This window comes from Sphingomonas sp. PvP018, from assembly GCF_017876865.1.
GTDB classification, from domain to species: domain Bacteria; phylum Pseudomonadota; class Alphaproteobacteria; order Sphingomonadales; family Sphingomonadaceae; genus Sphingomonas; species Sphingomonas aerolata.
On sequence record NZ_JAGIOU010000001.1, the window covers coordinates 2013844 to 2125586 of the forward strand.

General features: G+C 67.7%; 108 protein-coding genes (2 of these 108 only partly in view). 46 read left to right on the forward strand and 62 right to left on the reverse strand.

Translation table 11 applies throughout. The features are described from left to right. On the forward strand, positions 1-288 hold the 3' portion of the coding sequence (locus J3A66_RS08770) for a murein L,D-transpeptidase catalytic domain family protein (protein WP_031439528.1). It extends 408 nt beyond the left edge of the window; the window shows 288 of its 696 coding nt (coding positions 409-696); its start codon lies beyond the left edge, outside the window; its stop codon occupies positions 286-288. On the opposite strand, the gene J3A66_RS08775 is transcribed toward J3A66_RS08770, so the two are convergent. From J3A66_RS08775 to J3A66_RS08800, 6 genes are all read right to left on the reverse strand, one after another. Next, entirely contained in the window at positions 285-1367 is a 1083-nt protein-coding gene (locus J3A66_RS08775; protein ID WP_209568316.1) for a glycosyltransferase family A protein, read from the reverse strand. The genes J3A66_RS08770 and J3A66_RS08775 overlap by 4 nt on opposite strands. A 98-nt stretch (positions 1368-1465) precedes the next feature. Next, entirely contained in the window at positions 1466-3286 is a 1821-nt protein-coding gene (locus J3A66_RS08780; RefSeq protein WP_209568318.1) for a DUF885 family protein, read from the reverse strand. Between the two features lie 80 nt (positions 3287-3366). Next, complete coding sequence (locus J3A66_RS08785) at positions 3367-3666, reverse strand: hypothetical protein (RefSeq protein ID WP_031439525.1); 300 nt, start codon at positions 3664-3666, stop codon at positions 3367-3369. A 17-nt stretch (positions 3667-3683) separates the two neighbouring features. Next, positions 3684-6533 (reverse strand): pitrilysin family protein, encoded by a 2850-nt coding sequence (locus J3A66_RS08790; RefSeq protein ID WP_209568320.1) that lies wholly within the window; start codon positions 6531-6533, stop codon positions 3684-3686. A 158-nt stretch (positions 6534-6691) separates the two neighbouring features. After that, positions 6692-7807, reverse strand: a complete 1116-nt coding sequence (locus J3A66_RS08795; RefSeq protein WP_209568322.1) for a PHB depolymerase family esterase — start codon at positions 7805-7807, stop codon at positions 6692-6694. 113 nt (positions 7808-7920) lie between these two features. Further along, on the reverse strand, positions 7921-8769 hold the full coding sequence (locus J3A66_RS08800) for a shikimate 5-dehydrogenase (protein WP_209568324.1): 849 nt from the start codon (positions 8767-8769) through the stop codon (positions 7921-7923). 83 nt (positions 8770-8852) lie between these two features. Here J3A66_RS08800 and J3A66_RS08805 point away from each other — a divergent pair, with 83 nt between their 5' ends. Together J3A66_RS08805 and J3A66_RS08810 are read left to right on the forward strand one after the other, a co-directional pair. After that, positions 8853-10253 (forward strand): UdgX family uracil-DNA binding protein, encoded by a 1401-nt coding sequence (locus J3A66_RS08805; protein WP_209568326.1) that lies wholly within the window; start codon positions 8853-8855, stop codon positions 10251-10253. A 53-nt stretch (positions 10254-10306) separates the two neighbouring features. Next, on the forward strand, positions 10307-10939 hold the full coding sequence (locus tag J3A66_RS08810; protein WP_183936787.1) for a DedA family protein: 633 nt from the start codon (positions 10307-10309) through the stop codon (positions 10937-10939). Positions 10940-11003: 64 nt separating this feature from the next. Here the strand turns inward: J3A66_RS08810 and J3A66_RS08815 are convergent, their stop codons facing one another. The 9 genes from J3A66_RS08815 to J3A66_RS08855 form a co-directional block, all read right to left on the reverse strand. Further along, a complete protein-coding gene (locus J3A66_RS08815; protein WP_209568328.1) occupies positions 11004-11471 on the reverse strand; it encodes a hypothetical protein in 468 nt (155 codons plus the stop codon). A 113-nt stretch (positions 11472-11584) separates the two neighbouring features. Then, positions 11585-12076, reverse strand: coding sequence for a demethoxyubiquinone hydroxylase family protein (locus J3A66_RS08820; protein ID WP_209570455.1), 492 nt, complete (start codon positions 12074-12076; stop codon positions 11585-11587). 77 nt (positions 12077-12153) lie between these two features. Further along, complete coding sequence (locus J3A66_RS08825; protein WP_031395676.1) at positions 12154-12636, reverse strand: disulfide bond formation protein B; 483 nt, start codon at positions 12634-12636, stop codon at positions 12154-12156. A 20-nt stretch (positions 12637-12656) separates the two neighbouring features. Beyond that, entirely contained in the window at positions 12657-13991 is a 1335-nt protein-coding gene (locus J3A66_RS08830; RefSeq protein WP_192071506.1) for a S41 family peptidase, read from the reverse strand. A gap of 112 nt (positions 13992-14103) precedes the next feature. Beyond that, positions 14104-15291, reverse strand: a complete 1188-nt coding sequence (locus J3A66_RS08835; RefSeq protein WP_209568330.1) for a peptidoglycan DD-metalloendopeptidase family protein — start codon at positions 15289-15291, stop codon at positions 14104-14106. Between the two features lie 2 nt (positions 15292-15293). Next, positions 15294-15716, reverse strand: a complete 423-nt coding sequence (locus J3A66_RS08840; RefSeq protein ID WP_031395979.1) for a 23S rRNA (pseudouridine(1915)-N(3))-methyltransferase RlmH — start codon at positions 15714-15716, stop codon at positions 15294-15296. Between the two features lie 16 nt (positions 15717-15732). Beyond that, positions 15733-16146 carry a ribosome silencing factor gene (rsfS, locus tag J3A66_RS08845; protein ID WP_031395980.1) on the reverse strand — a complete coding sequence of 138 codons (414 nt, stop codon included), beginning with the start codon at positions 16144-16146 and terminating at the stop codon, positions 15733-15735. A gap of 13 nt (positions 16147-16159) precedes the next feature. Beyond that, positions 16160-16762, reverse strand: coding sequence for a nicotinate-nucleotide adenylyltransferase (locus tag J3A66_RS08850; RefSeq protein ID WP_209568333.1), 603 nt, complete (start codon positions 16760-16762; stop codon positions 16160-16162). Between the two features lie 33 nt (positions 16763-16795). Continuing rightward, a complete protein-coding gene (locus J3A66_RS08855; RefSeq protein WP_209568335.1) occupies positions 16796-18070 on the reverse strand; it encodes a glutamate-5-semialdehyde dehydrogenase in 1275 nt (424 codons plus the stop codon). A 62-nt stretch (positions 18071-18132) separates the two neighbouring features. On the opposite strand from J3A66_RS08855, the gene J3A66_RS08860 reads away from it, so the two are divergent. Continuing rightward, positions 18133-19218, forward strand: coding sequence for a DUF3667 domain-containing protein (locus tag J3A66_RS08860; RefSeq protein ID WP_209568337.1), 1086 nt, complete (start codon positions 18133-18135; stop codon positions 19216-19218). Between the two features lie 65 nt (positions 19219-19283). Here the strand turns inward: J3A66_RS08860 and J3A66_RS08865 are convergent, their stop codons facing one another. The 8 genes from J3A66_RS08865 to J3A66_RS08900 all read right to left on the reverse strand — a co-directional run bounded on the left by J3A66_RS08865 (position 19284) and on the right by J3A66_RS08900 (position 29350). Then, a complete protein-coding gene (locus J3A66_RS08865; RefSeq protein ID WP_236559115.1) occupies positions 19284-19661 on the reverse strand; it encodes a hypothetical protein in 378 nt (125 codons plus the stop codon). 64 nt (positions 19662-19725) lie between these two features. Next, the gene (ftsH, locus tag J3A66_RS08870; protein ID WP_031396187.1) at positions 19726-21705 is read right to left on the reverse strand and encodes an ATP-dependent zinc metalloprotease FtsH; all 1980 of its coding nucleotides are present in this window, start codon (positions 21703-21705) and stop codon (positions 19726-19728) included. A 104-nt stretch (positions 21706-21809) separates the two neighbouring features. Continuing rightward, positions 21810-22829: a tRNA lysidine(34) synthetase TilS gene (gene tilS / locus J3A66_RS08875; RefSeq protein WP_209568339.1), complete on the reverse strand. Its 1020-nt coding sequence runs from the start codon at positions 22827-22829 to the stop codon at positions 21810-21812. 31 nt (positions 22830-22860) lie between these two features. Next, positions 22861-23778: a YbgF trimerization domain-containing protein gene (locus J3A66_RS08880; protein WP_209568341.1), complete on the reverse strand. Its 918-nt coding sequence runs from the start codon at positions 23776-23778 to the stop codon at positions 22861-22863. A gap of 68 nt (positions 23779-23846) precedes the next feature. Next, on the reverse strand, positions 23847-24716 hold the full coding sequence (locus tag J3A66_RS08885) for a helix-turn-helix domain-containing protein (protein WP_209568343.1): 870 nt from the start codon (positions 24714-24716) through the stop codon (positions 23847-23849). A 102-nt stretch (positions 24717-24818) separates the two neighbouring features. Continuing rightward, complete coding sequence (gene ptsP, locus J3A66_RS08890; protein ID WP_209568345.1) at positions 24819-27092, reverse strand: phosphoenolpyruvate--protein phosphotransferase; 2274 nt, start codon at positions 27090-27092, stop codon at positions 24819-24821. Positions 27093-27186: 94 nt separating this feature from the next. Beyond that, entirely contained in the window at positions 27187-28212 is a 1026-nt protein-coding gene (ruvB, locus tag J3A66_RS08895; RefSeq protein ID WP_031440317.1) for a Holliday junction branch migration DNA helicase RuvB, read from the reverse strand. Positions 28213-28288: 76 nt separating this feature from the next. Then, positions 28289-29350, reverse strand: a complete 1062-nt coding sequence (locus tag J3A66_RS08900; RefSeq protein ID WP_209568346.1) for an SDR family oxidoreductase — start codon at positions 29348-29350, stop codon at positions 28289-28291. A gap of 117 nt (positions 29351-29467) precedes the next feature. On the opposite strand from J3A66_RS08900, the gene J3A66_RS08905 reads away from it, so the two are divergent. Further along, complete coding sequence (locus tag J3A66_RS08905) at positions 29468-29890, forward strand: helix-turn-helix domain-containing protein (protein ID WP_192071496.1); 423 nt, start codon at positions 29468-29470, stop codon at positions 29888-29890. A gap of 2 nt (positions 29891-29892) precedes the next feature. Here J3A66_RS08905 and ruvA read toward each other — a convergent pair whose 3' ends face one another. The 4 genes from ruvA to J3A66_RS08925 all read right to left on the reverse strand — a co-directional run bounded on the left by ruvA (position 29893) and on the right by J3A66_RS08925 (position 32516). Beyond that, the gene (gene ruvA / locus J3A66_RS08910; RefSeq protein ID WP_031440320.1) at positions 29893-30492 is read right to left on the reverse strand and encodes a Holliday junction branch migration protein RuvA; all 600 of its coding nucleotides are present in this window, start codon (positions 30490-30492) and stop codon (positions 29893-29895) included. Next, positions 30489-30995: a crossover junction endodeoxyribonuclease RuvC gene (gene ruvC, locus J3A66_RS08915; RefSeq protein ID WP_031395213.1), complete on the reverse strand. Its 507-nt coding sequence runs from the start codon at positions 30993-30995 to the stop codon at positions 30489-30491. Before ruvC ends, ruvA begins: the two co-directional genes overlap by 4 nt. A gap of 206 nt (positions 30996-31201) precedes the next feature. Beyond that, entirely contained in the window at positions 31202-31945 is a 744-nt protein-coding gene (locus J3A66_RS08920) for a YebC/PmpR family DNA-binding transcriptional regulator (protein WP_031395214.1), read from the reverse strand. Positions 31946-31973: 28 nt separating this feature from the next. Then, positions 31974-32516, reverse strand: a complete 543-nt coding sequence (locus J3A66_RS08925; RefSeq protein WP_209568348.1) for a DUF1003 domain-containing protein — start codon at positions 32514-32516, stop codon at positions 31974-31976. Between the two features lie 113 nt (positions 32517-32629). On the opposite strand from J3A66_RS08925, the gene J3A66_RS08930 reads away from it, so the two are divergent. Beyond that, the gene (locus tag J3A66_RS08930; RefSeq protein ID WP_209568350.1) at positions 32630-34093 is read left to right on the forward strand and encodes an ATP-binding protein; all 1464 of its coding nucleotides are present in this window, start codon (positions 32630-32632) and stop codon (positions 34091-34093) included. Here J3A66_RS08930 and J3A66_RS08935 read toward each other — a convergent pair whose 3' ends face one another. The 3 genes from J3A66_RS08935 to J3A66_RS08945 all read right to left on the reverse strand — a co-directional run bounded on the left by J3A66_RS08935 (position 34094) and on the right by J3A66_RS08945 (position 35179). After that, a complete protein-coding gene (locus J3A66_RS08935) occupies positions 34094-34378 on the reverse strand; it encodes a DUF1294 domain-containing protein (RefSeq protein WP_209568352.1) in 285 nt (94 codons plus the stop codon). It lies immediately after the preceding gene. 89 nt (positions 34379-34467) lie between these two features. Then, complete coding sequence (locus J3A66_RS08940) at positions 34468-34710, reverse strand: DUF2312 domain-containing protein (RefSeq protein ID WP_197975315.1); 243 nt, start codon at positions 34708-34710, stop codon at positions 34468-34470. A gap of 160 nt (positions 34711-34870) precedes the next feature. Further along, the gene (locus J3A66_RS08945; RefSeq protein ID WP_209568354.1) at positions 34871-35179 is read right to left on the reverse strand and encodes a DUF1244 domain-containing protein; all 309 of its coding nucleotides are present in this window, start codon (positions 35177-35179) and stop codon (positions 34871-34873) included. A gap of 80 nt (positions 35180-35259) precedes the next feature. On the opposite strand from J3A66_RS08945, the gene pyk reads away from it, so the two are divergent. The 4 genes from pyk to J3A66_RS08965 all read left to right on the forward strand — a co-directional run bounded on the left by pyk (position 35260) and on the right by J3A66_RS08965 (position 39591). Next, positions 35260-36723: a pyruvate kinase gene (gene pyk / locus J3A66_RS08950; protein WP_056408891.1), complete on the forward strand. Its 1464-nt coding sequence runs from the start codon at positions 35260-35262 to the stop codon at positions 36721-36723. Positions 36724-36809: 86 nt separating this feature from the next. After that, positions 36810-38864 carry a carbon starvation CstA family protein gene (locus J3A66_RS08955; protein ID WP_209568356.1) on the forward strand — a complete coding sequence of 685 codons (2055 nt, stop codon included), beginning with the start codon at positions 36810-36812 and terminating at the stop codon, positions 38862-38864. Next, complete coding sequence (locus J3A66_RS08960; RefSeq protein WP_209568357.1) at positions 38861-39058, forward strand: YbdD/YjiX family protein; 198 nt, start codon at positions 38861-38863, stop codon at positions 39056-39058. Before J3A66_RS08955 ends, J3A66_RS08960 begins: the two co-directional genes overlap by 4 nt. Continuing rightward, on the forward strand, positions 39049-39591 hold the full coding sequence (locus J3A66_RS08965) for a biliverdin-producing heme oxygenase (protein ID WP_209568359.1): 543 nt from the start codon (positions 39049-39051) through the stop codon (positions 39589-39591). Before J3A66_RS08960 ends, J3A66_RS08965 begins: the two co-directional genes overlap by 10 nt. A 3-nt stretch (positions 39592-39594) precedes the next feature. Here the strand turns inward: J3A66_RS08965 and J3A66_RS08970 are convergent, their stop codons facing one another. The 3 genes from J3A66_RS08970 to J3A66_RS08980 all read right to left on the reverse strand — a co-directional run bounded on the left by J3A66_RS08970 (position 39595) and on the right by J3A66_RS08980 (position 43795). Then, positions 39595-41706, reverse strand: coding sequence for a histidine kinase dimerization/phosphoacceptor domain -containing protein (locus J3A66_RS08970; RefSeq protein ID WP_245336743.1), 2112 nt, complete (start codon positions 41704-41706; stop codon positions 39595-39597). An 86-nt stretch (positions 41707-41792) separates the two neighbouring features. Continuing rightward, positions 41793-42788 carry a bile acid:sodium symporter family protein gene (locus J3A66_RS08975; RefSeq protein WP_348634021.1) on the reverse strand — a complete coding sequence of 332 codons (996 nt, stop codon included), beginning with the start codon at positions 42786-42788 and terminating at the stop codon, positions 41793-41795. Continuing rightward, positions 42785-43795: an adenosine deaminase gene (locus J3A66_RS08980; protein ID WP_209568363.1), complete on the reverse strand. Its 1011-nt coding sequence runs from the start codon at positions 43793-43795 to the stop codon at positions 42785-42787. The genes J3A66_RS08975 and J3A66_RS08980 overlap by 4 nt, the downstream gene beginning before the upstream one ends. A gap of 149 nt (positions 43796-43944) precedes the next feature. Here J3A66_RS08980 and J3A66_RS08985 point away from each other — a divergent pair, with 149 nt between their 5' ends. Beyond that, on the forward strand, positions 43945-44880 hold the full coding sequence (locus J3A66_RS08985) for a DUF808 domain-containing protein (RefSeq protein ID WP_209568364.1): 936 nt from the start codon (positions 43945-43947) through the stop codon (positions 44878-44880). 112 nt (positions 44881-44992) lie between these two features. Here J3A66_RS08985 and J3A66_RS08990 read toward each other — a convergent pair whose 3' ends face one another. Then, entirely contained in the window at positions 44993-47044 is a 2052-nt protein-coding gene (locus J3A66_RS08990) for a S9 family peptidase (protein WP_209568366.1), read from the reverse strand. A gap of 15 nt (positions 47045-47059) precedes the next feature. Between J3A66_RS08990 and J3A66_RS08995 the strand changes: the two genes are divergently transcribed. Beyond that, a complete protein-coding gene (locus J3A66_RS08995) occupies positions 47060-47602 on the forward strand; it encodes a DNA-deoxyinosine glycosylase (protein ID WP_236559114.1) in 543 nt (180 codons plus the stop codon). On the opposite strand, the gene J3A66_RS09000 is transcribed toward J3A66_RS08995, so the two are convergent. Further along, positions 47599-48759, reverse strand: coding sequence for an alpha-hydroxy-acid oxidizing protein (locus J3A66_RS09000; RefSeq protein WP_209568368.1), 1161 nt, complete (start codon positions 48757-48759; stop codon positions 47599-47601). The two genes, J3A66_RS08995 and J3A66_RS09000, sit on opposite strands and share 4 nt — an antisense overlap. A 52-nt stretch (positions 48760-48811) precedes the next feature. Beyond that, positions 48812-50350, reverse strand: a complete 1539-nt coding sequence (locus tag J3A66_RS09005; protein WP_209568370.1) for a cryptochrome/photolyase family protein — start codon at positions 50348-50350, stop codon at positions 48812-48814. Positions 50351-50370: 20 nt separating this feature from the next. Between J3A66_RS09005 and queF the strand changes: the two genes are divergently transcribed. From queF to J3A66_RS09020, 3 genes are all read left to right on the forward strand, one after another. Beyond that, on the forward strand, positions 50371-50829 hold the full coding sequence (queF, locus tag J3A66_RS09010) for a preQ(1) synthase (protein ID WP_037527914.1): 459 nt from the start codon (positions 50371-50373) through the stop codon (positions 50827-50829). Between the two features lie 152 nt (positions 50830-50981). Beyond that, complete coding sequence (locus tag J3A66_RS09015; protein ID WP_209568372.1) at positions 50982-53252, forward strand: glycosyltransferase family 4 protein; 2271 nt, start codon at positions 50982-50984, stop codon at positions 53250-53252. 52 nt (positions 53253-53304) lie between these two features. Beyond that, on the forward strand, positions 53305-54588 hold the full coding sequence (locus tag J3A66_RS09020) for a glycoside hydrolase family 130 protein (protein ID WP_031440075.1): 1284 nt from the start codon (positions 53305-53307) through the stop codon (positions 54586-54588). A 134-nt stretch (positions 54589-54722) separates the two neighbouring features. On the opposite strand, the gene J3A66_RS09025 is transcribed toward J3A66_RS09020, so the two are convergent. Together J3A66_RS09025 and J3A66_RS09030 are read right to left on the reverse strand one after the other, a co-directional pair. Continuing rightward, positions 54723-56696: an oligopeptide transporter, OPT family gene (locus J3A66_RS09025; protein ID WP_245336747.1), complete on the reverse strand. Its 1974-nt coding sequence runs from the start codon at positions 56694-56696 to the stop codon at positions 54723-54725. 137 nt (positions 56697-56833) lie between these two features. After that, a complete protein-coding gene (locus tag J3A66_RS09030; RefSeq protein WP_234387312.1) occupies positions 56834-58075 on the reverse strand; it encodes an N-acetylmuramoyl-L-alanine amidase in 1242 nt (413 codons plus the stop codon). Positions 58076-58630: 555 nt separating this feature from the next. Here J3A66_RS09030 and J3A66_RS09035 point away from each other — a divergent pair. The 5 genes from J3A66_RS09035 to J3A66_RS09055 all read left to right on the forward strand — a co-directional run bounded on the left by J3A66_RS09035 (position 58631) and on the right by J3A66_RS09055 (position 65706). Continuing rightward, positions 58631-61591 (forward strand): ribonuclease E/G, encoded by a 2961-nt coding sequence (locus tag J3A66_RS09035; protein WP_245336748.1) that lies wholly within the window; start codon positions 58631-58633, stop codon positions 61589-61591. A 190-nt stretch (positions 61592-61781) separates the two neighbouring features. Further along, positions 61782-63137: a M48 family metalloprotease gene (locus J3A66_RS09040; protein ID WP_056678993.1), complete on the forward strand. Its 1356-nt coding sequence runs from the start codon at positions 61782-61784 to the stop codon at positions 63135-63137. Further along, entirely contained in the window at positions 63134-63844 is a 711-nt protein-coding gene (locus tag J3A66_RS09045) for a DsbA family protein (RefSeq protein WP_209568374.1), read from the forward strand. The genes J3A66_RS09040 and J3A66_RS09045 overlap by 4 nt, the downstream gene beginning before the upstream one ends. 159 nt (positions 63845-64003) lie before the next feature. Beyond that, positions 64004-64933: an ABC transporter ATP-binding protein gene (locus tag J3A66_RS09050; RefSeq protein WP_031440081.1), complete on the forward strand. Its 930-nt coding sequence runs from the start codon at positions 64004-64006 to the stop codon at positions 64931-64933. Beyond that, complete coding sequence (locus J3A66_RS09055; RefSeq protein ID WP_031440082.1) at positions 64930-65706, forward strand: ABC transporter permease; 777 nt, start codon at positions 64930-64932, stop codon at positions 65704-65706. The genes J3A66_RS09050 and J3A66_RS09055 overlap by 4 nt, the downstream gene beginning before the upstream one ends. On the opposite strand, the gene J3A66_RS09060 is transcribed toward J3A66_RS09055, so the two are convergent. The 3 genes from J3A66_RS09060 to J3A66_RS09070 are packed head-to-tail and all read right to left on the reverse strand — an operon-like array spanning position 65703 to position 67907. Next, positions 65703-66410: a CPBP family intramembrane glutamic endopeptidase gene (locus tag J3A66_RS09060; protein WP_209568376.1), complete on the reverse strand. Its 708-nt coding sequence runs from the start codon at positions 66408-66410 to the stop codon at positions 65703-65705. The two genes, J3A66_RS09055 and J3A66_RS09060, sit on opposite strands and share 4 nt — an antisense overlap. A gap of 13 nt (positions 66411-66423) precedes the next feature. Further along, positions 66424-67245: a 2,3,4,5-tetrahydropyridine-2,6-dicarboxylate N-succinyltransferase gene (dapD, locus tag J3A66_RS09065; RefSeq protein WP_037529708.1), complete on the reverse strand. Its 822-nt coding sequence runs from the start codon at positions 67243-67245 to the stop codon at positions 66424-66426. Next, positions 67242-67907, reverse strand: a complete 666-nt coding sequence (locus J3A66_RS09070; RefSeq protein WP_209568378.1) for a pyrimidine 5'-nucleotidase — start codon at positions 67905-67907, stop codon at positions 67242-67244. The genes dapD and J3A66_RS09070 overlap by 4 nt, the downstream gene beginning before the upstream one ends. 124 nt (positions 67908-68031) lie before the next feature. On the opposite strand from J3A66_RS09070, the gene J3A66_RS09075 reads away from it, so the two are divergent. Further along, a complete protein-coding gene (locus J3A66_RS09075) occupies positions 68032-69030 on the forward strand; it encodes an LLM class flavin-dependent oxidoreductase (protein ID WP_209568379.1) in 999 nt (332 codons plus the stop codon). Here the strand turns inward: J3A66_RS09075 and J3A66_RS09080 are convergent, their stop codons facing one another. Genes J3A66_RS09080 through J3A66_RS09090 form a run of 3 tightly spaced genes read right to left on the reverse strand, consistent with a single transcriptional unit; the run spans position 69031 to position 71440 of the window. Continuing rightward, a complete protein-coding gene (locus tag J3A66_RS09080; protein ID WP_245336749.1) occupies positions 69031-70419 on the reverse strand; it encodes an ATP-binding protein in 1389 nt (462 codons plus the stop codon). 9 nt (positions 70420-70428) lie between these two features. Continuing rightward, positions 70429-71094, reverse strand: a complete 666-nt coding sequence (locus J3A66_RS09085) for a response regulator transcription factor (protein WP_031393490.1) — start codon at positions 71092-71094, stop codon at positions 70429-70431. Positions 71095-71128: 34 nt separating this feature from the next. Continuing rightward, positions 71129-71440, reverse strand: coding sequence for a hypothetical protein (locus tag J3A66_RS09090; RefSeq protein ID WP_031393489.1), 312 nt, complete (start codon positions 71438-71440; stop codon positions 71129-71131). A 110-nt stretch (positions 71441-71550) separates the two neighbouring features. Between J3A66_RS09090 and J3A66_RS09095 the strand changes: the two genes are divergently transcribed. After that, positions 71551-73326: an ABC-F family ATP-binding cassette domain-containing protein gene (locus J3A66_RS09095; protein WP_209568381.1), complete on the forward strand. Its 1776-nt coding sequence runs from the start codon at positions 71551-71553 to the stop codon at positions 73324-73326. An 87-nt stretch (positions 73327-73413) separates the two neighbouring features. Further along, the gene (locus J3A66_RS09100; RefSeq protein WP_031393487.1) at positions 73414-73668 is read left to right on the forward strand and encodes a hypothetical protein; all 255 of its coding nucleotides are present in this window, start codon (positions 73414-73416) and stop codon (positions 73666-73668) included. Between the two features lie 42 nt (positions 73669-73710). Here J3A66_RS09100 and J3A66_RS09105 read toward each other — a convergent pair whose 3' ends face one another. The 5 genes from J3A66_RS09105 to J3A66_RS09125 are packed head-to-tail and all read right to left on the reverse strand — an operon-like array spanning position 73711 to position 81399. Beyond that, on the reverse strand, positions 73711-74520 hold the full coding sequence (locus tag J3A66_RS09105) for an ATP-binding protein (protein ID WP_209568383.1): 810 nt from the start codon (positions 74518-74520) through the stop codon (positions 73711-73713). 38 nt (positions 74521-74558) lie between these two features. Further along, the gene (locus J3A66_RS09110) at positions 74559-76574 is read right to left on the reverse strand and encodes a tetratricopeptide repeat protein (RefSeq protein ID WP_209568386.1); all 2016 of its coding nucleotides are present in this window, start codon (positions 76572-76574) and stop codon (positions 74559-74561) included. Then, positions 76567-77946 (reverse strand): PEP-CTERM-box response regulator transcription factor, encoded by a 1380-nt coding sequence (gene prsR, locus J3A66_RS09115; protein WP_209568388.1) that lies wholly within the window; start codon positions 77944-77946, stop codon positions 76567-76569. Before prsR ends, J3A66_RS09110 begins: the two co-directional genes overlap by 8 nt. Then, positions 77943-80003 carry an XrtA/PEP-CTERM system histidine kinase PrsK gene (prsK, locus tag J3A66_RS09120; RefSeq protein WP_209568390.1) on the reverse strand — a complete coding sequence of 687 codons (2061 nt, stop codon included), beginning with the start codon at positions 80001-80003 and terminating at the stop codon, positions 77943-77945. The genes prsR and prsK overlap by 4 nt, the downstream gene beginning before the upstream one ends. Positions 80004-80010: 7 nt before the next feature. After that, positions 80011-81399: a TIGR03013 family XrtA/PEP-CTERM system glycosyltransferase gene (locus J3A66_RS09125; protein ID WP_209568391.1), complete on the reverse strand. Its 1389-nt coding sequence runs from the start codon at positions 81397-81399 to the stop codon at positions 80011-80013. 161 nt (positions 81400-81560) lie between these two features. Here J3A66_RS09125 and J3A66_RS09130 point away from each other — a divergent pair, with 161 nt between their 5' ends. Next, positions 81561-82637 (forward strand): mannose-1-phosphate guanylyltransferase/mannose-6-phosphate isomerase, encoded by a 1077-nt coding sequence (locus tag J3A66_RS09130; protein ID WP_209568400.1) that lies wholly within the window; start codon positions 81561-81563, stop codon positions 82635-82637. A gap of 198 nt (positions 82638-82835) precedes the next feature. On the opposite strand, the gene groL is transcribed toward J3A66_RS09130, so the two are convergent. The 3 genes from groL to J3A66_RS09145 form a co-directional block, all read right to left on the reverse strand. Then, positions 82836-84482 (reverse strand): chaperonin GroEL, encoded by a 1647-nt coding sequence (gene groL / locus J3A66_RS09135; protein ID WP_031394280.1) that lies wholly within the window; start codon positions 84480-84482, stop codon positions 82836-82838. 103 nt (positions 84483-84585) lie between these two features. Beyond that, positions 84586-84873 carry a co-chaperone GroES gene (groES, locus tag J3A66_RS09140; protein WP_031394281.1) on the reverse strand — a complete coding sequence of 96 codons (288 nt, stop codon included), beginning with the start codon at positions 84871-84873 and terminating at the stop codon, positions 84586-84588. 126 nt (positions 84874-84999) lie between these two features. Then, a complete protein-coding gene (locus J3A66_RS09145; protein WP_348634022.1) occupies positions 85000-86406 on the reverse strand; it encodes an MATE family efflux transporter in 1407 nt (468 codons plus the stop codon). Positions 86407-87021: 615 nt separating this feature from the next. On the opposite strand from J3A66_RS09145, the gene sppA reads away from it, so the two are divergent. Together sppA and J3A66_RS09155 are read left to right on the forward strand one after the other, a co-directional pair. Beyond that, positions 87022-88896 carry a signal peptide peptidase SppA gene (sppA, locus tag J3A66_RS09150; protein ID WP_107931529.1) on the forward strand — a complete coding sequence of 625 codons (1875 nt, stop codon included), beginning with the start codon at positions 87022-87024 and terminating at the stop codon, positions 88894-88896. After that, positions 88896-89489 carry a GNAT family N-acetyltransferase gene (locus J3A66_RS09155; RefSeq protein WP_042466732.1) on the forward strand — a complete coding sequence of 198 codons (594 nt, stop codon included), beginning with the start codon at positions 88896-88898 and terminating at the stop codon, positions 89487-89489. Before sppA ends, J3A66_RS09155 begins: the two co-directional genes overlap by 1 nt. A gap of 7 nt (positions 89490-89496) precedes the next feature. Here J3A66_RS09155 and J3A66_RS09160 read toward each other — a convergent pair whose 3' ends face one another. Further along, complete coding sequence (locus J3A66_RS09160) at positions 89497-90138, reverse strand: trimeric intracellular cation channel family protein (protein WP_107045759.1); 642 nt, start codon at positions 90136-90138, stop codon at positions 89497-89499. A gap of 351 nt (positions 90139-90489) precedes the next feature. Between J3A66_RS09160 and J3A66_RS09165 the strand changes: the two genes are divergently transcribed. From J3A66_RS09165 to J3A66_RS09175, 3 genes are all read left to right on the forward strand, one after another. Beyond that, positions 90490-90798 (forward strand): glycine zipper 2TM domain-containing protein, encoded by a 309-nt coding sequence (locus J3A66_RS09165; RefSeq protein ID WP_037532560.1) that lies wholly within the window; start codon positions 90490-90492, stop codon positions 90796-90798. An 88-nt stretch (positions 90799-90886) separates the two neighbouring features. Beyond that, positions 90887-91312 (forward strand): OsmC family protein, encoded by a 426-nt coding sequence (locus J3A66_RS09170; protein ID WP_209568404.1) that lies wholly within the window; start codon positions 90887-90889, stop codon positions 91310-91312. Then, positions 91305-91772, forward strand: a complete 468-nt coding sequence (locus J3A66_RS09175) for a hypothetical protein (RefSeq protein WP_245336752.1) — start codon at positions 91305-91307, stop codon at positions 91770-91772. The genes J3A66_RS09170 and J3A66_RS09175 overlap by 8 nt, the downstream gene beginning before the upstream one ends. Positions 91773-91789: 17 nt before the next feature. Here J3A66_RS09175 and J3A66_RS09180 read toward each other — a convergent pair whose 3' ends face one another. Further along, positions 91790-92071, reverse strand: a complete 282-nt coding sequence (locus J3A66_RS09180) for a hypothetical protein (RefSeq protein WP_348634023.1) — start codon at positions 92069-92071, stop codon at positions 91790-91792. A gap of 48 nt (positions 92072-92119) precedes the next feature. On the opposite strand from J3A66_RS09180, the gene J3A66_RS09185 reads away from it, so the two are divergent. The 6 genes from J3A66_RS09185 to J3A66_RS09210 all read left to right on the forward strand — a co-directional run bounded on the left by J3A66_RS09185 (position 92120) and on the right by J3A66_RS09210 (position 96715). Beyond that, positions 92120-92872, forward strand: a complete 753-nt coding sequence (locus J3A66_RS09185) for a hypothetical protein (RefSeq protein ID WP_209568406.1) — start codon at positions 92120-92122, stop codon at positions 92870-92872. A gap of 87 nt (positions 92873-92959) precedes the next feature. Continuing rightward, positions 92960-93334 (forward strand): fluoride efflux transporter CrcB, encoded by a 375-nt coding sequence (gene crcB, locus J3A66_RS09190; protein WP_031441014.1) that lies wholly within the window; start codon positions 92960-92962, stop codon positions 93332-93334. Then, on the forward strand, positions 93331-94632 hold the full coding sequence (locus J3A66_RS09195; RefSeq protein ID WP_209568407.1) for an RluA family pseudouridine synthase: 1302 nt from the start codon (positions 93331-93333) through the stop codon (positions 94630-94632). Before crcB ends, J3A66_RS09195 begins: the two co-directional genes overlap by 4 nt. Positions 94633-95146: 514 nt before the next feature. Continuing rightward, positions 95147-95806 carry an HAD-IA family hydrolase gene (locus J3A66_RS09200; RefSeq protein ID WP_209568409.1) on the forward strand — a complete coding sequence of 220 codons (660 nt, stop codon included), beginning with the start codon at positions 95147-95149 and terminating at the stop codon, positions 95804-95806. Beyond that, positions 95803-96021 carry a hypothetical protein gene (locus tag J3A66_RS09205; RefSeq protein WP_037532554.1) on the forward strand — a complete coding sequence of 73 codons (219 nt, stop codon included), beginning with the start codon at positions 95803-95805 and terminating at the stop codon, positions 96019-96021. Before J3A66_RS09200 ends, J3A66_RS09205 begins: the two co-directional genes overlap by 4 nt. 13 nt (positions 96022-96034) lie before the next feature. Next, positions 96035-96715, forward strand: coding sequence for an ATP12 family protein (locus tag J3A66_RS09210; protein ID WP_209568411.1), 681 nt, complete (start codon positions 96035-96037; stop codon positions 96713-96715). Positions 96716-96754: 39 nt separating this feature from the next. Here J3A66_RS09210 and gmk read toward each other — a convergent pair whose 3' ends face one another. The 5 genes from gmk to J3A66_RS09235 form a co-directional block, all read right to left on the reverse strand. Further along, complete coding sequence (gene gmk, locus J3A66_RS09215) at positions 96755-97405, reverse strand: guanylate kinase (RefSeq protein WP_031394372.1); 651 nt, start codon at positions 97403-97405, stop codon at positions 96755-96757. A gap of 72 nt (positions 97406-97477) precedes the next feature. Then, positions 97478-97678, reverse strand: coding sequence for a hypothetical protein (locus J3A66_RS09220; RefSeq protein ID WP_031394373.1), 201 nt, complete (start codon positions 97676-97678; stop codon positions 97478-97480). Then, a complete protein-coding gene (locus tag J3A66_RS09225; protein ID WP_209568413.1) occupies positions 97675-97887 on the reverse strand; it encodes a hypothetical protein in 213 nt (70 codons plus the stop codon). Before J3A66_RS09225 ends, J3A66_RS09220 begins: the two co-directional genes overlap by 4 nt. 270 nt (positions 97888-98157) lie before the next feature. After that, positions 98158-99549, reverse strand: a complete 1392-nt coding sequence (gene fumC / locus J3A66_RS09230) for a class II fumarate hydratase (RefSeq protein ID WP_209568415.1) — start codon at positions 99547-99549, stop codon at positions 98158-98160. A gap of 165 nt (positions 99550-99714) precedes the next feature. Then, the gene (locus tag J3A66_RS09235; protein WP_031394376.1) at positions 99715-100200 is read right to left on the reverse strand and encodes a ClpXP protease specificity-enhancing factor SspB; all 486 of its coding nucleotides are present in this window, start codon (positions 100198-100200) and stop codon (positions 99715-99717) included. A gap of 71 nt (positions 100201-100271) precedes the next feature. Between J3A66_RS09235 and hisB the strand changes: the two genes are divergently transcribed. The 8 genes from hisB (at position 100272) to J3A66_RS09275 (ending at position 105914) form a co-directional block, all read left to right on the forward strand. Further along, the gene (gene hisB, locus J3A66_RS09240) at positions 100272-100859 is read left to right on the forward strand and encodes an imidazoleglycerol-phosphate dehydratase HisB (protein ID WP_056408839.1); all 588 of its coding nucleotides are present in this window, start codon (positions 100272-100274) and stop codon (positions 100857-100859) included. Further along, on the forward strand, positions 100856-101461 hold the full coding sequence (gene hisH, locus J3A66_RS09245; protein ID WP_209568417.1) for an imidazole glycerol phosphate synthase subunit HisH: 606 nt from the start codon (positions 100856-100858) through the stop codon (positions 101459-101461). The genes hisB and hisH overlap by 4 nt, the downstream gene beginning before the upstream one ends. After that, on the forward strand, positions 101458-102192 hold the full coding sequence (gene hisA / locus J3A66_RS09250; protein WP_056680627.1) for a 1-(5-phosphoribosyl)-5-[(5-phosphoribosylamino)methylideneamino]imidazole-4-carboxamide isomerase: 735 nt from the start codon (positions 101458-101460) through the stop codon (positions 102190-102192). The genes hisH and hisA overlap by 4 nt, the downstream gene beginning before the upstream one ends. 247 nt (positions 102193-102439) lie before the next feature. Further along, the gene (hisF, locus tag J3A66_RS09255) at positions 102440-103213 is read left to right on the forward strand and encodes an imidazole glycerol phosphate synthase subunit HisF (protein ID WP_107931518.1); all 774 of its coding nucleotides are present in this window, start codon (positions 102440-102442) and stop codon (positions 103211-103213) included. Positions 103214-103218: 5 nt separating this feature from the next. Further along, positions 103219-103395, forward strand: coding sequence for a hypothetical protein (locus J3A66_RS09260; protein WP_166747134.1), 177 nt, complete (start codon positions 103219-103221; stop codon positions 103393-103395). 32 nt (positions 103396-103427) lie between these two features. Next, entirely contained in the window at positions 103428-103748 is a 321-nt protein-coding gene (locus tag J3A66_RS09265) for a phosphoribosyl-ATP diphosphatase (protein WP_031394257.1), read from the forward strand. 142 nt (positions 103749-103890) lie between these two features. Then, positions 103891-104268 carry a histidine triad nucleotide-binding protein gene (locus J3A66_RS09270; RefSeq protein WP_209568419.1) on the forward strand — a complete coding sequence of 126 codons (378 nt, stop codon included), beginning with the start codon at positions 103891-103893 and terminating at the stop codon, positions 104266-104268. 110 nt (positions 104269-104378) lie between these two features. Next, positions 104379-105914, forward strand: a complete 1536-nt coding sequence (locus J3A66_RS09275; protein ID WP_056408830.1) for an amino acid permease — start codon at positions 104379-104381, stop codon at positions 105912-105914. A gap of 176 nt (positions 105915-106090) precedes the next feature. On the opposite strand, the gene J3A66_RS09280 is transcribed toward J3A66_RS09275, so the two are convergent. From J3A66_RS09280 to J3A66_RS09290, 3 genes are all read right to left on the reverse strand, one after another. Further along, a complete protein-coding gene (locus J3A66_RS09280) occupies positions 106091-107089 on the reverse strand; it encodes an adenosine kinase (protein WP_209568421.1) in 999 nt (332 codons plus the stop codon). Between the two features lie 94 nt (positions 107090-107183). After that, positions 107184-108092 carry a flagellin gene (locus J3A66_RS09285; RefSeq protein WP_107045111.1) on the reverse strand — a complete coding sequence of 303 codons (909 nt, stop codon included), beginning with the start codon at positions 108090-108092 and terminating at the stop codon, positions 107184-107186. An 11-nt stretch (positions 108093-108103) separates the two neighbouring features. Then, the gene (locus J3A66_RS09290; protein ID WP_209568423.1) at positions 108104-110122 is read right to left on the reverse strand and encodes a flagellar basal body rod C-terminal domain-containing protein; all 2019 of its coding nucleotides are present in this window, start codon (positions 110120-110122) and stop codon (positions 108104-108106) included. Between J3A66_RS09290 and flgG the strand changes: the two genes are divergently transcribed. The 3 genes in view from flgG to flgH are tightly spaced (at most 11 nt apart) and all read left to right on the forward strand, a layout consistent with a single transcriptional unit that may run on beyond the window. Continuing rightward, the gene (gene flgG / locus J3A66_RS09295; protein WP_209570460.1) at positions 110121-110828 is read left to right on the forward strand and encodes a flagellar basal-body rod protein FlgG; all 708 of its coding nucleotides are present in this window, start codon (positions 110121-110123) and stop codon (positions 110826-110828) included. The genes J3A66_RS09290 and flgG overlap by 2 nt on opposite strands. Then, a complete protein-coding gene (flgA, locus tag J3A66_RS09300) occupies positions 110825-111283 on the forward strand; it encodes a flagellar basal body P-ring formation chaperone FlgA (RefSeq protein WP_209568425.1) in 459 nt (152 codons plus the stop codon). The genes flgG and flgA overlap by 4 nt, the downstream gene beginning before the upstream one ends. An 11-nt stretch (positions 111284-111294) precedes the next feature. Next, positions 111295-111743, forward strand: the 5' portion of a protein-coding gene (gene flgH, locus J3A66_RS09305; RefSeq protein WP_209568427.1) for a flagellar basal body L-ring protein FlgH. The gene runs 283 nt beyond the window's last position; 449 of the gene's 732 nt are visible here — the first part of the coding sequence; its start codon is at positions 111295-111297; its stop codon lies off the right edge, out of view.

Genomic DNA, 111743 nt, shown 5'->3' on the forward strand with positions numbered 1-111743 from the left:
AACGCGTTCGGCTCGAATGCGTCGTCGGAAGGCGCCTTCGTGACCGACGATTATTATGTCGGCAAACATGGTCGGTCGCAGCGGCTGATCGGGCTGGATCGCACCAACAACAACGCACTCGGTCGGGCGATCGTCGTCCATTCGGCCTGGTATGCGAACAAGGACATGATCGCGTCGCACGGCATGCTCGGCCGCAGCCAGGGCTGCTTCGCGGTCGGCGAAAAGGATCTCGACCAGGTGTTTGCACGCCTGGGTCAGGGTCGGATGATCTTCGCCGCGAAGGTCTAAGAGGCGCGTGCCGGTTGGTGAATCGCGCGGCGTACGCCGCCGATCGCCCCGGACCATAACAGCGCGGGCAGCCCGGCATAGCCAAGCCCGAGATGCGCCGGCCGTGCGGCAAGCAGGTCGGCGACCCCGAGCGTCCCCGCACGCAGGCCGGCCCGCCCGACACCGCGCCAGCGCCGCGCGGTTTCCCACCGGATCAGCCGGCGATCCTCCCCCGAACAGCGATGCCGTGCGAGAAACTCGGTCTGGATCGCCCCCAGTGCGCTGCCCAGCGCCATCAACGCAGCATGATCGCGCACCGGACGCCGTGCCAGGATGTGCGCCACGATCAGCGCCGCGATCGGGTGCGCCTGTTCGCCGAACAGATCGGCATGCCGCTCGGCCAGGATCGCCGTCGCCACAGTCTCCATCCGCTCGGTGAACCGTTTCGAGACCCCGCCCGCGTGCACGCGGTACACCATCAGCGGCTCGTCGAGGCGTGCGATCGCGCCAAACCGGCGGATCCGTTGATACAGGTCGAAATCCTCCGCATAGACCCGCTCGGGCCGCATGAACGGATCGAGCCGCCGCGCCGCGTCGCCCCGGATCATGACGGATGACCAGATCAGCGGGTTCTCGATTCCTGTCAGCCAGTCGATGAGCATCGGCGTGGTAATCGCGGCATGGTCGGACGGCCTGATCAGCCCGTCGACGAGTAGGTCCGCCGCCGTGCCGAGCAGCACGGTCGCCGGGTTCGCCTCCAGATACGCGACCTGGCGGGCAAAGCGGTCGGGGCGGCACAGATCATCGGCATCAAGCGCGGCGATATAGCGGCCTCGCGCTGCAGCGACCCCGGCGTTGCGCGCCAGCACCGGGCCACCATTGACCGGCATCGCCACCAGCTTGACGCGCGGATCGGACCAGCCCGCAACGCAGGCGCGGGTCGCGTCGGTCGAGCAGTCGTCGACGACGATCACCTCGAAATCGATGAAAGACTGCGCGGCGAGGCTGTCGAGCGTGGCGGGCAACAAGGCTGCGCCATTATACACCGGCATGACGACGCTGATGACCGGATCGGGCCTTGGGCGGACGGCACGCGTCATCGAGGGGGAGCACTCGGCATCCCCCTCCCCTTGCACGGTCAGGCTTTAACGGGCGATTACGTAGAGTTACGCGGCCCGCCGCTCAGCGCGCCCTTCGCTCAGCCCTTCGCGATCCAGGCATCGCCGATCTCGCGCAGCATATCGAGCGGTACGCGACCATAAGCGAGCACCGCCGCATGATAGGCCTTGAGGTCGAACGCATTGCCCATCTTCGCCTTGGCGCGCTCGCGGATATCGACGAACACCGAATGGCCAAGCTTGTAGCTCGCCGCCTGCCCGGGATTGACGCAATAGCGCTCGACCTCGCGCGTCGCGAAGCCCTCCGCCTCGCCTTCCGCGTCGATGAAATGGCGGATCGCCTGTTCGCGGGTCCAGCGCAGGTGATGGATGCCCGTATCGACGACACAGCGGTTCGCGCGGAACAGCTGGAACTTCAGATAGCCGAGCCGCCCGAGCGGATCGTCGTCATACATACCGATCTCGTCCGCGAGCTGTTCCGCATAGAGCGCCCAGCCCTCGCCATAGCCCGAAAAGCTCGTCATCTTGCGGATCAGCGGCAGCCGCGTGTTCGAAAGCGCAAGCCCGCTCTCCATCTGATGCCCCGGCAGCCCCTCGTGATAGACCGTCGTCGCGAGGCAGAATTTGGGCCAGTCGGCGCTGTCCTTCAGGTTGAAATAGACCAGACCCGGCCGCGAGCCGTCGATCGCCGGCGGCTGCGCGAACGCAGCGGCCGCACCGGCCTCGGTCTGCGCGGGCACGCGGCGCACCTCGAACCCGTAAGGCGGCATCCGCTCGAACACGCCCGGCAGCTTCGCGCGGATTGCCGCCAGCCGCTCGTTGCAATAGGCGATCGCCTCGCGCTTGCCCGCATCGGTGTTGGGATAGAGCTGGTCGGGATTCTTGTAGAGCGCGGCCATCCGTGCGCCGATGCTCCCCTTGCTGTACCCCTGTTTGCGCAACAGCGTGTCGAGCTGCGCCGACAGCATCTTCGCCTGGTCGAGCCCAAACCTGTGCACCTCGTCGGGTGACAAATTGGTCGTCGTCGTTCCGTGCAACGCGGCGGGATAGAAGGCGGCGCCCTCCTTCAGCTTCCACACGCCCGCATCATGCGTGGCCGTCCGGCGGAGGTCGCGGGTCGCCGCGATCTGCCGGTCGAGCGCGGGCAGCACCGCCGCGTCATAGATCCGCGCGGCATCGCGGCCATAGCTTTCGCCCAGCCCCTTGGCCGCCGCGCGCCGGATGAGACTCTGCACGACCAGCGCCTCGCTTGCGGGCTGGCGCGTCTTGGTCATCTGGTCGAGCGCGAGGTCGAGGATGAAGTCGGGGGCGACGACGCCGACGCCCGCGTCATGCCGCATGCGCGCGGTGTTCGCGTCGATCTGTCCGGCAAATGCCTGGAGCCGCTGCAGATAGGCGTCGGCGTCGCCCTTCGTCTCAATCCGGTGCTTGGTGTCGAGGAAATCGGGCACCGACTGATACGCACCCGACAGCTGCGACACGACATAGGGGCTGGGGCCATAGGACGTGCCGCCGAAATCGAACGCCTGCACCGCCGCCGCCGACCGCCGCGTATAGATCACGCAGTCGAGGTCGATCCGCTCCGCCGGCGACAGCCCGGCGCGGTCGATCGCTGCAAGTTGCGCCAGCTCGACCCTGGTCTGCACCTTCGCCGCGGCGATCCCCGCCGCCGACTGGTCCGACAGCTTCGCGCGCAGATCGGCATTGGCGCCGGTGTCGAGCCCGAGCGAGGTCGCACTCTCGGGACTGCGCCGCAACTGCGCCTGGACGAGCTGGTCGAACAGTCGCGACAGCGGCGTCGCGGGCGCCTCGGCCGCCTGCGCGAGCGCCGGTACCAGCGACGCCGCGCCGCCCAGCATCGTGCCGGCGAGCACCGCACGGCGATGGATCTTCAAACTCATCCCACTCTCCGAAATGCAAACGGCCCGCCTTCCACCGGGAAGACGGGCCGTTCTTCGTCACGTCATGATGCCAGAGGCGATCAAGCGGTGCGCGTTCCCGACAGCGGGAAGCTGCCGAAGGCGCCTGCACCGACGGTGCCGGTCATCGTGTCGCCATCGACGGTCGCCTTGCAGTCGAGCGTCATCGGCATCGGCACGGTCATCGCCTGCTTCCAGCTCAGCGTGTCGCCATCGACCTCGCCGGTCACATCCATGCCGCCCATCGCACCCGACACCGCGCCCGAAAAGCTGGTGTCCGCGCTGTTCACGGTCAGCGTCATCTTCTGATCGCCGAGCGGCGACTTCACGACGCAATCCCAGCTGCCATCGACATTTGCCATGCTATTCTCTCCTTCGATTACTTGGCCTTGGCCGCAAGCGGCGTCACCGGAACCACCGGCAGCCCCGCGACCGAAGCCGCGCTCACGACCTCGACCGGCAACCCCAGGCTGTCAAGCTGCGGCTTGACCGTCTTGGCATCGCCGACGACCACCCAGGTGAATTTCTTCACGTCGATCACCCCCGCGATCGCGGTGTTCAGCTGCGGCAAGGTCAGCGCGCCGTAGCGTCGCGTGATCGTCGCGTAATAATCGTCGGGGCGCTTCAACAAATCATTCTGCTGCATCGCGCCGAGCACCGCGCCCGACGTCTCGAAGCTGCCGGGCAACGCGCGAATCCCGCCGTCGATCGCCAGCCCGAATTCGGTCTGGGTCATCGGCTTGGTCGTCACGAACTGCGTCACGTCCTGCTGCAACGCGGTGATCGACGGGCCGGTCTTGTCCGCCTGCACCCCGGCCGAAATGCCATAGGGCGCATCGAACGCAGCCGTCTGGAACCGCCCGCCCGCGCCGTAGGACCAGTGCTTCTCCTCGCGCAGGTCCATATTGATCCGGCTGAGGAAGCTGCCGCCCAGCGCATCGTTCGCGGTGTTGAACACGAGCATGTCGTCGCTGCCCTTCAACCCGGTCCGCTGGCCCGCGAGGATCAGCGATTGCGGGCTGTTGGGCCGGTCGACCAGCACGATCTTCGGCGTCAGCGGCGTGCGCGCCGTCGGGAAGCTCTTGACCCCCGCCGGCCCCTGCGCCGTCCAGTCGCCGAACCCGCGGTCGAGCACCGCCCTGACCTCGGCGAGCGGGCGGTCGCTGACGACGAAGATCTTCGCCTTGTCGGGGCGCAGCCACGCCTGCTGGAACGCGACCAGGTCGGCGCGCGTCAGCGCGGCGACCGCCTTCGGATCACCGCCGCCCTGTGCCTTGCCGTAAGGGGTATCGCCGTTGATCAGCTTCCCGATGACGCGGTTGCCCAGGCCCTGCGGGCTGGTCAGTTCCTGCTGGATGCCGGCCAGCTGCTGGTTGCGGACCCGGCCGACCTCCTCGTCCGCGAAGGCCGGATTGCGCGCGATATCCGCGAACAGCGCGACCGCGGGCGTCAGATTTGCACTCGGCACGCTCATCGACAGCGTCGTCCGGTCGAGCGAGGTGCCCGTCCCGATCGACGCGCCCAGCCGCTCGCGCGCCTCGGCCAGCGCGATCCCGTCGAGCGTCCGCGTCCCCTCGTCCATCACGCTCAGCGTCAGCTGCTGCGTGCCGAGCTTGTCCGCGACATCGGCGGCATAGCCCGCGTCGAAGCTCAGTACCGCCTGCGTGATCGGCACCGCATCGCGCCGCGCATAGACAAGCTCGATCCCGTTCGACAGCCGCGCGCGCTCGACCGCAGGGAAGGCAAGCCCGGTCAGCGTGCCGACCGCGGGAATACCGCCGGCGCGCGTGCCCTTGACCGGCGTCTCGGCCGCAGGCTTCACCGCGACCGCAGGCGGTACGACCGCCTCCTCATATTTGTCGCGCTCGCCGTCGACCACGGTCAGCGTGTAGGCGGGGCGCGTCAGCCAGCGCGTCGCGGCGGCCTTGACGCTCGCCGGCGTCTGCGCCGCGATCGCCGCCAGCTCTTTCTTGTAGTGGCCCGGGTCGTTCGCATAAAGCGCGCCGCCCGCCAGCGCGACCGCCTTGCCGCCGAACCCGCCGACCGATTCATAGCCGCGGATTCGTCCAGCAACCGCCTGGGTCTGGACGCGCTGGATCTCGTCCGCGGTCGGTCCGGTCTTCAGGAAGTCGGCAAGGATCTCGTCTAGCCGCTTCGACACGACTGCGGGGTCGACGCCCGGCCGCACGATCGCGCGGATCGTGAACATGCCGATCTGCGCCATGTCGCTATAGCCGGCGGACACATTGACCGCGAGTTTCTCCTTGCGGACCAGCGCATTGTCGAGCCGCGACGAGGCGAGCCCGCCCAGCACCGTACCGCCGACGTCGAGCGCCGCGGCATCGGGATCGAGCATCCCCGGCACCGCCCAGTTCTTGGTGATCATCACCGCGGCGACACGGTCCTTCATCACCTCGTTCACCGGCGCGGCGAGCGTCGGCACGGTGACGGTCGGCAGGACCGACTTGGGGCCCGTCTTGATATCGCCGAAATATTTCTCGACCAGCGGCTTTGCGGTCGCCGCATCGACATCGCCCGCGAGCACCAGCACCGCATTGTTGGGGCCGTAATGCGAGCGGAACCAGTCCTTCACATCGGCAAGGCTGGCGCGGTCGAGATCCGCCATCGACCCGATCGGGGTGTGGCCATAGGGCGTGTCCGCGGGGAACAGCCCGCCGAACAGCTTGTACTGGACGAGGCCGTATGGCTGGTTGTCGCCCTGGCGCTTCTCGTTCTGGACGACGCCGCGCTGCTCGTCGAGCACGCCCTGCGTGATCGCGCCGGTCAGATGCCCCATGCGGTCGCTCTCGAGGAACAGCGCGCGCTCGAGCGCGGCGGCGGGAACGGTCTCGAAATAATTGGTCCGGTCGAACGAGGTCGTGCCGTTGAAGTCGGTCGCCCCGACCTCCTTCAGCGGCGCGAAGAAATCGCCCGGCGCATTCTCGCTGCCGTTGAACATCAGATGCTCGAAAAGATGCGCAAAGCCCGTGCGGCCCTGCGGCTCGTGCTTCGACCCGACATCATACCAGACCGACACCGCCACGACCGGCGCCTTGCGATCGGTGTGCACGATTACGCGCAACCCGTTCTTCAGCGTGAACTGCTGATAGGGAATATCGACCGAGGTGACGAGCGTGGCGACCGGCGCCGGCTTTGCGACCTGCGCGCCAACCGGCGCGACAAGCGCGGCGGTGGCGACGCCAGCTAGGGCCAAGAGCTTCAACGACATGGATTTTCCCCCGGAATACGACGACTGTTATACCAAGGTATAACAGTGGATCGCCGCCCCGCAAGCTGCCGCCTTCGCGGTTGGCGCGGATCTCGATCGATCCTTGGCGCCACGACCTGCGCCGCCCGCCCGTACCATTGCCGGATCCGCTCCCGTGGCTAGCGCAGCAGCCCCGCAGCGCGGAGCGCACCGTTGATCATGTCACCGACCTGCGATCGGCCCGGACTGTGGCTCCATGGGTGCGGACGCGATGATGCGGGCTTCGGCTTTGCGCGGGTCGCCGCCGCGCGCGCCGATGGGCGCTCGATCAGCCCAAAGAACGCGGCACTGTGCAACGTCGACGAGATCCCCGCCTCCAGCATGTGCGGACCCGGCTGGCCGAGGCCGTCGGCGCCCGTCGTGGCCAGCGGTGTGCCATGGCCCAGCCCGCGGATCCGATACTCCTCGACCGCGGCACGGCCCTGCGCGTCGCGCCAGAGGCGATGGGCATGGCCTTCGACCTGTTCGACCTCGTCGGGTGCGTAGGCGAGACCGTGCACGCCGCGCCACTGTGCGACGATCGCATCGGCATTGGCGGGCACCACGGTCGCATCGGCATCGCCGTGCCAGACCGAAACGCGCGGCACGCGCCCGCCGGCCGGCGCAGCGCCGTCGACCAGCGCGGCCAGCGCGGGATCGGCGGGCAGGCCGCGCCCGCGCATCCGGTCGAGCGCCTGCGACATCGAGGTCGCGGTGCCATAGGGAAGCCCCGCAATGATTGCCCCGGCAGCGAACAGCTCGGGATAGGTGGCGAGCATCACGCCAGCCATCGCGCCGCCGGCCGACAATCCCGTCACATAGATGCGATCGGGATCGATCGCGACGTCGCGGACCATCGTTGCGATCATCGACCGGATCGACTGCGCCTCACCGCCACCGCGGCGAATATCCTCGGCGTCGAACCAGTTGAAGCAGAGATTGCCGTTGTTCGCGCGCTGCTGCTCGGGATAGAGCACGGCGAACCCGTGCCGGTCGGCAAGATCGGACCAGCCCGCCCCCCGGTCATATCCCGTGGCGGTCTGCGTGCAGCCATGGAGAACGACGACCAGCGGCATCCGCCGTTCGGACGTCGCCTCGGGCACATAGGTCAACGCACGCAACGCGCCGGGATTCGCGCCGAACGATTCGAGCGGGCGCAGGCGTGAGCCCTCGCTCTCCGGCTGCTCGGTGAAGTGCGCCGCCGCGGCGCGTTGCGCCTGCGCCAGTTGCGCGAGTGTTTCCGAAAGCCTGGCCATCGATCGTCCCGTCATGCGCGCCCGACGCCTTGACGCCCGGCCCCGTGAATGGTGCAGTGCAGCATATCTTGTGCCGCCCCTGCCCGATCACAAGGGTAAATCGCTGCCGGAGCTCAGCCGTGAGCCCGCGCGAAGGCAGCGGCGTCGGCGACCTGTGCGTCGGTCGGGCGGACGCCGGTGTAGAGCACGAACTGCTCTAGCGCCTGAAGGATCGCGACCTCGGTGCCGGTGATGCAGCGTTTCCCCGCCGCTGCCGCGACGCGCAGGAACGGCGTCTCCGGAGGATATTGCACGACGTCGAACGCGATGGCGCTCGCCGCGATCATCGCCGGCGGAAAGGCGAGCGCGTCCGCATCGGCTCCCGTCATCCCCATCGGTGTGACGTTGATCAGCAGGTCCGCCTGCTCTTCGGTGTGAAGATCCGTGGCCCATGCAAAGCCATAGAGATCGGCGAGCGCACGCCCGGCGGGTTCGTTGCGCGCGACGATCACGCCGTTGCGAAACCCCGTGTCGCGCAATGCCGCGGCGACCGCCTTCGCCATCCCGCCCGACCCGCGCAGCACGAACCGCGTTGCCGGGTCGATATCCGCGATCAGCGCGGCGACCGCGGCATAATCCGTGTTGTGCCCGGTCAGCACGCCATCGTCGTTCACGATCGTGTTGACGCTGTCGATCGCCGCGGCCGAGGGCGCGAGTCCATCGAGCAGCGCGATCACCGCCTCCTTGAACGGCATCGAGATCGCGCAGCCGCGGATGTCCAGCGCCCGGATGCCGCGTACCGCGCCCTCCAGGTCGCGGGTCGAGAACGCCTTGTAGACATAGTCGAGCCCGGTCAGCGCATAGAGCCGATTATGGAACCGGGTCCCGAAATTGCCCGGTCGCGCGGACAAGGACATGCACAAGCGGGTATCGCGCCCGATCAGCGGACGAGCGGATTCCGGGGCTGAGGTCTGTTGGGTCATCGCCATAAAATAGGACGGCGATCCGTCGGGGTCGAGATACAAGCGCGGCGGAACAAGCGCCGCTACCCGGCGTAGAACCGGCGATGCGCGTCGTGACCCTTGCCGAACCGGACGATTTCGATGGCTGGCGCGATGCAGCGCGCGGCCTGCTGGCTGATGACGTGCCCCCCGACGACGTGGTGTGGCAGGTCGGCAGTGCCCCCGCCGACCTGTTCGGGACGGTGCCACCGGATCCTCCTGCAGCATCCGCGCCGCGGGCTGCCTCTACGACCGTCTCGGTCCCGCGCGCGTTCCTCGATCTTGCCCGCAGCGTCATCCTCGGCAGCGATCCGGAGCGGTTCGCGTTGCTCTACACGCTGCTTCACCGCCTGCGCCGCGAACCCAAGCTGATCGAGGATCGGGCCGATCCGCTCGTGCGACGGCTCGACCGGATCGCCAAGGATGTCCGCCGCGACATCCACAAGATGCGCGCCTTCCTGCGCTTCCGCGAGGTCGAGGAGGAGGGCGCGACCCGGTTCGTCGCCTGGTTCGAACCCGATCACCACATCGTCCGCGCCAATGCCGCCTTCTTCGTCAACCGCTTCGCGAGCATGCGCTGGTCGATCCTGACCCCCGAGGTGGCGATCCACTGGGACGGGACGATGCTCAGCGAAGGACCGGGTGCCAAGAAGACCGACGCACCCGAGGGCGACCCGACCGAAGAGGTCTGGAAGACCTATTACGCCAGCACCTTCAACCCCGCGCGCGTCAAGATCGGCGCGATGTTGAAGGAGATGCCCCTCAAATATTGGAAGAACATGCCCGAAACCGATCTCGTCCCCGGCATGATCGCCACCGCACAGGCGCGCGAGAGCGGCATGATCGAGCGCGCCCGCGACGTCGTCGGCGGCAACAGCATGATCGCCTGGGAGGCGCTGCGCGACGAGGCCGCGGGCTGTACCCGCTGCCCGCTCTACAAGCCCGCGACCCAGACCGTGTTCGGCGAGGGACCGATCGACGCGCCGCTGATGTTCGTCGGCGAACAGCCGGGCGACCAGGAGGATCTTGCCGGGCGGCCCTTCGTCGGCCCCGCGGGTCAGATGTTCGATCGCGCGATGGCGGAGGCGGGACTCGACCGCAGCCGCGCCTATGTCACTAACGCGGTAAAGCATTTCAAGTTCGAACAGCGCGGCAAGCGGCGCATCCACGCCAAGCCCGGCGCCGGGGAGATCGAGGCCTGCCGGTGGTGGATCGAGCAAGAGCAGATGCTCGTCGCGCCCAAGGTGACGGTCGCGCTCGGCGCCACCGCAGCCCGCTCGCTGTTCGGCAAGGTGATGACGATCGGCAAGGAACGCGGCCGTGCGCTGCAGCTTCCCGGCGGCGGCGAGGCATGGATCACCGTCCATCCCAGTTACCTGCTGCGCCTGCCGGACAAGGTTCAGGCCGACGAGGAATATGCGCGATTCGTCGAGGATCTGCGTATGGCCGGCGCGCGCCTGGCCTAGGCGAACCGATTGGCCCTTCCCTTCGTGCGCCGCATCGCGCAAATCCCCGCGCCATGTTCGAAAAGATTCTGGCCGTGCTGGCCACCTTCACGATCTGGGTGATCTCGTCCGGCGGCTATGTTGGCATCGCGATCCTCATGGCGATCGAAAGCGCGTGTATTCCGCTTCCATCCGAGATCATCATGCCGTTCGCCGGCTATCTCGTGTCGACCGGCCGGTTCGACCTGTATCTCGCCGCGACAGCGGGCGCGATCGGGTGCAACCTCGGCTCGATCGTGGCCTATGAGGTCGGCAAGCGCGGCGGTCGACCGATGGCCGAGCGCTGGGGTCGCTATGTCCTGATCGGCCCGGGCGAGCTCGATGCAGCAGACCGGTTCTTCGCGCGCTGGGGCAACATGGCGGTGCTGATCGGGCGTCTGCTCCCCGTCATCCGATCGTTCATCGCCTTTCCGGCGGGTGTCGCGCGGATGAAGCTTGTGCCCTTCCACCTCTACACCTTCATCGGCTCCTGGCCGTGGTGCTTCGGGCTTGCCTGGGTCGGCATGAAGCTTGGCGACAAATGGGACAGCGACCCGCGTGTGAAGGCCGCCTTCCACAGCGCGGACCTGCTGATCGGCATCGTCCTGATCGCGCTGGTCGGCTTCTATATCTGGCACCGCGTCCGCGGGCTGAAGCGTCACCCGTAACCACGACGCCGGGCAAGCGCGCAGATCGTCGTCAGACGTCTGCACGCAAACCAGTCGCGGCAGCCTAGGGGAGGACGGGCACCTCGGCTGCGCGCTCCTTGTTTTCGCGGCGCGCTTCGCGAACGCGCTGCCCGAAACATCCGGTTGCGCCGCCAGGGCCGACGGTCGAGCAGCTGCCGATGCTGTTCGCACCGACACCGGTGCCGAGCGTGCCCTGCGCCTTGGCCGCCCAGCTCTCATTTTCGGGCGTTACGGCGAATTCGCGCAACTCCTTGGGGACGCGATATTGCTCCTGCGCGCTGCGACGCACGCAGATGACGATTTCCTCGCCCTGTGCATTGGTCGGGCAGCGCTCGTTGCCGAACAGCGTGAGCACGCCGTTGACCGGGGCGCTGCGCGACACCTCGCCCGGCGCGGAGGCGGGCTTGGCTGCGGGGGCACCGGGCTTGGCCGGTATGGTCGCACCCGACGTCACCGTCTGTGCCGCCACCGGGCCGGCGACCAGCAAGGCCGCCGCCATCATCATCCTCATACGCACCACTCCCATAATCCGTATCTGTTGGCCGACAGGATCGGCGATCGTCGGTGGCCCTAGGCTGAACGCCGCAACGCCACGCGTTTCAGTCCCAACGGCCGGCGCCGCGGTCAGATCCGTTTCGCGGTCGCGATCGCGACCTTGCACCCCAGCCGGATCAGCGCGCTCATCACCGGATAGCCGGGGGTTTCTTCCGCCCCGGCAGCGATCGCGGTCGCCTTGTGCTCCAGCTCCTCGGCCTGGAAATCGAGGATCGCCGCGCTCAGTTCTGGATCGCTGTCGCCCAGCGTGACGAGCTGCTCGGCATAATGCTTGTCGATCTCGGTCTCGACCGCCGCGGTGCAGGCCATCGCGGCACGCGGGCTGATCGCGGCCGTGACCGCGCCGAGCGCGAAACCCGCGACCTTCCAGATCGGCTGCAGCACGGTCGGCCGCACACGCCGCTCGACGATCATCCGGTCGAAGAAGGCGCGGTGGCGCTCCTCCTGCTGCGCCATGTGATGGATCAGGCGCGACGACGGATGCCGGTCGCCCAGCACCGCGAGCTGCCCCGCATAGATGCGGATCGCGCCATATTCGCCGGCCTGGTCGACGCGGACCATCGCCTCGCTCGGATGCTTGCGATCGCCCGGCTTCCAGCCGGTGCCGCGCGGGACGGTCGGGATCGGGGTTGCGGTGGTCATCGTGTCTTCCTCATCAGCACGAAGATGGTGATCGCGCCGCCCAGGGAAAAGATCGCGTTGAACCCGGCGAGCGAAATCCCCGCCAGCGACCACTGCGCCGAATCACAGCGCACCATCGGCGCGTTCATGATCGCGGCGAGCCGTTCGGCCGGCGTCGTGCCCGCCATCGACACCGTCGTGGTGCAGGCGGTGATGCCGTTCCACCAGTGATATTCGACCCCGGCATGGAACAGCCCGATCGCGCCGCTGATCCCGATCAGCAACGCCGCGACGAGCACCAGCGAGGCGCGCAGCGAGCGCTGCGGCACCACGAACGTCGCCGCCGCGAGCAACACCGCCGAATAATGCGGCCAGCGCTGCCAATGGCACATCTCGCATGGATAGAGCCCGCCCAGATATTGCGACCCGAGCGCCCCCAGCAACAGCAGCAGCGGCAGCACGAGCGCGATCGACCGGGCGATCTCCTCGTTCTTGGTCATCCCCAGCCCGCGGCGTACGCTCACTTGACGGGTGCCTTGGTCGCGGCTGCGACCTGCGCGGCGCCGCCGAGCCGGGCGACCGTCTTCAGCGCATAATAGAGCTGGAAGTCCTCGACCCCCTGCTTCTTCAGCGACTCTGGCGTCGCCGAGAAGCGCGGATCGTCCTTCGTATCTTCCTCGAGAACCGCATTGTCGGCCTTCACCTCGTTGATCAGGTGACGACGCAGGTCGGCCTCGCGGAACACCGGGCGCGCCTTGTGATCGGGATCGCTGATCTGCGGCACGCGGATATCGGGTTCGATTCCGCCCTCCTGCACCGACCGACCCGACGGCGTGAAGTAGCGCGCCGTCGTCAGGCGCAACGCGGTCTCGGGACCGAGCTGGAGCACGGTCTGGACCGATCCCTTGCCGAAGGTGCGTTCGCCCATGATCAGCGCGCGGTGATGGTCCTGCAGCGCGCCGGCGACGATCTCGGAGGCCGATGCGGTCCCCGGATCGGTCAGCACGACGACCGGCAGGCCATGCGCATCGTCGCCGGGCTTGGCGTAGTAGCGCTCGATGTCGGTCTTTTCACGACCGCGCTGCGATACGATCTCGCCGTGGTCGAGGAACGCGTCGCTGACCGCGATCGCCTGGGTCAGCAGCCCGCCACCATTCTGACGCAGATCGACGACATAGCCGAGTGGACGATGCCCCAGCGACTTGTCGATCGCCATGATCGCCGCGCGCGTGTCCGCGCCGGTATTCTCGCTGAAGGTGTTGATGTTGATATAACCGACATCGCCGCGGACTTCCCATTTCACCGGCTTCTGGACGATGATCTCGCGCAGCATCGACACGTCGAGCGGCTTGTCGCGACCCGGCCGGACGAGCCCGAGCGTGATCTTGCTGCCGGGCTTACCGCGCATCTGCGCGACCGCCTCGTCGAGCGAATCGCCGTAGATCAGCTTGCCGTTGATATGCGTGATGTAATCGCCCGACTTGACGCCCGCGCGCGCGGCGGGCGAGTCTTCCTGCGGCGTCACGACCTTGATCGCGCCGTCCTCCATCTGCACCGTCAGGCCGAGGCCGCCATAATTGCCCTCGGTCATGATCCGCAGATTCTCGTAATCCAGCGCATCGACATAGCTCGAATGCGGGTCGAGGCTTGCGAGCATGCCCTGGATCGCGCCCTTGATCAGCGTCTTGTCATCGACCTTGTCGACATATTCCGCCTTCACGCGGTTGAAGACGTCGAGAAACTGGTCGAACTCGCGATACGTGTCGGTATCGACCGCCGCCATCGCCGAGGTGGCCAGCGGCACGAGGGTCAGCGCGCCGAGGATGGCGGTAGCGGTAAGGATCGGACGTGGCATCTAAGGTCCTGAAACCGGGGGAAGGCACAGCGTAGCGGTATAGTGCGCGCGGAGCAAAGCCGCGACGGTCTTCGCGGTCTGGCGAATGGACGCCCGACCGGTTCGTCGTTGATTAGCCGATCAATGCGGCCGCGTCGACGGGTCGCCCGCGCCGCCGAAGCTCGACCGTGATCAGCGGATCCTCGCCCCCCGGCGCGGTCCCGATCCGCGATCCGGCGGCGACGTGGACGCCCGGTTTCACCCCGGTGTCGGCAAGCCCGGTCAACAGCGTCGTCCAGCCATCGCCATGATCGAGGATCACGATCCGGCCGTAGCCGCGAAACGCCCGGGCGTAACGGACGATGCCCGCCGCCGGCGCGACCACGCGCGCGTCCGGCGCGACCGCGAAGGTCAGGCCGCGCGATCGCACGCCCACATCGGACACCGCGTCGAAGCCGGTGACGAGCCGACCGCGTACGGGCAGGCGATAGGCACCGCGGACACGGGCCGCGGGGATGCTGCCGGGGGCAAGCGGGCGCGGCACCGGCCCCGCCAGCGCCGCCAGGTCGAGCGCAGTCGCCTCCGCGCTGCCCGACTCGGCGAGGCTGTCGACCAGGTCGCGCGCGCGCTCGCCCAGCGCGATCGCGCGATCGGATTCGCCGATCGCGCCGCGCCCCAGTGCCTGGCTGCGACGGCGATGCGTCGCCTCGAGTTTGGCGAGCGCGACGCGTTGTGCCTCGAGCCGGATCCGTCCGTCACGCAGCGCGCGTGCCGCCTGCGCTGCGCCCGTCTGCAGGCGCCGGGTCCGTTGGAGCGCGGTGCGCACCGCGTCGGCCCGCAGCCGGACCGCAGGCAGGGCGGTGCCCAGAACCGCACGGACATGGACGAGATCGTCGACCGATCCGGGCTGTGCGACCGCGACGATCGTCGGCCGGCGCGCGAGCGATTGCAGCGCCGCCAGCAACCGCGCGATCGGCGACTGGACGACGCCCAGGGCCGCGCGCTGTTCGGTGAGCAGCTGTTCGAGGATCGCGAGGCGGATTCGCGCGGCGGCGATATCGGCGCGGGTCGCGTCGATCCTTGCCGCCATTGCGCGCGCTTCGGCCTTGGCGCGCTCGGCAGCGTCGCGCTCCTGCGACGCGGCGGCGGCCAGACGCTCGGCGCGTATCGCCGCGATCCGCGCGCCGCGTCTCGCCTCGATCAGTCGCTGCTGCGGTGTCGCCGCCGCACTCGCGCGCGGGGTGGCGGCAAGACCAAGGGCGACCGCTGCGAACAGCAACAGCACCGCCGATGACAGGCGCGATGACGCGGTACTCCGCATCGTCAGCCTTCGCGGTGATACGGGTGGTTGGCCAGGATGCTCGTCGCGCGGAAAAGCTGTTCGGCGAGCATCGCCCGCGCGAGCAAATGCGGCCAGGTCGCGCGGCCGAAGGAGACCAGCAGGTCGGCCTCGTCGCGCGCGGCGTCGTCGAAGCCGTCGGCCGCACCGATCATGAACCGGGCCTCGCGCACGCCGTCGTCACGCCACCGCTCGAGCACGCGCGCGAACGCCATGGACGACAGCACGTCGCCCTTTTCATCGAGCAGGATCCGCCGGGTCTGGTCGCCGACCGGGGGAATCCGTCCCCCCGTGTCGGGAAGCTCGGACACCTTGGTCGGCCAGGCGATCCGCTTCAGATAGCGATCGACAAGTTCGGCTTCGGGCGATCGCCCGATCCGGCCGCGGGCGACGATATGCAGCAGCATCGCCCGCGCACCCGGATCAGTCTTGGTCGGACAGGTCGGCGAACGGAGCGGTCGGTGGCGTCGGCGCATCGCCGAACGCCCACATCCGCTCGAGATTGTAGAAGCTGCGGACTTCGGGGCGGAACAGGTGGACGATGATGTCCGTGGCGTCGATCAGGACCCAGTCCGCGGTCGGCAGCCCCTCGATCTTCACCGGACGCTTGAACTCGGCCTTGATACGCTCGGCCAGCTTCTGTGCCATCGAGGCGACCTGGCGGGTCGAACGGCCGCTGGCGATCACCATGTAATCGGCGATGCTCGTCTTGCCCGCGAGCGGGATCGAGATGGTCTCGACCGCCTGGTCGTCGTCGAGCGACGCGAGGATCAGGCGATGCAGCGCCTCAACCTCTTCGGGGTCGGTCGCGCGAGGGGCAGTAGGGGAAGTGGCCAAGTCAGCTCCTGGGTCAGGTTACCGGCCCGGCAACATGCTGGAACCAGTCGGGATTTTCGGCGCGCAGGCCGGTTGCGGAGGTCGGGTCGGGTCGGAAGCGCAACAGCACAAGGGCCGGCAATCTCCACGTCGTCCAGCTCTTCGCATGGTCTGTGCGCCGTTGGAAGCGCCGCAGCCAACCCATCGCGGGGGCCGCGAGGGCGCGCCCGTCATATCCCGGCCGAGCGATTACCGCAATCGGAACCTCGCGGGCGATCGCGCGCCAGTTTTTCCACCGGTGGAAGTCGGCGAGATTGTCCGCGCCCATCAGCCAGATGAAGCGGATCTTCGGATGGCGTCGCCTGAGCTTGCGGATCGTGTCGAGCGTATAGCGGGTGTGCAGCCGGGTCTCGATATCGGTGGCGCGGATCGGGGCGCGCCGCGCCATTCGCCGGGCAGAGGCGATCCGCGCCGCCAGCGGCGCCATGTCGCGCGCCGCCTCTTTCAGCGGATTGCCCGGCGACACGAGCCACCACGCCTCGTCGAGCGCGAGCGCCTCGATCGCCGACAGCGTGATCGCGCGGTGCCCCCGGTGCGCCGGGTTGAACGATCCGCCGAGAATGCCGACGCGGGTCATGGCGTCACGCGCGACGCCGATCGGCCCGACACCTCACCCGCGCACCTGCCCCGTGCCACGCCCGATCCACTTGTAGGTCGTCAGCCCCTCCAGCGCGACCGGGCCGCGCGCGTGGAGCCGCCCGGTGGCGATGCCGATCTCAGCACCCAGCCCGAATTCGCCGCCATCGGCAAACTGGGTCGAGGCGTTCCACAGCACGATCGCGCTGTCGACCTGCGCGAGAAACCGCTCGGCGACGTCCGCATCGGCCGCGACGATCGCATCGGTATGGTGCGACCCGTGCCGCGCGATATGCGCGACCGCGCCGTCCAGTCCGTCGACGATCGCGACCGCGGCGATCGCGTCGAGATATTCGGTATCCCAGTCCGCCGCGTCCGCCGCCGCGATTTCGGGCACGAGCGCGATCGCAGCCGCATCGCCCCGCACGACACAGCCTGTATCGGCCAGATGGCGGATCAGCGACGCCGCGCCAGCATAGCCGCGGTCGATCAGCAGCGTCTCCATCGCGCCGCAAATGCCGGTCCGGCGCATCTTCGCATCGACCACCACCGCCGCCGCCATCGCGGGGTCCGCGGACGCATCGACATAGACATGGTTGATCCCGTCGAGATGCGCGAGCACCGGCACGCGCGCCTCGGCCTGGACGCGCGCGACCAGGCTCTTGCCGCCGCGCGGGATGATCAGGTCGATCGCGCCGTCTGCCTTGAGCATCGCGCCGACCGCCGCGCGGTCGGTGGTCGGGACCAGCTGCACCGCGTCCGCGGGGACCCCGCCCGCGGCCAAGCCCTCGATCAACGCGGCGTGGATCGCGCGATTGCTCGCCACGGCTTCCGATCCGCCGCGCAGGATCGCGGCATTGCCTGCCATTACGCACAACGCCGCGGCGTCGGCGGTCACGTTCGGCCGGCTTTCATAGATGATCCCGATCACGCCGATCGGTACGCGGACCCGGCTGAGGACGAGGCCATTGGGACGTGCGCGCGAATCCATGATGTGGCCGACCGGATCGGCGAGCGCGGCAACCGCGGCGACGCCGTCCGCCATCGCCGAAATCCGTCCGGGATCGAGCCGCAACCGATCGAGCAGCGCCCCCGACAGCCCCGCGGCGGCCGCGCGCGCCATATCCTCACGGTTCGCCGCCTCGATCGCCGCCGCTGCGTCGCGCAGCGCCGCCGCCGCAGACACCAGCGCCGCGGCCTTGCGCGGAGTCGGCAGCGCCGCGAGCACGCCTGATGCGACGCGCGCGCGCGCGCCCATGTCGGCGATCAGGGTTTCAGAGTGCGTCTCGGCGTCGGGAAGGTCGGTCATGCCATCCGACTATCACGCCAAACCGACTCGCGCCAACGCCCGGGCTGCGTTACGCTTGCGTTATGAACGGGGACATGGGGGCAGCGGCGGACATCGCCACGAGGGCATTGGTCGGACGCGCGTTCGAACCATGTGCGGGCGAATCGACCGCAATCGGCAGGGCGCATGCAACGGGCGCGCTCTGTCTCAATTGCGGCACCGCGCTGATCGGCGCGCACTGCCATGCCTGTGGTCAGGCCGCGCATGTCCACCGGTCGCTCGGCGCGATCGGGCATGAGATTGCGCATGGCGTGTTCCATTTCGAGGGCAAGATCTGGCGCACGCTGCCGCTGCTCGTCTTGCATCCCGGCACGCTCACCCGGCGCTACGTCAATGGCGAGCGCGCGCGGTTCGTCTCGCCGCTCGCGCTGTTCCTGTTCACCGTCTTCCTGATGTTCGCGACGATCGGCGTGGTCGGTGGCGAGATAACCGAGCAGATCGCCGCCCCCACGACGCGCGACCGCGCCGAACTCGCGCGCGGTCTGGGCGAGGCCCGTGGCGAGCTTGCCCGCGTCGAGCGGGCGCGCGCGGTCGCGGCGCGCGCGGGTCAATCGACCACCGATCTCGATACGCAGGCGCTCGTCCTGCGCGGCAGCATCCGCGCGCTGACGAGCGCAAGCGGCACGGCCAAGCGTGACACGGACGACTTCACCTTCACCGACGTGAAGAAGACCGGCTGGCCACTGCTCGACCACGGCATCGCCAAGGCGAACGCCAATCCGGGCCTGATGATCTACAAACTTCAGTCGAGCGCGTATAAATATAGCTGGGGGCTGATTCCGCTCTCGGTGCCGTTCATGGCGCTGCTGTTCCTGTGGCGCCGCAAGCACCATCTCTACGACCACGCGATCTTCGTGACCTATTCGCTGGCGTTCATGATGCTGCTGGTGATCGCGCTGATGCTCGGCGGCATGGCGGGACTGGCGAGCGGGTGGATCGTGATGGCGGCGTTGCTCGTCCCGCCGGTCCACATGTTCGCGCAGCTCCGTGGTGCCTATGCGCTCGGCAAGGTTTCGGCGGGATGGCGCACCGTCGCGCTGCTCACCTTCGCGTTTACTGTGCTAATTGCGTTCGTCGTGCTGATCCTGCTGCACGGCCTGACGGAGTAGACGTGGACGCCAGCGGTTGCTCGGCTTCGCCTCAACGAGCCCCTCCCCGCGTCCGGCTTACCCGATCACCGACACGGGTATAAATTCGCCAGCACGCGCGCATAGCCGTCCTTCAACGGCCGCTTCTGATAACTCGCCGGCAAGTCCGACAGGCCGTCGAGCATGTCCATGATCCCCACCGACTCCCCCTCGGGGACGCAGGCGATCGGCGGCTTGCCTGCCGCGGCGCGCGCCGCACGCTCGGCCTTCAACTGCGTCGTCGCGGCCTTCGCCTCGGCCTTCAGCGCGGGAAAATCGGGCGACATCAGCGCCATCGGCCCCTGATCACGCAAAGCATTGGCGCGGGCGAGAAACGTCCCCACGGTCATCGCCGCGGACGCGGGCATCGCCATTCCGCCCACGAGCATTGCGGCGATCACGGCCTTGGGAAGCACATACGACATGGGCGGCCTTTCCGAAGAAAAGACCGCCCATGGAGGCATTTAGCTGACTAGCCGCTGAACCGGATCAGGCACCCAGCGGGGTCGGCGTTCCGAACGGCCCATTGGGTCGCCGGGTCTTGGGGATCGACGTCCCCGCCTTTGGTACGAGGCTCGCCTTCGCACCCGGATCCGGCCGGTCGAGATCTTCGCCAGCGATCAGCTGCTTGATCTCGTCACCCGTCAGCGTCTCATATTCGAGCAGCGCGCCTGCGACCGTGTGGAGCTGGTCGACATGATCGCTCAGCACCTGCTTGGCACGATCGAGACCGCCTTCGACGATCCGCTTGATCTCGTCGTCGATCAGCTGCGCGGTCTGGTTCGACATGCGCGACGGACGGCTCGACGAATAACCGAGGAACGATTCACCCTCGGGCTCGCCATATTCTAGCGGCCCGACCTTGTCCGACATGCCCCAACGCGTGACCATGTCGCGCGCCAGACCCGTGGCGTACTGGATGTCGCCGCTCGCGCCCGATGAGACCTTGTCGTAGCCGAAGATGACTTCCTCGGCGACGCGGCCGCCCATCGACACCGCGAGGTTCGCGTACATCTTGTCGCGGTGATAGCTGTAGCTGTCACGCTCGGGCAGACGCATGACCATGCCCAGCGCACGACCGCGCGGAATGATCGTCGCCTTGTGGATCGGATCCGAGGCAGCCTCGTGCATCGCGACGACGGCATGGCCGGCCTCGTGATACGCGGTCATCCGCTTCTCGTCGTCGGTCATGACCATGGAGCGACGCTCGGCGCCCATCATGACCTTGTCCTTGGCCTCTTCGAACTCGGCCATCGCCACCAGGCGCTTGCCCTTGCGCGCCGCGTGCAGCGCCGCTTCGTTGACGAGGTTGGCGAGATCCGCGCCCGAGAAGCCTGGCGTACCGCGAGCGATGACACGGGCGTCGACGTCGGGCGCCAGCGGCACCTTCTTCATATGCACTTCAAGAATCTTGATCCGGCCCTCGATATCCGGGCGGGGCACGACGACCTGGCGATCGAAGCGGCCCGGACGCAGCAGCGCAGGGTCGAGCACGTCGGGACGGTTGGTCGCGGCGATGATGATGATGCCTTCGTTGGCCTCGAAGCCGTCCATCTCGACCAGCAGCTGGTTCAGCGTCTGCTCGCGCTCGTCATTGCCGTTGCCGAGACCGGCGCCGCGATGACGACCGACCGCATCGATCTCGTCGATGAAGACGATGCACGGCGCGGACTTCTTGGCCTGCTCGAACATGTCGCGCACGCGGCTCGCGCCGACGCCGACGAACATCTCGACGAAATCAGAACCCGAGATCGTGAAGAACGGCACACCAGCCTCGCCAGCGATCGCACGGGCGAGCAGCGTCTTGCCGGTACCCGGCGAGCCGACCAGCAGAGCGCCCTTCGGAATCTTGCCGCCGAGACGGGCGAACTTGGTCGGGTCCTTCAGGAACTCGACGATCTCCTCCAGTTCCTCACGCGCCTCGTCGATGCCCGCAACGTCGGCAAAGGTGACCTTGCCTTCCTTCTGCGTCAGCATCTTCGCGCGGCTCTTGCCGAAGCCCATCGCGCCAGACCCGGAATTCTTCTGCATCTGCTTCAGGACGAAGAACGCGATGCCGAGGAACAGCAGGAACGGCAGCGACTGATAGAGGAGCAGCGCCAGCATCGATGGTCCTTCCTCAGGCTTCGCGCTGATCGCCACGCCCTTTTCGCGCAGCTTGGGAACCAGCGTCGCGTCCTGGATCGGATAGGCCTTGAACTTCTCGCCGCTCGACAACGTACCCGAGATGATGTCGCGCGAGATGTTCACGTCCTTGACGGTGCCCTCGTCGACCTTGTCGAGGAACGCCGAATAGGCGATCGTGTTGCCGCTCGAGGTCGCGGTGCGGCCGTCGAACATGGTCACGAACAGCGCCAGCGCGACGAGAATGCCGACCCATATGAGCAGGCTCTTCATCCACGGGCTGCCATTTTCGGGGCCCTGTGGCTTGTTGCCGCGGTTGTCCCCTCGATTGTCATTGTCGTTCATGGGTGCCGGATACCTTTCGAACCTACAAGATAAGCGCGCGCAGGTTAATGGCAATGGAACAAGCCGCGACTTGGCAGCAATCAATGTGTCCGCGCGGGACGAATCTACACCGAGCGACGCGGCGGCGCGGGGCGGAAGCGCCAGACGCCCGCGCGGGGCGATGCGATCACTCCCGCCTGAGTCGCGCGCTTGCCCGCGATCAACGCATCGAGCAGCCGTTCGATATTGACCGCCGCGCTCCAGTCGCCCTCGATCGTGGCGGCCGCGTCCTGCTCGGCACCGTTGCGGGCGGCGTCCGTGACCGCATCGCGCACCACGCCGATCGCGCGCCGGACCATGCGACGCAACAGCTCGCGCGGCACGTCGCCGACCGTCAGCCGCACCTCGCCCGCAGCGACTTTCGCACGGTCGGCCCAGAGCCATTCGACCGCCGCGCGAACATCGGCATCCGCCTCCGCCAGCGCCGCCGCAGCGCGCGCCAGATTGGGGGTGCCGAGCCATTCGTTCGCGCCGAGCAGCCGGCGAAACCGTGTGCGGTCATGCCGATCATCATGGTTCGACGGGTCGTCGACGAACGGCACCTCGGCGCGGCGGACGATCGCGCGAAGCTCCGCCCGACGCCAGTCGAGCAGTGGCCGGATGACGGGGATGCCCGCGACCTCGGTCCGGGCGCGCACGCCCGCCAGCCCCGCCAGCCCCGATCCGCGTGCGGCGCGCATCAGGAACGTCTCGGCCTGGTCGTCGGCGTGGTGCGCGGTGAGCACGCATCCCGCACCGATCGCGCGCGCATGATCGGCGAGCAGCGCATAGCGGACGGTGCGCGCCTGCGCCTGAATGCTCGCCCCGGTGATCGGCTCGGTCGGTGCCAGCGTCGCGTGGCGGATGCCGAACGTCGCGCAATGCGCCGCCACCATCGCCGATTCGCCCGCGGCTTCGGGGCGCAGACGATGATCGACGCTGGCCACGGTGAAACCGGTCCCGAGCGATTCCTGCGCGAGCGTCAGCATCGCCATGCTGTCGGGTCCGCCCGACACCGCGAGCACGGGCGATGTCAGCCCCGCGCCAAGCCTTGCAACCTCCGCTGCAAAACGCTGGGCCTCCTCGGTGAGGACAGGATCGCTCATCCTGCCGGCCACCACACGCCGCGATGCACGCTTACTTGCATTTGGCGGCGGCGCGTCCGGCAGCGACTTTGGCAGTCATGTCGCGTGAGAGCTTGGCGCCATAGACGTCGTTGAGCTCGTCATACACCTTGCACGCATCGGCGGACTTGTTCAGCTTGGTCAGCGACTGGCCGAGATAATAGAGGCTTTCGGACGCCCGTTCACCATCGGGCATCTTCTTGTAATTGTCGTAGAAGGCCATCGACGCGAGGCTCGGTTTGCCCTCGTCGAGATAGGCGCGGCCAAGCAGATTCTGTGCATAGCTCGCGCGCCGGTCCTTCGGATAGGTCGCGACCACCTTCTTCAGCTGCGTCTGCGCTTCAGAATAGTTCTTCGCCGCCCACAGCCGATAGCCGTAGAGATACTCGTCCTCGGCCGGATTGCCGGTCGACGGCTTCTCGACCGCGTTTGCTGGCCGCGCGGCGGCGGTGGCCCCCGATGGTCGCGCGGGAGGCCCGGCGTCCTCGTCCGGCCCCCCCGTGCCCTCGACGGCCGATCCGGCTGCACCGGGCGCAACGTTCGTCCGGGCGGCCTCGATCAGCTTCATCCGGTCATCGGTCGCGCGCCGATAGGCGTCGAACTGCTCCTGCAGCTGACGGATCTTGTACTCGGTCTGCTCGACCTGTCCAGTCATCGACGCGATCTGCTGTTCGAGCGAGGTCACGCGCTGCGCCAGATCGGCGACCGCGCTGGTGGCGGGCGTGCCGGGACCGGGGCCTGCGGTCGTCTGCGGACCCGTCACTTCGGGCTGCAACAGCTGCCCTGCCCCGCCCGGGAACACCTTGCGCTGAACCGCGCGCATCTCGCTTTCGAGCTTGCCGACACGACCTTCGACGTTCGACTGCGCGGATGCCGCGACGGGCAGCGATGCACCGGCAAGCAGGATGCCGACGATGATGGACTTATGCATGGGCTATACCCCCCGGGGCACTGGATAAGACGAGCGATATAGCTGCAACATCATTCCTGTCGCCAGCCTTAAGGCGTTCCCGATGCATTGCCCGGCGCCCCCTCGGCAGCGGCATCGCCACCGCTCACGGCAGGCGCGCCGTTGAGCCGTGCGGCAATCGCCGGGGCGCCGACGCGGACGTCCTTGATCGCGCGTTCGCCGGTTCCCAGCGGCGGCACGTTCGAGCCGTTGAGCGTGACCGTCAGCTTGTCCGGGCGACCGACATTGATCATCGGATCCTTCGCGTCGCGCGGCACGTCGAACCGGTCGCCGGCCTTCATCGTCCCCAGATACAGCGTCTTGTTGTCGGTATCATAGACACGCATCCACACCTCGTCGGTCGCGGCAAGCGTCACCTGCCCGGTCTCCAGCGCCGGCGCCGCGGGCGCCGCTGCGGGGGAGGCCGGCGTCGGGCTGGGCACTTCGGCGACCGTCGCCACCGATCCCGCCGCAGACCCGGACGTGGTCGCGCCGCCACGGAACAGGTCGGTGCCGTACCAGATGCCGACCAGGATCAGCACGGCCAGCGCGATGCCGAGCGCGATCACCGCCACGCCGCGCGAGGGTACGCGCGACGGATCGGACATTTCATAGGGTTCGTATTCGGGCGTGCGGCGCACGATCTTGCCAAGCTCGGCGCGCACGAGATTGGCCACCCGCACCTCGTCCGCGCCAACCGCGCGCGCATAGGCCTTGGCGAACCCGACCGCATAGGTCGACGACGGCAAGGTCGCGTAATCAGACGCCTCGATCGCCTCGAGATGCCGCAGCGGCACGCGCGTCCGGCCCCCGACATCGGCGATCGTCAGCCCCTGTGCCTCGCGCGTTGCACGCAGGATATCGCCGGCCCGTTCGGGCGAGGCGGGCGGAGGGATCTGCCCGGTTGCGACGTCGTCCATTCTTGTCTCCGATTATGGGCTGTAGCGCGCGCCCATCAAGGCGGGTCATGTTCCAGAGCCAATAACCCATGTCAACGCGAAGGCCCTAGCGAAACCCGCGCGTCAGGCCAGCTCGACACCGTTTTCCGTTGCCCAGTCGGTCAGCACGGCGCGCATGTCGCGCGGCGGGTCGGCGAGCAATGACGACATCTTCGCGGTGATCGCCGCCAGATCGAGCGAGCGCGCCATCGCCTTGATCGGCCCGACCGCGGCCGGCGTGATCGACAGCCGGTCAATCCCGATCCCGGCAAGCGCCATCGCCTCGAGCGGCCGCCCGCCCATCTCCCCGCACACGCCAAGATCGACACCGGCGGCACGCGCGGGCTCGACGAGCCGGGCGAGGAACCGCAGGATCGACGGGCTCAGCCAGTCATAGCGCTCGGCGAGCTTGGGATTGGCGCGGTCGGCGGCAAACAGGAACTGCGTCAGGTCGTTGGTGCCGACCGAGAGGAACTGGATCTTGGGCAGCAGGATGTCGAGCATCTCGGCAAGTGCCGGCACCTCGAGCATCGCGCCGTAGCGGATCGTCGTCGGCAGCTTGCGCCCGCGCCCCGCCAGCCAGCTCCGCTGCGCCTCGAACAGCGCCTTGGCCTCGTCGAACTCCCAGGGCTCGCTGACCATCGGGAACATGACGTTGAGCGTCCGACCGGCGGCCGCCTCCAATAGCGCGCGCGCCTGCACCTTCATCAGCCCGTCGCGTTCGAGCCCCAGCCGCAACGCGCGCCAGCCCATGGCCGGATTTTCCTCATCCGCGGCGGCCTTGTTGAGATAGGGCAGCGCCTTGTCGCCGCCGATATCGACGGTACGGAAGATTACCGGCCGATCGCCCGCCACCTCCAGCACCTCGCGGTACAGCCGCTGCTGGCGCTCGCGCTGCGGCAGCGTCGCGGATACGAGAAACTGGAATTCGGTCCTGAACAGGCCGATCCCGTCCGCGCCGGTGATGTCGAGCGCGGCCGCATCGTCGCGCAATCCGGCATTGACCATCAGCGTCAGCCGGTGGCCATCCTTCGTGATCGGCGGCACGTCGCGCAGCGCCGCGAACGCCGCCCTGCGCTTCTGCCGCAGCGCAAGCCGCGCCTCGAACGCCTCCTCCATCGCCGCGGAGGGCCGCGCGAAGACATTGGCGTCGGCGCTGTCGAGCAGCAGCAGGTCGCCCTCGGCGATCAGCCGCCGGACGTCGCGGACACGGCCGAGCACCGGCACGCCCATCGCCCGCGCGACGATCGTCACGTGCGCGGTGAGCGATCCCTCCTCGAGGATTACGCCCTTCAACCGCCGCTTGTCATATTCGAGCAATTCGGCCGGCCCCAGATTGCGCGCGATCAGGATCGTGTCCTGCCTGAGCCCCATCTGTGCAGCGGTCCCCATCTGGCCCGACACGATCCGCAGCAGGCGGTTCGCCAGATCCTCCAGATCGTGCATCCGGTCGGCGAGCAGCGGATCGTCGATCTGCCGCATCCGCTGGCGGGTGCGCTGCTGGACGCGCTCGATCGCCGCCTCCGCAGTCAGGCCGGAATCGATCGCCTCGTTGATCCGCCGCGCCCAGCCCTCGTCATAGGCGAACATCTTGTAGGTCTCAAGAACCTCCTCATGCTCGCCGCCGACGCCGAACTCGGCCTCGCGCGTCATCCGCTCGATGCCTTCGCGCATCTTGTCGAACGCGGCATAGACCCGGTGCCGCTCGGCATCGGTATCCTCGGCGACGGTATGCTCGATATGGATGCGCGGCTGGTGGAACACGGCAAAGCCCGCGCCCATCCCGTCGACCAGCTTCTGTCCCGGGATCCGCATCGCCGCGGTCGATTGCGGGCGATCCGATCCGCCGCCCGCAGTGTCGATCAGCCCGGCATTGGCGATCAGCTCGCTCAGCACCATCGCGACGGTCTGCAGCGCCTCGATCTCGACGTCCTGATATTTACGCGTTTCGGCATGCTGCACCGCAAGAACGCCGACCGCGCGTTCGCGCCGGATGATCGGCACGCCGGCAAAGCTGTGATAGCGCTCCTCGCCGGTCTCGGGCTTGTAGGCGAAATCGGGATGGCTCGCCGCCTCGTCGAGATTGAGCACCTCGACCTGCTGCGCGATCGTGCCGACCAGCCCCTCGCCCAGCGCCAGCTTGGTGACGTGCACCGCCTCCTGCGCAAGGCCGCGCGTCGCGAACAGCTCGAGCACGCCTTCGCGCAGGAGGTAGATCGAACAGACCTCGCTATCGATCGCCGCGGCGATGATACCGACGACCGAATTGAGCTTGGCTTGCGCGGTCGTGCGCGCGGCCATCACGTCGTGAAGGCTGGTGAGGATCTCGCGGGCGGAGGCGGCGGCCGAAACGGGCATGGGGAGGAGCTACCAGATCAAGCGCTTGGGTGCCACGCAACAAAAGTATTCTTCTGCGCAAGCCCGGTCTATCGTCATTGCTGCGTGCCCTGCCTCAAACGTCGAACAACCCGTCCTGGCTCCCGACCGGCGGATTGAGGCCCAGATGCTTCCAGCCGCCCGCATTCATGCACCGCCCGCGCGCGGTCCGCGCGACGAGGCCGAGCTGAATCAGATAGGGCTCGATCACCTCTTCGATGGTGTCGCGCGGTTCGCTGAGGCCCGCTGCCAGCGTCTCGACCCCGACCGGACCGCCGCGATAGATGTCGGCGATCATCATCAGATAGCGCCGGTCCATCGCGTCGAGCCCCAGCGCATCGACCTCGAGCCGGTTGAGCGCGGCGTCCGCGGTGCGCGCATCGACGATCTCGGCGCCCGCGACGTCGGCAAAGTCGCGAACCCGGCGGAGCAGCCGCCCGGCGATCCGCGGCGTGCCGCGTGCGCGCCGCGCCACCTCCATCGCCCCGTCCTTCGAAATCGCGAGACCGAGCAGTCCGGCCGCACGCGTCACCACCCGCTCGAGCTCGTCGACGGTATAGAATTGCAACCGCACCGGGATGCCGAAGCGATCGCGCAGCGGCGTCGTCAGCAGCCCCTGCCGCGTCGTCGCGCCGACCAAAGTAAAGCGCGGCAGGTCGATCCGCACGCTGCGTGCCGAGGGCCCCTCGCCGATCATCAGGTCGAGCGCACGGTCCTCCATCGCCGGATAGAGCACCTCCTCGACCGCGGGCTGCAACCGGTGGATCTCGTCGATGAACAGCACATCACCATCCTCGAGATTGGTCAGCAGCGCGGCAAGGTCGCCTGACTTCGCGATCACCGGCCCCGAGGTGGCGCGGAACCCCACCCCCATCTCGCGCGCGACGATCTGCGCGAGCGTGGTCTTGCCGAGCCCCGGCGGCCCGAAGAACAGCACATGGTCGAGCGCATCGCCGCGTGCCTTGGCCGCCTGGATGAAGATGCGCAGATTCTCGCGCGCGGCCTTCTGCCCGACGAATTCGTCGAGATTCTTGGGGCGCAGCGCCGCATCCACGTCCTCGGGGCGGCGGGCTGGCGTGAGCAGGCGTTCGGCATCGGTCATCAAGCCCGTTCCCTACCCGTTCACGCCCGCCCCTGTCACCCCGTCGCGCGCGTCTCGCCCGACCGGCCTACCGAATTCACGGGATCAGCCGGTCCGCGCGCAGCTGCGCGAACAGGTCGAAAAACGCATCATCGGTCGGCTGATAGCGCGTAAAGCCCATCCGCCGGCTCTTGCCCATGTCGGTGACGACCTCGATCGGCCGGCCGAGATCGGCATCGGTGTGCCACGGCGAGGCGAGGCGCGTGAGATCGGCCTCAACCAGCCCCTCGCGCTCGGCGATCCGCTGCCACACGACCGCGTCATCGGCCATCTGCTCTTCGAGCGGCACGACCGTCCCGTCGAACGGCGCCGCCTCGATCCCGAACCATTCGGCGATCCGCGACCACATCCAGCTCCAGCGGAACACGTCGCCATTGACGATGTTGAAGTCCTGGTTCGCCGCCTCGGGCGTCGTCGTCGCCCAGACGAGCTGTGCTGCGAGCTGGCGCGCGTCGGTCATGTCGGTCAGCCCGTTCCACTGCGCCGCCGATCCCGGAAAGCGGAACGGCCGCCCGGTCTCGCGGCACAGCGTCGCATAGGCCGCCAGCGTCGTCCCCATGTTCATCGCATTGCCGACCGCCTTGCCGATCACCGTATGCGGACGGTGCACGCTCCAGTTGAAGCCGTCGCGGTCGGCCGCCGCGAACACCTCGTCCTCCTGCGCATAATAGAAATTCTCGACCTCGAGCCGGCCCTGCTCCTCGCGGAACGGCGTCTGCGGCAGCACGCCCTTACCATACGCCTCGAATGGCCCGAGATAATGCTTCAGGCCCGTCACCAGCGCGACATGCCGCACCGACTTTGCAGGACGCAGGCCATCGAGCAGATTGCGGACCATCGCGCCGTTGACTCGGATATTCTCCGCCTCCGTCGCCTGGCGCGACCAGGTCGAGACGAACACCGCGTCGGGTGCCAGATCCTTCAGCGCGGCGGCGGTGCCTGCCGCGTCGGTCAGGTCGGCGGCGACCGGGTGTACGCCGGGCTGGTCGGACGGACGCCGCGCGAGGCCATGGACCGTCCATCCCTGTTCGATTAGCAGCGCCGCCGTCGCGCTGCCGACAATACCGCTCGTGCCAACCACCAATGCCGTCCGGGCCATCGTCATTCTCCGTTTCACTTGAACGCAGTAGCTAGGCATCGCCCGCGACACGTTCTAGACGGCACCATTCGGGGCCCCGGGCACCTTTCGGGACCCAGTGACGTTCAGGGACCCAGTATGACAACCACGCCCCCCGATCACGATCCTGCCCCCGTGACCGACGACTGGCGTGAGGACTGCGCACCGCGCCGGGTGCTCGACCTGTTCGCGACCAAATGGACCAGCATGGTGCTCCACACGCTCGACGCGCGGCACGAGGGCGGCGCGCGCACCGGCGTCCTCCACCGCAGCCTGCCCGGCATTTCGAAGAAGATGCTGACGCAGACGCTGCGCGACATGGAAGGCAGCGGGCTGATCCTGCGCGATGTGCTCGCGACGATGCCGCCCGCGGTCGAATATAGTCTGACGCCGCTCGGCAGGCGGTTCGTCGAGCCGGTCAACCTGCTCTACGACTGGGGCCGCACCAATGCCGATGCGCTCGACGCGTTCGGCCCCGGCCCCGCGCCCCGCCGGTCCGCGAAACGGCCGAAGACCGACTGAGACTAGGGCTTCGACGCCTTGCGCAGCGCCAGCCGGACGAGCGCGTCGAGCGTCGCGCCAGGCCCCAGTTCCTCGTCCGCCGCCGCCACCGCGACGCTCGCCTCGGCAGGGCGGAACCCCAGGTTGAGCATCGCCGACACGGCATCCGCCGACGCGCCCGGCGCCGCATTGACCACCGCGGGCCCGAGGCCGAGCGCGATCCCGCCGACCTTGTCCTTCAATTCCATGACGATGCGCTGGGCGAGCTTCGGCCCGACGCCGTTCGCGCGCGCGACCATCGCCTTGTCGCCGCTGGCGATCGCGCGCGACAGGTCGACGGGTTCAAGCGCGGACAGGATCGCGAGCGCAACCCGCGCGCCGACGCCTTGCACCGCGGTCAGCAACCGGAACCAGTCGCGCTCGTCCGCGCTCGAAAATCCGACGAGCCGCTGGAAATCCTCGCCGACCAGCAGTTCGGTGAAGACGGTGCAGGCCTCGCCGATCGGCCCGAGGGCCGACAGCGTACGCGCCGACGCGCCAACCAGATAGCCGACCCCGCCGACGTCGATCACCGCATGATCGATCCCGGTCGAATCGAGCCGGCCCTTCAGATGGACGATCATGCGCCTACTCCCGTGCGTCGCGACAGCGCCGCCGCGCTCGCGACATGATGCGCGTGCGTGATCGCCACCGCCAGCGCATCGGCGGCGTCGGGGCCGGCGAGTTTCGCGCCGGGCAGCAACACCGCCATCATCGCCTGAATCTGTTTCTTGTCTGCGCCGCCGGTGCCGACGACACCCTTCTTGACGGTCGAGGGGTGATATTCGCCGATATGCAGCCCCGCCCCCGCCGCCGCGAGCAGCACCACCCCGCGCGCCTGCCCCAGCTTCAGCGTCGACTGCGCATTGGTGTTGCCGAGCACCTCCTCGACCGCGGCGCCATCCGGCCGCTCGGCGCGGATCACGTCAAGCAATGCGGAGTAGAGCGCCGTCAGCCGCCGCGGCAGCGCCATCGAGGGATCGGTCCGGATCTGGCCATTGGCGATATGGCTCAGCCGGTTACCGTCCGCACGGATAACGCCCCAGCCCGTGGTGCCGAGGCCGGGGTCGAGTCCTAGAATAATCATAGGTAAGAAAGTGGGTTCACGCGGAGACGCGGAGACGCGGAGGGGGTGCGCATTTTGCGGCCGTCGCGCGTCAGCGTGACCTTCACGCCGTCGGGCTGGCCGATCGGCGATAGGCCGCTGACGCGGAAGACGAACCCGCGCAGGGCAACTCTCCGCGCCTCCGCGTCTCCGCGTGAAAACACCTTCTTCATCTCAACCCCAACGAATCAACCCAGCGTCTCCATGATCTCGTCCGAGATCTCGTAATTGCCCCACACCGTCTGCACGTCGTCGTCATCGTCGAGCGCGTCGATCAGCTTGAACAACGTCGCCGCATCGTCGGCATCGACCGCGACCATCGTCTGCGGCCGCCAGGCGAGCTTCGCACCCTCGGCCTCGCCGAGCTTCGCCTCGAGCGCCTTGGCGACTTCATGCAGGTCGCCCTGTGCGGTCCAGACCTCGTGCCCGTCCTCACTTGACGTGACGTCCTCGGCGCCAGCCTCGAGCGCGGCCTCGAACACCGTGTCGGCATCGCCCGCGCTTGCCGGATAGGAAATCAGCCCGACGCGGTCGAACGCATGGCTCACTGACCCGCCGGCACCTAGGTTACCGCCATTCTTGCCGACCGCAACGCGCACGTTGGTCGCGGTACGGTTGCGGTTGTCGGTCAACGCCTCGATGATCAGCGACACGCCGCCCGGGCCGAAGCCCTCATAGCGGATCTCTTCGTAATTCTCGGCATCGCCGCGGCTCGCCTTGTCGATCGAGCGCTGGATGTTCTCCTTGGGCAGCGACGCCGCCTTGGCCGCATTCACCGCCGCGCGCAGGCGCGGGTTCATGTCGACATCGGGCAGGCCCATCTTGGCCGCAACCGTGATTTCCCGGCTGAGCTTGCTGAACGCCGACGAGCGCTTCTTGTCCTGCGCACCCTTGCGATGCATGATGTTCTTATATTTGGAATGGCCTGCCATCTGTGCCTCTATAGCTAATGCGCCGCTCTTAGGCTCCGGCACCCGATTTCGCCAGAGCATCGATTTTCGCGTCGATCGCGTCGAGCCGCGCGAGCACCAGATGGTCGATCTTGTGATGCACGCGCAAAATGTCGAGCTCGGCGCGCAGATTGGTCTCGTAATCGAGGCTCGCGGCGAGCCGGTCCTTCGCCGATTGCCGATTCTGGCTCATCATGATGATCGGCGCCTGGATCGCCGCGACCGTCGACAGCAGCAGGTTGAGGAAGATGTAGGGATAGGGATCGAACGCCGCGTTGAAATGGGTGAGGATGTCCGAATTGAGGATCATCCAGCCGAGCAGCACCGCAGTGAACGCGATGATGAACCCCCACGACCCGCCGACCGCCGCAACCCGGTCCGAGAGCCGCTCGCCGAACGTCGCGCGTTCGTCGGCCAGGTCGGCGGCGTCGCGACTGACCGTAGTCCCCGCCTCGATCCCCGCGAGCACGCGGCGTTGCTCGTCGTTGAGCTCGCCGGGGGGCTTGCCGAGCAGGCGGTGCGAGAGATCGTCGAGCGGAGAGGATGTAGCCATGGCGAACGGCGTAACCGCGATTGCAGATTAAGCCAGCGCGCAAAACCGCGCTTGCGACGAGACCCGCGAAAGACTCCTTGCCCCGATGCGCCCGCACCTGCCAAACGCGCGGCATGACGGTTAGCGTGAATATGGGCACCGACGGCAATGGTACGGCCGTCGGCGTCGACCTGGAGGAACTTCTCGCCACGCGCCTGCTGGTGCAGGGCAATTCGGGATCGGGAAAATCGCATCTGCTGCGCCGCCTGCTCGAACGGTCGGCGGGGCATGTCCAGCAGATCGTGATTGATCCCGAGGGCGATTTCGTGACGCTCGCGGGCCCGCATGGCCATGTCGTGATCGAGGCGGGCGACTATAGCGAACGCGAGATCGCGCGCATCGCCACCCGCCTGCGCGAACACCGGACGTCCGCTGTGCTCAGCCTCGAGGGACTCGAGGTCGAAGGGCAGATGCGCTGTGCCGCATCGTTCCTCTCCGCGCTGTTCGATGCGCCGCGCGAGCATTGGTATCCGGTGCTGGTGGTCGTCGACGAGGCACAGATGTTCGCGCCCGTCACCGGCGGCGAAGTGTCCGAAGAGGTCCGCCGTGCCTCGCTCGCGGCGATGACCAACCTGATGTGCCGCGGCCGCAAGCGTGGTCTCGCCGGCGTGATCGCGACTCAGCGTCTGGCGAAGCTCGCGAAGAACGTCGCGGCGGAGGCGTCGAACTTCCTGATGGGCCGGACCTTCCTCGACATCGACATGGCGCGCGCCGCCGATCTGCTCGGCATGGAGCGGCGTCAGGCGGAGGCGATCCGCGACCTCCAGCGCGGGACGTTCATGGCGCTCGGCCCCGCGGTCTCGCGCCGCCCCATCACCGTGAAGATCGGCGACGTCGCGACCTCGGCACGCAGCGGCAGCCCCAAGCTGACCCCGCTCCCCAGCGCCGCGCCGATGGACCTGCAGGACCTGCTGTCCGAGCCGGTGGTCGACGCGCCCGAACTCGGCCTGCTCTTCGATTCGCGCCCGCGACGCGTGCCGGCCGAGGAACTGCTCGACGGCATCGCCCGCCCGCCCGAGCCGCGCACCGCCGCGCCCCCGCCGCCCGAGAAGACCGATGACGAGGTCGAGGCGGTCTATGTCGACGTGTTCCGCGCGATTGTTGAGGATCCCGAATCGACGCTGCGCCCGCCCTCGGTGCTGTTCCAGGATTTCCAGGTGCGATGCCGGATGGGCGGCCTCGCCAAGCCGCCGCTCGACCTGCCGGGCTTCGTCCGCCGGCTGAGTTGCGCACGCGCCGGCATCTTCGACATGACCGACGAGGCGTGGACCGCCGCGCTCGATGTCGCCAGCGGCCTGCCCGACGACATGCTCGGCGCGTTCCTGCTGGTCGCGCGCGCCGCGCGTGAGGGCGAACCCTGCCCCTCCGATGCGCGCATCGCCGCGACCTATGGCACCAGCTCGCTCGGCCGCGTGAAGCGCCTGATCGGCTATATCGAAAGCCGCAACCTGATCGTCTGCCGCACAGACCTGGCGGGCAAACGCTCGATCACGATTCCGGGACTCGGCTGGACGACGCTGCCGGCAGAGGCGGCTTAATTAGAACGCGAAAGCGAAGACCAGTCCGGCGACCACGCCGATCTGCACCATGGCGATCATCTGCAGCCGGCCGACGAACGGCTGCTTGCGGGTCTTGTGGCGAAAACGACGGCGCGCCCAGAAGGCGCCGGGGCTGCCACCGAGCGCTGCGAACCAGAGCAAACGGGATTCGGGGATACGCCATGCGCCGCCGCGCGATCGGCGCTTATCCAACGCGAACGCAGCGACCGTGACCGCGTTGATCACCAGAAACAGAAATGACGCCGCAGCGATCGATACGAGCATGGCTCACTGGTACCGCGTCGACGTTGACGCGGCGTCCACCCCGGCGTCGATGACGCATCGCGAGGGAGACACCGCGCAGAGACCGATGGTCAGATCATCCCCAGAGCCTGGAGGTACACCTCGAGGATCGCCTCCTCCTCCTGATATTCTTCCTTCTTCTTCTTGCGGATCGACAGGATCTTGCGGATCGCCTTGGGGTCGTAGCCACGGCCCTTGGCCTCGGCCATCACGTCCTTGATGTCGTCCGCGATACCCTTCTTCTCTTCTTCGAGACGCTCGGCGCGCTCGATCAGCAGGCGCAGTTCGTCCGCTGCGACCGCGCCGCCGCCCATGCCGTGTTGGCGTTCGTCCGTCATGATACTCGTCCCCATTCGCTCGAAACACAGACCCGCATGCGGCGACCGGGGTCCCAAGGACCGCCGATGAATCGCGCCGCTGCAAGTGCGGCGCCGCGTCTAGGCGGTAACCGTTCGCGGCTCAAGCGACCCCGGGTCAGACGACCGCATTCTTGGCGACGCTGGCCTTCATCCGCTCAAGCTGCTCGGGCGTGGCGTCGCCCTGGTGCTGCGCCTTCCACTGCGAATAGGGCATGCCGTACACCACCTCGCGCGCCGCATCCTTGTCGAGACCACCGGCCTCCTCGACCCAGTCGGACAGGCAGTTGCGGCAAAATCCCGCCAGACCCATCAGGTCGATATTCTGCGCATCGTCGCGGTGGCGCAGGTGGCGGATCAGCCGGCGAAAGGCCTGCGCCGCTACGGCATCGTCGAGTGTGTCCAGCGTGTCGCTATCGTGGTTCATTCGTATGCTCCGTAGTTGATCCCACCGAGATAGGGTTTAAGGCCCGTGGCGGCAAAGACCTCCCCCAGGAAACGCAACGCATGACCATGGCCATCGCACCCCGCTCGCGCAAAGTCCGCATCCTCGCGACGCTAGGCCCTGCCAGCAGCACGCCCGAGATGATCGCGACGCTGTTCCGCACCGGCGCCGACGCGTTCCGCATCAACATGAGCCACGGCGACCAGCAGTCAAAGATCGCGGTGATCCAGGCGATTCGCGCGCTGGAGAAGCAATATCGTCGTCCCTCGACGATCCTCGCCGATCTTCAGGGTCCCAAGCTGCGCGTCGGCAAGTTCGACGGCGGCCGCACGGTGCTCGAAACCGGCTCGACCTTCGTGCTCGACCGCGACACGACGCCGGGCGATGCGACCCGCGTCGAGCTGCCGCATGACGAGATCTTCGCCGCGATCGAGCCGGGCGCGCGTCTGCTGCTCGACGACGGCAAGCTGGTGCTGCGCGTCGTCTCGCACAGCCCGCGCGAAATCACGACGCGCGTCGAGGTCGGCGGTGCGCTGTCGAACAACAAGGGGCTGAACGTCCCCGACGTCGTGCTGCCGATGGCCGCGCTGACCGAGAAGGATCGCAGCGATCTCGACTTCGCGGTCGACCAGGGCGTGGACTGGATCGCGCTGTCGTTCGTCCAGCGCCCCGAGGATCTGTGGGAAGCGCGCAAGCTGATCGGCGGCAAGGCCGCGCTGCTCGCAAAGATCGAGAAGCCAGCCGCGATCGAGCGGCTCGAGGAGATCGTCGAGGCGTGCGACGGCGTGATGGTCGCGCGCGGCGATCTCGGCGTTGAAATGCCCCCGCAGGCGGTGCCGCCGCTGCAGAAGCGCATCGTCGAGGTGTCGCGCCGCATGGGCCGCCCGGTGGTGGTCGCGACTCAGATGCTCGAATCGATGATCACCTCACCCTCGCCGACGCGCGCCGAGGTCTCGGACGTCGCGACCGCGGTCTATGACGGTGCCGATGCGATCATGCTCTCGGCGGAAAGCGCCGCGGGCGCATGGCCGGTCGAATCGGTCGCGATGATGGACGCGATCGGCGTGTCGGTCGAGGCCGATCCGGAGCATGGCGACCGCATGCACTTCACCGTGATGAAGCCCGATCCGACGACCGCCGACGCGCTGGCCGAGGCGGCGAAGAACATCGCCGCGACGGTATCCGCGGTCGCGATCATCTGCTTCACCACCTCGGGCTCGACCGCACGGCGGATCGCGCGCGAGCGGCCTTCGGTGCCGCTGCTGGTGCTGACGCCGAGCCAGGACACCGCGCGCCGTCTCGGCCTGTTGTGGGGCACGCATGCGGTCCACACCCGCGACGTCGAGTCGTTCGAGGACATGGTCGCCAAGTCGAAGCGCATGGCGCTGCGCCACGGCATGGCGAAGGCGGGCGACCGCGTGATCGTGCTCGCGGGCGTGCCGTTCCGGACGCCGGGCTCGACCAACGTGCTGCATGTCGTGCGGATCGTCGGCGACGAACTGAAGGGCCACCACTCGCAGGTCTGAGGCGGCTCCCCTCTAGCGCTCCCCCCTAGCGCTCCTCGGCCAAATCCGCGATGGCTGGTAGAAGGACCGGACGGGGGAGCAACCGCATGACGTTACGCGAAAAGATCGGCTGGGGTGCGATGAGCCTGCTCGGGGCGTGCGCGCTCGCGGTGGTCGCGTTCCAGCGCGGCGAGCATGTCAATGCGCTGTGGATCGTCGCCGCGTCGGTCTCGGTCAACCTGATCGCCTATCGCTTCTACGCCCGTTATATCGCGCGCAACGTCATGCAGCTCGATGCGACGCGCCCGACCCCGGCCATCCGCCGCGCGGACGGGCTCGATTATGTCGCGACCGACCGCAACGTCCTGTTCGGTCACCATTTCGCCGCGATCGCCGGCGCCGGACCTCTGGTCGGGCCGGTGCTCGCCGCGCAGATGGGCTATCTCCCCGGCACGCTCTGGATCCTCGCCGGCGTCGTGCTGGCGGGCGCGGTGCAGGACTTCATGATCCTGTTCATCTCGATGCGCCGCGACGGCCGCTCGCTCGGCGAGCTGATCCGCATGGAAATGGGCGCAGTGGCGGGCACGATCGCGCTGATCGGTGCCTTCGCGATCATGGTCATCATCCTCGCGGTGCTCGCGCTGATCGTCGTGCGCGCGCTCGCGGGCAGCCCCTGGGGACTGTTCACCGTCGCGGCGACGATCCCGCTTGCCTTCGCGATGGGGATCTACACGCGCTGGATCCGTCCGGGGCGCATCGGCGAGGTCTCGATCCTCGGCGTCATCGGGCTGCTGCTCGCGATCGTCTATGGCGGCCAGGTCGCCGAATCCGCCTTCTGGGGCCCGGTCTTCACGCTGACCCCGGTCCAGCTGTGCATCCTGATGGTCGGCTATGGCGCGGTCGCGTCGGTGCTGCCCGTCTGGCTGCTGCTCGCGCCGCGCGATTACCTGTCGACCTTCCTCAAGATTGGCGCGATCGTCGCGCTGGCGATCGGCATCGCGGTCGTCGCACCGCCGCTGCGTATGCCCGCGCTCACCAAGTTCATCGACGGCAGCGGTCCGGTCTGGTCGGGCGGGCTGTTCCCGTTTCTGTTCATCACGATCGCCTGTGGTGCAGTCTCTGGCTTCCACGCGCTCATCGCCAGCGGTACCACGCCCAAGCTGATCGCCAGCGAGGCCGATGCACCCTTCATCGGCTATGGCGCGATGCTGATGGAAAGCTTCGTCGCGATCATGGCGCTGGTCGGCGCAACGATCCTCGATCCCGGCATCTACTTCGCGATGAACAGCCCCGCCGCGGTGCTCGGCACCGACGCGGCGTCGGCGGCCGCCGCGGTCACCAACATGGGCTTCGCGATCACGCCCGAGGCGCTGGCGCAGGCCGCCCGCGATGTCGGTGAGACGACGATCATCAGCCGCACCGGCGGCGCCCCGACGCTGGCGGTCGCGATGGCAGAGATCTTCAGCAACCTGATCGGTGGTCAGGCGATGAAGGCGTTCTGGTACCACTTCGCGATCCTGTTCGAGGCGCTGTTCATCCTGACCGCGGTCGATGCCGGCACGCGCGCCGGGCGCTTCATGCTGCAGGACCTGATCGGGCTCGCGGTACCGTCGTTCCGCAATGCCTCGGCGATCGGCCCGGGCATCGTCGCGACCGCGCTGTGCGTCACAGCCTGGGGTTTCTTCCTCTATCAGGGCGTCACCGATCCACTCGGCGGGGTGAACACCTTGTGGCCGCTGTTCGGCATCTCGAACCAGATGCTCGCCGCGGTAGCGCTGATCCTGGCGACGGTCGTGCTGTTCCGGATGAAGCGCCAGCGTTATGCCTGGGTGACGATCCTGCCCGCCGCGTGGCTGTGCCTGTGCACGATCACCGCGGGGCTGCTGAAGCTGTTCTCGAGCGATCCGAAGGTCGGCTTCCTCGCGCATGCGTCCAAGTTCGCGGACGCTGCGGCGCGCGGCGAGATCCTCGCGCCGGCCAAGACGATGGCGGAGATGCAGCGGATCATCTTCAACGACCGGATCGATGCGGCGCTGATCGCGCTGTTCCTTGGCGTCGTCGTGTCGATCCTCGCCTTCGGCATCCGCAGCTGCCGCGCGGCGCTGAAGGTCGATCGCCCGACCGTGACCGAGGTTCCGCCCATGCTGGTCCCGGCCGAATGACGCCGCGCATCCGCCACCTGCTGGCACGCGCGCGGGAGACCGCGCTGATGATGGTCGGCCAGCCCTCCTACGCCGCCTATCTGCGGCACATGGCCGAGCGTCACCCCGGCCATGCGGCGATGGATCCCGCGGCGTTCTTCCGCGACCGCGAACAGGCGCGCTACGGCGGCAAGGGCGGTGGCCGATGCTGCTGAACGACCCGCCACGCTCGATCGTCGCCGCGCTGCGCAGCGCGACCGGCGGCGATCACGACCGCGTCGACGCCGCCTATGGCGACTTCGACCTCGCCGCGCCCGACAGCTACCGCGCCTTCCTCCATGCGCACGCGCGCGCACTTCCCGCAGCGGAGGACGCGCTGGCAGCCGTCCCGGGCCTGCCGCACTTCCGCCCCCGCACGCCCCTCCTCGCCGCCGACCTCGCGGCGCTGGGCGAGACGATGCCTCCACCCCTGCCCTTCACGCTGCCCGCGGGCGACGCGGCGGCTTGGGGCGCGCTCTATGTCGTGGAGGGATCGCGGCTCGGCGGCATCATGCTCGCGCGTACCGTGCCCGACGGGCTGCCGACCGCCTATCTCGGCGCGCGGCATCTGTCGGGCGAATGGCGCGAGCTGCTCGGTGCACTCGACCGCGCCGCGACACTCGCTGGAACAGACACGTGGATCGACGAGGCGATCACCGGCGCGCGCGCGACCTTCGACCTGTATCGCCGCGCTGCCGCCGCGCGCTGAGCCTCAATCCTCGATCGGGGCGGTCATGATCACACGCAGCCCGGGCATGTTGTCCTGCTGCGCGATCGATCCCGACAGTCGTCCGACCACCGCGTTCATCATCCGGCTGCCGAACCCGACGCGCGTGCCGGTCTGACCAACGCCCTTGTCCGCGACGATCAGCCGGATCTGGTTGCGATATTGCTCGAGCGCGATCAGGATCGGCCCGGGCTGTCCGCCATAAGCATATTTGCTGGCATTGATGACGAGCTCGGTCAGGATCAGCCCGACATTGACCGCACGGTCGGTCGGCATCAGCACCGGTGCCAGGTCGAGCCGCATCTGCGCGCCCCATTCCTGCCCCAGCGTCCCCTTCATGTCGCCCGCCAGTTCCTCAAGATAGCGCGCGAGGTCGACCGACTGGACCTGGTCGTCGCGGTACAGGCGCCGATGCACCAGCGCGACCGCAGACAGCCGTGCCTGCGCCTCGGCAAGATGCGCGGTGACGTTGGCGTCGCCCGCCGCCTTGGCCTGCAGTGCGAGAAACGCGGAGACCATCTGCAGGCTGTTCTGCACACGGTGATTGACCTCCTTCATCAGGACGTCCTTCTGCTCGATCAGCACGTCCTTTTCGGCCAGCGTCCGCTGCAATTCGCGGTTGAGCGCGCGCATCCGGTTGCTCGCATAGCTGTCGTGGAACATCCGACGCAGGCGATAGCCGGCCTCGATCTCCTCGAGCGACCAGCGCCGCGATTCGCCGCGCACCTCTTCGGTCCATGACGCGAACGACGTGCGCGGCGTCAGCTGTTCAGCGGGATCGCCCGACGTCGCCTTATGCGGATTGCCTGCCCATTCGATCTCGGTGATCCGCTCGGCGCGGAACCACAACAGCACCGCGCCCTCGTCGATCAGCGGCATCGCAAGCAGCCCGCTTGCCTTCGACCGATAGCGTTCCGCAGGTGGGTAGAGCGTCGACAGCGCATGCGTCGCAACGATGTCGCCTGTCCCGCGGCTGCGGATCCACTCGACCAGGTCCAGTACGTCTCTGTCGTCCGGACACTGGCCGTCGCGCTGCACCGCGCCGTGCTGGACGAGCGCGAAGCCGTCGCTCGCCAGCATCCGGCGCAGGTCGTCGCCGACCGCCGCCGCGGTCCGCTGTGCGCTGCCCTCGGTGGCCATCTTGAGCACGACGACGTCTTCCACCGACCGCAGCCGCAGGCGCTCGCGGTATCCCTCGGCCTCCTCCTTCGCGCGGATCTGTCGGGCGAGGCTGCTCGCCAGCGTGCTCGCGGTCGCGCGGATATCGGGCGCCAGCGTCCGCGGCGTCATGCTGTGGCAGGCGATCATCCCCCACAACAGCCCGTCCTTGACGATCGAGATCGACGCGGACGCCGCGACGCCCATATTGGTCATGTAGCGCAGATGGATCGGCGACACGCTGCGCAGCGCGACGTCGCTCAGGTCGAGCGCCTCGAACCCGGCAGGGCGCAGGATCGCGGGTGTATAGATCGCATGCGGGATCGCGCGCGTCCGGTTACGGACATACAGCGCGCGCGCCTGTTTCGGGATGTCGGTCGCAGGAAAATGATGGTTGAGGAAGCTGTGCAGCGCGGGATCACGATCCTCCGCCATCACGCGTCCCGACTCGTCGTCAAGAAAGCGATAGACCATGACGCGGTCGAACCCGGTCAGCGTCCGGAACGCGACCGCCGCCCGCTCGCACAGCGCCTGGAGACTGCCCGACCGCTCGAACGCGGTCGCCATCGAATCGAGCCAGCCGAGCACGGTCGCGGCGCTCGACGGCGCCGTCGTGGCGGGCTCGAGCTCGACGAGGACGTGTTCCTCGGTCGCATGCAGGACCATGTGGAACTGCTCGCTGGTACCCGCGACCAGCGTGCCGACGGCGGCGCCGATCATGCTGCCGCGCCCCGACCGCTCCGCCAGCAGCGCGGCGACGTCCTGCCCGATCAGCATCGCTAGGTCCGTGCCTAGCCAGTCGGGGGTCAGCCGCGTCTCGATATCGCCCGCGCCCGCAACGACGCGCAGGCTTTCCGCATCGGCGACGAGCAACAGCCCGTGCGGCTGGATCGCGCCGGGAATGTGTATGGGCTCCCGATCGCAGGCCGTAAGGTCCAACGCGGTATCAGTCACAGATGCTGGGCCTTTCCGTCAAGCCGCGACCATGTCGTTTCGCGCGTGGAAAAGCAAATAAGCCAAGGCAGTTACGCCACCGGTGCCATCGCCTCCACGCGCGCATCAGCCCGGTCTGCATAGCGGCGCGCGATCACCGCACAGGCGATCAGCTGGATCTGGTGGAACAGCATCAGCGGCAACAGGATCACACCGACCTGCGCCGCAGGGAACAGCACGCCGGCCATCGGCACCCCCGACGCCAGGCTCTTCTTCGACCCACAGAACAGCAATACGATCGCATCCTCGCGCGGCAATCGCATCAGCCGCGCGATGGTCAGCGTCAGCGCCAGCACGATGGCCAGCAGGGCACAGGAGAGCAGCCCGATCAGGAGCAGGTCGCCGAGCGACACCCGGCTCCACAGGCCCTCGACCACCGCCGCGCCGAACGCGCCATAGACGACGAGCAGGATTGACCCGCGATCGACGATCGTCAGCATCGCCTTGCGCCGCGTCACCCATGCGCCGATCCAGGGCCGCAGCACATGCCCCGCCACGAACGGCACGAGCAGCTGGACGATGATCGTCTCGACGCTTTCGATCGACATCCCGCCGGCATTGCCTGCGTTCCGCATCAGCAGCGCGACCAGCGCGGGGGTGATCAGTATGCCGAGCAGGTTGGAAAAGGATGCGCTGCAGACCGCGGCCGCGACATTGCCGCGCGCGATCGCGGTAAAGGCGATCGACGATTGCACCGTCGAGGGCAGCAGCGTCAGGAACAGCACGCCCGTCGCCATCCGCTCGTCGACGAAGGGCAGCGCGGTCAGCCCGAGCCCGAGCGCGGGAAAGGCGACGAACGTCACCCCCAGCACGGCGAGGTGAAGCGGCCAGTTGCGCAGCCCGTCCCAGATCGCCGCACGCGACAATTTCGCGCCGTGAAGGAAGAACAGCAGGAAGATCGCGACGTCGGCGACATAGCCGACGATCGTCGCCGCCTGTCCCCGCGCCGGCACCAGGCTCGCCAGCACGACGGTGCCGAGCAGCATCAGGATGAACGGCTCGAAGATCGATAGAAAGCGCCGGATCACGGATGCGCGGTCACATAGGCCTCGAGGGTCGCCAGATGCCCGGCGATCGCCTCGTCATCGAGGAAGCTGCCGAGGAAGCTGTTGCGTGCCAGCGTCACGATCTGCCCGCGCGACAAATTGCGCGCGCGCGCGGTCTGGCAGTAGTTCTCGCCGATATAGCCGCCGAAATAGGCCGGGTCGTCCGAATGGATCGTCGCACGCAGGCCGAGATCGAGCATCCTGTCGATCGGATGGTCCTCGATCCGGTCGACGTTGCGCAGCGCGACGTTCGACAGCGGGCACACGGTCAGCGTCATCGCCTCGCGCGCGAGCCGCGCGACCAGCACCGGATCCTCGAGCGCACGATTGCCGTGATCGATCCGGTCGACGCGCAGAATGTCGAGCGCTTCGTGGATATAGGCGGGCGGGCCCTCCTCGCCGGCATGCGCGCACAGCAGCAGCCCGGCTTCCGCCGATGCTTCGAACACGCGCGCGAACTTCGACGGCGGATGCCCCATCTCGGACGAATCGAGCCCGACGCCGATCATCTGGTCGAGCCAGGGCTCGGCCTGTTCGAACGTCCTGAACGCATCCTCCTCGTCGAGATGCCGCAGATAGCTCATGATCAGGCCGATGCTCATCCCGTGCTTCGCCCGCGCCGCATCGATGCCCGCGAACAGGCCGTTGGCGACGACGTCGAACGGGATACCGCGATGCGTGTGCGTCTGCGGATCGAAGAAGATCTCGGCATGCACCACGCCGTCCTGGGCGACCCGGTTGAAATAGGCCAGCGCCAGATCGTGGAAATCCTCCTCGGTCTGCAGCACGGCCGCGCCCGCATAATAGATGTCGAGAAAGGTCTGGAGGTTGGTGAAGCTGTAGGCCGCGCGCACGTCCTCGACGCTTTTGAACGGGATCGCGACCTTGTTGCGCTCGGCGAGCGCGAACATCAGCTCGGGCTCGAGGCTGCCCTCGATATGCAGATGCAGTTCGGCCTTGGGCAGGTTGGTGATGAAGTCGTCTGTCATGCTCGATCCCGTCGTGATGTGCGTCACCGCGCAACCATTCCGCGCGTCACGCACTTTGCGCAAGGTCGAAACCCGTTGCATGACATCGCTGTCACGTTACCGCGGACCGGCTATTGCCGCCTCTTACCGATCACGCGAAGGACCCATCGATGCCCACAGGACTGGTCGCACTGCTCGACGACATTGCCGGGATCACCAAGCTGGCCGCGGCCAGCCTCGACGATATCGGTGCTGCGACCGGCAAGGCGGGCAGCAAGGCGATCGGCGTGGTGGTCGACGATGCCGCGGTCACGCCGCGCTACATGGTCGGGTTCTCGCCCAAGCGCGAATTGCCGATGATCGGCAAGATCGCGCTCGGTTCGTTCCGCAACAAGCTGCTCTTCATCCTGCCCGCCGCCCTCGCGCTCAGTGCGTTCGCACCCTGGGCGCTGACCCCGTTGCTGATGATCGGCGGGACCTATCTCTGCTTCGAGGGTGCGGAAAAGATCCTCGAAGCGCTCGGCGGCGGCCATGCCGAAGCCGAAGCCACCGCCCCGATCGATCCGAAGACGCTCGAGGACCAGAAGGTCTCTGGCGCGATCCGCACCGACTTCATCCTGTCGGCGGAGATCATGGTCATCGCGCTGTCGGACGTCGCCGCCGAACCGATCTGGGAACAGGCGATCGTGCTTGCGCTGGTCGGCGTCGCGATCACGATCCTCGTCTACGGCGTCGTCGCGCTGATCGTGAAGATGGACGATATCGGCCTGCATCTGACCGAGCGGAAAAGCCCCGCGGTCCAGGCGTTCGGACGCGGCCTGGTCAAGGGCATGCCGGTCGTCATGTCGGTGCTGTCAGTGGTCGGCACCGCGGCGATGGTCTGGGTCGGCGGGCAGATCATCGTCCACGGGATCGAGGATTTCGGGCTGACGACGATCCCGCACTTCATCCACGATGCCGCCGCGGGCGCCGCCGCCGCGGTGCCGGTCGCCAAGGGCGTAGTGAACTGGGTGGTCAACGCCGCATTGTCGGGCGTGGTCGGCCTGATCCTCGGCGGCGCGATCGCACTTGGCCTCCACGCGGTGAAGAAGCTCAAGGCGCACTGAGCCACCCCCACCCGTCATCCTGACGAAAGTCAGGACCTAGGGTAACGGGCGCTGACGTTCGTGGCTCTGGGTCCTGACTTTCGTCAGGATGACGGATAGGGTCAGCGCATCCTTATTTCGCCGTCCACTTGTCCATCCAGCCGATCACCTCGCCATACCATTGCAGGCTGTTCTTCGGCTTCAGCACCCAGTGATTCTCGTTCGGGTTGACCAGCAACCGTGACGGAATCCCACGCCGCTGCAACGCGGTGAAGCTCGCCAGCCCCTGCGTATAGGGAATGCGGAAATCCTTTTCGCCGGTGATCACCAGCATCGGCGTCTTCCAGTTGGCGACGAAGTTGACCGGGTTCCATTTCTCGAACGCGGCGGGGTCCTCGTAATAGGTCTTGCCGCCATGCTCCCACTCGTCGAACCACAGCTCCTCGGTCTCGTACGCCATCGCGCGCGCATCGAAGACGCCGTCATGCTGGACGATGCACTTGAACCGGTCGGGCCACTTCCCCTCGATCCAGTTCATCATATAGCCGCCGTACGACGCGCCGAGCGCGCAGGCGCGGTCGCCGTCGAGCCAGCCGAATTTGGCGGTCGCCGCCGCCAGCCCCTTTTGCAGGTCCTCGAGCGGCCAGCCGCCCCAATTGTTGCTGATCGCGTCGGTGAAGGCCTGGCCGTACCCCGTCGACCCGTGAAAATCGACCGCGACCAGCCCGTAGCCCGCACCCGCGAACACTGCCGGGTTCCAGCGATAGGACCAGCTGTTGTTGCTCGACCCCTGCGGTCCGCCGTGCACCATATAGGCGACCGGGACCTTACCCTCGCTGCCATACGGCTTCACCGCATAGCCCCAGACGGTGTCGTCGTTTGCGCCCTTGAAATTGAACCGCGTGACGCTCGGCATGTCGATACCCGCGAGCTTTGCCGCGTTGACCGAGGTCAGCCGCTCCGGCTTCGGCATCCGCGTGCCCTTCACCGCGAGCGCGTAGAAGTCGTCGGGTGCGGTCAGGCTGCTCATCGCGACGACGACGCCCCTGGGCGTCGGCACGACCGCACCGACATGGCCCTCCTGCGTCAGCCGAGTTACCTTGCCCGTCACGGGATCGACCGCGAACACAGGCGTCTCCTGCGTGTCGTCCGCGGTGACGTAGATCCGCTTGCTGTCGGGGCTCCATGCGATCGACGCGACCGAGCGATCCCAGCTCTGCGTCACCGCACGCACTTGGCCGCTGGCGAGATCGCGCGTCATCAGCACCTGTCGATCCGCCTCGAACCCGGCGCGCGCCATCGCGAACCAGGCGAGCGTCCGGCCATCGGGCGACACCGTCGGCAGATTGTCCATGCCGGTGTTCGCCGCCGTCAGGTTGACCGGCGCTGCGGAACCGTCCGCGGGGACCGAGAAGATGTCGAGATTGGTCGAGGTCGCTTCGATCCGCCCCGCCTCGCGCAGTGCGAAATACAGCGTTCTGCCGTCCGCGCTCCACGACACTTCCTCGCCGCCGCCGAACGGCTTTGACGGCGCATCGCCGATCAGGCCGCCCGTCACCGCGACGCCGTCGCCGGCTGCGCCAGCGGCCGTCAGCGGCAGCACGAACAGCTGCGACCGGTCGCCGTTCGACCATGTGTCCCAGTGCCGCACGAACAGCTGGTCGTAGGTCCGCCCCGCCCCGGCATTCGGGTCCTTCTTGACCATGGCGGGCGCAAGGCTCGGTGCGCCGGGCTTGCGGTCGGCCCAGATCACCAGCTTGTCGCCGGTCGGTGCGACCTTGAACCCGCCAAAGCCGCCCTCGAAATTCGTCAGCTTGCGCGGCGTGCCGCCGGCGATCCCGATCGACCAGACCGCGTCGCTGCCGCCCTTGTCCGACTGATAATAGACGGTTGCGCCATCGGCGGAGAATTGCGCGCCGGTCTCGTTCACATCGGTCTCGGCGATCAGCGGCTCGGGCTTCGCACCCTTGCGGGTAAGGTCGAGCCGCCACAGGTCGAACCGCCCGCGATCGGCGGCGAGATCGGTCTCGCGCTGTTCCCAGACCAGCCAGCGGCCGTCCTTCGAAACGGCGGGCGAGGACACGCGCGACAGCTTGACGACATCGTCGATGGTCAGCTGGCGGGCGGTGGCGGGGGCGCTTGCAAGAGCGAGCACGGCGAGGCTTGCGGACAGCAGGATCTTCATGCGCGTCTGCATAGAATGCTTGCACGATCGCGCGCAATCGCCACGTCGTCGGGCACGATGACGCGCAAATCCTCCTTCCCGCCCGTGGCCGCCGACGATGCGCGGCTGCTCGTCCTCGGCAGCCTACCCGGCGACCGTTCGCTTGCCGAAGATCGCTATTATGCGCATCCGCAGAACCAGTTCTGGGCGCTGATGTCGGGCGTCGTGGCGCGCGATCTGGTCGCGCTGGCCTATGACGAGCGGCTGGTCGCGTTGCGTGATGCGGGCGTGGCGCTGTGGGACGTGATCGGGTCGGCGCACCGCGTCGGCAGCACCGACGCCGCGATCCTCGATGCGCAGGACAATGCGGTCGCCGACCTGGTAACGCGCCTTCCGGAACTCCGCGCGATCGCGTTCAACGGCGCCACCGCGTTGAAGCTCGGCCTCAGACAGGGGCTCGGAACGCTCGGCCCGCAGATCGTCGCGCTGCCGTCGAGCAGCGCGCTCCACACGATCGGCCGCGCCGCCAAGCAGCCCGCCTGGGACGCGCTCGCCCCCTTCCTCGCCGTGCCGCGCTAGATCCGCACCGCGCCCGCCGCGCGCACATCGGCGATCGTCGGCCAGCCATTCACCGCCATCAGCAGATCCGCCTCCGCCAGCAGGCACCGCAGCACATGCGCCGCCCCCGCCGCCCCATCGAGCGCGAGGCCATAGGCATAGGGCCGCCCGACGCCGACCGCACGCGCGCCGAGCGCGATCGCCTTCACCACGTCGCTCCCCGACCGGATCCCTGAATCGAACAGCACGGGCACGTCGCCCGCCGCCGCGACCACGTCCGGCAGCATGTCGATCGCCGCGATCCCGCCATTGGCCTGGCGCCCGCCATGGTTCGAACAATAGATCGCATCCGCTCCTGCATCGATCGCGCGGCGTGCGTCGTCGGGATGGCAGATCCCCTTCAGGATCAGCGGCAGCGTAGTGAGCGAGCGCAGCCACGCCATGTCGTCCCAGGTCAGCACCTTGCCGAACACGCCCGCCCATTGCCGCACCGCCGCTGCGCCATCCTCCTCGGGCGGCTTGGCGAGCATCGCGCGAAAGACGGGATCGGAGAAATAGTTCATCAGCACCGCGCCGCGCAGCTGCGGGAAGTTCGCGACGTTCAGGTCACGCGGCCGCCATCCCGTCACCCAGGTGTCGAGCGTGACGACGATCCCCTTATACCCCGCTGCCTCGGCGCGGCGCACCAGGCTCTCGGCCAGCGCCTTGTCCTTTGGTGTATAGAGCTGGAAAAACCCCGGCGTCTCGCCCAGCGCCCCCGCCACGCTTTCGAGCGGATCGTTCGACAGCGTCGACGCCATCAACGGCACCCCCGTCTCGGCCGAGGCACGCGCGGCGGCGAGATCGCCGTGACCGTCCTGCGTGCAGATCCCGATCACCCCGACCGGCGCCATGAAGATCGGGCTCGGCAGCCGCATTCCGAACAGGTCGATCGACAGGTCCCGCCTGCTGCAATCGACCATCATCCGCGGCGTCATGCCCCAGTGGCGGAACGCATGTGCATTGTTGTCCTGCGTAAATTCGTCGCCGCAGCCCCCCTGGACATAGCCCAGCACCGACGGCGGCATCGCCGCGCTCGCGCGCTGTTCGAGCGTCGCGTAATCGACCGGCAGCTTCGGGATCACGCCGCTCAGCCCCGCATTGTAGATCGCGTTCTGGTAATCGCCGTAATGCGGCATCCGCCTACTCCTATCGACGGCGTTAAACCCGTCCTGACGGCGAATGTAGCGCTCACTCGTCGAGCCGCGCCAGAAATTCCTTGGCCTGCGCCAGCGTCGCGTCCCGGTCCGCCGGCTTCATCTTCGCCCAGTTGCGATACGGCATCGCCAGCCGCGGATTGCGATCGAGCTTGTCCTCGTTGCGCACCAGGAAATCCCAGTACAGCGCATTGAACGGACACGCATTCTCCCCGACGCGCTGTTTCACGTCATAGCGACAATGCCCGCAATAATCCGACATCCGGTTGATATACGCGCCCGACGCCGCATAGGGCTTCGACCCCAGCAACCCGCCATCCGCGAACTGGCTCATCCCCAGCGTATTGGGCAGCTCGACCCATTCATACGCATCGGCATAGACCTCCAGATACCATTCATGGACCTGCTTGGGGTCCGCGCCGATCAGCAGCGCGAAATTACCCGTCACCATCAGCCGCTGGATATGATGCGCATAGGCATGGTCGAGCGTCTGCCCGATCGCCTGCGAGAGGCAGTGCATGTCGGTCTCGCCGGTCCAGTAGAAGCCGGGCAAGTCTCGCCTCGCATCCAGGAAGTTGCGCTCGACATACTCCGGCCCCTCGCGCCAGTAGATGCCGCGCATATATTCGCGCCAGCCGATGATCTGGCGGATGAACCCCTCGGCGCAGTTGAGCGGCACGCGCCCCGCCGCATATTCCGCCTCGACCGCACGGCACAGTTCGACCGGATCGAGCAGCCCCGAATTGATATAGGGCGACAGCACCGCGTGCCACAGGAACGGCTGGTCGGTCAGCATCGCATCCTGATAATCCCCGAACCGCGGCAGCGCGTGCTTCAGGAAATGCCGCTGCTGTTTCAGCGCATCGTCGCGGGTCGTCGCGAAGTCGAACGCATCGAGGCTGCCGGGATGCTCGCCGAACCGCGCCGCGACCATCGCGAGCACCGCGGTCGTGATCGCATCGGGGGCAAAGGAGAGCGGGCGCGGCATCAGCAGGTCCGCCTTGGCGGGCTTGCGGTTCTCCGCATCGTAATTCCACTCGCCGCCTTCGGGCTTCTCGCCGTCCATCAGCAACCCGGTGCGGCGGCGCATCTCGCGGTAGAAATACTCCATCCGCAACTGCTTGCGCCCCTCCGCCCAGGCCTCGAACTCGGCATGGCTGGCGAGGAAGCGGTCGTCGGCGCGGATTTCGACCGGCAGGCCGAACAGCGTTTCCCACGCGTCCAGCATCCCCGCAACGCGCCACTCGCCCGCCTCGGTGACGATGATCCGCGCCGGATCATGCCGCTCGATCGCGCGCGCGACCTCGCCGGTAAAGCTGCCGGTCGACTCCGGATCGTCGAGCGTGACGTAGTCGACGGTCCAGCCCGCCTCGCGCAGTGCCTCGGCGTGATGCCGCATCGCCGACAGGATATAGGCGATCTTGCGGCGATGGTGGCGGACATAGGTCGTCTCGTCGGCGACCTCCATCATCAGCACGATCGTCGCCGCCGGGTCGGCCCCGTTCAGCGAGGCGATCTGCAGCGAGAGCTGGTCGCCGAGGATCGGCACGAGCGTGGTTTTCTTGGAGCGCATCGCATCCTACATGGCGGACCATGACCGCTCCTACAAACCCGTTATATCTGGGCCAGAACAGCGCCCTCCCCGCCTCGCCCGAAGAGGCCGTGCTCGATTACGTGCCCAACCCGCGCGTCGGCCGGACCTATCTGGTGCGGTTCGCGGTGCCCGAATTCACCTCGCTCTGCCCGGTTACCGGCCAGCCCGATTTCGCGCATCTCGTCATCGATTATGTCCCCGGCGAGACGATCGTCGAATCCAAGTCGCTCAAGCTGTTTCTCGGCAGCTTTCGCAACCATGCCGGCTTCCACGAGGACTGCACGGTAGGCATAGGCGAGCGGCTGTTCGACGAGATGAAGCCGGTCTGGCTGCGGATCGGCGGCTATTGGTATCCGCGCGGCGGGATCCCGATCGACGTCTTTTGGCAGTCGTCCGCACCCCCCGCAGATCTCTGGCTGCCCGATCAGGGCGTCGCCCCGTATCGTGGGCGTGGCTGACGCCGTCGCCGCATGCGGCGACGTTGATAAAGTTTAACATCAAAGCGTGTGTTGCAGTGCAATATTAATGCAACTTTCATACCTTGTCAGCCGTTGGGGGTGAGCGCGATGCCGGGTTAGCCTGTTATGCGCGCTCAGACAAAGGACAGGGTATGGCGTTACCGGCGGACGGGACCAAGATCACGCGGCTGGCACTCATTGGCAATTTTTTGCCGAGGCGGTGCGGTATCGCGACATATACGACGGACGTGTTCACCGCGATGCGGGCGCGCTTTCCCGAGGTCGCGGTCGACGTCTATGCGATGGATGATCATCCTGGCCTGTACGAGTATCCGCCGGAAGTCGTTGGAACGATCCCCGAAACCGACCTGACCGCTTATCTGGATGCCGCACGCAAGATCGATGCGAGCGGAGCCCAGGCAATCTGGGTTCAGCACGAATACGGCATCTACGGTGGCCCGGCCGGGGACTATCTGCTCGCGCTGCTCGACCGCACGACGCTGCCGGTCGTCGTTGCGTTGCACACGATTCTCGAACGCCCCAATCCCGACGAACGCCGCGTGATGGAGGGCCTGTTGCGCCGTGCCGCCCGCGTCATCGTGATGGCGGAGCGTGGCCGCGACATCCTCCAGCGCGTTTATGGCGCCAGCCCGCGGCAGATCGTGATGATCCCGCACGGCGTGCCCGATCGTGACCTCGTCGAACCCGACACGCTGAAGGCGCAATTCGGCTGGGAAGGTCGCAAGGTCGTGCTGACCTTCGGACTGCTCGCGCCGAACAAGGGCATCGAAACGGTGATCGAGGCGCTGCCCGCGGTCATCGAACGCCATCCCAATCTTCTCTACGTCGTGCTCGGCGCGACGCACCCCAATCTCGTCGCGCATCAGGGCGAGGCGTATCGTGATCGTCTCAAGGCGCTGACCGAAGCCCGTGGCGTGGCGGGCAATGTCGCCTTCATCGACGCGTTCGTCGAACATGACGAGTTGCTGAGCTATCTGCAGGCGGCAGATATCTATGTGACGCCCTACACCAACCCGGCGCAGATCACCTCGGGCACGCTCAGCTACGCCATCGGCGTCGGCAAGCCTGTCATCTCGACCCCGTACGTCCATGCGACCGAGATCCTCGCCGATGGGCATGGCGTCCTTGTCCCGTTCGGTGATGTCGCTGCCTTTGCGCGCGAAATCGACATGCTGCTGTCGAGCGATCGCGACCGCCATCGCCTGGCCGAACGCGCCTATGCGCGCGGTCGTACGATGATCTGGCCACAGCTTGCCGAAACATCGATGGCAGAGATCCGCGCGGTGGTCGCGGCACGCCCTTTTCGTCTGGCAAAACCTTCGCCCCCGTTGAAGCCGCTTGCGCCTGACTTCGCGGCCGTCGAACGGATGAGTGATTCGACGGGCATGCTCCAGCATTCGATCTACTCGATCCCCGATCGCCGGCATGGCTATTGCATCGACGACAATTGCCGTGCGCTCATGCTGATGAGCGCGATGCCGGACATGGACGAGGTCCAGCGTGACAAGTGGACGACGATCTATGCGTCGTTCGTACAATATGCCTGGAACCCGGACGAGCGTCGCTTCCGCAACTTCATGAACTTCGACCGGAGCTGGTGCGAGGACGTCGGGTCCGAGGATTCGAACGGTCGCACCGTCTGGGCGCTCGGCATCACCGCACGCGATGCGCAGTTGGCCAAGCACCGTGACTGGGCGACGGCGATGTATGACTCGACCGCATCCTGTGCGCTCGAGCTCGGCAGCCTGCGCGCGCAGGCCTTTGCGATGCTCGGCGCGGCGGCGATGCTCGAGGCGAGCCCCGGGCATCAGCTCTCGCTGTCGATCCTGGCAAAGTTCCCAGATGTCCATCTGGCACTGCTCGAGAAGACGCGGCGTCCCGAATGGCAGTGGTTCGAGATCGTCCTTGCCTATGACAATGCGCGCCTGCCACAGGCGCTCATCCGTGCGGGCCAGGCGCTCGGCCGCCAGGACCTGATCGATTGCGGTCTGGCAACACTCGAATGGATCGTCGCCAAGCAGACCTCGCCCGAGGGTCGCTTCCGCGCGGTGGGTACGGAAAGCTTCGGACGCTCCTATGAGGATCCGCTGCAGTTCGACCAGCAGCCGCTGGAGGCACAGGCCACCGTCGATGCCTGCATGGCGGCGTTCGAGGCCACCGGCGACCTGCGCTGGCGTGACGAGGCCGAGCGCGCCTATCGCTGGTTCCTGGGCGGGAATGACCTCAATCTGCCGCTCGCGAGCATTGCCGATGGTGGCTGTTTTGATGGATTGATGCCGACGGGATTGAACCGCAACCAAGGTGCAGAGTCGATTTTGGCGCTGCAATTGGCCAATTGTGCGATTTCGGGGGTATCAAACGCAGCCCAAAGCGTGGCAGGAGCCTCGCGCGTCGTCGCATAGCCTCGCTAGCGTCGGCGTCCCAAGGTGGAACGGCACGCGAGGCATAAGCACGATGGACCTGTTTACCCACCAGCTGCGGTTGCACGCTGACCCGTCACGGGTCGTCGTCCGGCCCTTTCATATCGCCTGGGCCGGCAACGCCGGCGCACCCAGTCGTACCGAGCGACTGGTCGGCGAAGTCCTCGAGATGACGAGCGCCGAGGCGCGGATCCAGCTCGAGGTGGTGCTGAAGGATTTCGAGGCGCGGCACTGGCAGACGCGGCGCGTGTTCATGACGCGCTACGACCAGATCGAGGACATGCTCGGGCTCAACGGCGCGGATATCGGTGATGAGAAGCGCCAGCTGATCGGCGCCTATTTCTGCCATGAATACAGCTATGCCGCCGCCGCGCTGATGAACCCCAGCGCGGTGCCGCATTTCGACCAGTCGGGGATGCCGCCGGGCAGCCTGCGCATCCTGATGTCGATGCGCGCGGTCGGCGAAGGTCACATCTCGTCGGTCGCCTTCCGCGAAGGCATCATCACCGACCAGAATCTGATGAAGCTCGCGCCCGAGCCGCCCTTCGCCACCGCGACCGACGCGGTCGGCAGCGGCGAGGACGAGATGCCGCAGGGCCCCGTCACCGTCTATCGTCACCGCGACAGCACGCTCAGCGGCACTGTGATCTTCCCGATCACCCAGGCGCAGTCGAAGGGGCTGGAGGATCTGCGCATCGTCCGCTTCCAGCACGACAATGGCGACTATGAATGGATCGGCACCTACACCGCTTATAACGGTTCGGTCATCCAATCCGAGCTGATGCGGACACGCGATTTCCGCGCGTTCGATCTCGTCCCGATGACTGGCCCCGCCGCGCGCAACAAGGGCATGGCGCTGTTCCCGCGCAAGGTGAACGGCCAGTATATGATGATCGGCCGGCAGGACGGCGAAAACCTGTTCCTGCTGAAGTCGGACACGCTGACCGACTGGGACGACGGCGAGAAGATCCTGACGCCGCTCTATCCGTGGGAGCTCGTCCAGATCGGCAATTGCGGCCCGCCGATCGAACTCGACGAGGGCTGGTTGCTGCTCACGCACGGCGTCGGCGCGATGCGCAAATATTCGATCGGTGCGGTGCTGCTCGACAAGGACGACCCGTCGAAGGTGATCGGCCGCACGCAGCAGCCGATTCTCGCCGCCAAGGATCAGGACCGCGAGGGCTATGTCCCCAACGTCGTCTACAGCTGCGGCGCGCTGCGCCACGGCGATGCGCTGTTCCTGCCTTACGGGATCGCCGACAGCTCGATCGGCTTCGCCTTCGTCAAGATCACGGACATGCTCGCCGCGATGAAGTGAGGCTACCCCGCACCCCAACCACCACCCCGGCCTCCGCCGGGGTGGTGCGAAATACCTCGGCGCACGCGTGTATCCTGTTCTCCCGCGAAGGCGGGAGCCCAGTCTGGGTCCCCGCCTTCGCGGGGAAACACTCTTTACTGCGACGCCGCCATCGTCCGCCGGTACATCACCCAGGTCAGCAGCGCGAACAGCAGGGTTCCGCCGACCAGCGCGATGGGCACGAACCCCTCCCCGACCAGCGCCAGCGGCGTCTCCTGGTTGGTGAGATAGACGATCCCGGCAAACCCCACGCCCCACAGCGACTCGCCGACGATCATCCCCGTCGCGGTCAGCACGCCCATCCGCCTGGCAAGCTCGGGATCGCGCGCGCGGTCGGCCCAGCGGTCATAGGCATAGCCGACCACCGCGCCGATCGTGACCGGCAACGTCACCGCCATTGGCAGATACACGCCCAGCCCGACGCCCAGCGGCGGCAACCGCAGTTTGCCCGCCTTGCCCAGCAGTTCGTCGAGCGCGATCACCGCGACCCCGGTCATCGCGCCATAGCCGATCATTGCCCAGTTGAGATTGCCCCCCAGCACGCCCTTGGCGAGCGCCGAGATCAGCGCCGCCTGCGGTGCGGCCAGCGCATTGGGCCCAGCCCCCGGCGCACCCGCAAAGCCAAGCGTGCTGCCGAGCAGGTTGAGTACCGGCGGCACGACGATCGACCCGAACACCACGCCGATCAGCAGCGCGACCTGCTGCTTCCACGGCGTCGCACCGACCAACTGCCCGGTCTTCAGATCCTGGAGATTGTCGTTCGAGATCGTCGCGATGCCGAACACCACGCCGGTCACGATCAGGCCGTAGGCGACCAGCGCCTGCGTCGTCCCCGGCTCGACCGCACGGCCGAACCACGACACCAGCAGGATCGATGCGGCGAGGATGGCGAGGATGCCGATGCCCGATACGGGTGAATTCGACGCGCCGATCAGCCCCGCCATGTACCCGCACACCGCCGCGATCACGAGGCCGATGACCAGGATGAACGCAAGACTCCCTGCGATCAGCCCGATCGCCGACGCCTCGAGCGGCCCGCCCTGGAGGACGGTCCACAGCAGGATCCCGATCGGCACGAGCATCGCCAGCGACGCGATCCCGACGATCCCGATCGGGATGTCGCGCTCCTCGAGTGCCAGCACTTCGCCGCCGCGCTTGGCTGCCGACGCCGCCAGCGCCGATCGCACGCCGCCGACCACGGGCCCTGCGATCTTGAGCAAGGTCCAGATCGCCGCGACGCCGATCACGCCCGCACCGAAGAACCGCACGTCCGACCGGAACACGGTCGTCGCGATCACTTCCGCGGTGCCGGTCACGCTCCCCGCCGAGGTCAGGATCGGCAGCAGAACCCACCAGCCGATCACCACGCCCGTGAACATTGCCATGCCGACCGAGATCCCGACCAGATGCCCCGCGCCCAGCAGCGCGAACGACAGCCCGCCCGAAATTCCGGTCGCACCTGCGCCGACGCGGAACCACGTCGCGGCCTCGGCAGCGACCAGCTTGGTCTGCGTCAGGATCGCGAACCCGGCCGACACCAGCGCGTTGACGACGATGATGCCGAGCCCGCGTGCGCTCTCCTCGCCGCCCTCACGGCTGCCCGCGCCGACCTTGAGCACTTCGGCGGCCGCGCGGCCTTCCGGATAGGGCAGCACCGTGTCGACGACGAGTGCACGGCGCAGCGGCACCGAGAACAGCACGCCGAGCACGCCGCCGAACATCGTGATCGCTGCGGTGGTGAAGAACGGGAACCCCTGCCACCAGCCGATCATGACGAGGCCGGGCAACACGAAGATGATCGCCGCGAGCGTGCCCGCGGCGGACGCGATCGTCTGGACGATGTTGTTCTCGAGGATCGTCGAATCCTTGAACAGCCGCAGCACGGCCATCGAGATCACCGCGGCGGGAATCGACGTCGCGAAGGTCAGCCCGATCTTCAGTCCGAGATACACATTGGCCGCGGTGAACAGCAGCGTGATGATCGCGCCGAGCACGACCCCGCGAAAGGTAAGCTCGCGCATGCTCGTCTCGGGTCCGGTCTCGGATACGCCCCGCGTCGCGTCGGTCATCAGATCGTCCTAACCAGAAACACGTGCCCCGGCGGAGGCCGAAGCCCAGTCGGAACGTCCTCCAACCGGGCCTCGGCCTCCGCCGGGGTCCTAGCCGTCAGGATGCCGCGCTCTTGCCGTGAGCGCAACCGGCCGGATCAGCGCGCCACCATCCGCCGCGCGAAATGCACCGTGACCGCGCGCGTCACGCTCTCCGCAATCCGCTGCCGCCCCTCGTCGCTGTCGAGAAACGCCGCGTCCTGCGGGTTCGAGATATAGCCCGTCTCGAACAGGATCGAGGGCATATCGGGCGCCTTGAGCACCATCAGCGACGCCATGCGGTGGAAGTTCGGCTTGAGCGGCATCAACGGCTTGGCCTCGCGTCCTAGCAACCGCGCGAACGTGGCCGACGCGTTCATCGTCTCGCGCTGCGTCAGGTCGATCAGGATCGACGACACGTCGGCAGGCGCCTCGCCCAGATTCACCCCGGAGATCACATCCGCCTTGTTCTCGCGCGCGGCTAGCCGCGCCGCCTCCTTGTCGGACGCCACCTCGGACAGCGTATAGGCAGTCGCGCCGCTCGCGCCTTCGGATCCGGTACTGTCGCAGTGGACCGATATGAACAGGTCCCCCTTCAACCGCCGTGCGACGCCGTACCGCTCGCGCAGCACAAGGAACCGGTCGTCGCTCCGCGTGAGCGCGACGCGCACCCGACCAGAAGCGAGCAGCGCGTCACGGATCGCCTTGGCGACCTTGAGGGTCACATCTTTCTCGCGCAGTCCGTCGGGGCCGATCGCGCCCGGATCGACGCCGCCATGCCCGGCGTCGATCACGACCAGCGGACGCATGTCGTCGCCCTCGACCCGCGGCAGCGCAATCCCGCGCGCGCGGGGCGGCACCGGGATCGACACTTTGTACCGCGGCGCCGGTCGTGCGGCGAAATGGAACGGGAAGAAATTCAGCGGACCGGCGATACTGGCCTGCGCAAAGGCCGCATCGTCGACGCGGCGCAAGGCCAGCGTCAGTTCGCGTCCCTGCGAATCGAACCCGCCATCGGCGACGATCACCGGCTCGGACAGGTCGAACAGCATCCGCAGCCCGGAGCCGCCGTGCCGGCGCTGCGTGATGCGGGTCACGACACCGCCCGGCCTCACTGGTCCGCCGGGCGTCGCGTTCGCGATATCGACCGCGATCTGCCTTTGTCCGGTCAGGATCTGGCTCGCGCCGCTGCCGACCGGTGCATCGAAGCGGATCACGATCTGCGTCCGGCCGATCGCGATGCTCTGCACGGTCGCCGCCAGCGCCGGAACGCCGGACAGCCAGCCGAGCAGCAGAGCGATGATCGCAACCATCCTGCGTCCATGCCGTGCGACCGCGCTGCCGGTCCAGCGAAAAGCCATTCTACACTCCCTGGATCGGTCGAGCCCGACCGAAACGAGACGCCTACGCCACGCCCCCGCAAGAGGATCTTGCGGAGCAGGGTTAATAGCCTGTTTGCCTTGGTTTTCCCATATCCGTGGCTGCCGGCGCGGCTGCCGGACAAATCGCCGCGCGGAAATACAGCGTGTGAAAATGCCGGGTTTCAAGGCTTGGGACGGCCCCGCGCCGGGCCAGTTGCGGGATCTGCAATGCGGTGCTAGTCCTGCCGTGCACCCGTGCGTCGCTAGAGTTTGCCAGCGACGCGCCGGTCTCAACGCCCGCCTTCGGATCCTCGACGGCGCGGCAATTTCAGGTTGACGCTCGAATGACGCATTCCCCCCGCCCCGCTCACCGATCGGCCTTCGCCGACGGGATCGCGGTCGTGCGGGCGCCGCAGGGTGAGTTCCCGCAGCATGCGCGTCGAGCAGAGGCAGTTTCGCATACCTTCCGCGAGTCCGGGCGTCCGTGTCCGACCGCACCACCATCAAGCGCGCGACGGCTGCCATCAGGCCCGGCGCGCGCGCGGAGAATCTATTATGACAACGCGTATGCTGATCGACGCACGCCACCGGGAAGAAACCCGGATCGCCGTCGTCAAGGGTAACCGGATCGAGGAATTCGATTTCGAAAGCGCCGAGCGCAAGCAGCTCAAGGGTAACATTTACCTCGCCAAGGTCACGCGGGTCGAGCCGTCGCTCCAGGCGGCGTTCATCGATTACGGCGGCAATCGCCACGGCTTCCTCGCGTTCAGCGAGATCCACCCCGATTACTACCAGATCCCCAAGGAAGACCGCGACGCGCTGCTCCGCGAAGAGGCCGAGCATGCCGCCGAGGAGGCCGCCCTGCGCGCCGACTATGACGCGGACGACGAAGAGGGTGACGACGAGGACGATATCGAGCGCTTCGAGGACGATGGCGGGGTAGATCCCGACGTCGCCGAGGAGCTCGAAGGCGGCGAAGAGACCGGCGAGGCCCCGCGTCGCAAGCGCAAGCCGAACGGCGACGAGGCCGCGGTCGAGGATCTGCGCGAGCGTCGCATGAACCTGCGCCGCCGCTACAAGATCCAGGACGTGATCCATCGCCGTCAGGTGCTGCTCGTGCAGGTCGTCAAGGAAGAGCGCGGCAACAAGGGCGCAGCCCTGACCACGTATCTGTCGCTGGCCGGCCGCTACTGCGTGCTGATGCCCAATACCAGCCACGGCGGCGGCATCTCGCGCAAGATCAGCAACGCGGGCGATCGCAAGCGCCTGAAGTCGATCATGGCCGACATGCAGCTGCCGCCGTCGATGGGCTGCATCGTCCGCACCGCCGGGCTGCAGCGCAGCAAGGTCGAGATCAAGCGCGACTTCGATTACCTCGCCCGTCTGTGGGACGGGATCCGCGAAGCGACGCTGAAGGCGTCGGCGCCCGCGCTCGTCTACGGCGACAGCGACCTGATCAAGCGCGCGATCCGCGACATCTACAACAAGGAAATCGAAGAGGTCATCGTCGAGGGCGAGGACGGCTATCGCCAGGCGCGCGAGTTCATGCGCCTGCTGATGCCGACGCACGCCCGGCGCATCAAGCATTACGCCGACCCCGTGCCGCTGTTCCAGCGCGCGGGCGTCGAGGACCAGCTGTCGGCGATGTACCATCCGGTCGTCCAGCTGAAATCGGGCGGCTATCTGGTCATCAACCCGACCGAGGCGCTCGTCTCGATCGACATCAACTCGGGCCGCTCGACGCGCGAACACAGCATCGAGCAGACCGCGACCGCGACCAACCTCGAGGCCGCACAGGAAATCGGCCGCCAGCTGCGCCTGCGCGACATGGCCGGGCTCGTCGTCATCGACTTCATCGACATGGATAACAATTCCAATGTCCGTAAGGTCGAGAAGGCGATGAAGGAGGCGCTGAAGAACGATCGCGCGCGCATCCAGATCGGCCGCATCTCGTCGTTCGGCCTCATGGAAATGAGCCGCCAGCGACTGCGCACCGGCGTGCTGGAAGCATCGACCCGCGCCTGTCCGCATTGCGAGGGCACCGGCCTGGTCCGCACCGCATCGTCGTCGGGCATCTCCGCGCTCCGCCTCATCGAGGACGAGGCCGCCCGCGGCCGTGGTTCGCTGCTGACGCTGCGCGCGAGCCAGGAAGCGGCCGTCTACATCCTCAACCGCAAGCGTGCCGACATCGCCGAGATCGAGGATCGCTACGGCGTGATCGTCGAGATCATCCCCGGCCAGGACGAGGAAGGCGCGCATATGACGGTCGAGGCCAGTGGCCCGCCGCCCGCGCATCCGCCGAAATTCGTCCAGATCATCGAAGAGGACGAGGACGATCTTCCCGAGGAGATCGAGGACGAGATCGAGGAGGACGAGGTCGAGGAGGCCGAGGCCGAGCAGCCGCGTCGTCGTGAGGGGGGCCGCGAAGGCGGTCGTGAGCAGACCGCGCCACGTGAGGGCCGCGATGCCGATGGCGAGGGCGGCAAGAAGCGCCGTCGCCGCCGCGGTCGTCGGGGCCGGGCACGTCCGGGTGAGGACGGCGCCGTCGGTGGTACGAGCGAGGATGGCGCGTTCGAGGACGTCGACAACAATGTCGAGCAGATCGACGAGGGCGTCGGCGAGATCGTCGAAGTCGGCGGTGGCGAGGAGATCGAAGGTACGGCTCCGGCCGAACAGGCCAACGGCGTCGAAGGCGAAGGCCGTCGTCGTCGCGGACGTCGCGGACGTCGCGGTGGTCGGCGCAACGAGCAGGGCGGCGAGCAGACCGGCGCCGAGACGGGCGAGTCGATTGCCGTCAGCAGCATCGACACCGCGGCACTGATCGCCGAGGCGCCCGAGCCGGAGGCATTTGCGCCGGTCGAGACGTCCGGGGCCGAGCCGGTGTTCGAGGAGGCGCCGTCCGCGCCGGTCGCCGAGGCTCCCAAGATGCGTCGTCGCCCGCGCGCCCGTGCGGCCGCCGCGACGATCAACGCTGACCCGGTCGCCGAGACGGCGCCCAAGTCGCGTCGGGGTCGCAAGCCGCGTCCGGTTGAGACGGCCGACGAGACGACCATGGCACCAGAACCGGTCGTATCCGAAGTGTCCGTCACGCCCGAGCCGCAGGAACAGGCCGCTCCCGATCCGGTCGCGGCAGAGCCGGCGCGCAAGCCTGCACGGCGTCGTCGCGAGGCGGTTGCCGATGCGACGATGGACGAGGTCGGCGCCACGCCGGCCGAGACGCTGGAGGCGTCCGCACCTAAGCCCAAGCGCGCGCGTCGCAAGGCGAGCGATACGGCGGTCGAGCCCGCAGCCGTCGAGGAAGCCCCTGCCAAGGTCGCCAAGCCGCGTGGTCGGCCGCGCAAGGCCGCGGTGATCGAGGCCGGCGACGCCGCCCCGACCAGCGAGGTGCTTGCCGCGCCGGTCGAGACCACGCCACCGCAGGTCGAGGTCCAGCCGCAGGACGCCGACGCGCCAGGCACGAACGACGACCCCGATGGCGCGCCGCGCCGCGGCTGGTGGCAGCGCACCTTCGGCTGACGCCAGAGCATAGCCGTTGAGACGGGCGCGATCGAAAGGTCGCGCCTGTTTTCATTTCGGCGCGTTCGGACCCGTTGCCGCGCGGTTCGCGGCTTGGGCCGGGTCCTGTGTTCACCATCGGGCGTCGGACCCGCCCACGTCGTCGCCCCCGCCATTGCTCCCCCGCCGCCGATCGACGATACTGCGCGATATGAAGCGCTTCGTCGCGGCCCTGACCGCCACCCTCCTGCTCTGGGCGCAACCCGCGCAGGCGCAGTCGATCCTCCGCGATGCGGAAACCGAAACGATGTTCGCCGAAATGTCCGGCCCGCTGATCACGGCGGCAGGCCTGTCGCCGCGCGACGTCAAGGTCGTGCTGATCAACGACGATTCGATCAATGCGTTCGTCGCGGGCGGCCAGACCGTCTATGTCCATTCGGGCCTGCTCCAGGCGGCGGACAATGCGAACGAAGTCCAGGGCGTGATCGCGCACGAACTCGGCCACATCGCCGACGGGCATGTCGTGCTCTCCGATCGCGGGACCAAACCCGCGATGGGCATGTACCTGCTCTCGATGGTGCTCGGCCTGGCGGCGATGGCGGCGGGCAGCGGCGAGGCGGGCGCGGGAATCATGGCGGCCGGACAACAGGCCGCGATGGGCAATTACCTCGCGTTCAGCCGCACGCAGGAATCCACCGCGGATGCGAGCGGCGCGAAGTATCTGCGGGAGGCCAACGTCACGGGCCGCGGCATGCTGAGCTTTTTCAAGAAGCTGCAGCAGCAGGAATATCGCTTCGGCACCGCCAATATCGACCCGTTCATGCAGTCGCATCCGCTGTCTGGCGAGCGTGTCTCGGCGCTGACCGCGGATCTCCAGGCGTCGCCCGCCTGGGCGAACAAGCCCGATGCCGCGCTCGAGGAACGCTTCCGCCGCGTGAAGGCCAAGCTTGCCGGCTATGTCCTGCCCGCGCCGCGCACGCTGCAAAGCTATCCGCCGAGCGACCAGTCGATCTACGCACATTACGCCCGAGCCTATGCCTATCATAAATCGGGCTATCCCGACAAAGCCGATGCCGAGGCGAACGCGCTGGTGAAGGCCAAGCCCGACGATCCCTATTTCCTCGAGATCAAGGGCCAGATCCTGCTCGAGGCGGGCAGGCCGGTCGAGTCGCTCGTCCCGCTGCGCGAGGCGACCGAGGGGTCGCGCAACAACCCGCTGATCGCCACGACGTTCGGCCACGCGCTGATCGCGACCGAGGACAAGGCGAATTATCCCGAGGCCACGAAGGTCCTGCGCACTGCGGTCGGCCGCGACGATCAGAACCCGTTCGCCTGGATGCAGCTCGGCACCGTCTACGAGCTGACCGGCGATACCGCGCGCGCGGCGCTCGCCACTGCCGAGCGCGCGAGCATGGGCGGCGACATGCGGACCGCATCGGCCAGCGCGCAATATGCGCTCGCCAACATTCCCGCCAACACCCCCGACTGGATCCGCGCGCAGGATATCGCGATGGCCGCGCAGAACGAGATGGACGACAATCCCAAGCAGTATAAGCGGCGCCGATGAACAAGATGATGTTGCCCGCCATCGCGGCGGTCGGGGCGGTCCTGGGCGGATTCGCGGTGTGGGGCTATGATCGCCAGGGCGGTGGCGTCGCGCGCGCACAGGTCGAGGCGATCGTCCACGATTACATGCTCGCGCATCCCGAGATCCTGCCCGAAGCGATGGAGAAACTGCGCGACCGCGAGTCGGGCAAGACGGTCGCCGCTAATCGCGACGCGATCGTCACGCCGTTCGGCAGCGCCTGGGCGGGCAACCCCAAGGGCGACGTCACGCTCGTCGAATATTTCGATTATAATTGCGGGTATTGCCGCGCGAGCCTGCCGATGATCGCAAAGCTGATCGCCGCAGACCCCAAGGTCCGCGTCGTCTTCCGCGAATTGCCGATCCTCAGCGCGGAAAGCCGCGTCGCTGCCCGCGCGAGCCTCGCGGCCGCCCAACAGGGCAAGTTCGCAGCCTTCCACGACGCGCTCTACGCCGGCGGTCAGGTCAGTGACGCGACGATCGCGGCGGCGGCGGCGAAGGCCGGGGTCGACATCAATCCGGCCGGCTTCACCAAGACCGCCGATGCCGAGATCGGCAAGAACATGGAAACAGCGGCCAAGCTCGGCATGACGGGCACACCAAGCTGGGTAGTCGGCGACCGCATCCTGTCCGGCGCACTGCCGCTCGAGGACCTGCAAAAGGCGGTCGCCGCCGCCCGGGTGAGCTAACGCCCGTCATCCTGACGAAAGTCAGGATCCAGAGCCACAACCGGAACGCGTGTGGCTCTGGATCCTGGGTCGAGCCCAGGATGACGGCAATGGGGGCTGACGGCCTCTATCAATATGTCCCCACCGCCCCCATCTTCCCCTCACTTAAAAGGGGCCCCAATGACCGAACCGATCCTGTCCGTTGCGGGCGTCACGAAGACCTACAAAAGCGGTACCACCGCACTCCACCCCGTCGATCTGGACATCCGCAAGGGCGAGATCTTCGCGCTGCTCGGGCCCAATGGTGCGGGCAAGACCACGCTGATCAGCATCATCTGCGGGATCGTCACGCCCAGCGCAGGAACGATTACCGTCGCGGGCTTCGACGCGATCCACGACTATAAGCAGGCGCGCAGCCGCATCGGTCTGGTCCCGCAGGAGCTGAACGTCGACATGTTCGAGACGGTGCTCGCCACCGTCACCTTCAGCCGCCGCCTGTTCGGTCGCTCGGGCCACAGCGCCTATATCGAACAGGTGCTGCGTGACCTGTCGCTTTGGGACAAGCGCCATGCGAAGATCATGGAATTGTCGGGCGGGATGAAGCGCCGTGTCCTGATCGCCAAGGCGTTGAGCCACGAGCCCGAGATCCTGTTCCTCGACGAACCCACCGCGGGTGTCGACGTCGCGTTGCGCCGCGACATGTGGAAGCTCGTCCACCGCCTGCGCGAGGGCGGCACGACGATCATCCTGACCACGCATTATATCGAGGAGGCCGAGGAGATGGCCGACCGCGTGGGCGTGATCAACAAGGGCAGACTGCTGCTCGTCGACGACAAGGCATCGCTGATGAAACAGCTCGGCAAGCGCGAGCTCGATCTGGCGTTGCAGGAGCCGATGACCGCGATCCCGCCCGAGCTCGCCGAATGGGACGTGTCGCTGCAGGATGACGGCAAGCGCCTGCGCTATGTGTTCGACGCACAGGCGGACCATACCGGCATCCCCTCGCTCCTGCGCAAGCTCGCCGAACTCGGCATCGGCTTCAAGGATCTCGAAACCAGCAAGTCGAGCCTCGAGGACATCTTCGTCGATCTCGTCGGAGAGCGCGCATGAACACCCCCTTCCTCAACTGGCACGGCGTCTGGGCGATCTATCGCTTTGAAATGGCGCGGGCCTTGCGCACGCTGTGGCAGAGCCTCGTCACCCCCGTCCTCACGACGTCGCTCTATTTCATCGTCTTCGGCGGCGCGATCGGCAGCCGGATGCAGGAGGTCGGCGGCGTCGGCTATGGCAGCTTCATCGTCCCCGGCCTTATCATGCTGTCGCTGCTGACGCAGAGTATCGCGAATGCATCGATCGGGATCTACTTCCCCAAATTCACCGGCACGATCTACGAACTGCTCTCCGCGCCCGTGTCCGCGATGGAGATGGTGATCGGCTATGTCGGGGCGGCGACCACCAAGTCGGTGATCATCGGCCTGATCATCCTGGCGACCGCCGCCTGTTTCGTGCCGCTGCATATCGCGCATCCGTTCGCGATGTTCGCGTTCCTGATCCTGACGGCGGTCGCGTTCAGCCTGTTCGGGTTCATCATCGGCGTCTGGGCGAACGGCTTCGAACAGCTGAACTTCGTCCCCGCGCTGCTGATCACGCCACTGACGTTTCTCGGTGGCGCCTTCTACTCAATCGACATGCTGCCCCAGCCCTGGCGCACGCTCAGCCTGGCCAACCCGGTCGTCTATCTGATCAGCGGGTTTCGCTGGAGCTTCTTCGGGCAAGGTGATGTCGCGGTCGGCATCAGCCTCGCGGTGACCGCGGCGTTCCTCGTCGCCTGCCTCATCGTGATCGCGTTGATCTTCAAGACCGGCTGGCGGATGAAGAACTAGGCGCGCCACGCCCCGCGCGCCATTGGCCGCACGACCAGCGCATTGATGTCGATCGCGATGTGGAACGCAATCGCCATCCACACGCTGTTCGTCAGGCCGTAGAGCATGGACAGCGCCACGCCCGACAGCGTCGTCGCGACGACGCCGCGCCATCCCTGATAGCGGTGCACCCCGCCAAAGCATAAGGCGGCGATAATCGTCCCGGCCAGCGCGCTGCCGGACACCAGCGCGATCAGCAGCGGGAGGAACAGGCGGAAGAACAGCTCTTCGCTGACCCCGGCACTGATCGCGAGGGCGATGGCCGGGAGAATGTCCTTGCGCGTCTTCGGCAGGACATCGGGGAAGGTGCCGATCTGGAACGCGCGGCGGCCGCGGCGCCACAAGACATGCGTGATCGCCGCGTTCGCGAGCGTGCCGAGCGCCATGCCGAGGATCAGTGGCGCGATCGGCAGGCGCGGCCAGTCGCCCGGCACCAGCGCGATTGCCGCCGGCTGCGCCGCCGCGAGCGGATTTTGGCCGAGCAGTACGAGGCCAATCAGAGCGGGCAGACCGAACGACACCGCCAACCCGACCGCCCAGGCCGTCATACGCTTTGCAGGGCCGCTCCCTGATCGTGTTGGCAGGCGAGCGCGGAACGTCCGCCCCCGCCACAGGATCGCCAAAACGTAGACGGCGACGATCGCGAGCAGTGTCTGCGCGACCATCACCGCGGCCGGATTAGTCGCGCAACAGGTCGTTGATGCTCGTCTTCGACCGCGTCTGCGCGTCGACGCGCTTGACGATCACGGCGCAGTAAAGCGCGGGCTTGCCGTCCCCGCCGCCGATCGAACCCGGCACGACGACCGCATAGGGCGGCACTTCGCCCTTGAAGACTTCGCCGGTCGCGCGGTCGATGATCTTGGTCGACGCGCCCAGATACACGCCCATCGACAGCACCGCGCCCTCACCGACGCGGACGCCCTCGGCGACCTCGGCACGCGCGCCGATGAATGCGCCGTCGCCGATGATCACGGGGTCGGCCTGAAGCGGCTCGAGCACGCCGCCGATGCCGGCACCGCCCGACAGATGGACGTTCTTGCCGATCTGCGCGCAGGATCCGACGGTCGCCCAGGCGTCGACCATCGTGCCCTCACCGACATAGGCGCCGATATTGACGAAGCTCGGCATCAGGATCGCGCCCTTGGCGATGAAGCTGCCGCGGCGCGCGACCGCGCCGGGAACGACGCGGATGCCGGCCGCGCGGAACTCGGCCTCGCCCCAGCCCGCGAACTTTGACGGCACCTTGTCGAACGCGGGTGCGCCGCCCGATCCGCCGTCGATCACGACATTGTCGTTGAGGCGGAACGACAGCAGCACGGCCTTTTTCAGCCACTGATTGACCTGCCACCCGTCACCGGCGGGCTCCGCAACCCGCGCGGTGCCTGCATCGAGCATCGCCAGCGCGCTGTCGACCGCATCGCGGATCTCGCCCTTCGTCTCCAGACCGAGATTTGCCCGGTCGTCCCAGGCGGCGTCGATGATCGTCTGCAGGTTGCTCATGATGTCTCCAGGATGGTTTCCAGCCACGGCGCGAGCACCGGGGTGGTGAAATCGATATGGTCGCGTTCCGCGCCCGGCGACTGTTCGGACCCGTTGTCGACCCACACCGTCGTCATGCCGATCGCCTTGGCCGGCAGCAGATTGCGGACCATGTCGTCGACGAACAGCGATTGCGCGGGGTCGATGTCGAACGCGGTACAAAAGCCTGCATAGGCCGATGCATGCGGCTTGGGCATCAGGTCCATCGCATGGATGTCGTGGATCGCCTCGAAACTCGCGCCAAGCCCGAGACGGTCGAGGATCTTCAGCGCATAGGGCGTGTCGCCGTTGGTGAAGATCAGCTTGCGCCCGGGCAGCTTGGCGATCGCCGCGACCAGCGGCGCGTCATGCTCCAGCACGTCCATCTCGATGTCATGGACATGGGCGAGGAACGCGTGCGGATCGACGTGATGCTCGGTCATCAACCCCGACAGCGTCGTGCCGTGATTGTGGAAATAGCCCTTCTGCACGCGCCGCGCCTCGTCATGCTCGAGCCCGAGCAGGTCCTGGATAAAGCCGGTCATCCGCGCGTCGACCTGCGAAAACAGATCGGCGCTCGCCGGATAGAGCGTGTTGTCCAGATCGAAGATCCAGTTGCGGACATGGTCAAGTCGAGCAAGCATCGGAGCGAACCTCTAGGCATCGTGGCGCGCAGGGACAAGCCGGCGCGGTGGGATCGAGCAGACCTCTACGCAGCAAATTCGTCGGACACTGGATAAGCTACCGCTCGGTACCTATATCCAATGCATGACACGCTATTCCCTGCTCGATCTCGTCCCCGTCGTCCAAGGCGGCACCGTTTCACAGTCGCTCGCCAATGCGGCCGATCTCGCACGCCATGCCGAGAGCGTCGGATTCCAGCGTTACTGGGTCGCCGAACATCACGGCATGACCGGTATAGCCTCCGCCGCCACTGCGGTCGTGATCGCGCATATCGCCGCCGCGACGCACACAATCCGCGTCGGATCGGGCGGGATCATGCTCCCCAACCACGCCCCGCTGGTGATCGCCGAGCAGTTCGGGACGCTCGACGCGCTGTTCCCCGGCCGGATCGACCTTGGCCTCGGCCGCGCGCCCGGTTCGGACCAGCGGGTGGCCCGCGCGATGCGCCGCACGCTCGAAACCGACGCCAACGCCTTCCCGCAGGACGTGATGGAGCTGCAGAGCTATTTCGCCAATGACGGCCAGACCGGGATCGTCGCGACGCCGGGCGCGGGCGCGGATGTCGAGATGTGGATTCTCGGCTCTAGCACCTTCGGTGCGCAGCTCGCCGCCGCACTCGGCCTGCCATATGCCTTTGCGTCGCATTTTGCGCCCGATGCGCTCGATGCGGCCCTCGCCATCTATCGTCGGGATTTCCGCCCCTCGGCACGGCTGGCAAAGCCCCACGTCATGGCGGGCTTCAACATCTTCGCGGCCGATACAGATGCCGAGGCCGAACTGCTCGCCAGTTCGCAGCAGCAGTCGTTCGTCGCGCTCCGTACCGGTAATCCGCGTCAGTTGCCGCCGCCGGCCGCGGGCTATCGCGAATCGCTTGGCGCGCAGGGCAACCAGATTCTCGACCATGTCCTGCAATGCTCGGCCGTGGGCAGCCCGGCCAAGGTCGCGCGCGGGATCGCTGCGTTCGTCGAGCGTACCGGCGTCGACGAGGTGATGGTGACGAGTGCGATCTACGATCACGAAGCGCGCAAGCGGAGCCTGTCGATCACCGCCGACGTGATGCAGGAGTTGAAGATCGCGGCCTGATCAGCTCGCGGCGGGGAGCCTCAGGCGGACCATGAGTCCGCCGAGGTCCTCGCTCTCCTCGAGCCCGACCGTGCCCTCGTAGATCTCGGCAACGTCGCGGACGATCGCGAGCCCCAGACCCGTTCCCGGCTTGCCCGTATCGAGCCGCACGCCGCGGTCGAAGATGCGGACGCGCTGTTCCTCCGGAATGCCGACGCCGTCGTCTTCGACCAGGAACTCGACGAACCCGGCCTGCGCGCCGACCGTCACGAAGACGCTGCCACCGCCATATTTGGCGGCGTTCTCGATCAGATTGCCGAGCATCTCGTCGAGATCCTGGCGTTCGACATGGACCTTGAGCGTCTTGTCGCCGGTGATGTCGATGCGGACATGCCGATACAGCCGGGCGACCGCACGTTCGACCGATTCGAGGCTCGGCCAGACATCGGCGCGACTATGCGCCGAACCGCGCCGGCCGACCGCACGCGCACGCGCGAGGTGATGATCGACCTGTCGCCGCATCGTTCGCGCTTCACGAATGACGGTATCGGCCAGATCGTCCGATTGCGCGGTCGCGGCGTTCATGATCACGGTCAGCGGGGTCTTCAGCGCATGCGCGAGATTGCCCGCATGCCGCCGCGCTTCCTCGGCCTGGCGTTCGTTATGCTCGATCAGCGCGTTCAGTTCCTCGACCATCGGCGCGACCTCGATCGGCATCGCACTGGAAACCCGGTTTGACTGGCCCGCGCGCATCCGGCCGATCTCTTCGCGTACGCGACGCAGCGGCCAGAGCCCGTAGAAGGTCTGGAGCGCAGCCAGTACGATGAGCCCGAGCGCGAGCAGCGCGAAGCTGCGAACCAGCGTACGGCGCAGGGTGGTGATCTGCGCGTCAAGACCGTAGCGACTTTGCGCAACCTGAAACCGCCAGCGAACCTTTGATCCCGGAATAACCGCGTCACGCTCGACGATCCGCAGCTTTTCATCCGGAAACTGCATGCTGTCGTAAAAGTGAACATTGCGATCGTCATGCGCCGATCCGAACGCCAGCCGACGATCCCATAGCGATCGCGAGGTGTAGTCCAGGTCGGCGGCGCCCCTTCCCGCAACTTGATAATAGAGGCCCGACCCTGGTTCGAGGAACCGCTGGTCGGCGACCGCCTCGCGCGAGAATAGCACCTCGCCGTCGGGCCCGATTTCCGAAGAATTGAGCAACGAACGTAGGACGTATTCAAGCTGGTCATCGAAGTTGCGCGTCACCGCCTGGGCCAGGACCCGGTCGAGCGCATACCCGCCGCCGCTCAACAAGAGGCCAATCCACACCGCTGCGATCAGGATCATGCGCCGTGACAGCGACCCCTTAACCGCCGCGGGCACACGAATTGGCCCATCTGATAGTGTCGACGCGGTCATAGATTGGGATCAGGCATCCGGATCTTCGAGGCTGTAGCCCAGCCCGCGGATCGTGGTGATCACGTCCTGACCCAGCTTCTTGCGAATACGCGTCACGAACACCTCGATCGTGTTTGAATCGCGATCGAAATCCTGATCGTAGATATGCTCGATCAGCTCGGTGCGGCTGACGACCTTGCCCTTGTGATGCAACAGATAGCTCAGCAGCTTATATTCCTGCGCGGTCAGCTTCACCGGCTCACCCGCACGCGTCACCTTGCCGCTGCGCGTATCGAGGCGGATGTCGCCGGCAGTCAGCTCGGAGGAGGCGTTACCGCTCGCACGCCGGATCAAGGCCCGCAGGCGCGCGATGAGTTCCTCGCTCTGGAACGGCTTTGCCACATAGTCATCGGCGCCCGCATCGAGCCCGGCGACCTTGTCGGACCAGCTGTCGCGCGCGGTCAGCACGAGGACGGGCATGACCTTGCCCTCCTTGCGCCAGCGGTCGAGCACGGTGAGGCCGTCGATCTCGGGCAGGCCAAGGTCGAGCACGACGGCATCGTAATTCTCGGTCGAACCCAGGAAATGCCCCTCCTCGCCATCGACTGCGAGGTCGATCGCATAGCCGGCGCCCTCGAGGGTATTCTTGAGCTGAGCCCCAAGATTCGGCTCGTCCTCGACGATCAGAACGCGCATGATAATCCTCTCGCTTGAATTGCCCGCTACCGGGTTACCGGTCGGTGCGGCCGACGATCTGGCCAGTCCGGCCGTCGACATCGACCCAGATCACGGTTCCATCGCGCAGGAACTTGAGCGTGTAAATGGCGCTGCCCGAATCATAGTCGAAGCCAATATACTGCGAGCCGCGCATCGTCGGGATCACCCGCGCCTCGATTTCGCGCAACGACAGGGACCGCCCCGTCTTGCGGGCTTCGAAGGCGGATCGCTGGTCGCCATGCCGCTGATCGGGCGCCTGCGCGACGGCGACGCCCGTCAGCACCGGGAAAGCAGCAAAAGCGGTCAGGAACAGCAGCATCTTCATGGAGGTGGCATAGGCCCGGCGCATTGAACAGCCTGTGAATGAGGGCGACAGCAGGACGACAGCATAGTGTAACTTGCCTGCATCACCCGGCGACCCTAGGTGACCCGGACATGGCAGCACCTATTCTCGCATTCGAAGGCCTCGGCCTTGTCCAGGGTTCTGGATGGCTTTTTCGCAACCTCGACATCCATATCGGTCCGCGCGATCGCCTCGCGCTGATCGGCCGCAACGGCGCAGGCAAGACGACCCTGCTCAAGCTGCTCGGCGGCAGCATCGAGGGCGATGAGGGCCGCCGGACGATCGTCCCGGGCACCCGGGTCGTCATCCTCGAGCAGGAGCCCGACCTGCGCGGCTTTGCGACCCTGCGCGATTACGTGATGGGCGGCGACGATGCGCCGGTCAGCTACGAAGCCGACTCGATCGCCGACCAGCTCGGCATCGATCTGTCGCGTGAAGCCGCATCCGCGTCGGGTGGCGAGCGCCGCCGCGCGGCGATCGTCCGTGCGCTGGCGCAGGACCCCGACGTGCTGCTGCTCGACGAGCCGACCAACCATCTCGACATCGGCGCGATCGAATGGATCGAGGACTGGCTCAAGCGCTTCCGCGGCGCGTTCGTCGTTATCAGCCATGACCGTACCTTCCTGACGCGTCTCACCAAGCAGACCCTGTGGCTCGACCGCGGCGCGATCCGGCGTGCGGAGATCGGTTTCGGCGGATTCGAGGCGTGGACCGAACAGGTCTATGCCGAGGAGCAGCGCCAGGCCGAGAAGCTCGACGCACGACTCAAGCTGGAAGAGCATTGGCTGCTCCGCGGTGTCACCGGGCGGCGCAAGCGTAACCAGGGCCGTCTGACCAAGCTGCACGAGATGCGCGCGGAACGCGCTTCGATGATCGGGCCGCAGGGTTCGGCCAACCTCGTCACCAGCAGCGACGACACCAAGTCGAAGGTCGTGATCGACGCGAAGCACGTCACCAAGGCGTATGGCGACCGGACGATCATCGGCGACCTGACGTTGCGCGTCACGCGCGGCGACCGGATCGGCATTGTGGGCCGCAACGGCGCGGGCAAATCGACGCTGCTGAAGCTGCTGACCGGCGAGATCGAACCCGATGACGGGACGATCAAGCTCGCCAAGACGCTCGATGCGGTCGTCATCGATCAGCAGCGCAGCCTGATGGCGCCCGAGAAGACGGTCCGCGAAGTCGTTGCCGATGGCGGCGACTGGATCGATGTGCTCGGCGTCCGCAAGCATATCCACGGCTATCTGAAGGAGTTCCTGTTCGACCCGAACATGGTCGACGCTAAGATAGGATCGCTGTCGGGTGGCGAGCGGTCGCGACTGCTGCTCGCGCGCGAATTCGCCAAGCCGTCGAACCTGCTCGTGCTCGACGAGCCAACCAACGATCTCGACCTCGAAACGCTCGACCTGTTGCAAGAGGTGATCGGCGATTATGACGGCACCGTCCTGATCGTCAGCCATGATCGCGACTTTCTCGACCGGACCGTGACGATCACGCTCGGGCTCGACGGGTCCGGGACCGTCGATGTCGTCGCCGGCGGATATGAGGATTGGGAAAAGCGCCGTGCGACCCAGACCAGCGGCAAGCGGGCCTCGAAGAAGGTCGCCGCGACCGCGCCGCCGGCCCCCGCGCCCCGCGCGAAACTGACCTACAAGGATCAGCGCGATTATGAATTGCTCCCCAAGCGGATCGAGGCGCTCGACGCCCAGATCGCGAGCGATGCCGCAAAGCTTGCCGCGCCGAACCTGTACATGCGCGACAATGCAACCTTCGCCAGGCTGACCGCCGCGATCGAGGCGGCGCGCGCCGAAAAGGAGGCTGCGGAGCTGCGCTGGCTGGAACTGGCTGAGCAGGTTGGCGAATAGCGGCAGCTAAACCGTTCCGAACCATTTGGAACTTGACACATGTTACCGCGTTGCAGCATCCCGCCATTGTACGTTTTGGAGAGTCTTATGAAGCTGAAGAACCTGACCGGTAGCGCGCTCGCTATCGCTATGATGTCCACGTCGGTTGCAGCCGTTGCTGCGCCTGCCAACCCTGCGTCGAGCCTGTCGGTTTCGAAGGCACGCGTCGGTTCGGCAACGACCGGCAAGAACAAGGCTGCAGGCGCTGGCGTGATCGCCGGTCTGATCGCAGCTGGCGTCGTTGCGATTGGCGTTGTCGCCATCGTCAAGGACGACAATGACAACGATTCGGACAGCAACTAAGCTGTTCTGGGGGTCGGCGCTTCGGCGCCGGCCCTTTTTACGTTATTTGCTGATCGCGCGCCGGGACCGCCCCGCTAGATCAACGATATACTGCCAGGCAACACGCCCGGAACGACTTCCCCGCTGCGTTGCCCATGTCAGGGCCTCGTCGGGTTGAAATGGCAGATCGTGCAGCACGGCATAGCCCGCGACGATTGCCAGATAACCGTCCTGATCGACGGCATGAAACCCCAGACTGAGTCCGAACCGATCCGCCAGCGCCAGTTGGTCGTCGATCGAATCGCGTGGATTGATGGCACTTTCCTGTTCGGCGATATCGCGTGGCGCCAGATGCCGGCGGTTCGCCGTCACGGCCAGACGCACATTGGCGGGACGTGGCTCTGCACCGCCTTCGAGCACGGATCTCAGCACACGCGCCTCGGACGGAGTATCGATGCCGAGATCGTCGACGAAGACGATGAACGCGCGGCCCACGGGTGCCAGCATCGCAAACAGGTCCGGCAGCGCGGTCATGTCGGCGATCTCGATCAGCGCGACATCGCCCTGTTCGGCCTGGACCGCGGCGACGACGCTTTTCACCAGCGCCGATTTACCGGTACCGCGCGCGCCCCATAGCAGCACGTCATGCGCCGCGTGGCCGTGGGCGACCCGCCGGACCATGTCCAGCAGCAGGTGCTTCTGCCGATCAATGCCGATCAGCAGATCGAGCGGCAGCGGGGCGAACCCACGGATCGGGACGAGCGCCCGGTTGCGCCAGACGTAGGCGGGAAACGCCAGACAGTCCGCTACTGGCGGCGGCGGCGGCGAGAGGCGTTCGAGGGCGGCGGCGATCCTGTCGAGCGGGTCGGTCATCGCGCGGTCATGACGGCACCGCCGCCGTGCGACAAGGTCTAACGGAGCTGAGCGAGATGGCTGGCGATGGCGCGATCCCCGGGGGCCAGCGCTACCGCCTTGGTCAGCACCTGCCGCGCACCGTCCAGCTTGCCGACGCCCGCCAGCGCGATGCCATAGGCGTCGGTCGCCGCTGCATTCATCGGCGCAAGCGCATGGGCGGCGCGCGCATAGCGAAGCGCCGCTGCATCTGCGCCGTCACGCGGCGCCGCCCCGGCATAAGCACGCGCGAGATCGATCAGTAACCCCGCGTCACGATTGCCGATCCGCCGACGCACCGCGTCGAGCGTCTTGATCGCCGCGGTCCAGTTGCCTGCCATCACGTGCCAATGGCCAAGGATTCGCTGGCCGGTCAGGCTTTGCGGATTTTGCGAAAGATACAGGGCCAGCGCGGTCGATGCCTGGCGTTGGCGCGAGACCCGGCTCAGCGCGTCGACCAGGCGCAGCATCGTCGGTTCGTCGAAGCTGAGATCCGCGGCATGCGCATAGAGCGGTGCAGCGTCCGCGTAACGTCCCGCCACCGCGAAGGTGTCGCCCAGCGTCGACTGGGCGGCGGGCGCGCCGGGGCTTGCCCGCGCAAGGCTGCGCGCCCGGGCAAGCGCATCACCCGGCGCGCGCGCCTGGATCCGGCCACGGATCGCCGCCAGCAGCGCGCCCGGATCGCCCGGGGACTGCAGGATCGCGGCGTCGAGCGTGCCGACCTGATCGTCGATCGCGAAGGCCGTCGCCATCCCGGTGGCACCGCGGTTGGCGCGATCGAGATCCTGCGCCACAGCATCGCGCTCCCGATCCGTCGTTGCGGTAGCGGCTGCCGCACGCGCGAAAAGCACGAGCGCGTAGCTGTCGGCGTCCGCACGGGTGACGATCGGCCTCAGCACCCCCTGCGCGCCGCGCGGATCACCCGACCGCAGCAATGCGGCCCCCAGCAGCCGGCGCACGCTGACGTTTAGCGGCTGTTGCCGCGCGAGACCGCGCCACATCGCACCGGCCTGTTCGAACCGCCCCTCGGCATAGTCGAGCGCACCGCTAAGCAGGATCGCACCGGGCAGGCTATCGATCGCCCCACCGGTCTTCTGGAGCAGCCCGCGCGCGAGTTCGGTCCGGCCCGCGCGCGCCGCGAGCACCGCCTGGAGATATAGCGCCTGCGGGCTGCCGGGTCGCGCCCGCTGCGCGCGTCGCGTCGCCGCCAGCATGGCGCGATATCGCCCGGCATCGCCGAGCGTGGCGGCATATTCGATCAGCGCCGGATGATAATAAGCATCGCGTGCAAGCGCGCGCTCGAACCAGGGGAGTGCTGCGACCAGGCCGTACCGCCGGCGGACAATCTCGCCCTGCAACGTCAGCGCCGCGGGCTCATCCGGCAACAGCGCGACCGCACGCGTCGCAGCATCCGCGGCGGTACCGACATCGCCGATAGCCAGCGCCACGCGACCGAGCGCGGTCCAGTTGCGCCCGTCGCGCGGCTGCTCTGCTACCAGCCGACCAAGATCGGCGCGGGCTGCGGCGCCATTGCCCAGCAACGCCAAGGCGGCGGCGCGGATGCGGCGGGCATAGGCGGCCTGGCGCGGTGCGGCGCGGTAAGCCGCCTCGATCGCACCGACCGGGTCATTCTGGAGCAGCCGCGCCTGCGCCTGGAACGGGTAGAGCGTGGCGATCGCAATGCCGGCATCGCGCGCGCGGGTCAGTTCGGCCTCGGCCGCGAGTCCGTCGCCTAGTTCGAGCAGCGCGCGCGCAAGGACGACATGCGCAGGCCCGTTCGACGGTGCCGCCGCGATCGCCGCCTGTGCATTGGACCGGGCCGCGCTGTAATTGCCCGACTGCAACGTGATCCGCGCGTCGCGGAGCAAGCGTCGCGCATCGGGGGGATCGCGCCGCAGCGTCAGCAGCGTCGCCGTCCCCGCGACCGCCACCACGAGCAGCGCGATCGCCAGCAGACGGGCATGGCTCCGCGTGAACACACGCCGTCGCCGGGGTGCGCGTCTGCGGCGCAACAGCGGATATTGCGGGTCACGCATGGAGATCATAGCTTTTCAGCAGATCGTACAGCGTCGGCCGGCTGATCCCGAGCAGCCGGGACGCGCTCGAGATATTGCCCCCGGCACGGCTCAGCGCGCGACGGATCGCCTTGCGATCCGCCACCTCCCGCGCCGCCCGCAGGTTCAGCCCGTCGGCCGTGTCGACGGTACCGCCAAGGTCGAGATCGGCAGCGGTAATCAGCTTGCCGTCGGCCATGATCACCGCGCGCTTGATCCGGTTTTCGAGCTCGCGGACATTGCCCGGCCAGCTCCAGCCATCGATCGCCGCGCGCGCATCGGGGGCGAGGCCGGTCACGCCGGCATTCATCGTCCTGGCGTACTTCGCCAGAAAATGCCGCGCGAGCAGCGCCGCGTCGCCGCTGCGCTCCGCTAATGAGGGGATCCGGACAACAATTTCCGCCAGCCGATAATAGAGATCCTCGCGGAACCGGCCCGTCGCGACCATCGCGTCGACATCCTGATGCGTCGCGCAGACGATCCGCGTGTCGACCGGGATCGCCTTGCGGCCGCCGACCCGCTCGATCACCCGTTCCTGCAGGAACCGCAACAGCTTGACCTGCAGCGTCAAGGGCACGTCGCCGATCTCGTCGAGGAACAGCGTGCCGCCTGCGGCCTGCTCGATCTTGCCCTCGGTGGTCTTGATCGCGCCGGTGAACGCCCCCTTTTCATGGCCGAACAGTTCACTTTCGAGCAACGTCTCGGGAATCGCCGCGCAGTTGATCGCGACGAACCGGCCCCGCGCGCGCGGCGACGCATCATGGATGCCGCGCGCGAGCACTTCCTTGCCCGTGCCGCTCGCGCCCAGCAGCATCACCGCCACATTGGCGGGCGCGACCCGTTCGAGCGTCCGCGTCACCAGCGCCATTTCGGGCGAGGCAGCGATCACGCCGCCAAATCCCGTCCCGCTCGCTGCTACCCGCGCCGCAAGCCGCCGGTTCTCCGCCTCGAGGCCATGGACGTGGAACGCACGTGCGACGATCATCCCGAGCACGTCGATATCGATCGGTTTGGCATAGAAATCCCACGCCCCCTCCGCGATCGCGGTCAGCGCGCTTTCGCGGGCGCCGTGCCCGGACGCGATGATCACCTTGGTATCGGGTTTCAGCGCGAGGATTTCGCGCAGCGTCGCAAAGCCTTCGGTGACGCCGTCGGGATCGGGTGGCAGGCCGAGATCGAGCGTGACGACGGCGGGTTCGTGCGCACGAACCGCTTCGATCGCGGTGGCGCGGTCGCTGGCGACGACGATCTCATAGCCCTCATACGCCCAGCGCAGCTGTCGCTGCAGCCCGAGATCGTCCTCGACGATCAGAAGCACCGGGCGCGCCTCCACAGGGGATGCCGATGCGCTCATGCCGCCGCCTCCATCGCATCGGCCGCCGGCAACGATATGCGGAACCGCGTCCCCTCACCTTCCCGGCTGAAGACATCGAGCGATCCGCCCATCGCCTCGACCAGTTGCAGTGCCTCGAACGCGCCGATCCCGAACCCCAGCGGCTTGGACGAGGCGAACGGCCGGAACAGCTGATGGCGGACGAAGCCCGGGCTCATCCCGCACCCCTGGTCGATCACGTCGATCGCGATGGTCGCACCGTTCGCCGCAACCGCGACGACGATCGGAGCGTCGCGGTCGCTCGCTTCGATCCCGTTCTGGATCAGATGGCCCAGCACCTGTTCGAGCCGTGCCAGCTGCGCCCGGGCGAGCACCTGTCCGGTTGCCTGTGCCGCGATCGGATGCTGTGCGCGACGTGCGCCGACGACGCGGTTGACCAGCGCTGCGACATCGACCGGCTGGAACGGCTCGCTGGGGGCCGCGTGCGTTTGTGAAAGCCGGGCGAGCAGCGCGTTCATGCGATCGGCGGAGTCTTGGAGTGTGGCAACCATGTCGACGCGGAACGCCGGATTGTCGGCGTGACGCTCGGCGTTGCGCGCAACCAGCGTCAACTGGCTGACGAGGTTCTTGATATCGTGCAGGATGAACGCGAAGCGGCGGTTGAATTCGTCGAACCGCTGCGCGTCCGCGAGCGCGGCATGCGCGCGGTCCTCGGCGAGGTAGCTCGCCGCCTGCCGGCCCGCGACCCGCAACAGGTCGAAATCCTCCCAGTCCAGCGCGCGATCGACCGGTGGACGGGCGAGGATGATCGCGCCAACCAGTGCACCGCCATGCACCAGAGGGACGATCGCCCAGGCGGCGGGACACGCGCCGAGCCAGTGCGGCACGCTCGCAATTTCCTCCGCCGGGGCCGTGCGGTGTCGTACGGGGTCGAGTTCGATGATCCGCGGGCTGAGACGAAGACGCTCGGCCAGCGCCCGATCCGACATCGGTGCCGGCGCCGTCGCCATCTCCCAGTTCCAGGCGGCGGCGCTGCTCATGCCGAGGCCGTCGGGGACCAGCAAGAGACCGCCCGGGCTGTCGGTCAGGTCCGCCACCGCCTTCACGATCCGTCCGTCGAGCGGCGCGGCGCCGTCGCCCGGTGCGCCCAGCGTCTCGGTGAAACGCTGCCACTCCGCGCGATAGTCATAGCGATGGCGAAAGAGGTGCTTGGCGATCTTTACCTTCGCCCATGCGCGCAGCCACGACGTGGCCAGCAGCCCGAACAGCGCAGCGGTCGCACCGCAGATGATCGCGGTCTGGATCAGCCGCGCATGATCGCCGCCATAGGCGTCGGCGACGCTGGTCGCGACGGCGGTGATCCCGACATAGCTGATCACCGCGATCGCGCCGAGCGACCGGGTGGCGACGCGCCGCGACACCGCGAACGTCCAGTCGCCGCGACGGGTAACCGCAACGAGCAGGAGCAGCGCCATGCCGATCATCGCGACACCGCGTGCGGCAACGATCACGGGCGTCCAGCGCGGCGCGACATAGGCGCTGACAGCCAGCAGCAGATCGACGCTCCACATGATCGTGACCGCGACCACGACCAGCCGCCCGCCATTCCACGCCGCGTCGGGCGACTCCCGTGCTGCCTGATGCAGATGATGGACCAGCACCAGCGCGCTGATCGCCACCATCATCCCGAACACCAGCCGCGCCGACTCGGTCTGTGCCTGCGCATCGGCATCCATCGGCACCAGTTCGACGACCGCGAGCAGCGCGCTGATCACCGCGATCGCCACGACGGTGCCATAGACAGCACCCAGCGCACGATTGCCGGTGCGTTCCCGGCGTACCAGCGCGAACATGAATCCGAGCCAGGCGATGGTACGCGCACTCTCGGCGATCCGGGTGCTGACATCGCGAAAGTCTATGCCCGACACGGCCAGCGCCCAGAGCGTCGTCAGGACGAGCGGGCCGATAAAGGCCGCATTCGACCAGCCGCCGGCCGGCCGCTGCGCCTGCCTGAACACGAGCGCGCCGAACAGCAGCGCGGCCAGCGCGTGCGTCCACAGGATCAGCAGCGCGATCATGCCACGTTCAGCGCGCGCCGGTCGGCCACAGAACGACCCGGAGCGTCTGCAAAAGGATCAGCATGTCGAGGAAGGGCGAATAATTCTTGGCGTAATACAGATCATATTCCAGCTTGTGCCGCGCATCCTCGATCGATGCGCCGTAAGGATAGTTGATCTGCGCCCAGCCCGTGATGCCCGGCTTCACCATGTGACGCTCGGCATAATAAGGCAGCTGGGTTTCGAGTTCGTCGACGAATTGCGGCCGTTCGGGGCGCGGGCCGACAAAGCTCATCTCGCCGCGGAGCACGGTCCAGGTCTGCGGCAGTTCGTCGATGCGGACCTTGCGGATGAAGCGGCCAATCCGCGTGATCCGGGGATCGTCCTCCGCCGCCCAGACCGCCTTGCCCGCGACCTCGGCATCCTGCCGCATCGAACGGAGCTTCAGGATGTCGAACCCCTGATTGTAGAGGCCGACGCGCCGCTGACGATAAAAGGCGGGGCCACGCGACTCGAGCTTGATCGCAAGCGCAGTGACCAGGATGACCGGCAGCGTGACCGCGAGCAGGATCAGGCTGGCGACGATGTCGAACGCGCGCTTGAACACGCTCGACAGCATCCGGCCGCTGGCGAAACCGTCGGAGAAGATCAGCCAGGACGGATTGACGCTGTTGAGATCGATCCGCCCGGTTTCGCGTTCGAGAAAGGTCGAAATCTCGATGACCTGGACGCCGGTCGTGCGGACACGGAGCAGATCCTTCAGTGGCAGCGCGTTGCGCCGCTCCTCGAGCGCGAGGACGACTTCGCCCGCGTTCAGGTCGACGATATGCGCCGCCAGGTTCGGGATGTCGGCGCGCGGAACCGCGCCGTCGACCACCGCCTCCGCCTCGCCCATCGCGACGAAGCCCGCTGCGACGAAGTTGATCCCGGGCTGCTGCGAGAGCGCGAGGATGCGTGCGGCACGATGGCCCGCGCCGAGCACGACGACCCGTCGCTTGAACGTGTCGCCGCCCAGAGCGCGGCCGAGCACTGCGCGGACCGTCACCAGCAGGACTGCGGCGATCAGCGTCGCATAGAGCAGGTTCGACCGCCAGAAGGTGAGCGCGGGGACCAGGAAGAAGATCAGCGACTGGAAGATCACGCCGAGCGAGAAGGCGACCGCGAGCCGCGCGGCGGCGAACCGCAATGACAGGAACGAGGCGACGCCATAGGCGCCGACCGCGACCAGCGCGATCTGCAACGCCGCGGCGAATGTCGCGAGCTGGAGCACGCGCGTATGGATTGGCTCGACCGCCATGCCGATCTGATGCGCGCGGACCACCCAACCGATCTCCCCTGCCACGACCAGCAGCACGGCGTCGACGATGCCGAGCAGCAGCACCGCATAGGGGACGTAGTGTTTAAAGAGCCTGATCATCGTTCGGCGGGATCCCGACAGGGTGACTGTAAACGCACCCGACACCTAGCTGTCTCTTTGCACCAATTCGCAAACAAAGGCTGAAGACCGCGCGCTGGCGGGGTGGTTTGCGATTGGAAGTCCCGGATTGGTCGTTATACGGTCTCCCGAGTGGAGGTCGCATGACAGTTCGAACGATTATACCCGTGATTCTGTCTGGCGGTTCCGGCACCCGGCTGTGGCCGATGTCGCGTCCCGAAATGCCCAAGCAGATGCTCGCGCTGACCGCGGACCAGACCATGTTGCAGCTGACCGCAGGCCGCGCACAGGGCGAACGCTTCGCGGCGCCGATCGTCGTCGCCAACGCCGCGCATGCCGATCTGGTCGAAGCGCAGCTGGCAGACGCAGGCGCCGAGGCACAGGCGCTGATCCTCGAGCCGATGGGCCGCAACACCGCGCCCGCGATCGCACTCGCGGCGATCGCCGCGGGCGAAACCGGTGCCGGCAGCGGCGACGCGCTGCTCGTCATGCCGTCCGATCACGTCATCGCCGACCTGCCCGCCTTCCACGCCGCGATCGCCGCGGCGCTGCCGATGGTCGCGCAGGGCTGGCTGGTGACGTTCGGCATCGCCCCCGACGCGCCTGAAACCGGCTATGGCTGGATCCAGGTCGGCGAGGAGCTGGCCGCGGGTGTCCACCGCGTCGCGCGCTTCGTCGAGAAGCCGCCGCTCGACAAGGCGGAGGCGATGCTCGCCTCGGGCGATCATGCCTGGAATGGCGGCATCTTCCTGTTCCGCGCCGACGCCTATCTCGCTGCCCTTGCGCAGCATGATCCCGGCATCCTGGTCGCGACGACCGATGCGATGAAGCTCGCCCGCCGCGAAGGCACGCGGATCTATCCCGACGCCGAGGCCTTTGCCGCGTCGCCCGATGATTCGATCGACTATGCGGTGATGGAAAAGGCCGACCGCGTCGCGGTGGTGCCGGTGGCGATGGGGTGGAATGACGTTGGCAGCTGGGACGCGTTGCATGCGATCAGCGCGCGCGACGCGGACGGCAATGCGCATCGCGGCGATGGCGATGGCAGCGTGCTGGCGATCGACACGAAGAACTGTCTGGTGCGCAGTGACGGCGTCAAGGTCGCGCTGGTCGGGGTCGAGGATCTGATCGTGGTGGCGAGCGGCAACGACGTGCTGATCATGCCGCGGGGTCGCAGCCAGGAAGTGAAGAAGCTGATCGCGGCTATGAAGAACCGCTGAGGCTTTTTCGCCAATAGTGAGGACGGACAAAGGGCCGGGGATTGCTCCCCGGCCCTTTTGCTTTGGGTCGTCTTGGTCGGAACGGAGGGCCAGCAAAGCCGGCCCTTTTCGTCGGACGGGACTGGGGGCTTTCGCCGTCCAGCCCGCCGGCCGTTCTGATCCTGTGTCCGGGGCAGGTTGCCCTGCCCCGGTCCAGGATCAGAAGTCCATGCCGCCCATGCCGCCCATGCCGCCGCCGCCGCCCATGGGCATGGCGGGCTTGTCTTCGGCCATTTCGCTCACAGCCGCTTCGGTCGTGATCAGGAGGCCTGCGACCGATGCCGCGTTCTGCAGCGCGGTGCGGACGACCTTGGTCGGATCGATCACGCCGGCTTCCACCAGGTTCTCGTAGGTGTCGGTCGCGGCGTTGAAGCCGATGTTCGAGTCGTTGCCGTCGAGCAGCTTGCCCGAAACCACCGCACCGTCATGACCCGCATTCTGCGCGATCTGGCGAACCAGAGCGGTCAGCGACTTGCGGACGATGTCGATACCGCGCGTCTGGTCCTCGTTCGCACCGGTCAGGCCGTCGAGCACCTTGGTCGCGTACAGCAAAGCCGTACCACCACCGGGGACGATGCCCTCTTCGACGGCTGCGCGGGTTGCGTGCAGCGCGTCGTCGACGCGGTCCTTGCGCTCCTTGACTTCGACTTCCGACGAACCGCCGACCTTGATCACGGCAACGCCGCCGGCGAGCTTGGCAAGACGCTCCTGGAGCTTCTCCTTGTCATAGTCGCTGGTGGTGTTCTCGATCTGGCGACGGATCGCTTCGGTACGGCCCTTGATCGTCTCGTGATCGCCGGCACCGTCGACGATGACGGTGTTGTCCTTGTCGATCGTGACGCGCTTGGCGGTGCCGAGCATGCCGAGCGTGACGGTCTCGAGCTTGATGCCGAGGTCTTCCGAGATCATCTCGCCCTTGGTCAGGATCGCGATGTCCTCGAGCATCGCCTTGCGACGATCGCCGAAGCCGGGTGCCTTGACCGCTGCGACCTTGAGGCCGCCGCGCAGCTTGTTGACGACGAGCGTGGCGAGTGCCTCACCCTCGATGTCCTCGGCGATGATCAGGAGCGGACGACCCGACTGAACGACGGCTTCCAGGATCGGGAGCATCGCCTGCAGGTTCGAGAGCTTCTTCTCGTGGATCAGGATGTAGGGATCCTGAAGCTCGACGGTCATCTTCTCGGGGTTGGTGATGAAGTAGGGCGAGAGATAGCCGCGGTCGAACTGCATGCCTTCGACGACGTCGAGCTCGAATTCGAGACCCTTGGCTTCCTCGACGGTGATCACGCCTTCCTTGCCGACCTTCTCCATGGCTTCGGCGATCTTCTCGCCGACTTCACGGTCGCCGTTGGCCGAGATGATCCCGACCTGCGCCACTTCCTTCGAACCCGAAACCGGCTTCGAACGCGCCTTGACGTCCTCGACGACCTTGACGACGGCGAGATCGATGCCGCGCTTCAGATCCATCGGGTTCATGCCCGCTGCGACCGACTTCATGCCCTCGCGGACGATGGCCTGTGCCAGGACCGTCGCGGTGGTCGTGCCGTCACCGGCGATGTCGTTGGTCTTCGAGGCCACTTCGCGCAGCATCTGCGCGCCCATGTTCTCGAACTTGTCCTTGAGCTCGATCTCCTTGGCGACGGTGACGCCGTCCTTGGTGATGCGCGGTGCGCCGAAGCTCTTGTCGATGACGACGTTGCGGCCCTTGGGCCCCAGGGTCACCTTGACCGCGTCGGCGAGGATGTCGACGCCGCGGAGGATGCGCTCGCGCGCGTCACGACCGAATTTTACGTCCTTGGAAGCCATGTCAGCTACCCTTTCAAACGAATGTTGTGAATGTTGAGACGAAAACGGTATTTTTGAGCGCGGTCCGGACCAGCCCTAAAGCGCGATCCAGGCCACGTCGGCGTCAGCCGACGATGCCCAGAATGTCCGATTCCTTCATGATCAGCAGATCTTCGCCGTCGACCTTGACCTCGGTGCCCGACCACTTGCCGAACAGGATCTTGTCGCCAGCCTTGACGTCGAGCGGGGTGATCGTGCCGTTCTCGGCGCGGGTCCCGGTGCCGATGGCGACGACTTCGCCTTCCTGCGGCTTTTCCTTGGCGGTGTCGGGGATGATGATGCCGCCAGCCGTCTTCTCTTCGGCTTCGAGGCGCTTCACCAGCACGCGGTCGTGCAACGGACGAAAGTTCATGGGATCCATGTCCTTTAGGTTTGTGACAGATTTCTGGCACTCGACGATATCGAGTGCCAACAGCCGTCATATGTGCCGCGTCCCCGGCATCGTCAACGGGCGCCCGATCGAAAATCGCGTCAATCGTTACATTCCGCGGGTCAGGACGAGCCCCAGCCGATCACGCCGCGACCAGCGCCACAGCAGCAGCACCGACACGACCGCGAGCCCTGCGAACAGCCCCCACCACACCCCCTCGCCCGCAAGCGGCGTGCGGAAGCCGAGCAGGATCGCGGTGCCGAAGCCGATCACCCAATAGCCGAACAGCGCGATCAGCATCGGCGTCCGGGTGTCCTGCAACCCGCGCAGCACGCCCGCCGCGACCGCCTGCGCGCCGTCGACGAGCTGGAACACCGCGGCCACGCCGAGGAACCGCAGCGCGAGCGCGACGACGACCGCGTTCTGCGGCAGGTCGGGATCGATATAGACGCCGATCATCAGCCGCGGCACCGCCCAGATCAGCAGCGCGCTGGCCGCCATGAAGCCGATCCCGACGACCAGCGCGACATTGCCCGCGCGGGTGATCCAGACCCGGTCCTGCGCGCCGTACGCCATGCCGACGCGGATCGTCGCCGCCTGCGCGACGCCGAACGGCACCTGAAACGCGACCGCGGCGATGTTGAGCGCGATCGCATGCGCCGCGACCTCCGCAACGCCGATCAGCCCCATCAGCAGCGCCGCGCCGCCGAACAGCGCGCCTTCGAAGATCCAGGTCAGCATGATCGGCGTGCCGAGCCGGACGATCTCGTGGAAGCGCGACCATTCGGTCCGCCACCAGCGCCCGAACAGGTGGAAGCGCCGTAGCCGCCGGTCGGTCGTCAGGATCACGCCGTACGCGATCATCATCACGCCGAGGCTGGCGACGCTGGCGAGCGCCGAGCCCTCCAGCCCGAGCGCGGGAAAGCCGAGATTGCCGAACACCAGCAGCCAGTTGCCCGCGATGCCGACGAGCAGCGCCAGCCCGGTGACGAGAAACGCCCAGCCGGGCCGGCCGAGCGCCGCCGCCGCGGTGCGCATGACGCCCGCGAGCACGCCGGGCAGCAGCGCAAAGGCGATGATCGTCATGAACCGGCCGGCGCGGCGCGCGACCTCCGGATCCTGCCCGGCGAGCCGCATCAGCGTTTCGCCCTGCGTGAGGATCAGGATGACCGGCAGCGAGCCGAGGATGCCGAGCCACAACGCCATCCGCACGCTGCGCCGGACCTCGCGCACGGCATGCGCGCGGCGGCCGAGTTCGGCGGCGATCAGCGGCGCCGCCGCGCTGGTCAGCCCGATCAGCGCGAACATCAGAAGGTTGAAGACGAACACGCCGAGCGTCGCGGCGGCAAGATCGACCGTGCCGAGCCGCGCGACGAAGATCACGTCGACCGCAGACACCGCCATCTGGATCAGGTTCGCCCCGACCAGCGGCGTGGCGAGCCGCAGCAGCGCACGAAACTCGGCGCGGGCATCGGCGGGCGCCGGGCCGGTGGCGATGGGAACGGGTTCGATCACCCGGCCGCCCCTAGCGGGATTTGCGGCGTGGGACACCTGGGATCTGTGCGGGGGGTGCGCGGGGGGTTGGGGTGGGTCGGGCGCGGGACTGGCTGGCCAGTGGATTGGTCCTTTGAGGGCGGCCGGGGTCGCCCCCCCACCTCGGTTATCCGCCCCCCTGCCCCCCCCTTCGTCATCCTGACGAAAGTCAGGACCCAGGGTCGCGGGGTGCTGTCCTGTTTGGCTCTGGATCCTGACTTTCGTCAGGATGACGGAATTGGGGGCGGTGTGGTGTGATCGGGGCGGCGGTTTGCGTGGAGAGCGTTGCGGCGGGCGGGGTTGGCGGCCCTGCCCTTTCCGCTCGTCATCCTGACGAAAGTCAGGATCCAGGGTTGCGGGGCGCTGTCCTGTTTGGCTCTGGGTCCTGACTTTAGTCATGATGACGGGCTGGGGTGGCGGTGCGCGCGGGGCCGTGGCGGCGGAGCGGTGGCCGGCGCGCGCGGGGCGGCACCGGCGGGTGACCGCCGTGCGAAAGATAAGCGTATTGCTCCCGCATGACACACGCGGCTATCGTCGACGGCGAACCGGCGTTGCCGGCATCGCACCAACCGGCCGTGCCGGTATGAGGAGACGCAGGTGAAGCTGGTACGCGGCGCATGGAAGCTGTTGGTCGGGATCAAGGACGCACTCGTCCTGATCGCGATGCTGCTGTTCTTCGGTCTCGTTTTCGCGGCGCTCAACGCGCGGCCGGGGACCAAGGCGATCAAGGACGGGGCACTGGTGCTCGACCTGAACGGCTCGATCGTCGAGCAGCCCGCCGAACCCGCCGCCTTTGCCGCGCTGTCGGGACAGAATACGCCGAAGCAGTTCCGCCTGCGCGACGTGGTGCGCGCGATCGATACCGCGCGGACCGATGGCCGGGTGAAGGCGCTGGTGCTCGATCTCGACGGCTTTACCGGGGCCTATCCCGCCGCGCTGGGCGAGATCGGCGATGCGATCGCGCGCGTCCGCGCCGCCAAGAAGCCCGTGCTCGCCTATGCGACCGCCTATACCGACGGCAGCTACCGGCTGGCGGCCAATGCGAGCGAGGTCTGGGTCAATCCGCTGGGCGGCACGCTGTTCATGGGGCCGGGCGGCAACCAGCTTTACTATAAGGGGCTGATCGACAAGCTGGGGATCACGACGCATGTCTACCGCGTCGGCCGCTACAAGTCGTTCGTCGAGCCCTATACGCGGACCGACCAGAGCGACGATGCGCGCGCGGCGAGCCAGGCGCTGTACGGCACGCTGTACGACCAGTGGCGCGAAGCGGTCGCCAAGGCCCGCCCCAAGGCGCAGATCGCGCAGTTCCTCGCGCGTCCCGACGCCCTGGTGCTCGCCGCCAATGGCGACATCGCGACCGCGAACCTGCGCGCAGGGATCGTCGACAAGCTCGGCGACCGGACCGCGTTCGGCAAGCGCGTCGCCGCGATCGCCGGCGCCGACACGAGCAAGCCTGCGGGCAGTTTCAACACCATCACCTATGATTCCTGGGTCAAGGCCAATCCCCTGCCGACCGGCGGCGACGCGATCGGCGTGCTGACCGTGGCGGGCGACATCGTCGACGGCGAAGGCGGTCCCGGCACCGCAGCGGGCAAGACGATCGAGAAGGCGATGCTCGACGGGCTCGCCAAGAAGAACCTCAAGGCGCTGGTCGTGCGCGTCGATTCGCCGGGCGGGTCGGTGCTCGCGTCCGAACGGATCCGGCTCGCGATCCTCGAGGCCAAGAAGAAGGGCCTGCCGGTGGTCGTGTCGATGGGCGGGCTCGCCGCGTCGGGCGGATACTGGGTGTCGACGCCTGCCGACGTGATCTTCGCCGAGCCCGGCACGATCACCGGGTCGATCGGCATCTTCGGGATCATCCCGACGTTCGAGACCGCGCTGGCCAAGATCGGCGTCACCACCGACGGCGTGAAGACGACGCCGCTGTCGGGCCAGCCCGACATCACCGGCGGCACGACGCCGATGTTCGACACGCTGATGCAGGCGGGGATCGAGAATGGCTATCGCCAGTTCATCGCGCGCGTCGCCGCGTCGCGCAAGCTGAGCCCGGCGCGGGTCGACGCGATCGGCCAGGGCCGCGTCTGGGATGGCGGCACCGCGCGCCAGATCGGGCTGGTCGACCGGTTCGGCACGCTGAAGGACGCGATCGCCGAGGCCGCCCGCCGCGCCAAGCTCGATCCGGCCAAGATCCATGCCGAATATCTCGAAAAGCCGCCGGGCGTTCTCGCGCAGCTGGCCGCCGGTTTCGACACGGGCGACGACGACACCACGACCGGCAGCGACGCGTTCGGCCGGATCGCGCTCGACCGCCGCCAGATGGTCGCGCGCGCGGTCGGCGACATGAAGCGGCTGGCGACATCGGGCTCGATCCAGGCACGCTGCCTCGAATGCGGCGGCATCGGCCCGAGTGCTGGCGACGGCGGCGATGCGCGGCTGCTCGACCTGCTGCTCGCGCGGATCGGCCTGTAATGCCGGGCGCGTCGCCCGCGATCGGGACGGCCGGGGCCATCACGATCCGGGCGGCGCGGCCCGAGGACGCCGCCGCGATCGCCGCGATCTATGCGCCGCACGTGCTGGTGGGGACGGTCTCGTTCGAGACCGACGCGCCCGACGCGCGGCAGATGCGGACGCGGATGGCGGCGTCGGACGGGCTCTATCCCTGGCTGGTCGCGACGGTGGGGGATGCGGGCGGGGTGATCGCGTTCGGCTATGCCGGACGGTTCCGCGAACGCGCCGCCTATCGCTTCGTCGTCGAGACCACGGTCTATGTCGCGGATGCGGCACAGCGCCAGGGCGCGGGGCGGCTGTTGTACGAGGCGCTGATCGACACGCTGCGCGCGCAAGGCTTCACCCAGGCGATCGGGGTCATCGCGCTGCCCAATGACGGATCGATCCGGCTGCACGAATCGGTCGGGTTCCGCCGCGCGGGCGTCTACCGCGCGGTCGGGTACAAGAACGGCCAGTGGATCGATGTCGGCCACTGGCAATGCGCGCTGAACGACGCGGCGGTGCCACCGGTCGAGCCGCGACGCTTTGCCGAGGTCGGCGTCGTGCGGGGCTGACTGCGGACTAGCGGCGTGCGCGGTAGGCGGGCAGCGCGAGGTGGAACCGGATCGCGGCGGCGCGCAGGCTGAACCCCGCGCTCGCCGCGACGACCGCGGACCAGCCGATCGGCACGCCCAGCAGCACCAGCCCGACATAGCTCGCCGCGGCGAGCGCCGCCGCGGTGACATAGAGTTCGGGGCGCATCAGGATCGAGGGTTCGCCCGCGAGCACGTCGCGGATGATCCCGCCGAAACAGGCGCTCATCACCCCCATCAGCACGGCGGGCACGGGCGGCACGCCGTAGCCGAGCGCCTTGGCCGCGCCGAACACCGCATAGGCGGCGAGCCCGATCGCATCGAACCAGCCCAGCGCCTCGTCGCGCCACCAGCGTTCGGGCGTGATCCAGATCACCAGCGCGACGATCAGGCACATGCTGGCGGCGCGCGCGTCGTGCACCCAGAAGACCGGCGCGTCGATCAGCAGGTCGCGCACCGTGCCTCCGCCGACCCCGGTGATCAGCCCGAAGAAGATTGCGGTGACGACGGTCTGCCCGCGCTTGGCCGCAGCGAGCGCGCCCGAGGCGGCGAACACCGCGAGCCCGGCAAGATCGAGCCAGCGTGCAGCGGCGGGAAGGACGTCGGGCGACAGGATCGTGACGGGCAGCATCCCCCCGGCCTAGCCGCTGTGGCGCACGACACAAGCGAGGCCGCACCCGCGACCGGATTTTGCGCGATTTCCCGGCTGAGGACGAACTTATCCACAGGCGGGGATAATTCTTTGTGGATAACGGGGAAAACTGCCCGGAAAGCCCGTGTACGGGGCGCAATTTTGCCGGATCTTATCCTTTTGTGCACAGCCTGTGGATAACTTCCTGTGGATAACGGGGACAGATTGCTGTGCCTGCACGACCCAGGATGCCCGGAGCGAAGATGAACGCGACGTTGTTTTGGGTTCATGCAACCGGGGGTAAACGCCGGCCGTTACGGACACAGATCATTACAAACGGGAGTAGATTTTATGCGTAAGTTGATCATGGCACTCAGCGCGACCGCCCTCGTCCTGCCGACGCTCGCGGTGCCGATCTCGGCCGCCGATGCGCAGCGCGGCAAGCGCGAATGGCGCGGTCGCGACGGCCGGACCTATTGCAAGAAGAGCAACGGCACGACCGGCACGATCATCGGCGGCGTCGGTGGCGCGCTCCTCGGCCGCACGGTCGACACGCGCGGCGACCGCACGGTCGGCACGCTCGGCGGCGCGGTCCTGGGTGGCCTGGCCGGTCGCGCGATCGACAAGGGCACGAGCAACAATAATCGTCGTTGCCGCTAAACCACGCACCGCATTGCGGACTGATGCGTTGAAGGGGGGCGTCGCGGGAAACCGCGGCGCCCTTTTTCATGTTTCGAAGGATCCGAAAATGACGACACGCAGCGGTTCGGCCAGCTATGAAGGCCTCGGCAAGAGCGGCAAGGGCCATGTCTCGACGCAGTCGGGCGTTTTGTCCGACTCGCCTTACGGCTTCAACACGCGGTTCGAGAACGAGCCCGGCACCAACCCCGAAGAACTGATCGCCGCCGCGCATGCGAGCTGCTTCACCATGGCGCTGAGCTTCGCGCTCGCGGCCAAGGGTTATGAGGCGGGCACGCTCGAGACGAGCGCGAAGGTGACGCTCGACAAGGATGGCGACGGGTTCAAGATCACCAAGTCGGCGCTGACGCTGAACGCAAAGGTCGAGGGCATCTCGGCCGACGAGTTCGCGGCGATCGCGACGGATGCCAAGGCGAACTGCCCGGTGTCGAAAGTGCTGAACGCCGACATCACGCTCGACCACACGCTTGCCTGATCGACGCGCCGGCATGCGGATCGCCGCGACCGTCGCCCTTGTCCTGCTCGGTGCGGGGCTCGAGGCGGGGGTCGTCGGTGCCGCCGTGGCCGGTGCACAGACGATCGCCGGCGTCGCACGACGCGACGCCGGCGACTGGCAGCGATACCGCGCCTATGATCATGATCGCCCCGAGCCGGGGCAGCGCGGCTATTTCGCGGACCGGTATTTTCGCGATGGCCGCTATTATGTGGTGCGCCGGCTGAGCCGGGCGGATCGGCTGTATCGCGGCGCCGACGGCCGCTATTATTGCCGCCGCGAGGACGGGACGACCGGGCTGATCACCGGCGGGCTGGCCGGCGGCGTCCTTGGCAACGTCATCGCACGCGGTGAGTCACGGCTGATCGGCACGCTGGTCGATACGCGCGGCGGTGCGCTGCCCGGCCGGTCGGTGGATCGCGGCCGGATCCGCTGCCGCTGACCCTCCGACCGCTGCGATCAGATGATGCCGCCGCCGAGCATCAGCCGCAGCGTGAAAATGATGATCAGCACGATGTTGAGATTGCGCCCGGCATTGCTCGACGACAGTGCCCCGACCGCAGCGCCGACGATGCCGATCGGGATGACCAGCCAATTCATCCAACCGAGCAGCGGGAAGAAGGCGACGAGACCCAGCGCGAGGGTGACGAGGCCGATGAGGATCGAGACGAGGTTGAGCATGACCCAAACATGGCGTCTCGGCAGGTCGCCGGCAAGATCGCGGGCCGGCCGGCCGCGCATACCGCGACAACGCTTTCTTCACCCGCGCTCCGCCATTGATGGCGGGTGATGACCCGTTCCGCCCGCACCATCCGCCTGCCCGCGCTCGCGCTTGCCCTGCCGCTCGCGCTGATCGCGTGTGGCGGGCCCGCGGTCGATGATCAGCAGGACCCGACGCGCCTCGAGGCGGCCCTCAGCAACGGCAATGCGGGCGACCCCGCGCTGAACGCCGCGCTCGCGGGTCAGATCATGGTCGACCCGACGCTGACGCAATCGTCGAACGACGACGCGATCCGCCCGCCGCCCGAACCGATGGGCGGGGCGATGCCACCCGAGGAAGCGGGCCGCCGCGCCGATACGGTCGATCCGCGTACGCTGAAGCGCGCGCCCGCCGCTGCCGGTGACTGTCCCGCCTGCCGCACGGCCGACGCGGCGCTGACGCTGGGCGCGCTGGCCGAGCGGCAGACGATGCCGAACGCGGCGGCGTGTGCGCGGACGATCGGCTATTCCGCGCTGTGGGCGAATCGCCTGCCCGCCGACCTGCCGCTGTATCCCGATGCGCAGCTGTCGGAGGCGGCGGGTTCCGACCAGGCCGGGTGCCGGCTGCGCGTCGTGCATTTCTCGAGTCGGGCCGCGCCGCAGCGGCTGCTCGACTTCTATTATACCCGCACCGCCGACACGGGCTATTCGGCCGACCACCGCAGCGACGGCCGCCGGCACGTGCTCGGCGGGCTGCGCGGCGGCGATGCCTATAGGGTGTATGTCACGCCGCGCATGGGTGGCGTCAGCGACGTCGATCTGGTCTCCAACGCCGGGCGCTGAGCGCCGCGACCACGCCTGCGGGCAAGCGCCGTGCATCCCCGTCAAGCGCGGCTTTCCGTTTTCCGCGATTCGCGCTAGGGCGCGGGCATGTCTCCCCTTCTCTATGTCATGGTCGGTGGCGCGGTCGGATCCGGCGCGCGCTATCTGACCGGGCGCGCGATGACCGCGCTGCTCGGTGCCGGCTATCCGTTCGGCACGCTGGCGGTAAATCTCGTCGGCGGGCTGCTGATGGGCGTGCTGGTCGGCGTGCTTGCGCGCCATTCGGCGCCCGAGGGCTGGCGGCTGCTGCTCGGCGTCGGCGTGCTCGGCGGGTTCACGACCTTTTCCTCCTTCTCGCTCGACGTCGTCACGATGATCGAGCGTGGCGCGCCGGGCCTCGCGCTCGGCTATGTTCTGGTGTCGGTGATCGGTTCGATCGCCGCGTTATTCGCGGGTCTCTCCGCAGTAAGGGCCGTCGCATGACTGCGGGCAAACACGATAGCGATACGAATTTCCGCGAGTTCAACGTCGGGTTCGACGATGACGGCATCCGGCTGGACCGGTGGTTCAAGCGGCACCTGCCCGAGACGAGCTTCACGACGGTGGCGATGTGGGCGCGGACCGGCCAGCTGCGCGTCGACGGCGCGCGCGCGACGCCGGGCGACCGGATCGCGGCGGGCCAGATGCTGCGCGTGCCGCCGCCCGAAGCCGACAAGGCCACCGCCGACGTGGACGCGCCGCGACGCGTGCGCGAACGCGTGATCCTGTCGGACGAGGAGACCGAAGCCGCGCAGGCGATGGTCATCCACAAGGATTTCCAGGCGTTCGTGCTGAACAAGCCGCCGGGTCTGGCGACGCAGGGCGGCACCAAGACGACGCAACATGTCGACGGGCTGCTCGATGCGCTCCAATATGACAATGAGGGCCGGCCGAAGCTGGTCCACCGGCTCGACAAGGATACGTCGGGCGCGCTGCTGGTGGCGCGGACGTCGCGGGCCGCGGCGTTCTTCGCCAAGGCGTTTTCGGGGCGGACTGCGCGGAAGGTGTATTGGGCGCTGGTAGTCGACGTGCCGTCGATCGAGGACGGCATGATCGAGCTGCCGATCGGCAAGCAGCCGGGCACCGGCGGCGAGAAGATGCATGTCGACGAGGCCGAGGGCGCGCCCGCGCGGACCCGGTACCGCGTGATCGAGCGCGCGGGCAACCGCGCCGCCTGGGTCGAGCTGCAGCCCTTTACCGGCCGCACGCATCAGCTGCGCGTCCACATGGCGGCGATCGGCCATCCGATCGTCGGCGACGGCAAATATGGCGGCGCGGCGGCGTTCCTGACCGGCGGGATCTCGCGCAAGATGCATCTCCATGCGCGCCGCATCAAGGTGGACCATCCCGATGGCGGGTCGATCGACGTGACCGCCGACCTGCCGACGCATTTCGCGGAAAGCCTGAAGCAGCTGGGCTTCGAGGAGTCGCTCGGCGATGCGCTGGTGCTCGACGAGAAGACCGCGCCGTCGCGCGAGGAGATCAAGTCGCGCGCGCGGGCGCATGCCAAGTCGGTCCGCAAGGAACGTCGCGGCGAGCGGCGCGGGCGCGGGGTGGTCGAGGACACGAAGGCGACGGGGGGCAAGCCTGCGGGGCCGAAGACGGGTGGTTCGCGGACCGGCGCGGGGTCGAAGTTTGGCGCGCCCAGGAGTGGGCCGCGGGTCGAGGGTGCGAAGCCTGGTGGCCGGGGGCGTCCGGGGGGGAAGCCGAGTGGGCCTCGGAGTGGGCCGGGGTCGCGGTGATCTAGCGGGGTGGTCTCGCCCATATCCTCTACCACCCCGGCGAAGGCCGGGGCGCCGTTGGAGAGGTTGCAGTAACCGGGGGCTGCGTTTCGTCAGTAGCGTCCCCCAACTGGACCCCGGCCTTCGCCGGGGTGGTTATTATGGTGAGGGGGTGCCCGCCTGCCCGTTCCCCCGCGGAGGCGGGGGTCGCGGCCATCTCGCGAACCAACCTCGCCCCATACCTAACACCACCCCGGCGAAGGCCGGGGTCCAGTTGGGGAGGTTGCAGTAACCGGGTGCTGCGCTTCGTCAGCACCGTCCCCCAACTGGACCCCGGCCTTCGCCGGGGTGGTGGTGGTGGTGGTGCCCCCTACCCGTTCCCCCGCGGGGGCGGGGGTCCAGGGGGCATGATCGGCAGCTCTGCTTGAGTCCGGGTCCCCCGCCTTTGCGGGGGAACTTGACGACGCGCGTTCCGGTTTGGCGTTCCCTCGTTCGCCCGGCTGATCTACGAGACGGGGATGCGCTGGAAAATCTTATGATCCGCCTCGCCGTGTTCGATTGCGACGGGACGCTCGTCGACAGTCAGGCGAATATCTGCGTCGCGTGCGAGCGGGCGTTCGAGACGGCCGGGCTCGTCCCGCCGCCGCGCGCCGCGATTCGCCGGATCGTCGGGCTCAGCCTGGTCGAGGCGATGCAGATCCTGGTGCCGCAGGGCGACGAGGCGCTGCACCGCACGCTCGCCACCGACTACAAGGCCGCGTTCCATGCGATGCGGACGAGCGGCGAGCTGATCGAGGAGCCGCTGTTCGAGGGGATCGCCGACGTGCTGGCGACGCTTGCCGACGATGGCTGGATGCTGGGCGTCGCCACGGGCAAGTCGGACCGCGGGCTCGCGCATGTCCTTGCCGCGCACGGCATCGCCGACCGCTTCGTGACGCTGCAGACCGCGGACCGGCATCCGTCGAAGCCCGATCCGGCGATGCTGTTCGCGGCGATCAGGGAGGCGGGCGCGAGCCCCGCGACGACCGCGATGATCGGCGATACGAGCTATGACATGGCGATGGCACGCGCGGCAGGCGCGCGCGCGGTCGGTGTCACCTGGGGCTATCACGCGGTCGACGAGCTGGCGGAGGCCGGTGCGGACGTCGTCGCCGAGACGGTGCCGGCGCTGCGCCATCTGGTGACCGCGTCGTGACGGAGGCCGATCGCCTGGCGCAGCGGCGCTGGTTCGTGCTGGTCGGCGTGCGGCTTGCCGGCGTGGCGGGCGCGGTGCTCGGGCTGGTGCTGATCGCGCGCGCCTATAGCTGGGGGCCGAAGATCCTCGGCACCGCGATCGTGCTGTCGGCGATGGCGATGATCGCGATCGTGCCGCGCAGCCTGGCGCAGCGCTGGCGCACGCCCACCGAATGACCGGACAGGACGCATGAAGAGATTCTGGACAGACGTCGCGATCGATGCGGATCGCGTGGTGACGCTCGACGGCAAGCCGGTCCGCACCCCCGGGCGACGGCCGCTCGCGCTGCCGACCGATGCGCTGGCACAGGCGGTGGCGGAGGAATGGCGCAGCGTCGGCGAGACGATCGATCCGCGGACGATGCCGCTGACCGGCCTCGCCAATGCCGCGACCGATCCGATCGCGAACGATTCGGCACAGTTCGCGGCGCGGCTGGCGGCCTATGGCGAGAGCGACCTGCTCTGCTACCGCGCGGACGGCCCGCCGCCGCTGGTCGAGCGGCAGGCGGCACGCTGGGATCCGCTGCTCGACTGGGCGCGCGCGCGGTACGACATGACGTTCGCGGTGACGACGGGTGTGATGCATGTCGCACAGGCCCCCGCGACGATCGCGCGGCTGCACGAGGCGGTCGCGGCGCATGACGACTTCCACCTTGCCGGGCTGTCGCCGGTCGTCACGCTGACGGGGTCGCTGGTGATCGGGCTGGCGCTGGTCGAGGGAGAGATCGACGGCGATGCGGCGTGGGCGGCGGCGGGGATCGACGAGGACTGGTCGATCGAGATGTGGGGCGAGGACTGGCAGGCGGCGCAGCTGCGCGAGCTGAAGCGCCAGGAATTCGCGCGTGGCGTCGCGTTTCTGGGGATGCTGTAGGCTTTCGTTATCCTGGACCCGATCCAGGATGACGGGGGGTCAGCGCGTCAGGCGGCGGATGAAGCCGATCAGGCCGGTCTGGCGCGAGCGCTTGAGGCGTTCGGCGGCAAGGATCGTCTTCACGCCACGGATGCAGCTGTCGACGTCGTCATTGACCAGCACATAGTCATAGCCGTCCCAGTGGCTGACCTCGTTCGCGGCGCGCGACATGCGCGCGTCGATTACTTCGGTCGAGTCGGTGCCGCGGCTGGTGAGGCGGCGGTGGAGTTCCTCCATCGACGGCGGGAAGATGAAGACGCGGACGACGTCGCCGCCGGCGATCTGGAACAGCTGCTGCGCGCCCTGCCAGTCGATGTCGAACAGCACGTCCTTGCCGGCCGCCAGCATCTCCTCGACCTGCGCGCGCGGGGTGCCGTAGCGATGGTTGAAGACATGCGCCCACTCGAGGAACTCGTCCTTCGCGACCATGTCGCGAAAGCCCTCGAGATCGGTAAAATGATAGTCCTTGCCGTCGACTTCGCCCGGTCGCATCGCACGGGTCGTCACCGAGACCGACATCTCCAGCTCATGCTCGTCGGCGAGCAATCGGCGCGCGATCGTCGACTTGCCGGCGCCCGATGGCGAGGACAGGACGAACAGGACGCCGCGGCGACGGAAACCATGCGGGTCGGACGGAAGTGTGTGGGGCATGCGCGCCCTTGCCGCGGACTGCGCATGGGCGTCAACCCATGCACAGCCCGCGCGTGTCATTCTGGCGGCGGATCAGTAGCCCGACTTGCGTGCCCGGTTGCGGTCATACGCCTTCTTGGCAGCATAGCCGCCGCCGAGGATCATGCCGAGCGGCCCCATGCGACGCAGCACGCTCATCGCGACGACGCCCTTGACCGCGCCCGATGCGCCGCCCGACCCGTCACGACGGCCCATTTCGCGGCCAACCAATGCACTGATGATACGTCCGATCATGACTTAACCTCTCCGAAAACCTGGTCCTTGAGTTCCGCTGCACCGCGCAGCACCGCCCAGCCGATCGCGTAGGTCACGGCCAGCGGCACGACGATCTTGAGCACGTTGGCGGTGACCGCACCGATGATCGCGCCGTCCGCATTGCCGTCATCGCCGCTGAGCGAGTCGACGCCTGCGCCGATCAGCGCGCCTATGGTCGTTGCGCCCACGTAATTTCTCCTTCGCGTGTGGCGGGTTAGCGCGCGAACCGCGTTTGGGTTCCCCGCCTCACCACCATCCGTCATCCTGACGAAAGTCAGGACCCAGAGCCACGATCGTCTCGCTGAGTAATCCTGGATCCTGACTTTCGTCAGGATGACGGTGGGGGGGGGGTGTGCACACCACCCGTCATCCTGGACTTGATCCAGGATCCAGAGTTACGACGCGCACCGTTTATGGCTCTGGGTCCTGACTTTCGTCAGGATGACGGGGTGGGTCGGTTAGCGGCCGAGCATCGACTCGGGCCGCACGACCCGGTCGAAGGTTTCGGCATCGACCAGCCCGAGTGCGAGGCCGGCCTCTTTCAGCGTCAGCCCCTCGGCATGCGCGTGCTTGGCGATCTTCGCGGCAGCGTCATAGCCGATCTCGGGCGCGAGTGCGGTGACGAGCATCAGCGAGCGGTCGAGCAGGTCGGCGATGCGGTCGCGATTGGGTTCGATGCCGTCGACGCAGCGCTCCGCAAAGCCCTCCATCGCGGTCGCGAGCAGGTCGATCGAGCGGAGCACGTTCGCGCCGATCAGCGGCTTGAAGACGTTCAGTTCGAGATGCCCCTGCATCCCGCCGATGGTGGCCGCGACGTGATTGCCCATCACCTGGCCGGCGACCATCGTCAGCATCTCGCACTGGGTGGGGTTGACCTTGCCGGGCATGATCGAGCTGCCGGGCTCGTTCGCGGGCAGGTCGATCTCGCCGAAGCCGCAGCGCGGGCCACTGCCCAGCAGGCGGATGTCGTTGGCGATCTTGGTCAGCGCGACCGCGAGCGTGTTGAGCGTGCCCGACAGGTGGACGAGCGGGTCGTTCGAGGCGAGCGCCTCGAAGCTGTTCTCGGCGGGGATGAACGGATGGCCGGTCAGGTCGGAGACCGCCTTGCAGAAATCCTCGGCGAATCCCCTGGGCGCGTTGAGCCCGGTGCCGACCGCGGTGCCGCCCTGCGCGAGCCGGTTGGTGCCGTTGGTGACGCCCGGCTCGATCCGGCGGCCGCAGCGATAGACCTGATTGGCATAGGCGCCGAATTCCTGCCCGAGCGTCAGCGGGGTCGCGTCCTGCAGGTGCGTGCGGCCGATCTTGACGATGTCGTCCCAAGCGTCCGCCTTCGCCTGCAGCGCGGTCTTCAGCCGGTCGAGCGCGGGGAAGAGCCGGCGCGTCGCGGCGAGCGAGGCGGCGATGTGGAGCGCGGTCGGGAAGCTGTCGTTCGACGACTGGCTCATGTTGACATGGTCGTTGGGGTGGACGGGCGACTTGCCGCCGCGCGTGCCCGTGAGCAGCTCGTTGGCGCGGCCGGCGATGACCTCGTTGACGTTCATGTTCGACTGGGTGCCGCTGCCGGTCTGCCAGATGACGAGCGGGAACTGGTCGTCGAGCGTGCCGTCGATCACCTCCTGCGCGGCGGCGTCGATCGCGTCGGCGATTGTGGCGTCGAGGCCGTGCGCGCGGTTCACGCGCGCGGCGGCCTGTTTGACGAGCGCCAATGCGTGGACGATCTCGATCGGCATGCGTTCGCGGGTACCGAACGGGAAATTCTCGACCGATCGCTCGGTCTGCGCGCCCCAATAGGCCTGGGCGGGAACGTCGATCGGGCCGATCGAGTCGGTTTCTGTGCGGGTGTTGGTCATAGCCTACCTACGCCGTCATGCCGGGCTTGTTCCGGTATGGCTGCGTAGAGCAGAAGGCCGACATGGGAGTAAATCCCATGTCGTCGACCGCGCGGTGCGCGTCGGCCGGCCGTTCGCGTCGCTTTGCGACCGGCGATCAGCTTTGCCTGATCGCCTCGCTCCAGCTCACTTCTTCCGCTTGAAATCCACGGCGACGACGTTCGAGCCGTCTTCGATCGGCACCGCGGTCGGGCCGTCATTCTCGGCCGGGTCATGCTCGCCGAGCGACTCGTCTGCGCCTTCCTGCGCCTGGAAGCGCAGTTCGAAGCTGACTGCGGGATCCTGGAATGCGGTGATCGCCGAATAGGGGATGACCAGCTTCGACGGGACCTGGTTGAACGACAGACCGATCGAGAAGCGCTCGTCGTCGACGACGAGATCCCAGTAGCGGTTCTGCATGACGATCGTCATTTCGTCCGGGAAGCGTTCGATCAGCCGCTTGGGGATGTCGACGCCGGGCGCCTGCGTCTTGAAGGTGATGTAGAAATGATGCTCGCCGGGAAGCCCGCCGGCCTCCGACACGGAACCGAGCACGCGGCCGACGACGGCACGCAGGGCTTCTTGCACGATCTCGTCGTACGGAATCAGGCTATCGGGCAGTCCATCACTCATTCCCCTTGGGTAGCGGTATTCGGATGGCGGTCAAGATTGCATGCGTCGTGGCGCACGTTATGGGAGGTGGCATGCGCACCGCCACGATTTCCCGCTCCACCGCCGAGACGGCGATCGACGTCACCATCAACCTCGACGGGACCGGCGTTTACGACGTCGAGACCGGCGTCGGCTTCTTCGATCACATGCTCGAACAGCTCTCGCGCCATTCGCTGATCGACCTGCACGTCCGGACCAAAGGCGACCTGCATATCGACGAGCATCACACCGTCGAGGATACCGGCATCGCGATCGGCCAGGCGTTCGCGCAGGCGCTCGGCGACAAGCGGGGCATCACGCGCTACGGCGACGCGCTGTCGCCGATGGACGAGACTCTCACGCGGGTCGCGCTCGATATCTCCGGCCGTCCCTGGCTCGTCTGGAAGGACCTGTTCTCGCAGACGCGGCTGGGCGGCATGGACACCGAGATGTTCGAGCATTTCTTCCACAGCTTCGCGCAGGCCGCGGGTATCACGCTGCACGTCGAGACGCTGTACGGCACCAACAACCACCATATCGCCGAAGCCGCGTTCAAGGGCGTCGCGCGCGCGCTGCGCACCGCGATCGAGATCGACCCGCGCAAGGCCGACGCGATCCCGTCGACCAAGGGGATGCTGTGACGCTCGCGCTGATCGATTACGGCGCGGGGAACCTGCATTCGGTCGAGAACGCGCTGCGCACCGCGGGCTGCACCGACCTGATCGTCACCGCCGACGCGGACGTCGTCGCGAAGGCCGAGCGGATCGTGCTGCCCGGCGTCGGCGCGTATGGCGCATGCGCGGCGGCGTTGCGCGCGGTGCCGGGGATGGTCGAGGCCATGAACCGGCGCGTGCGCGACGAGGGTGCGCCGTTCCTTGGCATCTGCGTCGGCATGCAGCTGATGGCGGAGGCGGGCGAGGAGATGGGGACGCATGCCGGGCTCGGCTGGGTGCCGGGGCGCGTGCGACGGCTCGAGCCGGGGACGATGGAGGCGAAGGTGCCGCATATGGGCTGGAACGACGTCGTGCCGGCCACCGCGCATCCGCTGATCGCGCCGGGCGAGGCCTATTTCCTGCACAGCTTCGCGTTCGAAGGCGCCGACGTGCTTGCGACCACCGATCACGCCGGCCCCGTCACCGCGGCGATCGGCCGCGACACGATGATCGGCGTGCAATTTCACCCTGAGAAGAGCCAGCGCTACGGCCTGGCCTTGCTTGAACGTTTTCTGGAGTGGCGGCCGTGAGCCTTATCGTTTTCCCCGCGATCGACCTCAAGGCAGGGCAAGTCGTCCGCCTCGCCGAGGGCGATATGGACCGCGCGACCGTCTATGGTGACGATCCCGCGGCGCAGGCGATGCTGTTCGCAGATGCAGGTGCCGAGCATCTGCACGTCGTCGATCTCGACGGCGCGTTTGCTGGGGCTTCGGTCAATGGCGACGCGGTGCGCGCGATCGTTTCGCAGTTTCCGGGGCATGTGCAGCTGGGCGGCGGGATCCGCACGCGTGCCAATGTCGAGGGCTGGTTCGATCTGGGCGTGTCGCGGGTCGTGATCGGCACCGCGGCGCTCGAGGATCCCGACTTCGTGCGCGGCGTGGCGAAGGATTTCCCCGGCGGGATCGTCGTCGCGGTCGATGCGAAGGACGGCATGGTCGCGACCAAGGGCTGGGCCGACGTTTCGACCACCAGCGCGGTCGATCTCGCGCGGCGGTTCGAGGATGCGGGCGTGGCGTCGTTGCTGTTCACCGATGTGGGGCGCGACGGGATGCTCAAGGGCTGCAACGTCGAGGCGACGGTCGACCTGGCGCGGTCGGTCGACATTCCGGTGATCGCTAGCGGCGGGGTGAAGGGGATCGCCGAAATTCACGTGCTGGCGCTGCATGTCCGTGATGGCGTCGAGGGCGTTATCACGGGGCGGGCGTTGTACGACGGGCGGCTCGACCTTGCGGCGGCGTTGAGCGTGGCGAAGGCGGCATGAGGGGTCACGCGGAGACGCGGAGCCGCGGAGATAGTGGTTTCGCGCAGAGGCGCAGAGGACGCAGAGCCGACCGCGTCAGCGGTCCCTCCATCCTCGCAAGCGATGGAGTCCTACATGCTGCTGCAGGCACGCGCTTCTCTCTCTTCTCTGCGCCCTCTGCGCCTCTGCGCGAAATAGCCTTCTTAGCGGCTCCGCCGCGTCTCCGCGTCTCCGCGTCTCCGCGTGAACCACTTCTTCGAGACCCCGCATGACCGTCCGCGCGCGCGTGATCCCGTGTCTCGACGTCGCCGACGGCCGCGTCGTGAAGGGCGTGAACTTCGTCGAGCTGCGCGACGCGGGCGATCCGGTCGAGCAGGCGCGCGCCTATGACGCCGCCGGGGCGGACGAATTGTGCTTTCTCGATATCGGCGCGAGCCATGAGGGCCGGGGCACGATCCTCGACGTCGTGCGGCGGACCGCGGCGGTGTGCTTCATGCCGCTGACGGTCGGCGGCGGCGTGCGGACCGCGGACGATGCGCGCGCGCTGTTGCTGGCGGGCGCGGACAAGGTCGCGGTCAATTCCGCCGCGGTCGAGCGGCCCGAACTCGTCGCGGACATCGCCGAGCGCTTCGGCAGCCAGTGCTGCGTCGCGAGCGTCGATGCGCGGCGCTCGGGCGAAGGCTGGGAGGTGTTCACGCATGGCGGCCGGCGCGCGACCGGGATCGACGCGATCGCGCATGCGGTGAAGCTCGCCGACCTCGGCGCGGGCGAGCTGCTCGTCACCTCGATGGACCGCGACGGCACGCGTAGCGGCTACGACCTCGCGCTGATCCGCGCGATCGCGGACCGCGTTGCGGTGCCGGTCGTGGCGAGCGGCGGGGTCGGCGGGCTCGACGATCTGGTCGCCGGGATCCGCGACGGGCATGCCAGCGCGGTGCTCGCCGCATCGATCTTCCATTTCGGCCAGGCGTCGATCGGCGACGCGCATGCCGCGCTGGCGGCTGCGGGGATCCCGGTGCGGACCCCCTTGCGGTCGGCCTGACCGGCATGGCGACGCTGCCGCTGGTCGCGGTACAGTCGGGGCATAGCGGCGTGGTGCATCCGCGCACCGGCCCCGAAGCGTCCGACATCGCGCTGTTCGCGGTCGCCGCGATCGGCGTCTGGCTGGTCCGCCGCGCGCTGCGCAAGCGGTTCCTGAAGCGGCCGCCGCGCGCAAAGGATTGACCCGCCCGCGCGCCTGCGTCAGCACGCGCGGCATGGCAGACCCCGTTTTCGACCGCCTGGAGGCGACCATCCGCGCGCGCCGCGATTCGCCCGCCGACACCTCCTACACCGCCAGCCTGTTCGCGCGCGGCCGCCCCAAGATCGCGCAGAAGCTCGGCGAGGAAGCGGTCGAGACGGTGATCGCGGCCTGTTCGGGCGACGAGGCAAGCATCGTCCCCGAAGCCGCCGACCTGATGTTCCATCTCGCGGTGCTGCTGGCGGACGCCGGGCTGAGCCTCGACGATGTGCGGGCCGAGCTGGAGCGGCGCGAGGGTGTCGGCGGGTTGGTCGAGAAGGCCGCGCGGACCGGCTGACCCGCCAGCTCCTTCATTCCTGCGAAGGCGGGAATCCGGACTGGCTGGCCAAGCCGCGGGATCGCTGACGTCCGAGGATATGGATCCCCGCCTTCGCGGGGATGACGAAGGTTGGTAGGATGCCTGAAAAGGAGCCTGCCCCATGCCGATCGACGCCACCCAGCCCTATGACGACCAGAACATCTTCGCGAAGATCCTGCGCGGCGAGATCCCGTCGAGCCGCGTCTATGACGACGACTTCGCGATCGCGTTCCACGACATCAATCCGCAGGCGCCGACGCATCTGCTGGTGATCCCCAAGGGCGCCTATGTCTCATGGGACGATTTCTCCGCGCGTGCGGGCGATGCGGAGATCGCCGGGTTCATCCGCGCGGTTGGGACGGTCGCGCGCGCCGCGGGGCTGGTGGAGCCGGGCTATCGCCTGCTCGCGAACATCGGCAAGCACGGGCATCAGGAGGTGCCGCATCTGCACGTTCATGTCTTTGGCGGGCGTCCGCTTGGCCCGATGCTGGCCGGATAGCGCGGCTTTCCGCCACTAAAGGATTGCGCGTAATAAAATTGCCATTAGGCTTCCCGGCTTGAGCAAGGGGGCCAGTGAACCGGCCCTCACAACCCCCGGGGGGAACCGAATTGATTTTTGGTCGCGTTAAGTCACTGGACGCCATTCTGGCGACGGCGGAGAAGAAATCGCTCCACCGATCGCTGGGCGCGTTCCAGCTAACCATGCTCGGCATCGGTTGCGTGATCGGCACGGGTATCTTCGTGCTGACCTCCGCCGCCGCGCAGAAGGCCGGGCCGGGCATGATCCTGAGCTTCGTCGTCGCCGGCGCGGTCTGCGTCGTCGCCGCGCTCTGCTATGCCGAGATCGCGGCGATGGCCCCGGTCGCGGGCTCCGCCTACACCTACACCTATTCGGTCATGGGCGAGCTGCTCGCCTGGACGGTCGGATGGGCGCTGATCCTCGAATATGCGGTGGCCGCGAGCGCCGTATCGGTCGGCTGGTCCGGCTATTTCGCGGGCTCGATATTGCACGAGACGTTCGGGATAACACTCCCGACCTGGCTGTCGCACGGGCCGTACATGCCGGGCGGGTTCATCAACCTGCCCGCGGTCGTCATCTCGCTGCTGATCACCTGGCTGCTGATGATCGGCACGACCGAGAGCGCGCGCGTCAATGCGGTGCTGGTGACGATCAAGGTCGTCGCGCTGACCGCGTTCGTAGCGCTGACGCTGCCCAAGACGCATGGCAGCAATTTCGAGCCGTTCCTCCCCACCGGCATCCTCGGCAGCAACGGGCTGGGCGTGGTCGGCGCGGCGGCGACGATCTTCTTCGCCTATGTCGGCTTCGACGCGGTCTCGACCGCGGCCGAGGAGACCAAGGATCCGCAGCGCAACGTGCCGATCGGGCTGATCGCCTCGCTCGGCATCTGCACCGTGTTCTACATGCTGGTCGCAGCGGGCGCGATCGGCACGATCGGCGGGCAGCCGCTGTTCGGCGCCGATGGCGTGCCGTTCACCACCGGGTCGGCCGAGCTCGCCCGCGCCTGTCTGATCCCCGCCAACGCGCAGGCGCTGGTCTGCTCGAACGAGGCGCTGGCGCATGTCCTGCGTCAGGTCGGCTATGCCAATGTCGGCAACTGGATGGGCTATGCCGCCGGTCTCGCGCTGCCGTCGGTGATCCTGATCCTGATGTTCGGCCAGACGCGCATCTTCTTCGTGATGAGCCGCGACGGCCTGCTGCCCGAAGTGCTGAGCCGCGTGCATCCGAAGTGGAAGACGCCGCACATCGTCACCGCGATCACCGGCGTGTTCGTCGCGTTCGCCGCCGCGTTCCTGCCGGTCGGGCAGCTCGCGGACATCGCCAATGCGGGCACGCTCTACGCGTTCATGATGGTCGCGATCGCGCTGCTGATCCTGCGCAAGCGCGAGCCGAACCGGCACCGTCCGTTCCGCACGCCGGCGGCCTGGATCGTCGCGCCGCTGACGATCGTCGGCTGCATCGGGCTGTACTTCTCGCTTCCCTATGAGGCGATGGCGGTGCTGCCGATCTGGGGCGCGGTCGGCCTCGTGATCTATTTCCTCTATGGCTACCGCAAGAGCTATCTCGGGCGCGGCATGGCCGATGGCGGCGAGCCGATCGACATGGCGCCCCCGGGCAGCCACTGAGACGGAACGCAGCAAAAAGGGCCGCGGGAGGAAACTCCCGCGGCCCTTTTTTTGTGCCTAGTTCCAAAGGCGTCATCCCCGCGAAGCCGGGGATCCATATCCTCCAGCGGTTGCGGGTCTATCGCGCGGCCGGCCAGTATGGGTTCCCGCCTGCGCGGGAATGACGGTTCGGTTCGTCAGCCGATATGCTTGGCGGCGAGTGCCTTGAGGTCGACCATCGGGCGGGCGCCGACATGGCTGATGATCTCGGCTGCGCAGACCGCGCCGAGCTTGAGCGAGGCGTGGAGGTCGTGGCCCTGCGCCTGGCCGTGGAGGAAGCCCGCCGCGAACAGGTCGCCCGCGCCGGTCGTGTCGACGACCTTGGCGATCGGCTCGGCCTTCACTTCGGCGCGCGTGCCGTTCTGGATCGCGCAGGCGCCATGCTCGCCGCGGGTGACGACCAGGGTCGGGACCTGCGCCGAGATCTTCGCGACTGCCGCGTCGAAATCCTCGGTCTCGGCAAGCGCCGCGAGTTCGCTCTCATTGGCGAACAAGATGTCGATCAGGCCGTCCGACAGCAGCTGGCGGAAATCGCCGCCGTGGCGCGAGATGCAGAACACGTCGCTGAGCGTGAAGGCGACCTTGCGCCCCGCACCGCGTGCGCAATCGATCGCGGCGCGCATCGCGGCGCGCGGCTCTTCGGGATCCCAGAGATAGCCCTCGAGATACAGGATCGCGCTGTCGGCGATCATCGCGGTGTCGATCGCCGCGGCGGGCAGATACTGGCCTGCGCCGAGGAAGGTGTTCATCGTCCGCTGGCCATCGGGCGTCACGAAGATCAGGCAGCGGCCGGTGGTCGGGTCGCCGGCGCGGACCGGGGTCGCGAACTCGATGCCGATGCTGCGGACGTCATGCGCGAAGACCTGGCCGAGCTGGTCGTCGGCGACCTGGCCGATGAAACCGCACTTGCCGCCGAGCGCAGCGACGCCGGCGACGGTGTTGGCGGCCGACCCGCCCGAGATTTCCATGCCCGGCCCCATCTTGGCGTAGAGCGCATCGGCTTCTTCCGACGAGAACATCAGCTGCATCGAGCCCTTGGCGACACCGATCTCGGCGATGAAGGCGTCGTCGGCGGTGCTCAGAATGTCGACGATGGCATTGCCGATCGCGACGACGTCATAGGTAGGCGTGCTCAAGGGGAGGTCTCCGGACCGAACGGGAAAAGCTCGCCGTAATTCGCGCAGGCGGCAGGCGCAACCGCTGCGGCGCCGGGTGCCCGGACCGTGGACGTCAGCGCAGATAAGCGACGAGGCTGAGCCCGGCGACCTTGCCGAACACCGAATAGCTCGCCTCGAGCATCGTCTTGCGCTGCATCAGGTCCATCGAGATCTGGCCGTAATCCGCATCCTCATTGTCCGAGACGATCTTCTCGAGCAGCGCGGCACGGTCGGCCGCGCGCGCGCCGAGCGTCTCGATCTGCGCCTGGCGGAGGCCGTTGGCGGCGTTGAGGCCGCGGACCTGCGGCAAGGCGGCGTCGAGCTGCGCGATCGCGGTCTTGAGCGCCGCGGCCTGGCCTGCGCTGGGGCTGGCGCCGATCGGCCCGGCCTCGGCCAGCGTCCGGAACGCGGCGAGCACGCCGTCGCCGAGCTCGCTCGCGGTGACGCCGTAGGTCAGCGTCGCGCCGCCGCCGATCGACGCTGAGGCGCGGACGTCGTCATTGCCGAATGCAGCCTGCGTCGTCGTGCCCGCGGTCTCGGCGAGCGTCGCGGGCTTGAACGGGATCGCGTCGCCCTGCGCACCGGCGAACAGCGGCTCGCTGCCGTCGGTCGCGTTGAGCGCGGAGCGGAACTGGCTGAAGGCGCTTTCGATCGCGCTGCCGAGCGCGGGCGTCGCGCCGGTGCCGACCGCGGTCATCAGCTGTGTCCGGAGATCGCCGGCGATCGTGTCGATCGCGGTGATATTGGCCTCGTACAGCGACAAGGTCGTGCCGAGCCGGGTCGTCGCCGCACTCTGCGCCGCCTGCATCGACAGCGCACTGCGCGCCGACAAAGTGCGGACCGCGGCGCTGCCGAGATCGGCGAGGTCCTTCGCCTTCTTGCCCGAATTGAGCTGCAGCTGCGTCTGCGCGAGCCGCTGCTGCGCCTTCTGGACCGCGTCGGTCAGCGTCCGCTGGAGCGGGATGGTGGCGATGCGGGTCATCGATGCTGGTCCTATCTGATCATGCCGAGAAGCGTGTCGTACATCTCGCTCGCGGTGGTCATGACGCGCGCGGCGGCGGCGTAGCTGTTCTGGAGCACGACCATCTGGCCGAGCTCCTCGTCGATATTGACGCCCGAGACGCTGTCGCGGCGGTTGATCGCGTCGTCGCGGCGTGCGCCCATCTGGTCCGCGCGATCGGTGGCGCGCGATGCGGCGGATCCCGCATCGCCCAGCACGACCGCGGAGAAGCGCGCGATCGTCATCGTCCCCGCATCGCCGAGATCGACCGCGCTCGCCAGCGCATCGACCAGCGCGGTCGCGCCGCGCCGGTCGCTCGGCCCGAGCGCCTTCGTCCCCACCGCGACGGGCTGGAGCCGGGCGAGCGGCAGGCGGGTCGGGTCGGCGAGCACGTCGCGGCGGACGCCGGCGCTGTCGAGCCCCGCCCCCGCCGCGCCCAGCCCGGTGATCGCCGCAAAACCGCGTCCGGTGCCGCCGCGGTCGGTCGTGTCGGACAGGACCGAGAGCATTGCCCCCGATTCGGCGCGGGTGGCGGAAAACCGCAGGCGCCCGGCATCGTCGAGCGCGAACTGGCCATAGCCGCCGAGATGGCTGGCGTTGAGCTCGTCGATCAGGTCGCCATAGGTCGGCCCCGTCGCCCCCGTCAGCGCGTAGCGCGCGACCAGCCGGCCCGACGAATCGCGCAAGGCGAAATCGACCGCCTCGCCGGCGGCGAAGCGATGCGGATCGGCGGTGGTGAACCCCGAGGGCACGAGCATGCTCGTGTCGCTGCGGACGATGTCGTTCAGCCCGAAATAGTGCGACAGGCCGATGCCGGCGCGCGCGCTCGGCCGCGCCGTGTCCTGCGCCACCGCGACGCCGGTGCCTGGGCCGCTCGCGGCGATGGTGAGCGTGCCGTTGGCGAACGACGCGGTCGCCGCACCGCCCAGGCCGGTATTGATCGCCGCGATCGCATCGTCGACCGTCGCGGCCGCGCCGAGCGCGTCGAAGTCGAGCGTGGTGCCGGCGACCATCGTGCCGTCGGACCGCGTCACCGCGATCAGCGCCGCGCCGGTGAACCCCAGCCGGTCACCACCGGTCAGCGCGGTCGCGCGGCCGGTGAGTATCGCCGGCGGCGGGACCGCCGAGCCGGTGTTGGACGCGGTGTTGATCGTCCGGGCGAGCCCCGCGAACAGCGTCTCGACCCGCGCCGAGAACGCCGGCAACTGCCGGTCGCGCAGGTCGAGCAGACCACCGAGCCGCCCGCCCATCGCCGGCGTGTCGAGCGTCGTCCCGGTCGCCGCGCCGAGCGTGCCGTCCGCCTCGGCGAACCGCACGTCGATCGTCGGATAGACCGGCTGCGCGCTGCCGACTCCGCTGGCGGGATAGGAAAGCTGGCGCAGCCGCTGGTCGAGCAGCGGGACGCCCGAGGCGGTATCGATCGTCACCCGCCCGCTCGGCTGTTCGCGCGCGGTGATGCCGATCAGCGCGCTGAGCTCCTCGAGCGCGGTCGTACGGCGGTCCGCGGGGCCCGACGCGCTGCGCCCCAGCCCCTGCAGCCGCGAGATCGAATCGTTGAGCGTGTCGACCGTGCGCAGCAGCGCGTTGACCCGCTCGACCGTGTCGCCGACCTCGCCCTCGATATCGCCGCGCAGCACGTCGACGTCGCGACCGAGCTGGCGCATCGATCCGATCGCGTCCTCGACCATGCCGACAAAGGGCGCGGTGACCGCGGACCCGCCATTGGCGCCGGCCATCGCGGTCGCGGTCGCGGCGATCGCGTCGAGCCGGGCGGGCAGCGCGGATTCGGACCCGGTCGCCCCGAGCAGCGACTGCAACCGGTCGAGATAGCCCGCCTCGACCTCCGCACGGCCCGCATCGCCGCTGCGGCCATAGACGGTCGCTTCGAGGAACTTGTCCGCGACGCGGCCGGGTTCGCCGACCACCACGCCGTTGACGCGGCCCGCAGTGACCCCCGTCTGCAACGCGACCGTCTCGCGCGCATAGCCCGGCGTGTTGACGTTCGCCAACATGAACACCACCGGGTTCAAGCGCCAGCGCGCGGCGTTCCAGGACCTGCTCTATCAGCAGGAGACGCGCCCCGGGTCGGCGGCGGGCGGCGACGGCCAGGCCAAGGTGCCGACCGGGATCCAGATCGGCGCGGGCGTGAAGACCGGCGGCGTCTACCGCATCACCGAACAGGGTGCGCCGAACCAGACCGGCAACCGCTATGACATCGCGATCCAGGGACGCGGCTATTTCCAGGTGACGTTGCCCTCGGGGCAGATCGGCTTCACCCGCGACGGATCGTTCCAGCTGTCCGAACAGGGCGAGCTGGTCACCGCGGACGGCTTCCGCGTCGAGCCCGCGATCGTCATCCCGCCCGAGGCGGTCGACGTCGCGATCTCGAAGACCGGCGAGGTCCAGGTCAAGCTCGCCAACGATCCCGCGCTGCAGACCGTCGGCCAGATCCAGCTCGCGACCTTCGTCAACGAGGCGGGGCTCGAGGCGCAGGGCGGCAACCTCTTCCTCGAAACCGCTTCGTCGGGGCAACCGACCGGCGCCGCGCCGGGCCAGCCGGGCTTTGGCGACACGCTGCAGGGCTTTGTCGAGGCGTCGAACGTCAACCCGGTGTCCGAGATCACCGCGCTGATCACCGCGCAGCGCGCCTATGAGATGAACAGCCGCGTGGTGAAGACCGCGGACGAGATGCTCGCGACCTCGAGCCAGCTCCGGTGAGCCGCCTGGCAATCGCCGTCGCGCTCGTCCTCGCATCGGGGATCGCGCTTCCGGCGCAGGCGGCGGATCCCGCCAAGACGCCCGTCGCGGTGCTCACCCGCGCGATCGCGCGCGGCGACATTCTGAGCGCGACCGATTTCGAGCTGCAGCCGCGCGCCGCGGTCGCCGCGCGCGGCGTGCTGGCGGCGGACGCCGCGAGCGGACGCGAAGCGGTGCGCGCGCTGCCCGCCGGCACGATGGTCCGCGCCGGCGATCTCGTCGCGCCCCGGCTGGTGCGCCGCGGCGAGGCGGTGACGCTGTCCGTGCAGGGTCGCGGGTTTGCGATCACCACCGCGGCACGGGCGCTGGCGGCGGGCGGCATGGGCGATGTCGTCCGCGTCGTCGCGCTGTCCACCAACCACAGCGTCGACGGCGTCGTCACGGGCGCGGGCAGCGTCCGCGTCGCCGCGCAATGAGGAGAGTTTCGATGACCAGACCCGCGACATTGTTCCTGATCCTCGCCGGCGCGACCGCGCTGTCGGGCTGCGGCACGGTCGGCCAGCTCAAGACGATCGGCAAGGCGCCGAAACTCAGCGAGATGACCGCGGTCGACACCCCGCTGACCGAGGATTCGCTCGGCCAGCCGAGCCGTCGCCCGGCCGCGCCGCCAATGGCGCTGGCGCCCCCCGACGCATCGCTGTTCCGCGCGGGCGCGGGTGCGTTCCTCGGCGACCAGCGCGCCGCGCGCAAGGGCGACATCCTGACCGTACGGATCAACGTTCAGGATCGCGCCGAGGTCGGCAACACGACCGCACGCACGCGCGGCGGGTCGGAGAATGCGGGGCTGACCGCAGCACTCGGGCTCGGCGTCGCGACGCCCGACCCGCTGATCGCCGGCAATTCGAAGTCGCAATTCAACGGATCGGGCAATATCAG

What these genes read in the sequence shown, in the direction of transcription:
- J3A66_RS08945 (WP_209568354.1), bottom strand. Translation starts at nt 35,179, where the DNA reads ATGAACCACGATAGCGACACGCTGGACACACTCGACGATGCCGTAGCG.
- J3A66_RS09260 (WP_166747134.1), top strand. Translation starts at nt 103,219, where the DNA reads ATGGCGACGCTGCCGCTGGTCGCGGTACAGTCGGGGCATAGCGGCGTG.
- J3A66_RS09000 (WP_209568368.1), bottom strand. Translation starts at nt 48,759, where the DNA reads ATGCCGCATTACGGCGATTACCAGAACGCGATCTACAATGCGGGGCTG.
- J3A66_RS09170 (WP_209568404.1), top strand. Translation starts at nt 90,887, where the DNA reads ATGACGACACGCAGCGGTTCGGCCAGCTATGAAGGCCTCGGCAAGAGC.
- J3A66_RS08850 (WP_209568333.1), bottom strand. Translation starts at nt 16,762, where the DNA reads ATGACCCGCGTCGGCATTCTCGGCGGATCGTTCAACCCGGCGCACCGG.
- J3A66_RS08935 (WP_209568352.1), bottom strand. Translation starts at nt 34,378, where the DNA reads ATGCTCGTATCGATCGCTGCGGCGTCATTTCTGTTTCTGGTGATCAAC.
- prsK (WP_209568390.1), bottom strand. Translation starts at nt 80,003, where the DNA reads ATGATCGCGCTGCTGATCCTGTGGACGCACGCGCTGGCCGCGCTGCTG.
- dapD (WP_037529708.1), bottom strand. Translation starts at nt 67,245, where the DNA reads ATGAGCAACCTGCAGACGATCATCGACGCCGCCTGGGACGACCGGGCA.
- J3A66_RS08780 (WP_209568318.1), bottom strand. Translation starts at nt 3,286, where the DNA reads ATGAGTTTGAAGATCCATCGCCGTGCGGTGCTCGCCGGCACGATGCTG.
- J3A66_RS09195 (WP_209568407.1), top strand. Translation starts at nt 93,331, where the DNA reads ATGACTGCGGGCAAACACGATAGCGATACGAATTTCCGCGAGTTCAAC.
- J3A66_RS08920 (WP_031395214.1), bottom strand. Translation starts at nt 31,945, where the DNA reads ATGGCAGGCCATTCCAAATATAAGAACATCATGCATCGCAAGGGTGCG.
- J3A66_RS09075 (WP_209568379.1), top strand. Translation starts at nt 68,032, where the DNA reads ATGACACGCTATTCCCTGCTCGATCTCGTCCCCGTCGTCCAAGGCGGC.
- J3A66_RS08925 (WP_209568348.1), bottom strand. Translation starts at nt 32,516, where the DNA reads ATGGCTACATCCTCTCCGCTCGACGATCTCTCGCACCGCCTGCTCGGC.
- J3A66_RS08855 (WP_209568335.1), bottom strand. Translation starts at nt 18,070, where the DNA reads ATGACCGACCTTCCCGACGCCGAGACGCACTCTGAAACCCTGATCGCC.
- J3A66_RS08905 (WP_192071496.1), top strand. Translation starts at nt 29,468, where the DNA reads ATGACAACCACGCCCCCCGATCACGATCCTGCCCCCGTGACCGACGAC.
- J3A66_RS08865 (WP_236559115.1), bottom strand. Translation starts at nt 19,661, where the DNA reads ATGTCGTATGTGCTTCCCAAGGCCGTGATCGCCGCAATGCTCGTGGGC.
- J3A66_RS09270 (WP_209568419.1), top strand. Translation starts at nt 103,891, where the DNA reads ATGCCGATCGACGCCACCCAGCCCTATGACGACCAGAACATCTTCGCG.
- J3A66_RS09185 (WP_209568406.1), top strand. Translation starts at nt 92,120, where the DNA reads ATGACCCGTTCCGCCCGCACCATCCGCCTGCCCGCGCTCGCGCTTGCC.
- J3A66_RS08940 (WP_197975315.1), bottom strand. Translation starts at nt 34,710, where the DNA reads ATGGGCGGCGGCGCGGTCGCAGCGGACGAACTGCGCCTGCTGATCGAG.
- J3A66_RS09025 (WP_245336747.1), bottom strand. Translation starts at nt 56,696, where the DNA reads ATGACCGACGCGACGCGGGGCGTATCCGAGACCGGACCCGAGACGAGC.
- J3A66_RS09130 (WP_209568400.1), top strand. Translation starts at nt 81,561, where the DNA reads ATGACAGTTCGAACGATTATACCCGTGATTCTGTCTGGCGGTTCCGGC.
- J3A66_RS08820 (WP_209570455.1), bottom strand. Translation starts at nt 12,076, where the DNA reads ATGGTCCGCGTCGACCAGGCCGGCGAATATGGCGCGATCCGCATCTAT.
- J3A66_RS09020 (WP_031440075.1), top strand. Translation starts at nt 53,305, where the DNA reads ATGGACCTGTTTACCCACCAGCTGCGGTTGCACGCTGACCCGTCACGG.
- J3A66_RS09235 (WP_031394376.1), bottom strand. Translation starts at nt 100,200, where the DNA reads ATGAGTGATGGACTGCCCGATAGCCTGATTCCGTACGACGAGATCGTG.
- J3A66_RS09090 (WP_031393489.1), bottom strand. Translation starts at nt 71,440, where the DNA reads ATGAAGATGCTGCTGTTCCTGACCGCTTTTGCTGCTTTCCCGGTGCTG.
- J3A66_RS08800 (WP_209568324.1), bottom strand. Translation starts at nt 8,769, where the DNA reads ATGACCCAACAGACCTCAGCCCCGGAATCCGCTCGTCCGCTGATCGGG.
- J3A66_RS08980 (WP_209568363.1), bottom strand. Translation starts at nt 43,795, where the DNA reads ATGACAGACGACTTCATCACCAACCTGCCCAAGGCCGAACTGCATCTG.
- J3A66_RS09055 (WP_031440082.1), top strand. Translation starts at nt 64,930, where the DNA reads ATGAACACCCCCTTCCTCAACTGGCACGGCGTCTGGGCGATCTATCGC.
- J3A66_RS08815 (WP_209568328.1), bottom strand. Translation starts at nt 11,471, where the DNA reads ATGAGGATGATGATGGCGGCGGCCTTGCTGGTCGCCGGCCCGGTGGCG.
- J3A66_RS09095 (WP_209568381.1), top strand. Translation starts at nt 71,551, where the DNA reads ATGGCAGCACCTATTCTCGCATTCGAAGGCCTCGGCCTTGTCCAGGGT.
- J3A66_RS08775 (WP_209568316.1), bottom strand. Translation starts at nt 1,367, where the DNA reads ATGACGCGTGCCGTCCGCCCAAGGCCCGATCCGGTCATCAGCGTCGTC.
- J3A66_RS08995 (WP_236559114.1), top strand. Translation starts at nt 47,060, where the DNA reads ATGCTTGCACGATCGCGCGCAATCGCCACGTCGTCGGGCACGATGACG.
- J3A66_RS09285 (WP_107045111.1), bottom strand. Translation starts at nt 108,092, where the DNA reads ATGACCCGCATCGCCACCATCCCGCTCCAGCGGACGCTGACCGACGCG.
- ruvA (WP_031440320.1), bottom strand. Translation starts at nt 30,492, where the DNA reads ATGATCGTCCATCTGAAGGGCCGGCTCGATTCGACCGGGATCGATCAT.
- J3A66_RS09030 (WP_234387312.1), bottom strand. Translation starts at nt 58,075, where the DNA reads ATGGCTTTTCGCTGGACCGGCAGCGCGGTCGCACGGCATGGACGCAGG.
- J3A66_RS09165 (WP_037532560.1), top strand. Translation starts at nt 90,490, where the DNA reads ATGCGTAAGTTGATCATGGCACTCAGCGCGACCGCCCTCGTCCTGCCG.
- hisF (WP_107931518.1), top strand. Translation starts at nt 102,440, where the DNA reads ATGACCGTCCGCGCGCGCGTGATCCCGTGTCTCGACGTCGCCGACGGC.
- J3A66_RS08965 (WP_209568359.1), top strand. Translation starts at nt 39,049, where the DNA reads ATGCTGCTGAACGACCCGCCACGCTCGATCGTCGCCGCGCTGCGCAGC.
- J3A66_RS09005 (WP_209568370.1), bottom strand. Translation starts at nt 50,350, where the DNA reads ATGCGCTCCAAGAAAACCACGCTCGTGCCGATCCTCGGCGACCAGCTC.
- J3A66_RS09155 (WP_042466732.1), top strand. Translation starts at nt 88,896, where the DNA reads ATGCCGGGCGCGTCGCCCGCGATCGGGACGGCCGGGGCCATCACGATC.
- J3A66_RS09040 (WP_056678993.1), top strand. Translation starts at nt 61,782, where the DNA reads ATGAAGCGCTTCGTCGCGGCCCTGACCGCCACCCTCCTGCTCTGGGCG.
- J3A66_RS08955 (WP_209568356.1), top strand. Translation starts at nt 36,810, where the DNA reads ATGACGTTACGCGAAAAGATCGGCTGGGGTGCGATGAGCCTGCTCGGG.
- ftsH (WP_031396187.1), bottom strand. Translation starts at nt 21,705, where the DNA reads ATGAACGACAATGACAATCGAGGGGACAACCGCGGCAACAAGCCACAG.
- gmk (WP_031394372.1), bottom strand. Translation starts at nt 97,405, where the DNA reads ATGCCCCACACACTTCCGTCCGACCCGCATGGTTTCCGTCGCCGCGGC.
- J3A66_RS08960 (WP_209568357.1), top strand. Translation starts at nt 38,861, where the DNA reads ATGACGCCGCGCATCCGCCACCTGCTGGCACGCGCGCGGGAGACCGCG.
- J3A66_RS08825 (WP_031395676.1), bottom strand. Translation starts at nt 12,636, where the DNA reads ATGACCAAGAACGAGGAGATCGCCCGGTCGATCGCGCTCGTGCTGCCG.
- ptsP (WP_209568345.1), bottom strand. Translation starts at nt 27,092, where the DNA reads ATGCCCGTTTCGGCCGCCGCCTCCGCCCGCGAGATCCTCACCAGCCTT.
- J3A66_RS09290 (WP_209568423.1), bottom strand. Translation starts at nt 110,122, where the DNA reads ATGTTGGCGAACGTCAACACGCCGGGCTATGCGCGCGAGACGGTCGCG.
- J3A66_RS08785 (WP_031439525.1), bottom strand. Translation starts at nt 3,666, where the DNA reads ATGGCAAATGTCGATGGCAGCTGGGATTGCGTCGTGAAGTCGCCGCTC.
- tilS (WP_209568339.1), bottom strand. Translation starts at nt 22,829, where the DNA reads ATGAGCGATCCTGTCCTCACCGAGGAGGCCCAGCGTTTTGCAGCGGAG.
- J3A66_RS09100 (WP_031393487.1), top strand. Translation starts at nt 73,414, where the DNA reads ATGAAGCTGAAGAACCTGACCGGTAGCGCGCTCGCTATCGCTATGATG.
- J3A66_RS09060 (WP_209568376.1), bottom strand. Translation starts at nt 66,410, where the DNA reads ATGGTCGCGCAGACACTGCTCGCGATCGTCGCCGTCTACGTTTTGGCG.
- J3A66_RS08860 (WP_209568337.1), top strand. Translation starts at nt 18,133, where the DNA reads ATGAACGGGGACATGGGGGCAGCGGCGGACATCGCCACGAGGGCATTG.
- pyk (WP_056408891.1), top strand. Translation starts at nt 35,260, where the DNA reads ATGACCATGGCCATCGCACCCCGCTCGCGCAAAGTCCGCATCCTCGCG.
- J3A66_RS08810 (WP_183936787.1), top strand. Translation starts at nt 10,307, where the DNA reads ATGTTCGAAAAGATTCTGGCCGTGCTGGCCACCTTCACGATCTGGGTG.
- J3A66_RS08990 (WP_209568366.1), bottom strand. Translation starts at nt 47,044, where the DNA reads ATGAAGATCCTGCTGTCCGCAAGCCTCGCCGTGCTCGCTCTTGCAAGC.
- J3A66_RS09035 (WP_245336748.1), top strand. Translation starts at nt 58,631, where the DNA reads ATGACAACGCGTATGCTGATCGACGCACGCCACCGGGAAGAAACCCGG.
- J3A66_RS09220 (WP_031394373.1), bottom strand. Translation starts at nt 97,678, where the DNA reads ATGATCGGACGTATCATCAGTGCATTGGTTGGCCGCGAAATGGGCCGT.
- J3A66_RS09015 (WP_209568372.1), top strand. Translation starts at nt 50,982, where the DNA reads ATGGCGTTACCGGCGGACGGGACCAAGATCACGCGGCTGGCACTCATT.
- J3A66_RS09085 (WP_031393490.1), bottom strand. Translation starts at nt 71,094, where the DNA reads ATGCGCGTTCTGATCGTCGAGGACGAGCCGAATCTTGGGGCTCAGCTC.
- J3A66_RS09050 (WP_031440081.1), top strand. Translation starts at nt 64,004, where the DNA reads ATGACCGAACCGATCCTGTCCGTTGCGGGCGTCACGAAGACCTACAAA.
- J3A66_RS09045 (WP_209568374.1), top strand. Translation starts at nt 63,134, where the DNA reads ATGAACAAGATGATGTTGCCCGCCATCGCGGCGGTCGGGGCGGTCCTG.
- hisB (WP_056408839.1), top strand. Translation starts at nt 100,272, where the DNA reads ATGCGCACCGCCACGATTTCCCGCTCCACCGCCGAGACGGCGATCGAC.
- flgG (WP_209570460.1), top strand. Translation starts at nt 110,121, where the DNA reads ATGAACACCACCGGGTTCAAGCGCCAGCGCGCGGCGTTCCAGGACCTG.
- J3A66_RS09110 (WP_209568386.1), bottom strand. Translation starts at nt 76,574, where the DNA reads ATGCGTGACCCGCAATATCCGCTGTTGCGCCGCAGACGCGCACCCCGG.
- J3A66_RS09265 (WP_031394257.1), top strand. Translation starts at nt 103,428, where the DNA reads ATGGCAGACCCCGTTTTCGACCGCCTGGAGGCGACCATCCGCGCGCGC.
- J3A66_RS08840 (WP_031395979.1), bottom strand. Translation starts at nt 15,716, where the DNA reads ATGCTGCTGCATATCGTCGCCCGCGGCCGGATCGGGCGATCGCCCGAA.
- J3A66_RS08985 (WP_209568364.1), top strand. Translation starts at nt 43,945, where the DNA reads ATGCCCACAGGACTGGTCGCACTGCTCGACGACATTGCCGGGATCACC.
- ruvC (WP_031395213.1), bottom strand. Translation starts at nt 30,995, where the DNA reads ATGATTATTCTAGGACTCGACCCCGGCCTCGGCACCACGGGCTGGGGC.
- groL (WP_031394280.1), bottom strand. Translation starts at nt 84,482, where the DNA reads ATGGCTTCCAAGGACGTAAAATTCGGTCGTGACGCGCGCGAGCGCATC.
- J3A66_RS09210 (WP_209568411.1), top strand. Translation starts at nt 96,035, where the DNA reads ATGAAGAGATTCTGGACAGACGTCGCGATCGATGCGGATCGCGTGGTG.
- J3A66_RS08930 (WP_209568350.1), top strand. Translation starts at nt 32,630, where the DNA reads ATGACGGTTAGCGTGAATATGGGCACCGACGGCAATGGTACGGCCGTC.
- crcB (WP_031441014.1), top strand. Translation starts at nt 92,960, where the DNA reads ATGTCTCCCCTTCTCTATGTCATGGTCGGTGGCGCGGTCGGATCCGGC.
- queF (WP_037527914.1), top strand. Translation starts at nt 50,371, where the DNA reads ATGACCGCTCCTACAAACCCGTTATATCTGGGCCAGAACAGCGCCCTC.
- J3A66_RS08880 (WP_209568341.1), bottom strand. Translation starts at nt 23,778, where the DNA reads ATGCATAAGTCCATCATCGTCGGCATCCTGCTTGCCGGTGCATCGCTG.
- J3A66_RS08830 (WP_192071506.1), bottom strand. Translation starts at nt 13,991, where the DNA reads ATGCCACGTCCGATCCTTACCGCTACCGCCATCCTCGGCGCGCTGACC.
- J3A66_RS08805 (WP_209568326.1), top strand. Translation starts at nt 8,853, where the DNA reads ATGCGCGTCGTGACCCTTGCCGAACCGGACGATTTCGATGGCTGGCGC.
- ruvB (WP_031440317.1), bottom strand. Translation starts at nt 28,212, where the DNA reads ATGACCGATGCCGAACGCCTGCTCACGCCAGCCCGCCGCCCCGAGGAC.
- J3A66_RS08835 (WP_209568330.1), bottom strand. Translation starts at nt 15,291, where the DNA reads ATGCGGAGTACCGCGTCATCGCGCCTGTCATCGGCGGTGCTGTTGCTG.
- J3A66_RS08795 (WP_209568322.1), bottom strand. Translation starts at nt 7,807, where the DNA reads ATGGCCAGGCTTTCGGAAACACTCGCGCAACTGGCGCAGGCGCAACGC.
- J3A66_RS09070 (WP_209568378.1), bottom strand. Translation starts at nt 67,907, where the DNA reads ATGCTTGCTCGACTTGACCATGTCCGCAACTGGATCTTCGATCTGGAC.
- prsR (WP_209568388.1), bottom strand. Translation starts at nt 77,946, where the DNA reads ATGAGCGCATCGGCATCCCCTGTGGAGGCGCGCCCGGTGCTTCTGATC.
- J3A66_RS09080 (WP_245336749.1), bottom strand. Translation starts at nt 70,419, where the DNA reads ATGACCGCGTCGACACTATCAGATGGGCCAATTCGTGTGCCCGCGGCG.
- J3A66_RS09200 (WP_209568409.1), top strand. Translation starts at nt 95,147, where the DNA reads ATGATCCGCCTCGCCGTGTTCGATTGCGACGGGACGCTCGTCGACAGT.
- groES (WP_031394281.1), bottom strand. Translation starts at nt 84,873, where the DNA reads ATGAACTTTCGTCCGTTGCACGACCGCGTGCTGGTGAAGCGCCTCGAA.
- J3A66_RS09105 (WP_209568383.1), bottom strand. Translation starts at nt 74,520, where the DNA reads ATGACCGACCCGCTCGACAGGATCGCCGCCGCCCTCGAACGCCTCTCG.
- J3A66_RS09160 (WP_107045759.1), bottom strand. Translation starts at nt 90,138, where the DNA reads ATGCTGCCCGTCACGATCCTGTCGCCCGACGTCCTTCCCGCCGCTGCA.
- J3A66_RS09180 (WP_348634023.1), bottom strand. Translation starts at nt 92,071, where the DNA reads ATGCGCGGCCGGCCGGCCCGCGATCTTGCCGGCGACCTGCCGAGACGC.
- J3A66_RS08900 (WP_209568346.1), bottom strand. Translation starts at nt 29,350, where the DNA reads ATGGCCCGGACGGCATTGGTGGTTGGCACGAGCGGTATTGTCGGCAGC.
- J3A66_RS09125 (WP_209568391.1), bottom strand. Translation starts at nt 81,399, where the DNA reads ATGATCAGGCTCTTTAAACACTACGTCCCCTATGCGGTGCTGCTGCTC.
- fumC (WP_209568415.1), bottom strand. Translation starts at nt 99,549, where the DNA reads ATGACCAACACCCGCACAGAAACCGACTCGATCGGCCCGATCGACGTT.
- J3A66_RS08885 (WP_209568343.1), bottom strand. Translation starts at nt 24,716, where the DNA reads ATGGACGACGTCGCAACCGGGCAGATCCCTCCGCCCGCCTCGCCCGAA.
- J3A66_RS08790 (WP_209568320.1), bottom strand. Translation starts at nt 6,533, where the DNA reads ATGTCGTTGAAGCTCTTGGCCCTAGCTGGCGTCGCCACCGCCGCGCTT.